We start from the raw sequence: 115343 nt of genomic DNA on the forward strand, positions 1-115343 counted from the left end.
CCACGTCCACCAGCACCAGTTCGACACCCGGTTCCGCTGGCCGATGAACGCCGTGGGCCGGGTCCTGGAGAAGCAGGTCAGCCGCCGGGTCTACCGGGGACGGCCGGTGGTGGTCGTCTCACCCTCGACCCGCGAGGGCGCCCGGCGCGAACTCGGCTTCGGCAACCCGCTCCACATCGTTCCCAACGGCCGCCCGGGCGCGGCGGCCCGCGCCCCCGCCGGACAGCGGTCCGACCGCCCCGCGGTCACCGTCGTCAGCCGGCTCGTCCCGCAGAAGCGGGTCGACCTGATCCTGCGGGCCGTGCCCGCGCTGCTGCGACGCCGGCCCGAACTGCGCGTCGACATCTGCGGGGACGGCCCGGAGGCGGAGGCGCTGCGGAAGCTCGCCGCCGACCTCGGCGTCGCCTCGGCCGTCGTCTTCCACGGACACGTGACCGAGGAGCGCAAGCAGGAGCTGTTCCACCACGCGTGGCTGACGGTCGTGCCGTCCGTCGCCGAGGGCTGGGGGCTCGCCGTGATCGAGGCGAACACCGTCGGCACCCCCGCCCTCGCCTTCGACGTGCCGGGGCTGCGCGACGCGATCAGGCCGGGCGTCAACGGCTGGCTGCTGGACCCGGACGCGGAGCTCGCGGACGGGATCGACACGGCCCTCGACGAACTGTCCACGCCGGAGACGCGCCGGCTCGCCGCCGCCCGCTGCCGTGCCTGGGCGGCCGCGTTCTCCTGGGACGCCAGCGCCGAGCGGCTCGCGCAGGTCGTCCTGGAGGACGTCCAGCGCATCCACCGCCACCTCCGCTCCCGCCGCTCCGCGAGCGACCTGTCGGTCGTGACCCGCTTCTCCTCCCCCGATCCCGCCGCCACCGAGCGAGCGGTACGGAACTCCCTGCGCCAGACGGACGCCTGGAGCCGTGACGGGAACGTCTTCCGCGTCCTGCTCCACGGCTGCGACGAGGTCCGGGCGCTCGGCGCCCTGCGCCGCCTCGCCGTCGCGGACGCCGACATCGCCCTGGCGAACGGCCACGACGTCCTGGTGGGCGCGGCCGACACCCTCGCGGCGGAGACCCGACCGATGAAGATCCGACCGGCGGAAACCCACCCGTCGAAGACCCACCCTGCGGACACCCTCGCACCGGAGCCCCTCGCGGCCGACACCCTCGCGCCGCGTCCGGACGCCGGAGAGACCCGCTCCACACCGCCCCGGAGCCGGCCGTGACCACCGTCGATCGTGCGATCACCCCGGCGTCCGTCCCGCAGGACGCGGTCACGGCCGTCCACGGCGCGCGCTGGATCGCCACCGCCGCCGTCACGGTCGGTGCGCTGAACTACATGTACGCGCTGGTCCTCACCCGGCTCCTCGACGTCTCCGAGTACGCCACCTTCGCCGCCGGCCAGGGGCTCATCGTGTGCACGGCGGCCGTCGCCGTCGTCACCGTGCCGTGGATGCTGGCGCAGGCGCTCGCGCGGGCCGGCTCGGACACCGAGCGCGCCGAGGCCGTGCGCTTCTCCATCGTCACGTCGATCGCGGGCGGCGCGCTCGCGGCGGTCGTCGTGGGCGCTGTGGCGCGGGAGTTCGCGGGCACGTTGACGACGCTGGTCGTCGCGGGCTCGACCTTCGCCATCTACGTCACCCGGGTGAGCGCCGGCTGGCTCCAGGGCACCGAGCGGCTGCGGACCCTCGCGGTCCTCAACTCCGGCGAGGCCTTCCTCAAGTTCGGTGTGGGGCTGTTCTTCGTCGCGGCGCTCGGCCTCGGCGAGGCCGGTGCACTCGCGGCCTTCGCCGTCGCCGTCCTGCCGTACGCGTTCTTCCTGCCGCACCGGTTCCGCGCCGCGCCTCAACGGCCCTGGCGGGCGGTGACCGTCGACCGGCAGCTGTGGCGGCGCGCCATCGGGGTCGCCTCGCTCCAGGGCGTCGTCGCGATGCTCGCGGCCTCGGACATCGTCCTCGTCGCGATGCTGCCCACCGACCGGTCGGCGGCTGCCAGCTACCAGGCGGCCGTGATGCTCGGCAGGATCCCGCTCTTCCTCGCCGGCGCCGTCTCCATCGCCTTCCTGCCCGCGCTCTCGCGGCGGCGGGCGGGCGACCCCCTGACCGCGGGCGCGCTCCGGATGTACCTCACGGTGGCCGTGCCCCTGACGGTGGTGGCCGCCACGGCGCCCGGAGCCGTCCTGACGGCGGTCTTCCCGGCCGGGTACACGATGGTCTCCACCCTCATGGCCTGCACGGCGACGGCGGGACTCGCGCTCGGCGCGCTCGCCCTCCTCGTGACCTTCGCGCAGGCCGCGAACGACTACGCGTGTCTGCGGACGCTCCTCGTCGGTCTGGGCGTGTACCTCACCGCCCTGGTGACCGGCTGGGCCGTCAACGGCGTGCTGGGCATGGCGATCGGCGGACTGTGCGGGACGGTCGTCGCCCTCGTGCTGCTCGCCGTCCGGCACGCCCGGCAGCACGGCTTCGGGGTCGCGGAGCGGCCGTTCGGCCGTGTCGTGCTGCCCCTCCTCGCGCTCGCCGGAGCGCTCACGCTGCTGCGCCCGTACGCGGTGCTCTGGCTCGTCGCCGCGGTGACGGTCACCGTCGTCGCGCTGTGGCGGTTCTTCGGCCGGCGGAGCAACCCGGTCCCGGCCGGGGAGACCGACGGGACGCCTCCCGCCCCGGTCGCGGGAGCCGTGCCGCCCGAGCGGGGGACCCGGGCCGCGGTCCACGACGAGCACGCCGAGCGGCTCCTCGTCGACACCGTGTGGCGGGGCCGGGTCCGGCCCGCCGGTGCCGAGGAGCTGCGCGGCGCGCTGGCCGCGGCCCGGCGCAACCAGGTCGAGGGACGCCTGGCCCGCGCCTACCCCCGCGAGCTCGCGGGGACGGTCGCCGAGGTGGAGAGCGCGACCGCGCTCTTCCGGCGGAATCTCATCGAGTCCACCGACCTGCTGCGGGCGGCGGGCATCCCCACCGTCCTGATCAAGGCCGACCTCGGCGGCGACTACGTGTACGGCAACTTCGACCTGGTGGTGCCCCCGGGACGCATGCGGGCCGCGCAGACCGCGCTCGACGGCTGGTACGTGCACCGGACGGTCTACTGGCTGGAGCGGACGAGCAAGGTGCTCCTCGAACCGCCGACCGGCCCCGCGGCCCATCTGCACAGCGCGGTCTCGTGGTTCGGCGTGCCGGTGGTCCCCACCGAGCGGCTCTTCGCCCGGGCCGAACGCCCCGGAGCGAACGGCGACCCCGCTGGCGATTCCTCCGCCGACGGCCACGCCTGGCTGGCGCCGTGCCCGTCCGACCGGCTGCGGATCTGGCTGGCCCACGCACTCTTCCAGAACCTGACGCTCGACCTCTCCGAACTGCTCGCGCTGCGCTCGCTGCTGCACCCCGAGATCCTGGCGGAGGCGCGCTGCGAAGCCGTCCGCGAGGGCTGGAGCGCGGGCGGCCGCAGGGCGCTCGACACCGCCGTCGCGGCGATGGCACGGCTCGACCGGGGCGAGTCCGTCCCGCTGCCGCTGCCTCTCCCGGTGGCGACCTCGCTGCGGGTCGGCGCCGAACACTCCGGTCATCTCCTCGTCGAGGGCCGGCTCCGCGCCGCGACCCGCGAGGCGTCGCTGCGGGTACCGCTCGTGGTGGCCAAGAAGCTGAGGGGGCGAATGCCGTGACGACCTCACGAAGCGTTCTCCTTGTCGCGGTGTCCGGTCCGGACGGCGCGGGCAAGTCCTCGCTGGTCCGCAGGCTCGCGACGCTGCTCGGCGAGCGGGGCGTCCCGGTCGCCACCACGCACTGCTACGGCTGCTTCCTGTGCCGCAGTTTCCCGGTTCCCCCGCGGGTGAGGGAAGAAGGGGAACCGGGTGAGCGGTGGGCACGGCGGGCATCGGATCCCGAGCGCCGGGGATCCCTGCCGCGCCGCGCCCACGCGTTCCTCGACGCCGCCGACCTCGCGGCCCGGATCGCGACGGCCCGGCTGACGGCGACCGCGCGGGCGCGCGGGCGGCAGGCCGTGGTCATCACCGACCGCGGGCCCCTCGACGGGCTCGTGAAGTTCAACCTTCCGACCTCGTCGGCGGCGGCGGGCGCCTTCCGCCGGATCGCCGCGCGGTACGGTCTGACGCTCCTCGTGGAGACCGAGCCCGACACGCTGCTCGAACGCGGCTGGGAGGACGTCGCGGGTTCCCCGGCCGCCTGGTGGGCCCGCTACCGGACCTGGGCCACGCGCCTGCCGGGAGTGGCGCGCCTCGACGGCGAGCGGGCCCCGTCGCTCGTGGCGGCCAGCGCTGCGGAGCGGATCCTCGACGTGGTGCGGGAACACGAGGAGAAGAAGGAGCACGGCGGGGACCCGGCGGGCGGGTCCGACACGCGTCCGCACGTGGTCGTGTCGATCTACGACGACGCCGACAACCCCGCCTACCGGGGCGGCGGCGCCCTGGTCGTCGGCAAGGTGGCCCGCAGGCTCGCGGAGGACTTCCGCGTGACGGTGGTGACCGCGGGCCGCAGCGCCGGGACCGAGTACCGCGACGGCATCCGGTACGTCCGGCTGCCGGTGTGCCGGGCGGGTCCGCGCGCCGGGCAGCTGCTGTTCCTGTCGCTGCTGCCGTTCGTGGCCCGCCGCATCCCGCACGACCTGTGGCTGGAGAGCTTCACTCCCCCGTTCTCGACCAGCTTCCTGCCCCTGGTGACCCGCGCCCCGGTCGTCGGCATCGACCAGGGTCGCAGCGCCGAGGCGCTGTGGCACCGCTACCACCTGCCGTTCTTCCTGGTCGAGCGGCTCGGGCTGCGCTTCTACCGGCACCTCGTGACGATGAACGCGGCGGACGGCTCGGCGATCCGGCGGCGCAGCCCCCGGGCCGACGTCCAGGTCATTGCCAACGGCGTGGAGCCGCGCCTCCTCGACGAGTCCCGGCTCGGCGACGGGCAGTTCATCCTCTTCCTGGGGCGGATCGACACCTGGGTGAAGGGCCTCGACCTGCTCCTCGACGCCTACGACCGGGCCGCGCCCCCGCTGGAACTGCTGCTCGCGGGCAGCGGCACACCGGCCGAGGAACGCCGGCTCGAGGCCCTCGTCGCCGCCCACACCCGGGGGCCCGAGCCCCGGATCCACTGGGTGGGCTACGCCGACGAGGCGCGCAAGCGGCAACTGCTGCGCGACAGCGCCTTCCTCGTGGTGCCCTCCCGTCACGAGACGTTCGGTCTCGTCGCGCTCGAAGGCATGTCGTACGGCAAGCCCGTCCTCCACTTCGACCTGCCCGCCCTGCGCTGGATGCGCGACGGCGGCGAGGTGACCGTCCCGCCGTTCGACGTGGCGGCCCTCGGCGAGCGGATGGGCGAACTGGCCCGCGACGCCACGCTCCGTCGCGACCTGGGCCGCCGCTCCGCGCTCGCCGCCCAGCACTACACCTGGGACGAGATGACGGGCCGCTATCTGGCCCTGGCCCACCGTCTTCTGGACACACCCGCCCACACCCGGCGGCAGAGGAAGAGGGGGACGTCATGGCAGACGACCCGCTGACCAGCTTCGTCCGGACCGTCGTCGGATCCGGCGCCCCCATACTCGTCCTCTCTCCGCACCTGGACGACGCCGTGCTCTCCTGCGGCGGGCTGCTCGGCTGGGCCGGGCGGCGGGCGCCGGTGACGGTCGCCACGCTGTTCACGGAGGCCACGCCACCGCCGCACACCCTCTCGGCCCGGCAGTACCTGAAGCAGACGGGGGCCGGGGACGCGGAGGAGCTGTTCGCCGACCGGCGGGCGGAGGACCGGGACGTCCTGGGCCTGCTCGACGTCGGCGTGCTCCACGTCGGCCTCGTCGACGGGCTGTTCCGCCGCCTCGCGCGCCCCCGCGCCGGTACGGAACGGCTCGCCCGGCTGCTGCCCGAGCTGGCCCACGTGTACCCGACGTACCGGCTCCACCTGTCCCGGGGCCGGGTCTCCGCCCGCGACGACGACACGCTGCGCGCGGTCCGCGAGACCGTCGAGGCGCTGCTGCCCGCGTGCTCCGGCGGCGTGGTGCTCGCGCCGCTGGGCGTCGGCGGGCACGCCGACCACGTCCTCGTCCGCACCGCCGCCGAGCGGAGCGGCCGCCGGGTCGTGTACTACAGCGACTTCCCGTACAACCAGCACGCCGCCGCCGACGCCGGGTTCACCGGGCGCCACCGGCTCGTGGCCCGCGCCTGGGAGCGGGGCCTCGACCGGAAGGCCGAGCTGATCCGGGGCTACCGGACGCAGGCCGACGCGCTGTTCCCCGAGGGGCGGATCCCGCGCGTGCCCGAGGTGTACCTGATGCCCGAGTCCGATGCGGCACCTTCCGCGCCCGAACCCGGCACTCCCGAATCCGCCGTTTCCGGGCCCACCGCTTCCGGGCCCACCGCTTCCGGGCCCACCGCTTTCGAACCCACCCGTGCCGTCCCGGAGGATCCCCGCCGGGCCCGTACCGCCGGAGGTGTGTCGTGACGTTCTCCCGTACGACCGCGGCCACCGCCGCCGCCGTCGAGCCGGTGTCGCCGCCGCGACCTCGACCGCGCCCCCGTTCCCGGGACCGCATGCCGGTGCCGACGGTCGTCTGGGCCGCCCTCGCCGCCGTCGTCACGACGGCCCTGCGACTGGTGCAGATCGGGCGCGCGGGCGACCTGTTCGTCGACGAGACGATCTACCGCCAGCTGGGCGTCAGCGCCGGTCAGGGCGAGTTCCCGCGCACCGACGAAGGCCTGTTCTTCCTCCACCCGCCCGGTCACTTCTACATGGAGGCGGGCTGGGCACGGCTCGTCGGGGACCACTCGGACGTGATCGCGAGCGTGCACTCGATGCGGGTGCTCAACGCGCTCCTCGCCGGCGTCACGGCGGCCCTGATCGTCTTCCTCGTCGCCCGGGTCCGCTCGCGCGGCGCGGGCCTGTTCGCGGGGCTCGTGTTCGCCCTGGACCAGTTCTGCATCCGGCAGAACGACCGGGTGCTCCTGGAGACCGGGACGATGGTGTGGGTGCTCGCCGGCTACCTGGTCCTCGTCGGGCTCACCCGGCCCGAACCGCCGCCACGGGCGCGGGGCCGGGCGCTGCTCGCCGGTTTCCTCCTCGGTCTCGCGGTCCTGACGAAGGACCACGCGGCACTCATCACGGTGCTGCCGCTGCTCGTCGCCCTGCTGCTCGGCTGGGGACCGCCCCGGCGGCTCGTGGCCCTCGCCCTCACGACGATCGTCGCCATGTACGGCGTGTACGTGGCGCTGATCGCCGGGTTCGGGCACTTCGACGAGTTCTGGTTTGCGAAGACGTCCGGCGTGCGTCGCCTGCTCGGCCTCGAGCAGGAGACCGGCTTCAACGCCCCCGGCACTCCCTCGCTCTCGGGGCGGCTCCTCGACGAGCTTCCGGGGTACACGACCACCTATCTACTGCTCGTGCTGACGCCGGTGGCGCTGGTGCTGCTCCTGCGTCGCAAGGAGCCGGTCTACCGGCTGCTCGCGCTCTTCCACGCCTCGGCGATCGTCACCCTGGGGTACGCGCTGAGCATCGGGACCCTGGAGGAGCAGGCCCTGTACCTGCTGTTCGTGCCGAACCTGGTGGCCCTCGCCGTCACCGTCCCGGTGCCGCACGTCGGGCGGCGCGTCCTGCGGACGGCCGTCATCGGCGCCCTCGCCGCCATGCTCGCGGTGCCCGCCGTCGTGTACGCGCAGAGCCGCTGGACAGCCGACGACGGCTTCTCCCGGCTCCGGTCGTACCTCCTGACCAACGTGCCGGCGGGGAGCGGAATCGTCACCGTGGACGGACAGCGGACGCGGGGCGTGACGAGCTGGGCCTTCGACGACACCTACCGGCTCGGCAACTGGACGACGCCCGAGGCGCGGGCCGCGGAGAACGCCACGTATCTGATCGTGCCCTGGAAGGTCATCGAGCAGGGGTACGGACGCTCCAGCCTCGCGGAGGTCCATGAGCTCACGGACGGACTGCGGCCCGTGTTCTCCTTCGACGGGCCCACGTACGGCACGCTGGCCCTGTACCGGCTGCCGGCGCCGCTGCCCGGACCGGACATCGCCGACCTGGCGGTGCCCTCGGCGGCCTCGACGGGACCTCTGCTCCCGGCCCCCGGCCCGCTGGGCCCGGCCGCGACGACGGGCACGGAGGTGCGTGATGGCCCGCCGTGACCGGCCTCGTGTCCTGCTCCTGACCAGCAGCCCGCTGGACGGGGCGGAGGGGTGCGACGTCCGGCTCGCCTCGAACGTCCTCGAAACGCTGCCGGACTTCGACTTCGTCTGGTTCACGCAGTGGCCGGAAGGACGGCAGGACCCGCCGCGGCGCGGGCGCCCGGTCCGCATCCTCTCCCGGGACGGCGTCCCCCACATCCCGCAGCGGATCCAGGCCGCGCTCGCCGGGGCCGTGTTCGCCCGCCGGGTCGACCTCGTCCACGCCTTCCTCACCGTCGGCCGCACCTTCCCGGTCTTCTCCCGGCTCCGCCCGCTGCTCCTCGGGGGACGACCGGTCGTCCACACCGTGCCCGGCGTGATGGACTCCCGCTTCCTCACCCACACCAGGCCCCTGGGGACGACGGTCGCCCTGTCGGAGTCGATGGCGCGGCGGCTGCGGGCCGCGGACTTCGGGGACGTACGGGTGATCCCTCCCATGATCGACCTGGACGCGTGGCCGTATCTGCCGCGCCCGCGGGGATATCCGGTGGTCCTCTTCGCCGGGCACCACGATCCGAAGGGCGGCGCGGATGCGGCGATCGACTCGGCAGCGGAGGCCTGGCGGGAGGGGGCGAGGTTCCGGCTGGTCCTCGCGATGCGCGGGCGTCCGGGGCAGAACCCCACGCTGCTCAACGAGGCGCTGCGGGAGCGGGCCGGAGCGGCCGGACTGCCCGACGTCGAGGTCATGGGGTACGTCGAGGACATGCGGGCCCTGATCGCCACGGTCCACGTGCTGCTCTTCCCGCCGACCGTGCTCGGCGGGAAGGCGGACATCCCGCTCACCGTGCTCCAGTCGCTGGCCTCCGGCCGACCGGCGGTCCTCAGTGACCTGCCCCAGTTCGCGGACTTCGGCCACGCCGTGCTGCGGGCGCCCACGGGCGACGCCCGCCGCACCGGGCAGCAGCTCGCGTGGCTCCTCGACCAGCCGCGTTCCTGGGACGTGCTCGCGGAGCGGGGCCGGTCGCTGATCGAGGACCACTTCGGTCCCGAACGGTTCGCCGCCCGGCACGCGGCGCTCTACCGGGAGCTCCTGTCATGACCGGGCCCCGGTGGGCGGGGGTGCTCACGGCCGTCACCGTCCTCGTCGTCGTCGCTCTGCTCGTCCTGCTCACGGGCGCGCCGGGCGGGGCGCGCCGGTCCGATCCCGGGCCGGACCCCGGGCGGTACTGGTACGGCACGCTGCAGACCGATCCGGAGAAGGCGCGCACGGAGTACGAGCACGGCATCCGGGTCGCCCACCTCCAGATCGACTGGAGCAGGTTCGAGCCGGAGCAGGGCGTGTACGACGAGGCGTACGCGCGGGAGATCGCGGACCGGCTGCGGGAGTTCCGCGACGCGGGACTGCGGGTCGAGGCGGGGCTCGGTCTCAACCATCCGCCGCCCTGGCTGCGGGACGCCTTCCCCGAGTCGGTCTTCGAGAACCAGTTCGGCAAGCAGACGGACACCACGCCGAACATCGTCTTCAGCGAGCCCGTACGGGAGCACGTCGCCGCCTACGCACGGGCCGTGGACCGGCTCGTCGGGCTGGAGAACTTCTGGGCGATCCGGGTCGGCATCAACGAGAGCGGTGAGTTCGCCTATCCGGCGCCGCTGTCGGAGGGCAGCGGCAAGGCCGAGTTCTGGGCGTACGACCGGCACGCCCAGGAGAGCAGCCCGTTCCCGGGGTGGCGGCCCGGGGACCGGACCTACAACGGGAAGCCGTTCACCCGCGCGCAGGTGGCGCGCTGGTACGACTGGTACGCGGGTGCGCTGGCCGGGGCCGTGAACTGGCAGCTCGACCTGTACGCCTCGCTCGGTCACACCGGCCCGCTCAAGGTCCTCGTGCCGGGGGCCGGCTTCTACCCGTCCGACCTGCGGGCGGCCCTCGACGCCCGGCTCGTGGGCTCCCCGTCGATCCGGCTGGTGGGCCGCGCCGCGGGATTCTTCCTGACCCTCGGGCGCCTCGAGCACCGGGACCAGGTGCGGATCGTGACGACCGCCCTGGTCGACGGCACGGGCGACCCCGACGACAACGGCTGCGCGCCCGGCGACGCGAAGGTGGACGTGAAGAACCCGGACGACGCGACGGTGCGGGACTGGTCGTCGTCCCGGTGGGTGGCGGCCGTGGCCCGGAGCGCGGGGTTCACGCGGCTGACCGGGGAGAGCGCGGGCCCTCAGGTGGCCGAGTACCGGCCTGGGGTGACGGAGAAGGCGTACGAGCAGATGGCCTCCTGCGGCCTCGAGGGCATGATGTGGGCCTTCGACTGGCAGCTCTACGACGGGACGCCGGGCTCCTCGCTCGCGGACTACGCGGAGACGATCCGGCGGCACCCCTGAGGCGTCACCGGCCGGCCCGCGGAGCGGGAGTGTCCCGCCGCAGCGCGGTCAGGAGCAGGATGCCGGTGTCGCCGTACTCGGGCAGGGTGCGGTCCTTCGCCAGCCGCTCGACGCGCAGGCCCGTGGTGTGTGGCGCGAAGACGGCCCGCAGGGCGGCCGCGTCGACCGGACAGGCCGGCCAGACCGGTCCCGTACCGATGCGGTAGCTCGGCATGCGTTCCATGAAGGAGGCCACGAGCCGGCCGCCGGGGCGGACCGCCCGGACGAACGCGTCGCAGAGGGCGGTGAACTCGGCGAAGTCCTCGGTGACGCTCTCGGCGACGAAGTTCATCGACGCGAGGGCGTACGTGCCGTCGGTCAGGTCCTCCGCGACGCCCCGCACGACCCGGACCCGGCGGAGGGCGTCCGCGCAGCTCGCCGGGAGCGCGGGGTCGAGGCCGCGGCACAGCGCGTAGAAGGACCGCCAGCTGTCGTCGGGGCCGTCGGCGAGCTGGTGCCGCAGGTAGCGGACGCTCGCCGCGCTCGGTTCCAGGGCGTCGATGCGGCGGCTCGCGGCGCCGGCGAGCATGAGGGGGTACAGGTTGGGGCCCGCGCCGAGTTCGAGGGTGCGGGGGAGGCTGCCGGGGGCGATGGTCCGGTAGACGGCGGCGTGGTGACGGATGACGCCGATGTCGCAGGGGTGGAGCCTGCGGTAGTTCTCGGCGAGGTAGTCGGCGACGGGCCAGGCGTTCCAGTCGGCGTCCTTGTTGCGGCGCGGCCCCGCCCGGTCCGGCGGGTACGCCCGGCCGGCGACCCCGGCCCTGTCCATCACCGCTCCGGGGGCCGGCGGCCGGCCGTGACGGCGCCGGGGCGCGGGGTGTCGGCGTGCTGGAGGGTGAACCGCTCGGCGAGCGCCGTGAGGACCTCGCAGAGCCGGCCGATCTCCTCGTCGGTGTTGGCCGCGGTGACCTGGATGCGGAAGCCGACGCGGTCACGCGGCACGAGCGGGTAGGAGGCGAGCGTCACGTAGATCCCGTGCTCCCAGAGGAAGGCGGCGACGCCGTCGAGGTCCGCGGAGTCGGCGAGCGGGATCTCGATGATCGGGAGTCCGTCCGTGTTCGGGGTGGCGAGGCCGAGGCCCCGGACGTGGGCGAGGACCCGGGCCGTCTTGCGGTAGAGCCCGGCCCTGATCTCGTCGCCGCGCTCGTCGTTGACGTCGAGCCCGGCGAGGGCGGTGGCGAGCGAGGCCGTCGGCGAGGGCCCGGAGTAGAGGTACGGGGCCGCGGCCACCTTCAGATGCTCCTTGAGCCACTTCGGGACGGCGAGGAAGGCGAGCAGCGAGGAGAAGGCCTTGGAGAAGCCGCCGACCAGGATCAGGTCGTCGTAGGTCTCGCCGAGGTGGCGGACGATGCTGTTGCCGCGCGAGCCGTACGGGCTGGTCTCGCCGGGGCCGCGCTCGCCGATGACGCCGAAGCCGTGGGCGTCGTCGACGTACAGCAGGGCGCCGTTCACCCGGCAGATCCGGGCCACGGTGGGCAGGTCCGGGAAGTTGCCGGTCATGCTGTTGACGCCGTCCATGCAGACGAGCCGGCCCGCGTCGCCGGGTGCGCCGCGGAGGAGGGTCGCCAGCTCCTCGGGGCGTTCGGAGCGGAAGCGGTGGATCTCGGCGCCCTGGCCCCGGGCGGCGACGCAGCCGTCGTACACGGTGCGGTGGGCCTGTGCCTCGACGAAGACCTGGCCGGTGCCGGCGAGGAGCGGGATGACGGACTGGTGGATGAGGGTGATCGTGGGCAGCAGGAGGGTGTCGGGGGCGCCCAGGAGCTCGGTGAGCCGCTCCTCGATGCGCGGGTAGAGCCGCGGGCTGCCGATGAGCCGGGACCAGCTGGGGTGGGTGCCCCACCGTCTGACCTCGGGCTCGATCGAGGCCATGATCGTGGGGTCGAGGTCGAAGCCCAGGTAGTTGCAGGAGGCGAAGTCGACGAGCCAGTCGTCGCCGATGCGGATGCGGCGGCCGTCGACCTCGTCGATGACGGCGTCGCACATGAGGCTGGTCCGCTGGAGGTGCTCCAGGTCGCGCCAGCGGGACGGGCGCGGCGGGCGGCCGGTCCGGGCGGCGGCGCTCGGCGGGGTGATGCCGGCGGCGGTGACGGTTCCGGCGGTGGCCGGGGGGGCCTGCGGAGTGGGGCGGACGGCGGGCTGGGGGCCCACCGGCGGGGCGCGGTGCAGGTACGACTCGGCCTGGTGGGCGGTCATCGGCCGGGCGAAGAGGTAGCCCTGACCGTAGCGGCAGCCCATCTCGGCGAGGAGCTCCCGCTGCTCCTCGTGCTCGATGCCCTCGGCGACGACCATGAGGCCGAGGACGTCGGCGATGCGCACGATGCCCTCGACGAGGGCGACCTGCTGGGGGTCGGTCGTGATGTCGTCGATGAACGACTTGTCGACCTTGAGGATGTCGATGGGGAACTCGCGGAGATAGCTGAGCGAGGAGAATCCGGTGCCGAAGTCGTCGATGGCGATGGAGACCCCGAGGTCCTTCAGGGCCGCCATGGTCGTACTGATCTGGGTGTCCTGGCGCATGAGGACGGTCTCGGTGAGCTCCAGGACGAGCGAGCCCGGGGCGAGACCGGAGGAGCGGAGGGTGCGCCGTACCCCGTCGAGGAAGCCCGGGTCGCGGAACTGGCGGGCGGAGACGTTGACGTTGGCGTACAGGGGTGGGCGGCGCGGGCGGGAGCGCTGCCAGCGGGCGATGTCGAGGGCCGCGTGTTCGAGGACCCAGGCGCCCAGCGGCATGATGTGGCCGCTCTCCTCGGCGAGGGTGATGAACTGGTCGGGCGGCACCATCCCGCGGCGGGCGTGGGGCCAGCGGATGAGCGCTTCCAGGCCTGCGGGGGCGCCGCCCTCGACCTCGACGATGGGCTGGTAGCGCAGGGCGAAGGCGTGGTCGGCGATGGCCGTGTCCATGCCCGCCTGGAGTTCGTGCCGGGCGACGAGCCGGGAGTGGAGCTCGGGGTGGAAGAGCCGCCACCGCTTCTTGCCGGCCGCCTTCGCGGCGTACAGGGCGAGGTCGGCGTGGCCGAGGAGCTCCTCGGCGTGCGCGCTGTCGAGGACGGTCGCGATGCCGACGCTGGTGGAGACCGATACGGCTCCGTCGGTGAGGTGGAAGGGCTGGCTGAGGGTGTGCACGATCTCGGCGGCGAGGGTCTCGGCGTCCCGGGGTTCCCTGGCCCCTTCGATGAGGACGGCGAACTCGTCGCCGCCGAGCCGGGCCGCCGTGTCGGTGAGCCGCAGGACGGAGGTGAGGCGGCGGGCGACGGCGACGAGGAGTTCGTCGCCGACGGAGTGCCCCATGGTGTCGTTGACGACCTTGAAGTCGTCGAGGTCGACGAAGAGCATGCAGGTCAGGGTGGACTCGCGGCGGCCGCGGAGCAGGGCCCGCTCGATCCGTTCGAGCAGCAGGACCCGGTTGGGGAGGCCGGTGAGGGAGTCGTGGAAGGCCCGGTGGGTGAGCTCCCGTTCCAGTTTCCGCTGTTCGGTGACGTCCCGGAGGGTGAGGACGAGACCGTGGACGGTGCGTTCGTCGCGGAGGTTGCTGCACCGGACCTCGACCTGGAGGTCGGCGGAGCCGCCGGAGCCGCCGGAGCCGCCGGGGCCGCCGGGGCCGCCGTGGAGCAGCTTCCAGTCGTCGCGGGCGTCGACGGACGTGCGGGACCGGGCGTCGGCGAGGACGCGCAGGGCGCTGGCCTTGTCGGCGGGGGCGAGCAGCTCGGTGAGCGGGGTGCCCGGGAGCAGGGAGTGACCGAACATGGACTCGGCGGACGGGCTGGCGTACCGGACGGTGTCGTCGTCGTCGACGATGAGGATGACGTCCGAGGTGTTGTGCACGAGCGTGCGGAAGTACGCCTCGCTCGTCCGGCGGTTGACCTCCTCGGTCAGCCCGAAGCGTTCCAGGGCGAGGGCCGCCTGGGAGGCGAGCGACTGGGCGGGGCCCGCGATCTCGGAGAGCTTCTTCTCGGGTCCCGCGAGGAGCAGCACGCCGAGCAGCGGTTCGCGTCCGGCGGGGGTCTGGAGCTCCAGGGGGCAGAGCAGGGCGTGCGACTCGGGCGCCACCTCGGCGGCGACGGCGGGGTCGAGGCGGGTCACGGGGAGGATCCGGGTGCCGTGGGCGACGAGCTCGGGCCAGGCCGTCGCGGGAGGGACGGTGAGCCGGTCGGTGCGGCAGCTCCACGGGTGGGCCACGGTCGCCACGGCGTTGAGGCCGCCCCGGCGGTCCCGGGTGAGGAGCAGGACGCGGTGGTCGGTGCCGGGGCCGAAGAGCGTGGCGGAGGCGGTCTCCACCGCTCCGCCGACCTCGCGCGGGCTCAGGGCGGCGACGAGGGAGGCGGCGGCGACGCGGAGGCTGCGTTCGCGTGCCTCGGCCTTCCCGTGGGCGTTCATCATGCTCCACAGCCGGGCGAGGACCAGCAGGAACATGAGGGCCGAGAAGATCGCGATGACGCCGATGTCCTGGTCCCCGTCGTCGCGGAGGGACTGGAGGAGGAGCAGGGCGGGGGCGATGAGCGAGGCGCCGGCGAGGAGCGCGAGTCGGCGCTCCGCGACGCGGGGTGTCGGCTCGGGGGCCCGTTCGGTCAGCCCGGTCATCGAGGGGTGGAGGGCGGCGAGGCCCCAGGCGGTGAAGAACACGACCCAGCCGAGGTCGAAGGGCGTGCCGACCTGCCAGGTGCCGTTGAGCTGGAGGGCGCCGTAGATGACGTCGGAGGTGAGGATGCCGCAGGTGCCGAGGGTGAGGAGCTGCACCGACCGGGAGCGCAGGCCGCCGGGGACGAGCAGCCGGGCGAGCATCGCGAGCATCAGGACGTCGCCGAGGGGATAGGCGATGGAGATGGCCTTCTCGATCCAGGTCATGTCCTCGCTTCTGGCGAGCGGGGTGATGAGGTTGACCCAGGAGAGCAGCGCGAGTCCCGAGGTGAGGATCAGCGCGTCGAGGACGACCGCGAGGTCGCGGCCGGCGGCCCGGTAGCGGATGAAGCCGAACAGGCCGATGGCGAACAGCGGGTACGTGGCCAGGTAGAAGGCGTCGGCGACGGAGGGGAAGGGCCTGGTCTGCCCGAAGAAGGCCTCCAGGGCGTTGTAGGCGGTGTCGCCGGCGACGAAGGCGAAGTTGGCGGCGGCCAGCACCAGCCAGGGCCAGCGCCGGGCGGGCCGGTGGAGACGGACGCCGATGAGGATGGCGGCGACGCCACCGAGACCGATGAGTGCCCAGAGGACGGTGTGGCGGGCGGGGAACTGCAGGTACGCGACAGTCAGCAGGGTCACGACCAGGAGATAGACCAGCGTCCACGTGCGGAGTGACGCGGACGCGCTGAGTGACCGGATCGGCTTCCGCAACGCCATCGTCGACCGCCCCCTTGCCGGGTCGGACGCCGAGGGGAGCGCCCTGGTCGCGGAGACGGAATCCGTACGGACCCCGTACGGAGTCCATTCTCCGGGGGCCCGGAGACGGCTGCATCTCGGCCGTCGCCTCCCGGCCGTGCGGGGCGCCTTCGCGGGACCCGTCAGGAGGAGGCTCGGACGACCAGTTCGGTGGGCAGCATCCGGCGGGGCTGTTCGTCCGGCTCGCTGGGCGCGACGATCTCCTGGAGGAGCAGGCGCGCCATGGTGCGGCCCATCTCCTCGATGGGCTGCCGGACGCTCGTCAGCGGCGGGTCCATGTGCCGGGCGACGGCCGAGTCGTCGACGCCGACGAGCGCGACGTCCTCGGGGACCCGGCGGCCCGCCTCGCGCAGCACCGCGCGCGCCCCGGCCGCCATCACGTCGGAGGCGGCGAAGACGGCGTCCAGGTCCGGCCTGCGGTCCAGGAGTTCCCGCATGGCGCGCCGGCCGCCCTCCTCGGTGAAGTCGCCGTTGACGACGAGCGCCTCGTCGTGTGCGAGCCCGGCGTCCGTCAGGCCCTCGCGGTAGCCGTCGAGTCGGCAGCGGGCCACGTACATGTCGAGGGGGCCGGTGACGGTGGCGATCGCGCGCCGGCCGCGCGCGGCGAGATGGGCGACGGCGGTCCGGCCCGCGCCGGTGTTGTCGGAGTCGACGAAGGCGACGCGCTCGTCCTCGCGGCGGCGGCCGTTGAGGACGGCGGGCAGGCCGAGGGCGCGGACCTGGTCGGGGAGCGGGTCGTCGCCGTGCACGGAGACGAGCAGGACGCCGTCGACGCGTTGGGCCGCGAGGTACTGCTCGAAGCGCTGGCGCTCCTGCTCGCTGCGGATCAGGGTGAGCAGCAACTGCTTGTCGGCGTCGGCGAGTTCGGCGCTGACGCCGCGGATGATGTCGAGGAAGTAGGGCTCGGCGAAGAGCCGTGCCTCGGTCTCGGGGATCACCAGGGCGACGGCGTCGGTGCGGCTGCCGGCGAGGGCGCGGGCGGCCCGGTTGGGGACGTAGCCGAGTTCGGCGACGGCCTGTTCGACGGCGGCCTTGGCCTGTTCGCTGACCTTCGGGGAGCCGTTGATGACCCGGGAGACCGTGCCGCGGCCGACTCCGGCCCGGGCCGCGACCTCTTCCAGGGTGGGCCTGCCGGTCTGCCGTCCGCTCACCGCCATGTGCCGCTTCTCCCCTCGGGCCGCCGCCCCGCCTGCGTTTCCCGCGAACCTATCAGGCGGGACGGCGGCGGCCCGGGGCGTCGGGCCGGGGGGTGTGCGGGACCGGTCGGGGCCGGTCCGGCCCCGACCGCAGGACACCCCCTAGGGGGTGTCGGTCGGGGTGAGTTCGGCCATGGCGCCCCAGCCCTGCTGCGGGACCTCGACGTTGATGATCTCGGGGGTGGTGGCGATGGCTCCGGCCATGGCGGCGAGGCCGGCAGTGAAGTGGGCGGAGGAGACGTGGGCGGCGCCGGCCTCGGCGTCGGCGAACGCCTCCAGGAGAACGAAGACGTTCGGGTCGTCGACGCTGCGGGACCAGTCGAAGAAGAGGTTGCCGGGCTCCTCGCGGGTGGCGCGGGTGAAGTCGGCGACCAGGTCGAGCCAGCGGTCGGCGTGGTCGGGGCGGGCGGTGAAGCGGACGGCGATGAAGATCATGCGTCCACCTTGCGGCGGTCCCGCCCGGTCGGCCAGCCGGGCCGGTCAGGATTCCGGCAGGGCCGGAAACTCGGGTACGGCGCGGGCGAGCGCCGCCCGGATCTCTCCCTGCCGCCGTCCGAAGTCGGCGGTGGGGAGCGAGACGGAGAGCGCGTGCACGATGCCGTCGCCGCGCTCGGGCAGGGCCACGGCGAGGCAGGTGTAGGCGAGGTCCACCTCCCCCACCGACACGGCGAATCCCTGGCCGCGCACCCGGGCGGCCTCCGCCTCGAACCGCTCGGCGCTGGTGATGGTCCGCTCGGTGAAGCGGGCCATGCCGTGCTCCGCGAGGTAGCGGCGGCGCAGGGGGCGCGGGAGCGCGGCGAGGAGCGCCTTGCCGTGGGCGGTGGCGTGCGCCCGGTCCTCGGGGCCCGGGGTGAAGGGGTGGGTGGCGTCGGTCACCGGGGCGGTGGTGTCGACGACGGTGATCAGGCCGTCGCGGTAGGCCGTGTGGTACGCCTCCGCTCCCGTGGCGCGTCGCAGCCGGCCGAGGAGCTCGCCGGTGCCGGCGCCGAGGCCGTGGTGGCGCTGGTGGGAGCGGTGGAGGGCGGGGACGCGGGGCCCGGGTGCGTACCCCTCGGCGGTGCGGACGAGGTAGCCGCGGGCGAGCAGGGGCCCGGTGACGTGGTAGACGGTCGAGAGGGCGCAGCCGAGCCGCCGGGCCAGCGTCTTCGCCCCGACGGGCCGGTCGGCGTCCGCGACGGCGTCGAGCACGGCGAGGGCCCGGTCGACGGACTGGGGGCCGGGACTCGGGCTGGGGCTTGGGCTGGGGCTGGGGCCCAGGCCCGGGCTCGGCGCGGGGCCCGGGCTCGGGCTCGGGGTGGCGGGCATCGTTCCAGCTTAGGCGGCCCCGTGCGGCCACCCTCTCCTTACCCCGGAACACTCCGTACCGCTTCCGCCTCGCTCCGTATCCCCGCAGGTCACCACAGCTTTATGTGCATTTGACACTCTTTCGGCGTACCGTCGTGGAGATCCCTCCATCCTCGACGCCCCGGGAGAGCGTGTGCCCCGCTCCAGGACCGACCATGCCCCGACGCCCCGCGAGGGGCGCAGTCCGCGCCTCCGGACGGCGGCGATCGCGACGGGTGTGGTCGCCGTCGCCGCGGGCGGACTGTACGTGGCGGGACTGGTCACGACCGGGGACGACATATCCGCCGGCACCAGCGTCGCGGGCGTGGACGTGGGCGGCATGAGCCGCGCCGAGGCGCAGGCGAAGCTCGCGGCCGAGGCCCCGGCCTCTTGGAGCGCGCCGATACCCGTGCAGGTGGGCGACCGCGCCGCGACCGTCTCCCCCGCCGCCGCGGGCCTGGCCGTGGACGTGGCGAAGACCGCCGACCTGGCGGCCGACCCGTCCCGCGACCCCGTGACGGTCATCGGCCGGCTCTTCTCCTCGGGCGAGCGCGAGATCCAGCCGGTGTTCTCCTACGACGAGGCCAAGGCGAAGGCCGTCGTGGACGAGCTGGCCGAGAAGAACGACCGGAAGGTCCGCGAGGGCTCCGTCGCCTTCCGCGACGGCGAGGCCGTCGCGACCCGGGCGGTGACCGGCCAGAAGCTGGACACCGGGCGGGCCGTCGAGAACATCCGAGCGGCCTATCCCGCCGCTTCGGGCGCCTCGCCCGTGACCCTCCCCGTCACCCTCACGGAACCGAAGCTGGGCGACTCCGAGGTCACCCGCTTCCTCGACTCCTACGCGAAGCCCGCCGTCTCGGGCCCGGTGACGCTGACGGCCGGCAGCGAGCGGCTGCGGATCTCCGCCGCCACGCTCGCCGACCACCTCTCCGTGAAGACCGAGCACGGCAGGCTCAGCCCCGCGCTCGACGCCGAGGCCCTCCTCCGCGACCCCGACGTCGCCCAGCCCCTCGCGGCCATGACGGGCGCGCCGGTGGAGGCGACCCTCGGCGTGCGGGACGGCAAGGTCGTCGTCGAGTCGGAGGGCAAGCCGGGGCAGGAGGTGACGGCGAAGGCCCTCGGCGACGCCGTGCGCCCGCTGCTCGCCAAGAACGGCGCCACGGCCCGTACGGCTCCGGTGGCCACCACGGTCACGCAGCCCCAGCTGACGGCCGACTCGCTGGCCCGCCTCGGCATCACCGAGCAGATGTCGACCTTCACCGTCGACTTCCCGACCGCGCCCTACCGGACGACGAACATCGGCCGGGCCGCCGAGCTGATCAACGGCTCGGTCGTGCAGCCCGGCGAGGTGTGGAGCTTCAACGAGACGGTCGGCGAGCGCACCCCCGACAACGGTTTCGTGGACGGCACGATGATCCTCGACGGCCAGTACCGGTCCGCGCCCGGCGGCGGCGTGTCGGCCATGGCGACCACCGTCTTCAACGCGATGTTCTTCGCCGGTGTGAAGCCCGTCGAGTACGGCGCCCACTCCTTCTACATCGAGCGCTACCCCGCCGGCCGCGAGGCCACCGTCGCCTGGGGCAGCCTGGACCTGAAGTTCCGCAACGACTCGGGCAAGCCGATCTACATCAAGGCCGGCGCGACGGACTCCTCGGTCACCGTGAGCTTCCTCGGGACGAAGAAGTACGACTCCGTGGAGGCGGTGGCCGGCCCGCGCACCAACCTCACGGAGCCCGCGAAGCGCGAGGGCACCGGCGAGGCCTGCATGCCGCAGGAGCCCCTCGAGGGCTTCGACATCTCGGTGGACCGGGTCTTCAAGAACGACGGCGTCGAGGTGAAGCGCGAGGCCTTCAAGACCCACTACACCCCGCGTGACGAGGTCACCTGCAAGTGAACTCCTGGGACAGGAGCTGACGGAAGGGTGTCTTCCCCACCTGCCCGGGCATGACTCCGGAGCGCGGCCCGTCGACCCCCCGGGGACGGGGGCGCACCGACCCCGCCGGAGGCACGCCTTGGCCCAGCGCAGCGACCCCTTCGAACGGCTCCTCGACGACGGTGTGCGCGCGGGCGTGTACCCCGGGGCGGTGTGGGCCGTGGGCGACGCCCGGACGACCCTCTCCGAGGGGGCCGTCGGCGTGCTCGATCCCGCGCGGCCCGGCGAGCCGACGCTCCCGGACACGCTCTTCGACGTCGCGAGCCTGACCAAGATCCTCGCGGCCTGGGCCGTGGTCGGCACCCTCGTCGACGCGGGGAAGCTGGACCCGGGCGCGCCGCTCGGCTCGTACTGGCCGGAGGCCACGGGGCGGCCCCTCGCCGGCGTCACGGCCCTGAACCTCCTCACCCACACCGCCGGGCTGCCGCTGCGCGCCAATCTGCGGCCCCTGTACGGCTCCGACCCGCAGGACGTCCGGGACGGGGTCCTCGCCGAGCCCCTGCGGCACCGGCCCGGGGAGGCCGTCGCGTACACCGACCGGGCGGCGCTGCTCCTCGGCTACCTCGCCGAGCACCTCACGCGCCTGCCGCTGACCCGGCTCGCCCAGGACCGGGTCTGGACGCCGCTCGGCATGACGGAGACCCGGTACGGACCGCTGCCCGCCGCACTCGGGGAGCGCTGCGCTCCCACCGAGTACGACGAGGAGAGCGGCGCGCCCCTGCGGGGGACCGTGCACGACTTCTCGGCCCGGCTGCTCGGCGGCGCCTGCGGGATCGCCGGGGTCTTCACCACCGCCGGCGACGTCGGCCGGTTCCTGCGGCACCTCCTCGTCCCGGTGCCCGGGACCTTCTCCGCCGAGTGGACGGCGGCCTCGCTGCGCGTCCGCACCGGCGCGCTCACCCCGCCGCGCGGCCTCTTCTGGCACCCGGCGCCCGGCACGGACCCGGCGGACGACGTCTGGGCGCACTTCGGCTTCACCGGCACGGGCCTGTGGGTCTCGCCCGCACGGGGCCGCTGGGCGGTCCTCCTCACGAACCGGCTGTACTTCACCCGGGACCCCGGCCCGCTGGCCCGCGTCCGTGACGCCTTCCGCACACGCGCACTCCCCTGAGCTGCCCCCGATCGGCCCCGATCGGCCTCCCGCTCAGCCCCTGAAACAGGGATGCCCCCACGGCCGGAGTCTGCGATTCTGCTCGCCGCTGGGTGATGTTCGACGAACTCGACACGTACACGGGGTGCGGATCCATGGGTTTCACGCTGGAAGGGCCGGTTCTGGAGGGCGCGTTCGTGCGCCTGGAGCCGCTGGGGCACCAGCACGCCGCCGGTCTGGCCGAGGCCGCCGGGGAGAGCCGGGACTCGTACGGCTTCACCTGGGTGCCCGGGCCGGAGGAGACGGCGGCGTACATCGAGACGCAGCTCGGCCGCGCCGCCGAGGGCAGCCTCGCCCCGTACGCGCAGGTGGACGTGGCGAGCGGCCGGGTGGTCGGCGCCACCTCGTTCTGGGATCCGCGTTTCTGGCCGTCCGGTGACCGCCTCTGCGCGATCGAGATCGGCTTCACCTGGCTCGCGGCCTCCGCCCAGGGGACGGGCGTGAACGCCGAGGCCAAGTACCTGCTCTTCCGGCACGCCTTCGAGAGCTGGGGCGTGGGCCGGGTCGACCTCAAGACGGACGCGCGCAACGCCCGCTCCCGGGCGGCGATCGAGCGGGTGGGCGCCGCCTTCGAGGGCGTTCTGCGGAGCTCGGCCCCGTCCCGGGTCCCGGGCGAGGAGGACCGCCTCCGCGACTCCGCCGTCTACTCGATCGTGGCCGAGGAGTGGCCCGAGCGCCGGGCGGCTCTGGAGGAGCGGCTGGCGCGGGTCCGCGAGCGGCGAACGGGGGCGGAGCGTGGGATGCGCCACCCCTCTGAAGCACCGCACAGACCTGGGGTTACCATATGAGCGCCGCCTAGCTCGAAAGATAAACTTGTGACTGTCAATGACGACTCGTTCACCAGCTGGAAGAACCGCGAGGAGATCGCGGAGTCGATGATCCCGATCATCGGGAAGCTGCACCGGGAGCAGGACGTCACCGTCCTGGTCCACAGCCGCTCCCTGGTGAACAAGTCGGTGGTCAGCATCCTCAAGACCCACCGCTTCGCCCGGCAGATCGACGGCGAGGAGCTCTCGGTCACCGAGACGCTCCCGTTCCTCCAGACGCTCACGACCCTCGACCTGGGCCCGTGCCAGATCGACATCGGCGTGCTGGCCGCGGACTACAAGACCGACGACCGCGGTATGACCGTGGCCGAGTTCACCGCACAGGCCGTCGCCGGCGCCATCGGCGAGAACAAGATCGAGCGCCGTGACGGACGCGACGTCGTCCTCTACGGCTTCGGCCGCATCGGCCGCCTCGTCGCCCGCCTCCTCATCGAGAAGGCCGGCTCCGGCAACGGTCTGCGCCTGCGGGCCATCGTCGTCCGCGGCGGCGGCGACCAGGATCTCGTGAAGCGCGCCTCGCTGCTGCGCCGCGACTCGATCCACGGCCAGTTCCAGGGCACGATCACGGTCGACGAGGCGAACAGCACGATCGTCGCCAACGGCAACACGATCAAGGTGATCTACGCCAACGACCCCTCCGAGGTCGACTACACGGCGTACGGCATCGAGAACGCCATCCTCATCGACAACACCGGCAAGTGGCGCGACCGCGAGGGCCTCTCCAAGCACCTGCGCCCCGGCATCGACAAGGTCGTCCTGACCGCGCCCGGCAAGGGCGACGTGCCCAACATCGTCCACGGTGTGAACCACGAGACGGTCAAGCCGGACGAGAAGATCCTGTCCTGCGCGTCCTGCACGACCAACGCGATCGTCCCGCCGCTGAAGGCGATGGACGACGAGTACGGCGTGCTCCGCGGCCACGTCGAGACGGTCCACTCGTTCACGAACGACCAGAACCTGCTCGACAACTACCACAAGGCCGACCGTCGCGGCCGCTCGGCGCCGCTGAACATGGTGATCACCGAGACCGGTGCCGCCTCGGCCGTCGCCAAGGCGCTGCCGGACCTCAAGGCCCCGATCACCGGCAGCTCCATCCGCGTGCCCGTGCCGGACGTCTCGATCGCCATCCTGAGCCTGCGCCTGGGCCGCGAGACCACCCGCGAAGAGGTCCTGGAGTACCTCCGCGACGTCTCGCTGCACTCGCCGCTCAAGCGTCAGATCGACTTCACCACGGCCCCCGACGCCGTCTCGATGGACTTCGTCGGCTCGCGCCACGCGTCGATCGTCGACGCCGGCGCGACCAAGGTCGACGGCGACAACGCGATCCTCTACCTGTGGTACGACAACGAGTTCGGCTACTCGTGCCAGGTCATCCGGGTCGTCCAGCACGTCTCCGGCGTGGAGTACCCGACCTTCCCGGTCCCGGCGGTCTGATCCCCCGGAGTCCGAACGCACGGCCGCGCGCCGCACGTCTCCCGTACGGGGAGTGGTGCGGCGCGCCGCGTTTCCGCCGTACGGGTAGCATCGTGCCCGCCGCGACTGGCGAAGGTGGATCACCACCGGGGAGCGGCAGTTCGGCCTGTTCTTCCCGCGTGCGCGTCGACCGCCTGGGCGCCTGCGTCAGTGATGTCCCGCTGACCCAGGAGGTCTTGAGATGGAACTGCGTTACGGCATCAATCCCCAGCAGTTGGTGGCGACCACCACGCCGGTGGAGCCCGGGAGCCGGCCGGTCCGGGTGGTGAACGGCAGCCCGTCCTACATCAACCTCCTTGACGCGCTGAACAGTTGGCAGCTCGTACGGGACGCGAGCCGCGCCCTGGGACGGCCGGCCGCCGCGTCCTTCAAGCACGTCTCCCCGGCCGGCGCGGCGCTGGCAGGTCCGGTCGACGAGGTGACGGCCGAGGTGTACGGCGTGGACCGCGACCGCGTCGGCGCGCTCACCAGCGCCTATCTGCGGGCCCGTGACGCCGATCCGAAGTCCTCGTACGGCGACTTCGCCGCCGTCTCGCACCCGGTCGACACCGAACTCGCCGAGGTGCTGACCCGGGTGGTCTGCGACGGTGTCATCGCCCCCGGCTACGCCCCCGGCACCGTCGAGACGCTCAGCCGGAAGAAGAGCGGCCGCTTCCTGGTGATGGAGGCCGACGAGGCCTTCACCCCGCCGGGCCAGGAGGCCCGGGAGGTGTTCGGCATGCGGCTGACCCAGCAGCGCGACGACGTGCCGCTCTCCCCCGCCCTCCTGGACGACGTCGTCTGCGGTGACCTCACCGCCCAAGCCGCGGAGGACCTGCTGCTCGGACTCGCGGTGCTGCGCTACACCCAGTCCAACTCGGTCTGTTACGTACGCGACGGGGTCACGCTCGGGATCGGCGCCGGGCAGCAGTCCCGGGTGGACTGCACCCGGCTGGCGGGCGCGAAGACCGACACGTGGTGGCTGCGCCGCCACCCCGCCGTCCGCGCGCTCGCCTTCCGGCCGGGCGTCCGCCGGCAGGACCGGATCAACTGGCGGATCCGGTACGTCGAGGGCGACCTCACCCCGGACGAGCGCGCGCGCCTGTCCGAGGTCCTGTCCGTGCCCGCCCCCGACCTGACCGACCGCCGGCGCGCCGAGTGGCTCGCGGAGCTGACCGGGGTGGCGTTCGCCTCGGACGGCGCGCTGCCCTTCCGCGACAACGTCGACCACGCGCACCGGCACGGTGTCGGCTTCATCGCCGAACCCGGCGGGTCGATCCGCTCCGCCGACGTGGAGGACGCCTGCCGCGAGCACGGCATCACACTCGCCCGCACCGGACTGCGGCTCTTCCACCACTGATCTGCACGGCGCGCCCTACCGGCCTACGGGCCTGCCGACCTACGGGCCTACGGGCCTACGGGACCCAGTGGTTCCCCGAGGCCGTGATCATGACCTGGAGCTGGATGCTGGCCGAGAAGTAGCTGCTCGTGTCGACCGGCGTGGTCAGCATCTTGTTCCAGAGGGCGTCCAGCCAGGCCTGGCTGCCCGGGTCGGTCATGGCCGCGACGGCGAACGGCGCGAAGAAGGCGGCCTCGCTGCCCGCCGAGATCTGGGTGCCGTTGAGCTTGTAGCCGATGGCGATCTTGTTCGGGTCGCCGCCGGTCTTCGTCTTGATCCAGCTGTTGACCTTCCGCGCGGCGGCGAGCGAGGCCGCGTCCCCGCTGGTCACCGCGTCGTCCGCGATGCGCCACGGGGTACGACACGCGTTCCACCAGTACGCGCCGTCGTTCGGGTCCTCCAGGACCTGGCCGGGGGCGGGCTTGGGCGTGGTGTTCGTGTCGACGACGAAGTCGGGCAGTAGGCCGGTGCCGGAGGCGTACGTCGACTGGAGCCGCGTGATCTGGGTCTGGTGCGCGCTGCGCACGGCGTCCCAGGTCGTGTCGCCGGAGGCCGTACGGAAGGCGCGGAAGTGGTCGACCATCCAGTCCGAGGTGCGGGAGATGTAGTAGTACTGGTCGCCCGAGCTGCTCCAGTCGCCCAGCTTCAGGAGCTTGGTCGTCGCGTTGACCTCGTCCTTCTTGATCGCGGCGATGTGCTTGAGCGCGAGGTCCTTGTAGTTGTACGTGCCGGCGCTGCCCCACTGCTTGTCGGCGAGGAGCAGTCCGTAGGCCACGTCCATGTCGCCGTCGGTGGCGCCGTCGCCGCCGTTGACGCTCTTGCAGGCGACGTCCTGTTCGGCCGCGAGGAGGTTCGGGTTGACCGAGGACGGGTGGTCGATCTTCCACTTCACGAGACCGTCGAAGATCTTCTTCGCGTCGGGGTCGGCGCCGGCCATGGTCGCGGTGACGACCATGCCGTATCCCTGGGCCTCGGCGACGTACGGGTGGTCGGCGTCGGGCGAGATGATCTGGTACCAGCCGTTGCCGCAGTTCTGCCGGACGAAGGCGGCCTTCCACTTGTTGTAGTACTCGACGACCTTCTGGTCGATCGCGGCCTGGGTGCCGGAGGGCTTCAGCGTGCCGGCGGCGTAGGGCTTGAGGTGGCTGCCGAAGGGGACGGCCGGCCCGCCGGGGACGCCGCCGCCGCTCGGGGCGCCGTAGACCTCGAACTCCCAGAGGGAGTAGCCGTACGACGTGCCGCGTGCGGTCCCCTGCATGCGCACGTACCGGCCGCTGCCGGAGACCGTGAGGTCGTCGACGGCTCCGTCGCCGGTCGTGGTCGTGTAGACGTCGGTCCAGGTCGACCCGTCGGCCGAGGTCTGGATCCGGTACGCCTTGCCGTAGGCGGCCTCCCAGTTGAGCTTCACCCGGGAGACGGTGTGCGTCGCGCCGAGGTCGATGCGGACCCACTGCGGGTCGACGCCTTCCACGCTGGCCCAGCGGGTGGTGGTGCTGCCGTCCGCGGCCAGGCCGGGCTCGAACCCGGATCCCTCGACGGACGAGGCCGTCACCGGCTTTCCGACGGAGACCAGGCTGTCGGCGGCGGCCGCCCGTTCCTGTGCGCGGGGCTGGGTCTGTGGTTGTGCCAGTGCCTGCGGCACCGATGTCAGGGGCAGCACCAGCAGTCCGGCGAGCCCGAGAAGCGAGACGCTTCGTCGACGCATGACAACTCCCTTTCCTTCATGGCTCATTCATCCAATGGTTAGGAAGTTTTCCTAACCATTGAGCCGCGAGGGTAGAGAGGGTCGGGGGCCCGCGCAAGACCCCCGACCGTTCACATGCGGGTTACGGGACGATCCGCAGGAGGCGGTTGGGCGAGCCGCTGCCCGGGCTGGTCACCTTGTTCGGGGTCGCGCCGTTCACCAGAGCCGTCGCGACCTGCGCCGGAGTGGCGGAGGGGTGCCCCGCGAGGTAGACGGCGGCGGCGCCCGCGACGTGCGGGGTGGCCATGGAGGTGCCCGAGATCGTGTTGGTGGCGGTGTCGCTCGTGTTCCAGCCCGCGGTGATCGACACGCCGGGGGCGAAGAGGTCGAGCACCGAGCCGTAGTTGGACCAGCTCGCCTTGGCGTCCGTGTTGCTCGTGGCGCCGACGGTGATGGCGGCCGCGACGCGGGCGGGCGACGAGGAGGACGCGTTGACACCGGAGTTGCCCGCGGCGACGGCGTAGGTGACGCCGTCCGCGATGGAGTTCTTCACCGCGTTGTCGAGGGCGGTGGAGGCGCCGCCGCCGAGCGAGAGGTTGGCGACGGCCGGGGCCCCCGCCGTGTGGTGGGAGGTGACCCAGTCGATGCCCGCGATGACGCCGGCGGTGGTGCCGGATCCGGCGTTGTCGAGCACGCGGACGGCGACGATCTTCGCGGCCTTGGCCACGCCGTACGTCGATCCCGCGATGGTGGTGGCGACGTGCGTGCCGTGTCCGTTGCCGTCCTGGGCGACCGTGTCGCCGTCGACCGCGTCGTACCCGTTCACGGCCCGTCCGCCGAGCTGCGCGTGCGAGATGCGGACGCCGGTGTCGATGACGTACGCGGTGACGCCGCCGCCCGCCGTGTCGGGGTACGTGAACGAGCCGTCGAGCGGCAGGTTCGCCTGGTCGATGCGGTCCAGGCCCCAGGGGGCGTTGGTCTGCGTCGCGTCGGCGCGGAAGATCTGGTTCTGCTCGACGGAGGCGACGGCGGGGTCGGCGGCGAGGCGGCGGGCCTCCGTCGCGCCGAGGGTGGCCGTGTAGCCGTTGAGGGCGGAGCCGAAGGTCTTGCGGACCGTGCCGCCGTAACCGGCTATCAGGGTCCGGCCCTTGGCGGACGCGGCCGTGAAGCCCGCGCCCTGCTTGAGGGTGACGATGTAGCTGCCGGGCACCGCGTCGGCCGAACCGGCCGCGAGGACGACGCCCTCGGCGGGGGCCGCCTGGGCGGGGACGGCGGCGAAGGTGCCGAGCAGGGCGGCCGCGGTCGCGGCGGACACGGTGAGCGCGAGCCGGGCCTTGGTGTGCTGCGGGAGTGCCATACGAGGGAGTCCTCCTCTTCGGCGTCGCGCCTCGTGTGGGGCGGCGCGACTGTGGGGGGCGCGTGTCGGTCACACGCACGGACCGGAGCCGTGTGTGCGCTCCGGGTGATCAGCAGCCTGGCCGGTCTACGGGCGTAGCTCAAGGGAGTTGGGGGCTTGTCATGCATCTGCCATACTCCTGCAATCGAAATCCCGTCGAACCCCCAGAAAACACCCGCCTCCTGACGGCGGGTCGAGCATGGCGGAATGTTCTGATTGCTCAGATTGCCCTGATACCTTCGGCTTGCCGTGACCGATGCGCGGCACGCATCCGTGCCGCCCGCCCGACGGGATCAGACATGACCGGTGGACCCGAGCCCCTCAGCGATGTCGCCCGTGCGGCGTTCGCGCGCGAACTCGCCGACCTGCGCACCGAACGCGAGACGGTCGCCGTGACCCTGCGCGACGGCGGCGGCGATCAGGTCGGCGACCGCGCCGACCAGGCCGACGAGCTGCAACGCGTCACGGAGCTCCAGCGCCTGGACGCCCGTATCGCCGAGATCGAGGGCAGGCTGCGCGAGGGCGCCGTCGCCGGCCCGCCGAGCACCGACACGGTCGGCGTCGGCAGCACCGTGACCGTGCGGTTCGCGGACGCCACGGAGACGACCGTCCAGATCGGCGAGGTCGCCGAGGTCCTGGACGCGACCATGGTCACCGCCGACAGCCCGCTCGGCCGCGCACTGCTCGGCCGCCGCGCCGGCGACACCGTCACGTACGACACGCCCGGGGGCCGGGCCGACGCGGTCGTGGTGTCGCTGGGTGGCGGGGAGGGCGGGGCGGTCAGCCCGTGACGATGCCGGTCACCAGGTTGATGGTGGTGGCGAGGATGCTGGCTCCGAAGACGTACGACAGCAGGCAGTGCCGGAGGACGATCGCGCGGAGCGACGACTTCGAGACGTTGGTGTCGGAGACCTGGTAGGTCATGCCGAGGTTGAAGCTGAAGTACAGGAAGTCGCTGTACCGCGGCGGGTCGTCGGTGTTGAAGTCGATTCCGCCGCCGGGTTCCAGGGCGTAGTAGTCGTACGCGTAGCGCGTCGCGTACATCAGGTGGAGCGCCGCCCAGGCCATGAAGACGCCGCAGAGCGCCGTCGCGGCGGCGGCGTGGCCCAGGTTCGAGTGGCCCACCAGGAGCATCACGATGATGCCGACGAGACCGCACACGGCGGTCCCGACGACGACGATCTCCTCGACGAGGGGCCGGAACTCCTCCCGGCGGACGTTGCGATGGGTGGCGGCCGCGTCCATGGGCCAGAGCACGAGCCATCCCGCGACGACGAAGACCGTCTCCGCCGCGGCGATGCCGGCGAGGATGCCCAGCGGCGTCCTCGTCGTTCCGCCGACGGCCAGGCCGGCCGCCGCCCCGACCACCGTCGATCCGACGAGTCGCGGGACGGCATCGGCCAGCCGGCGGTTCACGGGTCAGGCCTCCAGGACGACCACGGCCTCGTCGGTGTAGGTGAGGAAGGTCAGCGTCTCCTGGAAGTACAGGTCGATGGTGTCCGCGTCGTGGCCCGTGTAGCCGATCGCCACGTCCTGGCCGAGCAGCAGCTCGAAGTCGCCGCCGCGGGTGGAGAGGACGAAGCCGCCGCTGAGGGCCGGCGCCCAGATCGGGGCGCCGTCGAGCATCCGGGCCAGGTGCGCGGCGATCGGATACCCGTGGTCGGAGGTCTCGCTGACCGCCCGGTACTCCTCGGCGCCGAGGAGCAGCGCGTACGGCCCGTCCACGCCGACGAGCCGCAGCTCCGTCAGGGCCCGGCTGACCGCGTCGGGGTAGTCGCGCGGCTCGGTGGGCAGCCGCAGCACCGGGTTGGACGAGCGGGAGCGCAGCCCGTCGACGCCGGCGGCGCCGTACCCGTCGAAGATGGTCCGGTCCTCGACGTACGCCATGGTGCGCGCCGCGTCCTTGACGGGCTGCCAGTCGGAGTCCTTGGAGCCGCGCTCGACGTCGTCCACGGCGGCCCGGGAGACGGAGAACGGCACCCGCAGTTCGACGATGGGCCTCGCCTCGCGCAGCCGCGCCGAGACGCCGGGCGCGGGCGGGTGGATGTCGGTCAGGTGGCCGACACCGACGGCGGCGAGCCCGGGGCCCGCCGGGTCGGGCACGTCGACGACGCGGCGGCCCGCGATGTGGCGCCGGAAGGTGCGCCGGGCCTCCTCCTCGATCTCCGCCCAGGCCGCGGGGGTGATCGGGGCGAGTTCCCGGTGCAGGTTGTTCGTCACGTCGGTCGTCATGACGCGGGGGCTCCTTTCAGGCTGCCGATGCCCAGGGAGTCCCCGGGGCTCGCGGCGGCCGCGGACGGGGCGGCGGGGAGGTCGTCGAGCAGGTCGGCGCTCGGCACGAAGAAGAGGCAGCCGGTGACGGCGCGGGAGAAGTCGAGGATGCGGTCGGTATTGCCGGGTGGATCCCCGAGGAACATGTTGCGCAGCATCCGCTCGGTGACGGCGGGCGAGCGGGCGTAGCCGATGAAGTAGGTGCCCAGCTCGCCGCTGCCGACCCGTCCGTACGGCATGTTCTGGCGCAGGATCTGCTGTTCGGCGCCGTCGTCGTCGACGACCGTGTTGAGGGCGACGTGCGAGTCGGCCGGCTTGACGCCGTCGGGCAGTTCGACGTTGGCCTGCTTGGTGCGGCCGATGACCCGCTCCTGCTCCTCGACGGTGAGGGAGTCCCAGGCCGTCATGTCGTGCACGTACCGCTGCACGACGACATAGCTTCCGCCCCGGAACTCCGGGTCCTCGTCGCCGATCTGCACCGCGTCGGCGGCGGCCTGGCCGGCGGGGTTCTCGCTGCCGTCGACGAAGCCGAGCAGGTCGCGCTCGTCGAAGTACGTGAAGCCGTGGACCTCGTCGACGACGGTCACCGCGCCGCCCAGCCGGTCCAGGATCAGCCGGGCCAGTTCGAAGCAGAGGTCCATGCGCCGCGCGCGCAGGTGGAACAGCAGGTCGCCCGGGGTGGCCGGCGCGCGGTGCCGGGGGCCGCGCAGGGCCGGGAAGGGGTGCAGGTCGCGCGGGCGCGGACCGCCGAAGAGCCGGTCCCAGGCCTCCGAGCCCACGCCTGCGACGCAGCGGAGCCCGGATTCGGGGGACCGGAACGCCACCGAACGGGTCAGCCCCGCCAGGTCCTGGAGTGCCTCCCGTACGGCCGCCTCCCCACCGGGGGCCACGGTGGCCACGAGGAAGACGGCCGCCGGGGCGGGCGGTGTGAGGACGGGCTGCGCGACGACCATGGGACTCCCGTCAAACGAGACAAGTAACCTCAAAAAGGATCAATGGGGCGGCGTCAGCGTATCCGCGCGCGGCCGGGACCGCTCGGCCGGACGGGAGCGGTCGGGCCGGACCGGAGCGCCCGGCCGGACGGGATCGCTTGGCCGGACGGAGGCACGGGAGGGGCCTCCGGGGTCGAGTGGCAGGCGCACCCCACCGGACCTAGCCTGCCGGAGAGAGTCGTTTCGCCTCCCCGTGCCCGCAAGGCCGGAAGGGTTGAGAGTCGTGAACGCCGACAACACCGCCCGGGAACGCCCCCAGGACCCGGAGCAGCCCGAAGCCCGTGTGGGGCCCACTCCCGAGGGCAAACCGGAGTTCCACCCGTACCACCACCCCGCGGCGGGCTGGGGCGCGGCCAAGAGCGTGACGCGCTTCCTCGTCGCCGAGGGCGCGCTGGTGGACGGCCCCCGCGCGATCATGAAGATGAACCACGAGAACACCGGGTTCGACTGCCCCGGCTGCGCGTGGCCGGACGACACCAAGGGCCTGCACCTCGACATCTGCGAGAACGGCATCAAGCACGTCACCTGGGAGATGACGAGCAAGCGGGTCGGGCGCGAGTTCTTCGCCGCGCACTCGGTGACAGAGCTGGCCGGGTGGAGCGACTACGACCTGGAGAACCAGGGCCGTCTCACCGAGCCCATGGTCTACGACCCGGAGACGGACCACTACGTACCGATCAACTGGAAGGACGCCTTCGAGCTGGTCGGCCGCACGCTGCGCGAGCTGGACAGCCCGCACCGGGCGGCCTTCTACACCTCCGGCCGTCTCGGCAACGAGGCCACGTTCCTCTACCAGTTGATGGCCCGCGAACTGGGCACGAACAACCTGCCGGACTGCTCCAACATGTGCCACGAGGCCAGCGGCCGCGCCCTCCAGGCCTCCCTGGGCACCGGCAAGGGGACCGTCGACCTGAAGGACTGGGAGACCGCCGACGCGCTGTTCATCCTGGGGGTCAACGCCGCCTCCAACGCGCCCCGGATGCTCACCGCCCTCGCGGAGGCGCACCACCGGGGCGCGCAGATCGTGCACGTCAATCCGCTGGTCGAGGCGGCCGCCACCCGCACGATCGTCCCCCACGACTTCCTCGACATGGCCCTCTTCAAGACGACGAGGACGAGCACCCTGAACCTCCAGCCGCGCATCGGCGGCGACATGGCGCTGCTGCGCGGCATGGCCAAGGCGATCCTGGAGCAGTCCGAGACCGATCCCAAGGCGCTGGACCGGGAGTTCATCGACCGGCACACGGCCGGCTTCGACGAGTACCGCGCGCTGTGCGAGGCCACGTCGTGGGAGAAGCTGGAGAAGCAGTCCGGACTGAGCCGCGCCGACATCCTCGCGGCGGCGCGGGTGTACGGGGAGGCCGACCGCTCCATCGTCAGCTGGTGTCTGGGCGTCACCCAGCACGAGCACGGCGTCGACACCGTACGGGAGATCGTCAACCTCCTTCTGCTGCGCGGCAATCTGGGCCGCGAGGGCGCGGGCCCCTCCCCCGTCCGCGGCCACAGCAACGTCCAGGGCAACCGCACCTGCGGCATCGACCACCGCCCGAGCGACGCGTTCCTCGACCGCCTCGCCGAGGTCTGCGAGATCGAGCCGCCCCGCGAGCACGGCCTGGACACCGTCCGGACGATCACGGCGATGCACGACGGCGACGTCACGGTCTTCGTCGGCATGGGCGGCAACTTCGCCCTCGCGGCGCCGGACACCCCGTACACGTACGCGGCGCTCACGAACTGCGACCTCACCGTGCAGGTGAGCACCAAGCTGAACCGCAGCCACATCGTCCACGGCCGCCGGGCCCTGATCCTGCCGTGCCTCGGCCGGACCGAGAAGGACCATCAGCGCAAGGGCGTCCAGAGCACGTCCGTCGAGGACTCGATGAGCATGGTCCACCTGTCCGTCGGCATGAAGCGGCCCGCGTCGCCGCACCTGCTCTCCGAGCCGGCCGTCGTCGCGGGCATGGCGCGCGCGGCGCTGCCCGACAGCGCGACGCCGTGGGAGTGGTACGTCGAGGACTACGACCGCATCCGCGACACCATGGCCCGCGCCCTCGACGGCTTCGAGGACTTCAACCGGCGCGTCCGGCTGCCCCTCGGCTTCCGCATCAAGCAGCCCGCCCGCGAACTGGTCTTCCTCACGCCGTCCGGACGCGCCGAGTTCTCCTCGGCGGCCCTGCCCGACGTCGTCCCCGCCCCCGGCACCCTGGCGCTCGGCACGATGCGGTCCCACGACCAGTGGAACACCACGATCTACTCCGACAACGACCGCTACCGGGGCGTCAAGAACCTCCGCACGCTCGTCTTCATGAACCGGGCCGACATGCGCGAGCGCGGCATCCCCGACCTCGGGCCCGTCGACATCACGAGCACCGCGAAGGACGGCAGCCGGCGGTACCTGCGCGGCTACCTCGCGATCCCGTACGACATCCCCCGGGGCTGCGCCGCCGGCTACATGCCGGAGATGAACGTGCTGTGCGCGCTCGGCGACTACAGCACCCAGAGCGACCAGCCGATCATGAAGCACGTCAAGGTCACGATCGGCCCGGCGGCCTGACGAGCCGCTCCAGGAGCCGGTACGCGCGCTGCTCCGCGGCGGCCGGCTCCGTCGGGTCCATCTCGGCGGGCCACAGCTCGCCCGCCGCGGCGTCGTCGGCCTCGCGCAGCTCCACGACGGCCGCCGCGAGGCGCGTCTGCACGAGCGGGAACGAGCCCGCCGCCCCGGCCGCCAGGGCGCGTTCGGCGGAGTCGGCCGCCGCCGTGCACGCGTCCAGCGCACGGCGCGCCCGGACCGCCGCCCGGTCGTGGACCACGAGCAGCGCGCAGAGCAGGGCGATGCCCATGCCGAGGACGCTGGCCAGCGCCCGGTCCTGGACGAGCGCCTCGGTCGGAGAGGCGGCGGCCAGGTCCGTCAGGAGCAGGGCGAGCGGGGTCAGGAAGACGACGCCGAGACCGTAGTTGCGGGCGACGACGTATTCGAGCAGGAACTCCAGGAGCACGATCACCAGGACCAGCACGACGGGGTCGGGGTGCGCGGCGAGCACGGCGAGGGCGAGCGCCAGACCGACGACCGTGCCCAGGGTGCGCTGGACGGCGCGCTGGGTCGCCGTACGGACGTTGACGGAGTGCAGGACGGCGGCGGCGGACACGGCCGCCCAGTAGCCGTGGCCGAGGCCCAGCAGCAGGGCCGCGCCGCCCGCGAGGCCGGTGCCGAGGACCATCCGCAGGGCGGGGACGAGCAGGACCGAGGCGTGCGTCGCGGAGGTCCCGCCGCCCGTCAGCAGTTCCGCCGCCCGGAGTTCGGCGGCGCGCCGGGTGGTGGGGGCGGGCGGTGCCGGGGCGCTGTCGTCCTGCGCCAGGGCCGACAGGAGGGCGAGTTCGGGCAGGAGGCGCAGGACCCGCCGGCGGCGGCTCGCGAGCAGGCGGACCTGGGCGCGGAGGACGCGGGCCAGGCCGGTGGTGTCGTCGGGCGGACGGCGGGCGCGGTCGATGAGCAGCGACCAGGCGAGGTCGGTGAGGCGTACGCAGGTGTCGCCCCGGTCTCCGCGTACGGCGCCGGCGCCGGCTGTGGCGGCGGCCGGGGGCGCCAGGCCCAGTGTCCGGTACGCCTGGAGGACGGCGGCGGTCGCGCGGTGACGTGCGAGCCGGTCGCCGGGCCCGGCGCCCGCGTCCAGGAGGTCCGCGAGTTCGCGGAGCGCCGCGGCCACGGCGAGGCGCTGCGGCCGGTCCGGGTGGACGAAGCGGCCGGCCACGGCGAGGACCCAGGCCACGGCCGCGCCCAGGGCGGCAAGGGCGGTGTGGGGAAGGACGTCGGCCGTCGTCGAGTCGCCGTTGGCCGCCACGGCGAAGGAGAACAGCAGCAGGACCGCGCCGAGGCCGGTCAGGCGTGCCGCGTCGCAGGCGAACTTGGCGAGCCCGGCGACGAGGGCCGTCGCGGCCACCACCACGGCGGCGCCCGCTCCCCCGGCGGTCGGATCGGCCCAGGCGGCGAGCGCCGAACCGCCGCCCACGCAGGCGGTCATGGCCACCGCGACGACCGCGAGCACGCGGGCGCGCCGGGCGTAGGGGAGGTTGCGGCCGAAGGAGGTGGTGAAGGACCCGAGCATCGTGTAGACGGCCTGGTCCGCCCGCCCCGCCAGGGCCAACGGCAGAGCGGGCAGCGCCATGACGAGAGCGGCCCGCAACGCGAAGGACAGGGCGCCGTCCACGCTCTGCAGGGCGAGCGCCCCGCGCGGGGAGAGCGCGCTCCGGGCCCGGGCCGCCGTGCGCCGCAGGCCGGTCAGCACGCGCCGACCCACTCCTCCGTGCCGTCCGCGAAGACCTGGTGCTTCCAGATCGGCACCTCGTGCTTGAGGTCCTCGACGAGACGGGCGCAGGCGGCGAAGGCCTCCGCGCGGTGCGGGCAGGAGACGGCCGCGATCACGGCGATGTCGCCGACGGCCAGCGGGCCCGTGCGGTGGACGGCGGCGAGGGCGCGGACCGGGAAGGCGGCGGCGGTCCGCTCCGCCACCCGGCGCAGCACGTCCCCGGCGTCGGGGTGGGCGCTGTAGTCGAGGCGGGTGACGGCCTTTCCGCCGTCGTGGTCGCGGACGGTGCCGACGAAGAGGGCGGTGCCGCCGGCGGCGGCGTCGCCGACGGCCGCGTACACCTCGTCGAGGGAGAGCGGGGTGTCGCGCACGGCGAGGAGGCGGATCGGGTCGTCGGCGGTTCCGGGCGGGTACGTCATCGGTGTCTCCCCTGCGCTGTCACTTCTTCTGCTTCTGCGGTGTCCCTCCTGGCGCTACGGCCCCGGTACCTCCAGGACCTCGACGTCGGACCCGGCCGGTACGCCGCCGGGCGGGACGACCGCGAGGCCGTCGGCGACGGCGAGGCCGCGGAGCATCGCCGGTCCGTCGAACGGGAGCGGTACGACGCCGTGGGCCACGCGCCGCACCGGGAGCAGCCGGGTGTCGTGCGGGTGCCCGGGCAGGGCCGCGGCGGCGGTCGCCCGGTGCGGCTCGGGGTCCGCGTGTCCGCCGAGGCGGCGCAGCAGGGGTACGGCGAGGGTGACCGTCCCGGCGACGGCGGCCAGCGGGTTGCCGGGCAGGCCGACGAGGAGGCGCGGGCGGCCGTCGGGGGACGGCGGCAACTCGGCGAGCAGCATGGGGTGTCCGGGCCGGACGGCGACGGAGTCGACCAGGAGCCGCGCGCCCAACGCGCCGAGAGCGGCGTGCAGATGGTCCACGGGCCCGGCGGCCGTGCTGCCGGTGGTGACGACGACGTCGGCGGTGGAGTCGCGCAGGGCGTCGCGCAGCCGCACGGCGTCGTCCGCGACGAGCCGGCGCCCGGCCACGTCCGCACCGTGGCGGGCCAGCCACGGCGGGAGCAGCGGCCCGAGCGCGTCGCGGACGCGGCCGTCGCGGGGCGGTCCGGACTCCAGCAACTCGTCGCCCAGGACGAGGAGTTCCACGCGGGGGCGCCGGTGCACGGCGAGCCGGTCGTAACCGGCGGCAGCGGCCAGCCCGACGACCCCCGGCGTCACGACGGCCCCGGCGGGCAGCAGCACGTCACCGACCCGACACTCCTGCCCTTGAGCCCGCACGTCCCGACGAGGAGACAAGGGGGCGGGGCCGGGGGCGGGGACGGCAACCGGGCCGGGGGCGGGGTCCGGGCCAGGAACAGGGCCCGATCCGCCTCTCGAGCAGTCGTGCAGCATGCCGTCGCCCGCCCCGATCTCGCCGTGCTCCCTGCGCAGTACGGCGCTCGCTCCCGCCGGCAGGCGGGCGCCGGTGGCGATGGCGACGGCCGTGCCGTCGCGGAGCGGTGGGGGCTGCCCGCCCGCCAGGACCTGGCCGTCCCGCAGCCGCCAGGGGCCGGGTCCGGCGACGGCCCAGCCGTCCATGGCCGAGGTGTCGAACGGCGGCAGGTCGGTGAGGGCCGTCAGCGGTCCGGCGAGGGCGTGGCCGAGGGCCGCGTCGAGGTCGCGGGTGACGACGGGCAGCGGCTGCCCGGCGCTGTCCCGGGCACGGGCGCGGGCCTGTTCCCACGCCACGGCGTGACCCGCCGGTTCGTCACGGGCCCCCTTCCCCGCCTCGGGCGACGGCCCGCCGGCCGCGGGCAGGGCCGCAGGCACCGCCGTCGGCCCGGCCGTCAGGCCGAGCAGGCGTTCCAGGGCCAGTTCCCTGTTCAGTTCGGTCTCGGCCGCGGCGATCCATTGACGCATCTGGTACATCCGGCTCCCCTCTCTCCTCGGGTCCTGTTCTCGTGCGTCAGCCGCCGATGGCCGACATCGGGCGTTCCGGGCGGCGGAAGTCCGGGCTGCCGATGGCGTGGCCCGGGCCCTTGCCCGCGATCGTGTTCCGCCAGGCCACCTCCAGCGCCGCGTCGTCGGCGCCGCCGCGGAGCAGGGCCCGGAGGTCGGACTCCTCGGTGGCGAAGAGGCAGTTGCGCAGTTGCCCGTCGGCGGTGAGCCGGACCCGGTCGCAGGTCCCGCAGAACGGGCGGGTGACGCTGGCGATGACCCCGATCACCGTGTCCGTACCGGCGATCCGCCATTCCTCCGCGGGCGCGTTGCCGTGCCGTCCGACGGGTACGAGGTCGAAGCGCTCGCCGAGGCGGTCGAGGATCTCGTCGGCGGTGACCAGCCGTTCGCGGTCCCAGGCGCCCTGCGCGTCGAGCGGCATCGACTCGATGAACCGGGGAAGGTAGCCGTTCTCGACGGCGTACGCGGCCAGTTCGGCGATCTCGTCGTCGTTGACCCCGCGCACCGGAACCGCATTGATCTTGACCGGTGCCAGCCCGGCGGCCCGGGCCGCGCGCAGCCCGTCGAGGACGTCGACGAGCCGGTCGCGGCGGGTGAGCGCGGCGAACCGGTCGGCGCGCAGGGTGTCCAGGCTGACGTTGACGCGGTGGACTCCCGCCTCGGCGAGGGCCGCGGCGCTGCGCGCCAGGCCGATGCCGTTGGTGGTGAGGGACAGCTCCGGCGCCGGGTCCGACGCGGTGAGGCGGGCGACCAGGCCGGGCAGACCGCGCCGCAGCAGCGGCTCGCCTCCCGTGAGCCGTACCGACGTGATCCCCAGGCGCCGGGTGGCGACGCGGACGAGGCGTACGACCTCGTCGTCGGTGAGCACGTCGGCGCGGGGCAGCCAGTTCAGGCCCTCCGCGGGCATGCAGTACGTGCAGCGCAGGTTGCAGCGGTCGGTGAGGGACACCCTCAGGTCCGTGTGGACGCGGCCGAAGCGGTCGAGCAGGGGGGCCGGTGGGGCCACGGGGGCCGTGGTGGCCAGGGGGAGCCGGGACACGGGGCTGCCTTCTTCCTCTGCCCGGAGGCAGTCGCGCGGTGCCGGGAATTCTCACCGCCATTCCTGATGGCTGCCGGTGAAACCGGAACAATCACCCGTCGATCACCTTCGGCGCATTCCCTCGGGAAGTCAAAGAGGGTTTCTCGATGACGTCATCGGCGGCGCCTATCCGACCACAGAACCCCTGTACACAGCCGTGCGACACATCGATAGGCCGCGCCTGTCACCTCATCGGAAACACCTCTTTGACTTTCCCCGGGAAATCCCGTGAAGCTTCCTCCGCAGTGCGAGCCGGAAATTCGGAAAGAGGCGGAGCGGAACGTGAGTGACATCGAGGACCCGAGCGACGATCTGAAGGTCACCGCACCCAAGACGTGGGCGACGGGCCTGCCCGCGGTGACGCACGCCCTGGAGTACTCCCTGGGGCAGACGTCCCCGCGCCGCACCGCGCTGACCCTGCTGAACATCAACCAGCCGAAGGGCATCGACTGTCCGGGCTGCGCCTGGCCCGAGCCCGCGCCGGGCGAGCGGCACAGGAACGAGTACTGCGAGAACGGCGCGAAGCACATCAACGACGAGGCCACTTCGCGCCGCGTCACCCGGGAGTTCTTCCGCGAGCACTCGATCGCCGAGCTGGACCGGAAGTCCGACTACTGGCTCAACCAGCAGGGCCGGCTGACCGAGCCCATGGTGAAGCGCCCGGGCGCGTCGCACTACGAGCCGATCGACTGGGACGAGGCGCTCGGGCTGCTCGCCCGGGAACTCCAGGCGCTCGACTCCCCCGACGAGGCCCTCTTCTACGTCTCCGGCCGGCTGAGCAACGAGGCCGCGTTCCTCCTCCAGCTCTTCGCCCGCGCCTACGGCACGAACAATCTGCCGGACTGCTCCAACATGTGCCACGAGTCGAGCGGGTCCGCGATGTCGGAGACGCTCGGCATCGGCAAGGGCAGTGTGTCGCTCGACGACATCCACCACGCCGACCTGGTCTTCGTCGTGGGCCAGAACCCGGGCACCAACCACCCGCGCATGCTCTCCGCCCTGGAGGAGACCAAGCGCAACGGCGGCCGGGTCGTCGCCGTGAACACACTGCCCGAGGCCGGTCTCCTGCGCTTCAAGCACCCGCAGAAGGCCCGCGGGATCATCGGCCGGGGCACGCCGATCGCCGATCAGTTCCTGCACATCCGCGCGGGCGGCGACCTCGCGCTCTTCCAGGCGCTCAACCTCCTGCTCCTGGAGGCCGAGGACGCCGCGCCGGGCACCGTGCTCGACCACGACTTCATACGGGACCACACCACCGGCTTCGACGCGTTCGCCGAGCACACGCGGGACACCTCCTGGGAGAACGTCCTGCGGGCGACCGGGCTGTCCCGCGAGGAGATCGAGGAGGTGCACGAGCGGGTCCTGCGGAGCGAGCGGATCATCGTGTGCTGGGCGATGGGGCTCACCCAGCACAAGCACGGCGTGCCCACCATCCGGGAGGTCGTCAACTTCCTCCTCGCGCGCGGCAACATCGGCCGGCCCGGCGCCGGTGTGTGCCCGGTGCGCGGCCACAGCAACGTCCAGGGCGACCGGACGATGGGCGTGTGGGAACGCATGCCGCAGGAGTTCCTCGACGCCCTGGGCCGGGAGTTCGGCTTCACACCGCCCACCCGGCACGGGCTCGACGCGGTGAACGGCATCCGGGCCATGCACGAGGGCCGGGCCAGGCTCTTCCTCGGCGTCGCCGGGAACTTCGTCCGGGCCACGCCCGACAGCGCGGTCACCGAGGAGGCGATGCGGAAGTGCCGGCTCACGGCGCACGTCTCCACCAAGCTCAACCGCTCCCACACCGTCTGCGGCGACACGGCCCTCATCCTGCCCACCCTGGGCCGCAGCGACCGGGACGTCCAGGCGGGCGGCGAGCAGTTCGTGACCGTCGAGGACTCCATGAGCGACGTCCACGCCTCCCGGGGGAAGCTGCCGCCCGCCTCCCCTCACCTCCTCAGCGAGGTCGCGATCGTCAGCCGGCTCGCCCGGCTGACCCTGGGCGACGAACCGTCCGTCCCCTGGGAGGAGTTCGAAGCCGACTACGGCACGATCCGGGACCGGATCTCCCGAGTCGTGCCGGGCTTCGAGGACTTCGACGCCCGGGCGGCCGTGGCCGGCGGCTTCACGCTGCCCAACCCGGTGAACGCGCGGGTCTTCCCCACCCCGAGCGGCAAGGCGGTCTTCACCCGGAACGCGTTCACGATGCCGCACGTCCCCGAGGGCCACCTCCTGCTCCAGACGCTGCGCTCGCACGACCAGTGGAACACCGTGTGGTACGCGCCGAACGACCGCTACCGGGGCATCCACGACGCGCGCCGGGTCGTCCTCGTCAACCCGGCCGATCTGGCCGCCCTCGGCCTCGCCGACCGCGACACGGTGGATCTGGTGAGCGTCTGGCACGACGGGCGGGAGCGCCGCGCGGAGGGCTTCCGGGTCGTCGCGTATCCGGCGAGCCGTGGCTCGGCGGCGGCCTACTACCCCGAGACGAACGTCCTGGTGCCGCTGGACAGCGTCGCCGACATCAGCAACTGCCCCACGTCCAAGGGCGTGCTGATCCGTCTTGAGCCCGCGGCGGCGCGCTCCGGGGAGGTGAGCGGGCCGTGGGGCGCGTGACCGTACGCCGTCGGGTGCTGCGCGTACGGGACGGCGAGGGTGCGTACCGCCCGGACACACTGGCCGCCGAGGAGCCGATGGAGATCCGGGTCGGCGGACGGGCGCTGACCGTGACGATGCGCACGCCGGGCGACGACTTCGACCTCGCGGCCGGGTTCCTGGTGAGCGAGGGCGTGGTGCACGCCGCCGGTGACGTCGCCGGGATCCGGTACTGCGCGGGCGCCACGGCCGACGGCGGCAACACGTACAACGTGGTGGACGTGGTCCTGGCCCGGGGCGTGGCCGCGCCTGACGCCTCCCTGGAGCGGAACTTCTACACCACGTCCTCGTGCGGGCTGTGCGGGAAGGCGAGCCTGGACGCGGTGCGGACCTCGGCGGCGTGGTCCGTGGCGGACGACCCGCTGCGGATCGGCCCTGAGGTGCTCGCGGCGCTCCCGGACCGGCTGCGCGCCGCCCAGCGGGTGTTCGACAGCACCGGCGGGCTGCACGCGGCCGGGCTGTTCTCGGCCGACGGGGAGCTGTTGTGCCTGCGGGAGGACGTCGGACGGCACAACGCCGTGGACAAGGTCGTCGGGCACGCCCTGCGGTCGGGGCTGCTGCCGTTGCGGGAGACGGTGCTGATGGTGAGCGGCCGGGCCTCGTTCGAGCTCGTGCAGAAGGCGGCGATGGCCGGAATCCCGCTGCTCGCCGCCGTGTCGGCGCCCTCGTCGCTCGCCGTGGACCTGGCCGAGGAGAGCGGGCTGACCCTGGTCGGGTTCCTGCGGGGCACGTCGATGAACGTGTACAGCGGAGCCGAGCGCCTCGGTCCCGTACCCACGCCTTGAGCGGGTCGGTTGCGCCGGTCGGTGATGCCGATTGGCGTTCCGCGGGGCGGTCGGGTAGACCCGTGAGGTGCTGTTCCGTCAACTCGAATACCTGGTGGCCCTGTCCAGGGAGCGTCACTTCGCCCGTGCCGCCCAGGCCTGCCACGTCTCCCAGCCCGCGCTCTCCGAGGCCGTCCGGAAGCTGGAGGGGGAGCTGGGCGTTCCGCTGGTCCTGCGCGGCCGTACGTACGAGGGCCTCACGCCCGAGGGCGAGCGGATCGTGGTGTGGGCGCGGCGGATCCTCGCCGACCGCGACGCCCTCACGAGCGAGGTCGGCGCGTTGCGCAGCGGGCTCGGCGGCCGGATCCGGATCGGCGCGGTGCCGACCGCGTCCGGGGCGGTCGCCCAGCTGACGGCGCCGTTCTGCCTGGCGCATCCGCTGGTCACGGTGGAGGTGATAGCGGACCTGGCGTCGGAGGAGGTGCTGCGGCAGCTGCGGAGCTTCGAGATCGACGCCGGGATCACGTACCTCCACAAGGATCTCGCCGAGGGCTTCCGGTCGGTCCCGCTGTACGAGGAGCGGTACGTGCTCCTGACGGACGCCGCCGACAGCCTGGTCCACCGGACGACGGCGACCTGGGCGGAGGCCTCGCGGCTGCCGCTGTGCCTGCTGACCCGGGCCATGCAGGGGCGTCAGGTGCTCGACGAGGTGTTCACGGAGGTCGGGGTGCGGCCCTCGCCGCGGGTCGAGACCGATTCGGTGGCGGCGCTCTTCGCCCATGTCCGTACGGGCCGGTGGGCGAGCGTCGTGCCGTACACCTGGCTGCACGTGTTCGGTGTGCCGCACGGGATGCGGGCGGTGCCGCTGGTCGAGCCCACGCGCACGGTGCCGGTCGGTCTGGTGACCGTCGCCCGGGACCCGGGCTCGGTCATGGCCCGGGCGCTCACGGAGGTCGCCCGCCACACGGATGTCGCGGCGGCCCTGGAGCGGCTGCCGGGAGACCCCGCGCCGCACCCCCTCTAGAAGGGCGCGGGCGGCGGGGCATCGGTTAGCGTCGTGGGGCGGGCGGAACCGGTGTGTCCGGATGCCGGCCGCGGACGAAGATCCAGACGAAAGGACGGCCATGCCCCTCGAAGGCGAGTACGAGCCCAGCACATCCGCGTGGGTACGTGACCAGGTCGAGCTGTACGAGTCGTCCGGTGGCACGGAGGGCACCACGATGCGCGGCCTGCCCGTGGTCCTGGTGACGAACGTCGGCGCGCGGAGCGGCAAGCTCCGCAAGACGCCGCTGATGCGCGTGGAGCACGACGGCGCGTACGCGCTGGTGGCGTCGAACGGCGGGGCGGTGAAGCACCCCGTCTGGTACCACAACCTCGTCGCCACACCCCTGGTCGAGCTGCGTGACGGCCCGCGGACCTGGGACATGAGGGCCCGGATCGTCACGGGCGAGGAGCGGCAGGCGTGGTGGGAGCGGGCCGTCGCGGCCTTCGCCGACTACGCGGACTACCAGCGGAAGACGGACCGCGAGATCCCGGTCTTCGTCGTCGAGCCCGTCGTCCAGGAGCCGTAGGGGGTTCCTGCTCGCGTGTCATGAGGCGCGTACGCGCCGGACTTCCGGAGTCCGGCGCGTCCCACCGCGCCGCCCGCGAGAGGACCCGATGCACGCCAACGAACAGACCCGAGGCCCCGACGCCGTACCGGCCGACCGCGGGCTCGCCCGTCCCCCTGCTCTCCGCGACGGAACCCCCGCGGGGCTGCTCGCCCTCCAGAGCGGCGCATCCACGACGACAGCGCCGCCAGGGCCTCGGCCGCGGAGGTCGGCGCCCGCGCCTACACCAGCGGCAGCCATGTCGTGATCGGCGACGGCGGCTCGGACCGGCACACCCTCGCGCACGCGCTGACCCACGTCATCCAGCAGCGGCAGGGCCCCGTCGCGGGGACGGACAACGGCGACGGCCTGAAGGTCAGCGACCCGTCGGACCCGCGCGACGCCCAGCGTCAGCCGAGCGCCGCGCGGGCGCGGTTGAGGAAGTCGCGGAAGGCGGTGCGCTCGCGGGCCGTGAAGCCCGCGAGCATCTCGTCCTCCAGGTGCTGGACGGCCGTTGCGTGGAGGGCGAGCAGGGCGCGGCCCTCGTCGGTGAGGCTGATGACGTGGCGCCGCCGGCTCGCCGGGTCCGGGGACCGGGCGATGAGGCCGCGCCGCTCCAGGGCGCCGACCAGGTCGGACATCGACTGGGGCGTGACGAAGGAGTTGCGGGCGAGCTCCGCCGAGGACATGCCGTCCCGGCGTTCGAGCACGGTCAGCGCCGTGTACTGGAGGGCGGTGACGCCCGAGGGCCTGAGCAGCTCGTCGAGCCGGGCCCGGGTGGCCAGCTCGACCTGTTTCACCGAGTACAGCAGAGACGGCGGCGTGGTGTCCGTCACCTTCGCTCCCCCTCCCTCCATCATCAGGAATCCTGTCGAAAATCCTAGCGCAACCCCCTTGCCCGACGGCGGCACGTCCTCCGATACTCAGGATTCCTGATGATTGAGGAGTCCTTCTTGAGCACGCTGTCGATCGACCGCCATGACGGAGTGGCGGTCCTGACGCTCTGCCGGCCGGCCAAGCGCAACGCCCTCGACGACGCCACGGTGCTGGCCGTCGAGGCGTTCTTCCGGAAGCCGGGCCCCGACGTCCGGGCCGTCGTCCTGGACGCCGAGGGCGACCACTTCTCGGCCGGGCTCGACCTCGGCGAGCTGACCGAGCGGTCCACCGAGGAGGCGCTGGAGCACTCGCTCATGTGGCACCGCGTCTTCGACACGATCGAGGGCGGCCGGGTCCCCGTGGTCGCCGCGCTGAAGGGAGCGGTCATCGGCGGCGGTCTGGAACTGGCGGCCGCCGCGCACCTGCGCGTGGCCGAGCCGTCCACGTTCTACGCGCTGCCGGAGGGGCAGCGCGGACTGTTCGTCGGCGGTGGCGGCTCCGTCCGGATCCCGCGGCTGATCGGCGCGCACCGGATGGCGGACATGATGCTCACCGGCCGCGTCCTCGACGCCGCCGAGGGCCAGGCCGTCGGCCTCTCGCACTATCTGACCCCCGAGGGCGGGGCGCGCGCCAAGGCCCTGGAGCTCGCGGAGCGGATCGCGGCCAACGCGCCGCTGACCAACTTCGCCGTCCTCCAGGCACTCCCCCGCATCGCCGAGGCCTCGCCCGCCGGCGGCCTCCTGCTCGAATCCCTCATGGCGGCCGTCGCCGCCGGCAGCGACGACGCCCAGGCGAGGATGCGGGCCTTCCTCGACGGCCGCGCCGGAAAGGTCACCCGATGAGCGAGATCCTCAGCACGCCCGGCCCCCGGGTCAGGGACGAGTCGGAGATCGGCCGCTACCTCCGCTGGCTGGAGTCCGAGCGGGGCCTGTACTTCCCGGACTACGCCGGCCTGTGGCAGTGGTCCGTCACCGATCTGGAGGGCTTCTGGTCCTCGGTCTGGGAGTTCTTCGACGTCCGCCCGCACACCCCGCCCACCGCCGTCCTGGGCCGCAGGTCCATGCCGGACACCGAGTGGTTCCCCGGCGCGACCCTCAACTACGCCGAGCACGCCCTCGGCCGGGAGGAAGATCTCGACGCCGTCGCGGTCGTCGCCCACTCCCAGACCCGGGCGCCGATGGAGCTGACCTTCGGCGAGCTCCGCGACCGGGTCGCCCGGGCCCGCGCCGGGCTGCTCCGCCTCGGCGTCGGCAAGGGCGACCGGGTCGTCGCGTACCTGCCGAACATCCCGGAGACGCTGGTCGCCTTCCTCGCCACGGCGAGCATCGGGGCGGTCTGGGCTGCCTGCGCACCGGAGTTCGGGCCGCGCAGCGTCGTCGACCGCTTCGCCCAGCTCGAACCGAAGGTGCTGCTCACCGTCGCCGGCTACCGCTACGGCGAGCGGGACGTCGACCGCCGCACCGAGGTCGCGGAGATCGCCGCCGGGCTCCCCACCGTGGAGCGGATCGTCCACGTCCCGTACGGCCCGAACGCACTGCCCGACGCAATGGGCTGGGCGGAGCTGCTCGCGGAGCCGGCCCCCGGGCCCGTGTCCTTCGAGCCCGTGCCGTTCGACCATCCGCTGTTCGTGCTGTTCTCCTCCGGCACCACCGGCATCCCCAAGGCGATCGTCCACCGCCACGGCGGGATCCTCCTGGAGCACCTGAAGAACAACGCGCTGAGCTGGGACCTGAAGCCCGGCGACCGGATGCTCTGGTTCAGCACCACCGCCTGGATGCTGTGGAACACCCTGGTCTCCGCGCTGCTCGTGCGCGCCTCGATCGTCATGATCGACGGCAATCCGGTCCATCCGGAGCTGCGGGAGCAGTGGCGGATCGCCGCCGAGACGGGGGCCACGCTCATGGGCGTCAGCCCCGGCTATCTGATGGCCTGCCGCAAGGCCGGGGTGCGGCCCGCCGAGGAGTTCGACCTGTCGCGGCTGCGGCAGCTCGGCGCGGCGGGCAGCCCGCTCGCCGCCGAAGGCTTCCACTGGGTGGCCGAGCAGTTCGGCGACCGGGTCCTCCTGAACGTCGGCTGCGGCGGCACCGACGTGTGCACCGGCATCCTCCAGGGCAGCCCGCTCCAGACGGTGCGCGCCGGGGAGATCTCCGGCCCGTGCCTCGGGGTCGCCGCGTACGCCTACGACGCCGAGGGCAAGCCGGTCGTCGGGGAGCTGGGCGAGCTGGTGATCACCGAGCCGATGCCGTCGATGCCCGTCGGGTTCTGGGGCGACACCGACGGCTCCCGCTACCGGGCCGCCTACTTCGAGGAGTTCCCGGGGGTGTGGCGGCACGGCGACTGGGTGCGGTTCGCGCCCGAGGGCCACTGCGTCGTCGCCGGACGCTCCGACGCCACGCTCAACCGGGGCGGGGTCCGGCTCGGCACCGCGGAGTTCTACGCCGTCGTCGAGGACCTGCCCGAGATCGACGACAGCCTCGTCGTCCACATCGAGGACCCCGAGGGCGGCAACGGCGAACTGCTGCTCTTCGTCGCGGGCCCCGTCGAGCTCGACGACGCCCTCCGTACGAGGATCGCCCGGGCCCTGCGGTCGGCGCTCTCGCCCCGGCACGTCCCCGACGTCATCGAGCGGGTGCCCGCCGTCCCGCGCAACCGGACCGGCAAGAAGCTGGAGGTGCCGGTGAAGCGGATCCTCCTCGGCGCGGCCCCCGAGTCCGTCGCGAGCACCGACGTCCTCGCCGACCCCCGCTCGCTCGACACCTTCGTCGCGTACGCCGCCAAGCGCGCCGGCGCGCCGAACGACGGGAGCGCGTCATGAGGATCGCCGTCGTCGGAACCGGCGTCATCGGGGCCTCCTGGACCACCCTCTTCCTGGAGTACGGGCACGAGGTCGTCGCCACCGACCCGGCGCCCGGCGCGGAGGACCGGCTCCGGGCCGCCGTCACCGCCGACCAGACCCGGCTGACGTTCACCACGGACCTCGCCGGGGCCGTCGCGGACGCCGGCTTCGTCCAGGAGAACGGCCCCGAGCGGCCCGAGCTCAAGGACGAGGTCTTCGCCGTCCTCGACGCCGCCGCCCCGCCGGAGACGGTCCTGGCGAGCAGCTCCTCCGGGCTGCTGCCGTCCCGGATCCAGCGGGCCTGCGCGGCCCACCCCGAACGGGTCCTCGTCGGGCATCCGTTCAACCCGCCGCACCTCATCCCGCTGGTCGAGGTCGTGCCGGGGGAACGGACGGGCGAGGCCGCCGTGGAGGAGGCCATGGCGTTCTACCGCGGCCTCGGCCGGCGGCCGATCAGGCTGCGCCAGGAGCTGCCCGGGCATGTCGCGAACCGGCTCCAGGCGGCGCTGTGGCGCGAGGCGTACTCCCTCGTCGGCCGGGGCGCGGCAAGCGTCGCCGACATCGACACGGCCATCGCCCACGGGCCCGGTCTGCGCTGGGCCCTGCTCGGGCCGTTCCTCAACCAGCACCTCTCGGGCGGCGCGGGCGGCATCGCGCACGTACTGGAGCATCTCGGCCCGCCCATGGAGGAGTGGTGGGCGGACCTCGGCGCGCCGCGCCTCACGCCCGAGCTGACGCACGCGATCACCCGAGGCGTCGCCGAAGAGCTGGCCGGGACCTCCGAGGCCGATGTCGTCGCCGAACGCGACGCGCTCCTCGCTCTTCTCCTCGACGCCAAGAACCGGACCGACCACCTGTGAGCACCCCGATGAGCCTGCCGATGAACCCGTCGATGAACCACGACGAGCTGACCGCGATCGACTTCCACGTCCACGTGGAGCAGGACGCCCATGGCCATCTCGCGCTCGACGCCGAGCTGATGGACGCCTCGGCCGCCTACTTCAAGTCCGGCCAGGACCGCACCCCGACCGTCGAGCGCCTCGCGGCGTACTACCGCGAGCGCCGGACGGCCGCCGTGATCTTCACGGTGGACGCCACCACGGGACTCGGCCACCCGGCCCTGTCCAGCGAGGAGATCGCCGCGGCCGCGGCCGAACACCCCGACGTCCTCATCCCGTTCGGATCGGTCGACCCGCACCGGCCCGACGCCGTCGACCGGGCCCGGGCGCTCGTCCTCGACCACGGCGTCCGCGGCTTCAAGTTCCACCCGAGCCTCCAGGCGTTCGCGCCGAACGAGCGGGAGCACTACCCGCTCTACGAGGCGATCCAGGAGCTGGGCGTCCCCGCGCTGTTCCACACGGGGCAGACGGGGATCGGCGCGGGCCTGCCCGGCGGGCGCGGCATCAAGCTGCGCTACTCGAATCCGATGCTCCTGGACGACGTCGCGGCCGACTTCCCCGGTCTGACGATCGTCCTGGCGCACCCGTCGGTGCCGTGGCAGGACGAGGCGATCTCCATCGCCACGCACAAGGCCAACGTCCACATCGATCTGTCGGGCTGGTCGCCGAAGTACTTCCCGCCGCAGCTCGTCAGGGCGGCCGGCTCCTTCCTCCGGCACAAGGTGCTGTTCGGCTCGGACTTCCCGGTCGTGACGCCGGACCGCTGGCTGGCCGACTTCGACACCCTCGACATCAAGCCGGAGGTCCGGCCGCTGATCCTCAAGGAGAACGCCGTACGTCTTCTCGGCCTCTAGCCCTGTGCAATATCTTGCTGCAACACTCAGCAAGATATTGCACAGGGCAGTACGACGAGAGGAACCACGATGGCCGGCGAGTACGACGTCCTCGTCCTGGGAGGGGCGGGCGTCGACACGATCGTGTACGTCCCCGAGCTCCCCCTGCCGTACGCCGACAGCTACATGATCCGGCCGGGCATCGAGACCCGGGCCGGGCAGACCGGCGACTTCGTCGCGCTGGGGCTGAGCGCCCTGGGCCTGCGGACGCACCACCTCGACATGGTCGGCGACGACGCCCAGGGGGACCTCGTCCGCGCGTTCCACCGCGACCGGGGCATCGGCTTGACCGAAGTGCCCCTGCCCGGGGGGACGAAGCGGGCCGTCAACCTGGTCGGCCCCGACGGGCGGCGGCTCTCGCTCTACGACGACAGCCGCTCCCGGGAGTCGGACCGGCTGCCCGAGGAGCTGGTCCGCTCCCTGGCCGCGCGGAGCCGCCACGCGCACGTCTCGATCACCTACCCGTGCGCCTTCGCCCTGCCCCAGCTGCGCGAGGCGGGCCTGACGATCTCGACGGACCTGCACGACTGGGACGGCGAGAACCCGTATCACGAGCCGTTCGCCTACGGCTCCGACGTCGTCTTCGTGTCCGCCACGGCCCTGGCGGACACGGAGAAGACCATGCGCCGGATCCTGGAGCGGGGCCGGGCCGAGGTCGTGGTCGCCACCGCCGGGGCCGCGGGCGCGTACCTGCTGACCGCGGACGGGCTCGTCCACGTCCCGGCCGTCACGCCGCGCGCCCCGGTGGTCGACTCCAACGGCGCGGGCGACGCCTTCGCCGCCGGTTTCCTCTTCGGCCGGCTGACGGGCGAGGCCCCGGCCCGGTGCGCACTGTACGGCGCGGTGGCCGGCGCCTACGCCTGCACCGTACCGGCGACCGACTGCGACGCCATCGACCGCGCGAGGCTCCTCCGCGAGGCCGGCGAACCGCCCGGCGGGATCTAGGCCTTGCCCTCCCCGGCGCGGTGGCCGTCCACGTACGTCGCCACGATCTCGATGTCCCCGATCCGGGACGGATCCACGCGGCGCGGGTCGTCTCCGAGAACCACGAGGTCCGCGCGCTTGCCGGGGCTCAGACTGCCGGCCGTGTCGTCCCAGCGGCAGGCGTACGCGCCGGCGACGGTGTAGGCGTGCAGGGCCTCGTCGACGGTGACGGCCTCGTCCGGGCCGATCCGGCGGCCGGAGAGGGAGGCGCGCTCCACCATGAACTGGACGGCCCGCAGCGGCGAGCCGTCCGTGACCGGCCGGTCCGAGCTGCCGACGAGGGTGACGCCGTGGTCGAGGAATCCCCGGCCCCGGTACATCCACGGCGCCCGCGACTCCCCCATGATCTCCGCGTAGTCGTCGCCGAAGGAGCGCAGGAAGTTGGGCTGGACGACGGCGCCGGCGCCGAGGCGCCCGAGGCGCGGGAGCTGGTCGGGGCGGATCAGCCCGGCGTGCTCGATCCGGTGCCGGGCGTCGGGGCGGGGCCGCAGCTCCTGGGCGCGCTCCAGGGCGTCGAGGGCGAGGTCGGCGGCACGGTCCCCGATGGCGTGGACGGCGAGCTGCCAGCCCGCGAGGTGGCCGTCCACGATCAGCTGCGCGAGCCGCTCGGGGTCGTCCTGGAGCTGCCCGGTGTGGGACGTCCCCTCGTACGGGGCGGTGAGGGCGGCCGTACGGGCCATCATCCCGCCGTCCGTGTAGATCTTGAGCGCGCCGAGGGACAGCCAGTCGTCGCCGAAGCCCGTCCGCAGGCCCAGGTCGAGGGCGCGGGGGATGCCGTCGTCGCGGTGCGCGTCGCGCGGTCGCAGGGTGTCGCCCGCGGCCATGAGCTGGACCCGCAGGGGCAACCTCCCCTGGTCGCGAAGGAGTTGGTACGCGCCGAGCTCGACCGGGCTGTGGCCGAGGAGGCCGCCGCCGATGCCCGCCTCGGCCACGGCGGTGATCCCCTCGGCCAGGCAGGCGCGGCCCGCGAGCTCGATGGCGTCCGCCAGCTCCTCCTGGGAGTACGGCAGCCGGAGGCGGCGTACGGCGGCCATGGCGCTCTCGACGAGGAAGCCGTCCTGGTGCGGCACGTCGGCCGGGAGGAGGTCCAGGACGGCGCTGTTGACCACGCACGCGTGTCCGGAGTCGTGCAGGACGAAGAGCTTGCGCCCGTGGGCGACCCGGTCGAGTTCGGCGGCGGTGAGGTGGCGGCCGAGCGACCGCTGGTCGTATCCGGCGATGTCCACCCAGGCGCCGGGCGCCTTGCGTGCGGCGGCATCCTGGACGACGGCGAGCACGTCCTCGACGCGCTCGCACGGAGCGATGCTCGGGGTGTTCGCCTTCAGCCCGGTCCACGCGAGGTGCACGTGGCTGTCGATGAAGCCGGGCAGCACGGTGGCGCCCTGGAGGTCGACGACCTCGCGGGCGGGCAGCGAGGTCACGGCCTCGTCGAGGCCGACGATCCGGCCGCGCCAGATCCCGAGGTCATGGGCGACGGGGTGGTCCGGGTCCATCGTGAGGATGTGCGCGTTCGTCAGCCTCGTACAGAGCATGGGCGATCCGTCCGGTTCGTCGTCGTCTTCGGCGGGCGGCGGCAGCAACGTCGCCGCCGCCGCCGTCAGGAGGTCGGGGCGAGCTCAGTGGCCTGGGTGGCCTGGGTGGCCTGGGGAGTCTCCGCGGCCACGGCGGTGGGCGCGTACCGCTTGGGGGCCGCCGGCACCATCAGCGGTGTTCCCGTCTCCGGGTCGTCGATGATCCGGCAGGGCAGGCCGAACACGTCCTCGACCAGCTCGGCGGTCATGACGGTCGACGGATCGCCCTCGGCGGCGATCACGCCCCCGGGCCGCATCACGATGAGGTGCGTGGCGTAGCGGCACGCCTGGTTGAGGTCGTGGAGGACGGCGACGACCGTGTGGCCCTCGCGGGCGTGGAGTTCGGCGCACAGGTCGAGGACCTCGACCTGGTGGGCGATGTCCAGGAAGGTCGTCGGCTCGTCGAGGAGCAGGATCGAGGTCTGCTGCGCCAGGACCATGGACAGCCAGACGCGCTGGCGCTGGCCGCCGGAGAGGTCGTCGACGGGCCGGTCGGCGAGTTCGAGGACGCCGGTCTTCCGCATCGCCTCGACCACGGCCGCCTCGTCGTCGGCGGACCACTGCTTCAGCATTCCCTGGTGCGGGTACCGGCCGCGGGCGACGAGGTCGCCGACGGTGATGCCGCCGGGCGCGGTCGAGGACTGCGGGAGCAGCCCGAGGCGGCGGGCGACCTCGCGGGACCGGTAGGAGCTGATGGCGCGGCCGTCGAGGTAGACCTGTCCGGCGCGGGGCTTGAGCATCCGGGCGAGCGCGGTGAGGAGCGTGGACTTGCCGCAGGCGTTCGGGCCGATGATCACGGTGAACGAGTGGTCGGGGATGTCGACGCCGAGGCCGGTCGCGACCGTCCGCTGGCCGTAGGAGAGGGTGAGGTTCTCGGCACGCAGGCGGGAGGCGGGGCGGTGCGCCGGGCGGCCCGACGGACCGTTCACCGGGCCGTTCGTCGAGCGGTCCGTCGGGCGGTTCTCTGTTGCTGTCATGCGCGGCTCTTTCGCGACTCGGTGACCAGTAGCCAGATGAGGTAGAGCCCGCCGACGCAGCCGGTCGCCGTGCCCACGGGAAGCAGCGCGGGGGCGAAGAGGCGCTGCACGGCGAGGTCGCTCAGGGCGAGCATCAGCGCGCCCATGAGGGCGGACGGCAGCAGGGCGGGCCCGGAGGAGCGGGTCAGCTTGCGGGCCACCTGGGGCGCGGCCAGGGCGATGAACCAGATGGGGCCGGTGACGGCGGTGGCGAACGCGGCGAGGGCGACGCTGATGACGAGGAGGAGGGTGCGGGTGCGGGCCACGTCGACGCCGAGGGCCATGGCGGTGGTGTCGCCCATCTCGACCATGGAGAGCCGGCGGGAGAGGAAGAAGGCGAGCGGCAGCAGGACGGCGACGGCGATGCCGATGGCGTTCGCGTGGGTCCAGAGGCGGTTGCCCAGACTGCCGATCAGCCAGGCCTGGGCCTCCAGGGCCTCCTGGAAGGTCGCCCGGGTGATCAGGTACGAGTTGACGGCGAGGAGCAGGGCGCTGACGCCGATGCCGACGACGACCAGGCGGAATCCCTGGATCCCCCGGCCGAGCATGAGGAGGTGGACGGCGAGGGCGGTGGCGAGGCCGCCGGCCAGCGCACCGAGCGCGATCTGCGTCATGCTGCCGTGGAGCACGACGATGACGACGAGGGCGCCCACGGCGGAGCCGTTGGTGAAGCCGATGATGTCGGGGCTGCCGAGGGGGTTGCCCGTGACGCTCTGCAGGATGGCCCCGCTGACGGCGAGGGCGGCGCCGACGCACAGCGCGGTCACGAGCCGCGGCATGCGCAGGGTGTTGACGACGAAGTCGGCGATGCCGGAGCCGTTGCCGGTGAGGGCCTGGAGGACCTCACCGACGGAGAGGTCGAAGTCGCCCGTGGTCAGGGTGGTGCCGACGACGGCGAGGAGCGCGGCGAGGATCCCGGCGGTGACGGCGACGGTCCGGCCCCGGACGAGCAGGGAGACGGTCCCCGAGGGCGTACGGACGACCCGGCCGGTGACGACGCGGGGCGGCGACGGGGGTCCGGAGGCCTTCGCCTCCCGTACGGCAGTCACAGCATGACCAGCTTTCGGCGGCGGCAGAGGGCGATGAAGAGGGGCGCTCCGATGAACGCGGTGACGATGCCGACCTGCACCTCGCCGGGGGCGCCGATGACCCGGCCGATGACGTCCGAGCCGATGAGGAGGACGGGGGCGATGAGCATCGAGTACGCGAACACCCACCGCTGGTCGGGGCCGACGACGAACCGGGCGACGTGCGGGACGGCGAGCCCCACGAAGCCGATCGGTCCGGCGGCGGCAGTGGCGGCGCCGCACAGCAGCATCACGGCGACGGCGCCGAGGGCGCGGGTCCGGCCGACGTTCACGCCGAGGGCCCGCCCCATCTGGTCGCCCATGGCCAGGGCGTTGAGCGAGGGTGCGAGCACGAGGGCGATGACCAGGCCCACGGCGATGAACGGCAGGGCCATCAGGACGACGTCGCCGTAGCGGCCCGCGAGCGAGCCGACGGTCCAGAAGCGGAACTGGTCGAAGGCCCTGGGGTTGAGGAGCAGGATCGCCCAGTTGAAGGCGTACAGCACCGCGGTGACGGCGGCGCCGGCGACGACGAGCCGCTCGGGCGAGGCGAGCTTCCGGCCGGAGGAGCCGAGGAGGTAGACCCCGACGGACGCGGCGGCGGCGCCGGCGAGGGCGAACCACACGTAGCCGAGGGGCGCCGCGATCCCGAAGAAGGCGATGGCCACCACCACGCCGGCGGAGGCGCCGAGGTTGACGCCGAGCATGCCGGGGTCGGCGAGCGGATTGCGGGTCAGGGCCTGCATCAGGGCGCCGGCGAGGCCGAGCGCCATGCCGACGAGCATGCCGAGGAGGGTCCGGGGGATGCGGTAGTCATGGATGATCACCGACGTCTCCGACCCGTCGGGGTTCCACAGGGCGTTCCAGGTGGCGGTGAAGGGGATGCCCCGGGTGCCGACCCAGACGCTGAGGAGGGAGACGAGGACGAGTAACGCGACGCCGAGGACCAGGCCGAGGCTCCGGAGCGTCGCCCCGGTGCGGCCCGAGTGGGGTGCCGCGTCGACGGCCTTCCCGACCTGATCGCGGGACTGGAGGGACAACAACAGCTCCCCTGACGGCAGTTGACACGCGGGGCGAGCCCCGCGACACACGGACTGACGGGTCGATACGGAGGCGATACCGAGACGATGACGAGGCGATACTTAGGTGAGGCTAACCGAACGCAAACGGCCGGTCAACGCGCAAGACAGTCAGAGTAGGCTTACCTAACCATCACCTACCTCTCCGTGGAGGAGTCCCATGCCAACGGGCGTACCGACAGGGGCAGTTGTCCTCCGTCGAGCGATCAGAGGGCAGCGTCCGCGCATCGTCGCGGCGTCCCTGCTCGGCATGACCCACCAAGGCTGCGAGGCCCTGGTCCCCGTGGTCATCGGCGTCATCATCGACACGGCGGTGGCGACCGGCTCCTCCGACGCCCTGCTGCGCTGGCTCCTCGTCCTCGCGGCCCTCTTCCTCGTGCTCTCCACGTCCTACCGCACGAGCGCGCGAATCACCGAGGGCGCGGGCGAGCACGCCGCGCACCGGCTCCGCGTGGAACTGGCCGCGCGCGTCCTCGACCCCCGGGGCGGCGCCGAGACCAACCGGCTCCCCGGCGCCCTGACCAGCATCGCCACCAACGACGCCCGCCGGGTGGGTTCGGTGGCGACGATCATCGCGTACGGGGTGTCGGCGGTCGCCGCCCTCGTGATCAGCGCCGTCGCGCTCCTCAGGATCTCCGTCCCGCTCGGCCTCCTCGTCCTGCTCGGCATCCCGCCGCTGCTCTGGCTCGGGCACCGCATCAGCCGGCCCCTGGAACGGCGCAGCGAGACCGAGCAGGAGCGCGCCGCCCACGCCTCGGGCGTCGCCGCCGACCTCGTCTCCGGTCTGCGCGTCCTCAAGGGCATGGGCGCCGAGTCGGCGGCCGTCGCCCGCTACCGCACCACGAGCCAGGACTCGCTGGCCGCCGCCCTGCGCGCGGCCCGCAGCCGGGCCGGGCACGAGGGCGCGGTGCTCGCCCTGACCGGCGTCTTCATCGCCGTGATCGGCCTGGTCGGCGCCTACCTCGCCATGGACGGCACCATCAGCGTCGGCGACCTGGTGGCGGCCGTGGGTCTGGCGCAGTTCCTCCTCGGACCGTTCCAGCTGCTCACCTACGTCAACGCCGAACTCGCCCAGGGACGGGCGTCCGCCCGGCGGATCGCCGAGGTCCTGGCCGAGCCCGCCGCCGTCCGGGGCGGGGAGACCGTCCCGGCCGAACCGGCCGCCGGGCACCTCGCCCTGCGCGGTGTGTCGCTCGGCGCCCTGCGGGGCGTGGACCTCGACCTGCCCGCGGGCGGCCTGACCGGCATCGTCGCCAAGGACCCGGCGGCCGCCGCCGACCTGCTGCTCTGCCTGGCCCGGGAGCAGGACCCCGCCGAGGGCACGATCGAGCTCGACGGCGTCCCGCTGACCGGGCTCGACCCCGACGCGCTGCGCCGGGCCGTCCTGGTCGCCCACCACGACGCGGACCTGTTCGAGTCCAGCCTCCTCGACAACGTACGGGCCGGGGCCGACGGCGACACGGCGGCGGTCGACCGGGCCCTCGGGGCCTCGGCCGCCGACGACGTGGCCCAACTCCTCCCGGACGGCGTGGACACCCTCCTCGCCGAGCGCGGCCGGTCCCTGTCCGGCGGCCAGCGTCAGCGCGTCGCGCTCGCCCGGGCGCTCGCCGCCGACCGGCCCGTGCTCGTCCTGCACGATCCGACGACCGCCGTCGACACCGTCACCGAGTCGCGGATCGCGAGCCGGCTGCGGGAGGTCCGCCGGGGCCGGACGACCGTCCTCGTCACCACGAGTCCCGCGCTCCTCGCGGTGACCGACCGGGTGGTGGTCCTGGAGGACGGGGCCGTACGGGCCGCCGGCCACCACAACGACCTCCTCGTCGCCGACGAGACGTACCGCGCGACGGTGCTGGCATGACGGCGGCCGGCACGACGACCGACGAGGGACCGCGTACGACCCCGCCCAAGGAGACGGAACAGACCATGACCGGAAGCAGCCCGGACCGCACGCTCCTGCCGACCGCCACGGGCGCCGCGTGCCTGGCGGCGCTCCGCACGATGCTCCACGGCCACCGGCTCCTGGCCGTGGCCGCGACGGCCGTCCTGGTCGCCGGAACCGCGATCGGCCTGCTGACCGCCCCGATCCTCGGGCACATCGTCGACCTGGTCGTGGACCAGCGGGGCGCCCAGGCCCTGACGCTTCCGCTGGTCCTGCTCATCGCCGTCGCCGTGGCCCGGGGCGCGGCCACGGCCGTCGGCAGCACGCTCGTCGCCCGGCTCGGCGAGACCGTGCTCGCCGCGCTGCGCGAGCAGTTCATCGAGCGGGCGCTGCGGCTGCCGCTGGAGCGCGTCGAGGCGGCCGGCTCCGGCGACCTCGTCTCGCGGGTCACGAGCGACGTGACCATGATCGCGAAGTCGGTGCGCCAGGCGCTGCCCGAGTTCAGCCGGTCCGCGCTCACCATCGTGCTCACCTTCGTCGGACTCGCCGTCCTCGACTGGCGGTTCCTGCTCGCGGCGCTCCTCGCCGCGCCGGTCCAGGTGTTCTCCGTCCGCTGGTACATGCGCCGCTCCTCCCCCGTGTACGGGGCTCACCGCATCGCCACCGGCGCGCTGCAGCACCAGCTGCTCGACAGCGTCGGTGGCGCGCGGACCGTCCGCGCGTTCCGTCTCGGCGGGACGCACGCCGGCCTCCTGGACGAGCGGTCGGCGGCGGCGCGCGACCTCGGCCTGCGGGGCATCCACCTCGTCACCGGCTTCTTCTCCCGGCTGAACCTCGCGGAGTTCATCGGCCTGGCCGCGATGCTCGCCACCGGATTCGTCCTGGTCGACGGCGGTTCGGTCAGCATCGGTACGGCCACGGCCGCCGCGCTGTACTTCCACAGCCTCTTCAACCCGATCAACGCGACGCTGTACCTCCTGGACGACGCGCAGTCCGCCGGCGCGAGCTTCGCCCGCCTGGTGGGCGTCTCGGCCCTCCCGGCCGAGCCCGCGCCGCAGGACGCGGACGCTCCCGTGGACGGCTCGGTCACCGTCTCGGCGCTCAGCCACGCGTACGCCACCGGGGCGACGGTGCTGCACGAGGTCGACCTCGTCGTCCGCAGCGGGGAGCGGATCGCGCTGGTCGGCGCCAGCGGGGCCGGCAAGACGACCCTCGCCAAGGTCATCGCCGGGGTCCACACGCCGACGTCGGGCTCGATCACCCTCGGCGGGGTCCCCGTCGGGAAGCTGGGCCCGGCAGGGGTACGGCGCGCGGTGGCCCTCATCAGCCAGGAGGTGCACGTCTTCGCCGGGCCGCTCGCCGAGGACCTGCGCCTCGCCCGGCCCGACGCCGGTGACGAGGAGCTGCGCGCGGCCCTGGACCGGGTGGGCGCCCTGGAGTGGGCGGAGGCCCTGCCCGAGGGGCTCGCCACGGTCGTCGGGGAGGGCGGGCACCGGCTGACGGTGACGCAGGCACAGCATCTCGCGCTGGCCCGGCTGGTCCTCGCCGATCCGCCCATCGCCATCCTCGACGAGGCGACGGCCGACGCGGGCAGCGCGGGCGCGCGCGTCCTGGAGGACGCGGCGGCGCGGGCCCTTGAGGGCCGTACGGGCCTGATGGTGGCCCACCGTCTCCCGCAGGCCGCGACCGCCGACCGCGTCGTCGTCCTGGATCAGGGCCGGGTCGTGGAGATCGGCACCCACGAGGAGCTGATCGCCGTGGGCGGCCGGTACGCCGACCTGTGGGCGGCGTGGTCCGACAGCCGACGGCAGCCCGCGGAGAAGGTGCCGGGACCGGCCTCCGGTTCCGACTCCGAGGTGCCGGTCGCGCCGGCTCTCTAGGAGCTCTCCAGCAGCTCGCCAGGAGCTGCTGGGAGCCGCGGGGAGCGACACGAAGGAGGGGCGTCACGACGGATCGTCGTGACGCCCCTCCTTTTGTCGCTCAGCCCTGCCGGGCGAATCGTTGCTCAGCCCTGCCGAGCGACAAGGCTCACCGGGCGCAGGTCGGTCCAGTGGGACTCGACGTAGGCCAGGCAGGCCTCGCGGGTGTCCTCGCCGAAGACGGTCCGCCAGCCGGCGGGCACGGCGGCGAAGGAGGGCCACAGCGAGTGCTGGTTCTCTCCGTTGGCCAGGACCAGAAAGCGGCCCTGCGGGTCCTCGAAGGGGTTGGTCGTCATGCGTTCTCACTCCTCGTGGATGTGACGTGGTACAGCTCGGACAGCGGCTGTTCGGAGTCCGCTGTCACCGTGCGCAGAAGGGTCTGGAGTTCTTCGGCGAGCCGGCGGGCCTTCGCGGCGCCGATCCGCTCGTGGGCGTGGACGAGCCCGCAGTGCACGGGCCCGTCGCCGCGCGGTTCGTAGAAGGAGAGCGTGAGCTCCGCCCGTGCCGTGCCGGTCGGGACGGCCTGGAGGGCGCCCACGCCGCCTTGCAGCGGGTCGAGGTCGGCCTGCTCGTGGTGGATCACCATCACCTGCGGGCCGGCCGGACGCAGGCCGGCCGCGCGGACGACCGCGTCGAAGGGGACGTCCTGCCGGTCGAGCGCGCCGAGCGTGGTCTCCCGTACGCGGGCGAGCAGTTCGGCGAAGGTCGGGTCTCCGGCGGTGTCGGTACGCAGCAGGACCGTGTTGAAGAAGCAGCCGACCAGATCCGCGAGCCGGTCGTCGGTGCGGCCGGCGACCATGGTGCCGATGGGCAGGTCGGTGCCCGCGCCGTGGGCGGTGAGCAGCGCGGCGAGCGCCGAGTGCAGGACCATGAACATGCTGGTGCCGGTGGCCTGCGCGAGCCGGTCGACGTCGGCGTGCAGCCGCTCGTCGAGGACGAACTCGACGACCCCGGCCGCCCCGCGTCCGGTGCGGCCGTCGGCCCCGGGGGCGGGGACGTCGGCCGGCAGGGCCAGTTCGCGCGGTGCCTGCCTGAGCGTCCGCCGCCAGTAGGCCAGTTGACGGCCGCCCCGGCTGTCCGGGTCGTCGAGGTCCCCGAGGACCTCGCGCGCCCAGCGGGTGTAGTCGGCGTACGTCACGGGGAGCGGCTCCCAGCCGGGTGCCCGGCCGGCGGTCCGCTCTCCGTAGGCCGTGGTGAGGTCGCGGAGGAGCGGGACCACGGACCATTCGTCCACGGCCAGGTAGTGCATGGTCAGCAGGACCGCCTGGGTCCCGTCCGTGCCGGTGAGCAGCCTGACCCGCAGGGCGGGTTCCCGCTCCAGGTCCGGTGTCTGCCCGGCCAGTTCGGCCAGTCGGGCGTCCAGGTCCGCGCAGTGCTCGGAGGCGAGCGCCGGTGCCTCGGCGGCCCGCCGCAGCACCGTGCCGTCGCGCTGCTCGGTGAACGCGGTGCGCAGCGGCTCGTGCCGGGCCGTCACGTCGGCGAGCGCCGCGGCGAGGGCGTCGGCGTCGAGGCCGCCGGGCGAGCGGAGCACGAGCGCGTGGTCGAAGCCGGGGCCGCGGCGGTACGCGTCCCACTGCCACTGCTGGACGGGCGCCACCGGCAGGTCGGTGCCGTCGGCCGCCGCGTCGTGTGCCGGGTCTGCCGGGCGCAGGGCGGGCCGGGCGGCGGTCGCGCCGTCCAGCTTGCCGGCGATGCCGGCGACGGTGAGGGCGTCGAAGACGTCCCGGATGCTCAGCTCGACGCCGAACTCGGTGCGGATCCTGCCGAGCAGCCGCATCGACGCCATGGAATGGCCGCCGAGCGCGAAGAAGCTGTCGTGGACGCCGACGCTCTCCAGCTTGAGGATCTCGCAGAACAGTTCGGCGAGCCGGGTCTGGGTCGGGGTCGCCGGGCGGGCGTCGCCCGTCATCGCGGACCACTCCGGCGCGGGCAGCGCCTTGTGGTCGAGCTTGCCGTTGGGCGTGAGCGGCAGCGGGCCGTCGAGGGCGACGACGAGGGCGGGGACCATGTACTCGGGGAGCTGCCCGGCGACATGGGCGCGCAGCTCCTGCGGGTCGAGCTCCTTCGGCGCGCCTCCCCCGGTCTCGGGTACGGCGTAGCCGACGAGCCGGACGATGTCGCCGTCGCGGTCGGGCAGGACGGCGGCCTGGGCGACGGACGGGTGGCCGGCGAGCGCGGCCTCGATCTCGCCGAGCTCGATGCGGAAGCCGCGGATCTTCACCTGGGTGTCGACCCGGCCGAGGAAGTCGAGGTTGCCGTCGGCGCGCCAGCGGGCGCGGTCGCCCGTGCGGTACATGCGGCTGCCGGGTGCGCCGAACGGGTCGGCGACGAACCGCTCCGAGGTGAGCCCCGGCTGCCCGAGGTAGCCCCGGGCGAGGCCGCGCCCCGCGACGTACAGCTCGCCGACGACACCGGGCGGCACCGGCCGCAGGTGCTCGTCGAGGACGTAGCAGCGGGTGTTGGGGTCGGGGCGGCCGATCGGCACCCGGCCGGTGGCGCGGCCGCCGTGCTCGCGGGCGGGCCAGAGCGTCGAGTTGACCGTCGCCTCGGTGAGTCCGTACGCGCAGATCAGGTGCGCGGTGGCGCCGAACCGTTCGAAGAGGTCCGGCGGGACGGTCTCCGTCCCGACGAGGACGGTCGAGCCTTCGGGCAGGGCGCAGCCCGGGGGCAGCGCCGACACCAGCGACGGCGGCAGGATCATGTGGGTGATCCGCTGGTCCGCGAGGAAGTCGGTGAGGGCGGGGCCGGCGACCCTGGCCTCGTCGGTGATGAGCACGAGCCGTCCGCCGTGGCAGAGCGCCATGGCGAGCTCGAAGGCGAAGACGTCGAAGCCGATGGAGGCGAACTGGAGGACGCTGCTGTCGTGGGCGAGACCCATCCGGTCGACGGCGGTGGCGACGAGGCTGGCGATGCCCTCGTGCGGGACGACGACGCCCTTGGGGCGGCCGGTGGAGCCGGAGGTGTAGATCACGTACGCGGCCTGGTCCAGCCCCACCGGTCCGCCGGGCGGCGGTGTGGCCGGCAGCGCGGCGAGTTCGGCCGCGGTGTCCGGGGCGTCGAGCAGGAGCACCGGGACGCCGGGCACGTCGGGGATCTTCCCGGCGACGGGCTCGGTGCCGACGACGACGGCCGCGCCCGAGTTCTCGATCATGTAGGTGAGCCGGTCGCCCGGGTGCACGAGGTCGAGCGGGAGGAACGCGGCGCCCAGCTTCAGCGCGGCGACGACCGTCGCGATCATGTCCACCGAGCGCGGCACGGCCACTCCGACGACGCTCTCGGCGCCGACGCCGCGGGCGGCGAGCAGCCGGGCGAGGCGGTCGGCACGGGCGTCGAGCTGGGCGTACGTCACCGACCGGGAGCGGTCGACGACGGCGACGGCGTCCGGGCGTTCGGCGACCCGGCGGGCGAACAGCCCGGGCAGGGTCTCCTCGTCGACCTCGCGGGGCGGGCCGTTGAAGCCTTCGAGGACCAGTCGGCGTTCCTCTGCGGAGAGGATCCCGGCCCGCGACACCGGCTGGTCGGGGGCGGCGACGAGGGCCGTGACCAGCCTGCGGAGGCGGTCGGCGACGCGCTCGGCGGTCTCCCGGTCGAAGAGTTCGGTGGCGAACTCCAGGCGGCAGCCGAGGGAGTCGGCGGCGCCGTCGGCGCCGGTGCGCTCGGTGAAGCTGAACACCAGGTCGAACTTGGCGGTGCCGATCCCGCAGGGGACGTAGGAGGCCTGGAGGCCGGGCAGCCGCAGCTCGTCGTCGGTGCGGGCGTGGTAGCCGACCATCACCTGGAAGAGCGGGTTGCGGGAGAGGGAGCGGGTCGGGTTGAGCTTCTCCACGACCGACTCGAAGGGGACGTCCGCGTGGGAGAACGCGGCCAGGTCGGTCTCCCGCACCCGGGCGAGCAGCTCGGTGAAGCTGGGGTCGCCGGTGAGGTCGGTCCGCAGGACCAGCGTGTTGACGAAGAAGCCGACGAGCTCGTCCAGGGCCTCGTCGCCCCGCCCGGCGATCGGTGCGCCGAGGGGGATGTCGGTGCCGGCGCCGAGCCGGTGGAGCAGGGCGGCGACGGCCGCGTGCACCACCATGAACATGCTGGCGCCGGTCTCGCGGGCGAGCCGCTTGAGGCCCTCGTGGACCGTGGGGTCGAAGGCGATGTCCAGCTCGGCGCCGGTGAACGCCGGGCGGGCGGGCCGCGGCCGGTCGGTGGGCAGCTCCAGCTCCTCGGGGGCGCCGGCCAGGGCCGTGCTCCAGTGCTCCAGCTGCCGGGCGGCGAGGCTGTCCGGGTCGGCCGGGTCGCCGAGGAGGCGCTGCTGCCAGAGGGCGTAGTCGGCGTACTGGACGGGCAGCGGTTCCCAGTCGGGGGCGGCGCCGTCGAGGCGGGCCCGGTAGGCGGTGGTGAGGTCCCGCAGGAAGGGGCGGTCGGACCACTCGTCGGTGGTGATGTGGTGCAGGAGCAGCGCGACGACGTGGTCGTCGGGCGCCACCTCCACGATCGTGGCGCGGAGGGGGAGTTCGCCGGCGAGGTCGAAGGGCCGGCGGACGGCGGCGTCGACGATGGCGGGCACCTCGTCCTCGGCGGCGCGCAGGTGCTCCACGACCGGGCGGACGTCGGCGGGCAGGACCCGCTGGAACGCCTGGCCCTCGCGCTCGGCGAAGACCGTGCGGAGCGCCTCGTGGCGGGCGGTCACGTCGGCGAGGGCGGCGCTCCAGGCCGTGCGGTCGAAGGCGCCGCGCAGCCGCATGACGAGCGGGAAGTTGTACGCGGCCGAGGTGCATTCGATCTGTTGGATGACCCACAGGCGCTGCTGGGCGTGCGACAGCGGCAGTTCGTCGGGCCGTTCGGCGGCCGTGAGGGCCGTCAGGGCCGGGCGGGCGGTGCCGCGCGAGGTGGCCGTGCGGGCGACGAGCTCGGCGACGGTGGGTGCCTCGAAGAGGTCGCGGATCGCGAGTTCGGCGTCGAGCGCGGTGCGGGCGCGGCTGACGAGCCGGGTGGCGAGGAGCGAGTGGCCGCCCAGCTCGAAGAAGTCGCTGTCGATGCCGACGCTGCCCTCGGCGAGGCCGAGCACCTCCGCGAAGAGCGCGCACAGCGTCTCCTCCTGCGGGGTGCGCGGGGCGCGGGTCTCGCCGGTGCCGGCGAAGTCCGGGGCGGGCAGGGCCTTGACGTCGAGCTTGCCGTTGACGGTCAGCGGCAGCGTCGCCACGGGGACGAGCGCGGACGGGACCATGTAGTCGGGCAGGCCGGCCTTGAGGTGCTCGCGCAGCCGCTGCACGAGCGTCTCGTCGACGGGATCGGCGCCCTCCTCCCGTACGAGGTAGCCGACGAGGCGCTTGGTGCCGGCGGTCTCGTGGACGACGACGGCGGCGTGGGCGACCTCCGGGTGCGCGGACAGGGCCGTGGAGATCTCGCCGAGTTCGATGCGGTAGCCGCGGAGCTTCACCTGGTCGTCGGTGCGGCCGAGGAAGTCGAGCAGGCCGTCGGGGCGCTGCCGTACGAGGTCGCCCGTGCGGTACATGCGCTCGCCGGGCTCGCCGAACGGGTCGGCGACGAACCGCTCGGCCGTGAGCCCCGCCCGGTCGTGGTAGCCGCGGGCGAGGCCCGTACCGGCGATGTACAGCTCGCCGGGGCAGCCCGGGGGGACGGGCCGCAGCATCGTGTCGAGGACATGGGCCCGGGTGTTGCGGATGGGCAGGCCGACGGTGGGCGTCGCGCTGTCGGTGGTGGAACCGCCGAGGGTGTTGATCGTGTACTCGGTCGGGCCGTACAGGTTGTAGCCGTACGTGCCGTCGGTGTCGCGCAGGCGCGTCCAGACCGTGTCGGAGACGGCCTCGCCGCCGAGGAGGACGAGCGCGGGCCGGTGCCGGCCCGCGCCACTGCCCGCGCCACTGCCCGTGGCCTCGTCGCGGTCGAGCAGCCCCTCCTCGATGAGGAGCTGGGCGTAGGTGGGCGTGACGTTGACGACGTCGACGCGGTGCTCGTCGCAGTACGCGACCAGGGCCTCGGCGTCGCGGCGGAGCTCCTCGTCGCAGACGTGGACCTCATGGCCCTCGACGAGCCAGAGCAGCTCCTCCCAGGACATGTCGAAGGCGAAGGAGACGGTGTGCGCGATGCGCAGGCGCCGTCCGCCGGCCGAGGCGATGGCCGGGTCGAAGATCTCCTTCTGGTGGTTGAGCTGCATGTTCGTCAGACCCCGGTAGGGGGTGACGACGCCCTTGGGGCGCCCGGTGGAGCCGGAGGTGTAGATGACGTACGCGGGGTGCTCCAGCCGGTCCGGCACACCGCGGGCGAACGCGGGCCGCTCGGCGTCGCTGATGCCGTCGCCGGGCAGCGCGGCCAGTTCGGCCGCCACGGCCGGGTCGTCGAGGAGGAGCTCGGGGGCGACGGGCCCGTCCTCGCCGCGCAGGGTCGGGGCGACGGCGGTCGTGGACAGCAGGCACAGCGGTCCCGTGTCCTCGGCCATCAGGCGGAGCCGGTCGGCGGGGTGGTCGAGGTCGAGCGGCAGGTAGGCGGCGCCCGTCCGCAGGACGGCGAAGAGCGCGGCCACCATCTCGATGGAACGGGGCAGCGCGAGCGCCACGACCGTCTCGGGTCCGGCGCCGCGGGCGAGGAGCAGCCGGGCGAGCCGGTTGATCTGCGCGTCCAGTTCGGCGTACGTGAGGGCCCGGTCGCCGAAGACGAGCGCCACGGCGTCGGGGGTACGGGCGACCTGGGCCGTCAGCATGTCGGCGACGGTCTCGTCCGGTACGTCCTCGCGGGTGGCCGCGCGGCCGGAGTCGAGGGCGGCGCGCTCCTCCGGGAGCAGCAGGTCCACTCCGGCGGTGCGGGCGGACGCCGTGCCGTCGAGGGCCTCGCCCAGGCGGTCGAGGGCCGTCGTGAAGCGGGCCAGGATCGTGGCGGCGGCCGCGGCGTCGAAGAGGTCGGGCCTGGCCGCCAGGGTCACCCGCAGCCGCGCGCCGGGCGTGACGATCAGGGTGAGCGGGAAGTGGGTGCCGTCGACGTTGGAGACGCCGGTGATGCCGTGCCGTGCCCGGAGTTCCGCCGCGCGGTCCTCGCCGTCGGCCGAGCGGAGCACGAAGAGCGTGTCGAAGAGGCGGCGGTGGCCGGTCTCCTGCTGGAGCGTGCCCAGGCCCACGTACTCGTACGGCATGACGGAGGCGCGCTCGTTCTGCATCCGCCGCAGCAGGTCGAGCAGCGGCTCGTCCGGGGCGAAGGCGACGCGGGCGGGGACGGTGTTCAGGAACATGCCGATGATGCCGGCCACGTCCGGTACGTCCGCCGGGCGCCCGGCGACCGCCGTGCCGAAGGCGACGTCGCCGCGGCCCGTCATCGCCGAGAGGACCAGGCCCCAGGCGGCGTTCAGGACGGTGTTCAGGGTGAGTCCGTGGCGCCGGGCGAGGGCGCGGAGCCGGTCGCTGCTCTCCTGGGTCAGGTGGGCGTCGAAGTCGGCCGGGATGACGGGGCCGGCGTCGCGTCCGGACGGGGCGACGAGCGTCGGTTCGTCGAATCCGGCGAGCGTCCCGCGCCAGGCGTCCAGGGCGGCCGCGGTGTCCTGGGCGTCGAGCCAGGCCAGGTAGTCGCGGTACGAGCCGGGCCGCGCGAGGCCGGTGGCGTCGCCGGCCCGCTCGTACAGCGTGAACAGCTCCTCCAGGAACAGCCAGGCGGACCAGCCGTCCCACAGGATGAGGTGGTGGGTGACGACGAGCCGGTCGCGGCCGTCGCCGAGGCGGATGAGCAGCAGGCGGCAGAGCGGGGCGGCGGACAGGTCGAAGCGCCGGCGGCGGTCGGCGGCGAGCAGCTCCTCCACCCGGGTCCGCTGTTCCTCCTCGGGCAGGTGGCTCAGGTCCTCCTCGGTCAGCGGGATCTCGGCGCCGTCCGCGATGAACTGCACGGGCCGGGGCAGGCCGTCGCTGGTGAATCCGGCGCGCAGGCTGGTGTTGCGCGCGAGGAGGGCGCGGCAGGCGGCCCGCAGGCGGTCGGCGTCGACCCTGCGGTCGAAGTCGAGGGCCTCCTGGGACTGGTAGACGTCGAGGGCGTCGCCGGCGTCGTAGGTGGCGTGGAAGTACATGCCCTCCTGGAGCGGGGAGAGCGGCCAGATGTCCGCGACGGGGAGCCCGGCGGCGGCGTGGACGCGCTCGGTCTCCTCGGCGGTGAGCACGAGCCCGCCCAGCGGCGCCGGGGCCGGTTCCGGGGCCGGTGCGGAGGGCTCCGGGGGCGCGGCGGCGGTCAGTTGGCCGAGCAGGGCCTTCAGAGCGGGGTCGACGGCGGCGCCGGACTGCTGCTGGAGGGCCAGGACGGCCTGGAGCGCGGCGGCGGCCTGCCCGGCGTCGGTGGCGGAGACGGTCACGCCGTCTGAGTGCACGGGTACCTCGGTTGTCTGGGATGCGGTGGGGTCGGCCGGCGTCGCGGCCGGAGTCGCACTCGGGGCCGTAAGCGCGGCCGTCTCGGCGAGCGCGGCGGGGGTGCGGCACGCGAACACGTCGCGCGGGCTGAGCGTCAGCCCCCGCTCGCGGGCGCGGGTGGCGACGGTGATCGAGGTGAGGCTGTCGCCGCCGAGGACGAAGAAGTCGTCGTCGACGCCGATCCCCGGCACGCCGAGGACGTCGGCGAAGATCGCGCACAGGGCGCGCTCGCGCTCGTCGCGGGGCGCGCGGCCGTCCGCCCGGGGTGCGGCCTCGGGGGCCGGCAGGGCGTTCTGGTCGAGCTTGCCGCTGGGCGTCAGGGGCAGTTCGGCGAGGACGACGACGGCGCCGGGCACCATGGGGGCGGGCAGCGCGTCGGCGAGCGCCGCGAGGAGCGCCCCCTGCTCCGGGGCGGCGCCGGGGGCCGGGACGGCGTAGCCGACGAGGGCGCCGTCGCGGACGGTCACGGCGGCGCGGGCGACGCCGGGGAGTGCGGCGAGGGCGGTCTCGATCTCGCCCAGCTCGATGCGGTTGCCGCGGATCTTGACCTGGCGGTCGGTGCGCCCGAGGTACTCGACCGCGCCGTCGGCACGCCGCCGCACCAGGTCTCCGGTGCGGTACATCCGGCTGCCGGGCTCGCCGAAGGGGTCGGCCACGAACCGCTCGGCGGTAAGACCGGGCCGGTGGTGGTAGGCCCGCGCCAGCTGGACGCCCGCGAGGTACAGCTCGCCGGGCACTCCGTCGGGCACCTGCCGCAGGAACGGGTCCAGGACGTGGAGCCGGGTGTTCCACACGGGTCGGCCGATCGGGACGGCGGGCTCGTCGCCGCCCTCGTACGGGAAGTACGTGACGTCGACGGCGGCTTCGGTGGGGCCGTAGAGGTTGTGGAGGGGGACGGGTCCCCGGCCTTCGCGGGAGGTCCGGGACGTGAGGTCCCGCCAGCGGCGGGCGTCGGCGCCGGTGAGCGCCTCGCCGCTGCAGAACACCCGGCGCAGGCTCGCAGCCCAGTCGGGGAGGTCCGTGGCGGACTCCGCGACCTGGACGAACGCGGCGAGCATCGACGGCACGAAGTGGGTCGTGGTGACGGCCCGTTCGTGGATGAGGCCGGCCAGGTAGGCGGGGTCGCGGTGGCCGTCGGGGCGGGCGAGGACGACGGTCGCGCCCTCGGTCAGCGCCCAGAAGAACTCCCAGACCGACACGTCGAAGCTGGACGGGGTCTTCTGGAGGACCCGGTCGTCGGCGGTCAGCCGGTACGCGTGCTGCATCCAGGCGAGCCGGTTGACGATCGCCCGGTGGGTGACGGCGACGCCCTTGGGCCGGCCGGTGGAGCCCGAGGTGTAGATCAGGTACGCGGGGTGGTCGGGTCCGGCGGCTCGCACGGGCGCGTCGGGGGCGGCCCCGTCCCGCTCCTCACCGTCGACGAGCAGGTGGTGGAGGTCCGGGACGGCGGGCAGCCGGCCGGCGGCCTCCGCCGTCGTCACGACGGTACGGGCGCCCGAGTCGGTGAGCATGAACGCGACCCGGTCGGCCGGGTAGTCGAGGTCGACCGGCAGGTAGGCGGCGCCCGACTTGAGGACGCCGAGGAGCGCGACCATCAGCTCGGCCGAGCGGGGCACGGCGACGGCGACGTACTGCTCGGGGCCGGCGCCGCGGGCCCGGAGCCGCCGGGCGAGCGCCTCGGCGCGCCGGTCCAGATCCGCGTAGGTGAGGGTGGTGTCGTCGAAGACGACGGCCGGGGAGTGCGGGGCGTCCGCGACCCGTGCGGCGAAGAGGGAGGCGAGGGTCGCCTCGGGGACCGGGTGCCCGGTGGCGTTGAGCTCCGCGAGGTGGTCCCGCTCGCGGAGGGAGAGTATGCCGGTGCGGCCGACGGGGCGGGCGGGTTCGGCGACGACGGTCCGCAGCAGGGCGGTGAAACGGCAGGCGAGGACCGCGACGGCGACCTGGTCGAGGCGTGCCGCGTCGTGCTTGAACCGCAGCAGCAGCCCGTCGTCGGCCGGCTCGACGACGAGCGCGAGCGGGTAGTGCACGGCGTCGAGGATCTCGGCGCCGGTGACGAGCGGCTTCTCGGGACCCTGCCCCGCGGTCCGGTCGCCGGTCGGGTAGTTCTCCACCACCACGAGCGTGTCGAAGAGTTCACCGCCGCCGCCCGTGACCCGCTGGATGTCGGCGAGGCCGAGGTGCTGGTGGTCGAGCAGGGCCGCGTGCTCGTCCTGGACGCGCCGCAGGAGGTCGGTGAGCGACTCGTCGGGGCGCAGGGTCACCCGCGCCGGAACGGTGTTGATGAACAGGCCCACGGCGGCGTCGAGGTCCGCGACCTCCGTGGTGCGCCCGGAGACGGTGGTGCCGAAGACGACGTCCCGGCTGCCGGTGAGCGCGCCGAGGAGGAGGCCCCAGGCGCCGTGGAGGACGGTGCTCAGGGTCAGGCCGTGGCTCCGGGCGTAGGCGGTCAGTCCGTCGGCGAGGTCCTGGGGGAGCCGGGTGTCGACGTGCTCGGGGCGGGCCGGCGCGTCGGCGGTGCCCGGGCTGGAGAGCTCGGGCAGCCGGGTGGGCTCGTCGAGCCCGGCGAGGGCCTGCCGCCACGCCTCGCGGGCGGCGTCGCGGTCCCGGCCCGCGAGCCAGGCCAGGTACGGCTCCGGGGCGACCGGCTCCGGGAGCGTGAACCCCTCGTACGCGGCGGCCAGTTCGCGGAGCAGGACGGAGACGGACCAGCCGTCGGCGACGATGTGGTGGAGGGTGAGGAGGAGCCGGTGGCGCTGCCCGTCCCTGATGAGGGTGGCGCGCAGCAGCGGCGGCCGGTCGAGGGCGAACCGCTCGGCGCGGTCGGCGTGCAGGAGCGCGTCGAGTCCGGTGGTGGCGGTGTCGGCCTCCCGCCACGGCAGGGTCACGTGCTCGGCGAGCCGCTGGACGATCTCGCCGCCGGGCAGCTGGCGGAACGACGCGCGCAGCAACGGGTGCCGGTCGAGGAGAAGTTGGAGGGTGGCGCGGAGCCGGTCGGGGTCGACGGGGCCCGCGAGGTCGAGGAGTTCCTGGACGACGTAGAGGTCCTTGGCCCGGTCGTCGAACTCCGCGTGGAAGAAGAAGCCTTCCTGGAGCGGGGAGACGGGCAGGGCGTCCGCGTCGAGCTCCACCGCGCGGGCCGGGGCGGTGGGGGTCTCGCCGGTGGTCCGGGCGGCGCGGGCGAGAGCGGCCACGGTCCTGTTCCGGAACACCTCGCGCGGGGTGATCGCGAGCCCGGCCTCGCGGGCGCGGTGGACGAGCTGGATGGCGACGATGCTGTCGCCGCCCAGTTCGAAGAAGCTGTCGTGGACGCCCACCGACGGCAGGCCGAGGACCTCGGCGAACAGCGCGGCGAGCGCGGTCTCGGCCGGGGTGCCCGGGGTGTCGGCGCCGGTCAGGGCCGTCCACCGGGGCTCGGGCAGGGCCTTGCTGTCGAGCTTGCCGTTGGGAGTCAGCGGGAGCGGTCCTTCGAGGACGACGACGGCCGACGGGACCATGTGGTCGGGGAGCGCGTCGGCCACGTGGGCGCGCGCGGCCGTCACGGCGGCCTCGGCCTCCGCGCCGGCCGCCTCCGCGACCAGGTAGGCGACGAGGCGCTTCACGCTCCGGTGGTCCTCGCGGGCGAGGACGGCGGCCTGGGCGATGCCCGGGCAGGCCATCAGGGCGCTCTCGATCTCGCCGGGCTCGATCCGGTGGCCGCGGATCTTGATCTGGCCGTCCGCGCGGCCGAGGAACTCCAGGTTGCCGTCGGCGCCCCAGCGGACCCGGTCGCCGGTGCGGTACATGCGGGTGCCGGGCTCGCCGTACGGGTCGGCGACGAACCGCTCCGACGTCAGCCCGTGGCGGCCCAGATAGCCGCGGGCGAGGCCGCGGCCGGCGACGTACAGCTCGCCCTCCGCGCCGACGGGCACCGGGCGGAGGGCCGTGTCGAGCACGTAGGCGCGGGTGTTGGGGTCGGGCCGGCCGATGGGGGCGGGGCCGGGCCGGTCGGGCTCGGCGAGCCAGAGCGTCGAGTTGACGCTCGCCTCGGTGAGGCCGTACGCGACGACGACCCGGAGCCTGCCGTCCCAGCGGGCGATCAGTTCGCTCGGGACCGCCTCGGTGCCGACGACGAGCACGGCCCCGGCGGGGAGTTCGCACTCCTGCGGCAGGGCGGAGACGAGCGACGGCGGGAGGATCATGTGGGTGGCGCGGTGGCGGGCGATGTAGTCGGTGAGCGCGGGGCCCGCGACGCGGCGCTCGGCGGGGACGACGATGATCCGGCCGCCGACGCACAGCGACATGATCAGGTCCCACACCGTCACGTCGAAGCCGACGGAGGCGAACTGCACGACCCGGCTGTCGGCGGTGATGCCGATGCGGTCGGTCGCCGTGGCGACGAGGCTGCCGACGCCGTCGTGCGGGACGACGACGCCCTTGGGGCGGCCGGTCGACCCGGAGGTGTAGATGACGTACGCGGCCTGGTCGAGGGCGACGGTGACACCGGGGTCGGTGTCGGCGAGGGCGGCGAGCGCGTCGGCGGTCTCCGGGTCGTCGAGCAGGAGGTGTGTGACGCCCGTGGGCCGCGGGAGTTCACCGGCGAGGTCGCGCACGGTGAGGACGGTCCGGGCCCGGGCGTCGTCCAGCATGTAGGCGATGCGGTCGCGCGGGTGGTCCGCGTCCAGCGGCAGGTAGGCGGCGCCGGCCTTCATCACGGCGAGGAGGGCGACGACGAGTTCGGGCGAGCGCGGCAGGGCCACGCCCACGACGTCCTCGGCGCCCACGCCTCGGGCGGCGAGGAGCCGGGCGAGCCGGTTGGCGGCGGAGTTGAGTCCGGCGTACGTCAGCTCCCGGTCCTCGCAGACGAGGGCGACGGTGTCGGGCCTGCGACGGACCTGCCGCTCGAAGGCGGCGGGCCAGGAGAGGTCCGCGACCTCGCGCGGGGCGACGCCGAACTCGTCGAGCACCAGGGCGCGTTCGGTGTCGGAGGTGACGTCGAGGTGGCCGAGGGGGCGGTCGAGGTCGGCGGTGAAGTCGCGCAGCACGGCGAGGAAGCGGCGTTCGTGGTCCGCGAGCTCCCGCTCGTCGCACGCGTCGGCGTCGGCGTCGAGGTGGACGGTGACGCCCCGGCCGTGCCGGGTCTCGGCGAAGGTGAAGGCGAGGTCGCTGACGGGCCCGAGCCATTCCGGGCGCAGCTCGGCGTCGAGTTCGGCGCCGCCGGCCGCGAAGCGGAGGCCCTCGGAGCGCGGCAGGACGTTGACGGTGGGGCCGACGAGCTCCGGCACGCCGTCGACGAGGCCGAGGTCCCTGGCCAGGTCCTCGGCGCGGTAGCGGCCGTGGGCGACCGCGTCGGCGACCCGGTCGTGGACGTGGGCCACGAGGGCGGCGCCGGTGGCGGCGGGCCCGGCGGCGAGGCGCAGCGGGAGGATGTTGGACACCATGCCGGGGACGGTCGCGGAGACCTCGTCCCGGCGGGCGGTGATCGGCAGGCCGAGGACGAGGTCCTGCTCGCCGCTGACGCGGTGGAGGTAGGCGGCGACGGCGGCGACGAGGACGCGGGACGGGCGGACGCCCGCGCTCCGGGCGGCGGCGTGCAGCCGGTCGACGTCCTGGGCGGCGAGTTCCGTCGTACGCCGCAGGCGTCGCGTCATCGGGGACGCGGCGCGCTCGACGAGGCGTACGGGCTCGGTCCTGCCGGCCATGCGGTCGGCCCACCAGGCGCGGTCCTGATCGTGCCCGTCCGACGTGCGGTAGGCGCGGTCGGCGGCGACCAGGCCGGCGAGGGTGCGGTCGCCGGGGGCCGGCGCCTGCTCCCCCGCCGTGTAGAACTCGCCGGCGCGCCGGGAGACGAGGGCGGCGCCCATGCCGTCGTTGACGATGTGGTGGTAGCGCTGGACCCAGAGGACGTGGTCCTCGGCGAGCCGCAGCAGCGCGTGCCCGGAGAGCGGTCCGTGGGCGAGGTCGACGGGCCGGTCCCGGTCGGCGGCGGTCCACGCGGCGGCGGCCTCCTCCGGGTCGGCGGCGGCGCGCAGGTCCACGACCGTGAGGTCGAGGGGGTGGGTGCGGGGCGTCTGGCGCGGTCCGTCGCTCCCGGAAACGACGTTCACCCGCAGGCACTCGGCCTCGTCGACGGCCCGGCGGACGGCCGCGGCGAGCCGGTCGAGGTCGAGGTCGCCGCGGAGGTCAAGCGTGAACACGATGTTGTAGGCAGAGCTGTCCGGCTCCAGTTGCTGGGCCAGCCAGATACCGGATTGCCCGCCGGTGAGGGGGAGCCCGTGGGCGGACGTCCGGTCCGACTCGACGTCAAACATCGTACGAAGTGGCCTTTCCCTGGAGGTGCGTCGGTGTGAGTGGTCCCGGTCGCGACTCGACGGCGTGGCGGGACCGCCACGCCGTCGGTAGGACCCACGCTCCCTGACGCTGCGTCAGCGACGAGCGGGTCAGCGGTGCGTCGTCACTTGATGGCCGCGAGCAGCGGCTCGATCTCGTCGATGGCGTACGGGATCGACAGGACGGTGTTGAAGGAGAACGCGGCGCCGATGTCCGGGTCCTGGTAGGGCACGAACAGGTCGCGCTTCTCCTGGTTGACCTTCAGCTTCTTGTAGAGCGGCTCCGCCTTGATCCGGTCGTTGGCCTCGGTGCTGGAGGTGACCCAGACGAGCCGGTCCACGTCGAGGACGTTCAGCTTCTCGGCGCTGAGCTCGGCGACGTTCCAGCCCGGCTTGGCCAGGCCGTCGATCTCCGGCTTCAGCTTGAAGCCGAGCCCGGAGAAGAAGATCGCCTTGGGGTCGGTCCTGGTGAACGCCGAGTACTTGCCGGCCTCGAAGGAGTCGGCGACGGTCAGCGTCTTCTGCGCGAACTCGGGGTGCTTGTCGCGGACGGCCTTGAAGCGGGTGTCGATGTCCGCGATCAGCTTCTCGGTCTCGGCGTCCTTGCCGAGCGCCTTGCCGATCTGCCGGGTCATGACCTGCCACGGCGCACCGTAGTCGGGGTGCTCCTTGGGCTGGGCGACGACCTTGGTGAACTTGGAGAGCGTGTCGTACTGCTCCTTCTTCATCCCCGAGTACTGGGCGATGACCAGGTCCGGCTTGAGCGCGGCGATCTTCTCGATGTTGTACTCGTCGCGCTCGCCGACGATCACCGGCTTCGTGTCGCCCCACTTGTCCTTCGTCCAGGGCCACTTGCCGTACGGCTGCTCCTTGAACCAGTCGACCGAGCCGGCCGGCTCGACACCGAGCGCGAGCACCGCATCCTGGTCGGAGAGGCCGAGGGTGACGATCGTCTTCGGCTCCTTGTCGATCGTCGTGCTGCCGTACTTGTGCGCGACCGTCACCGGGAACGCGGCGGGCTTGCCCGCTCCGTCGGCCGACGCCGGCGCGGAGGGCGTGGAGGACGAGCCGGACTTCTCCGTCCCGCCCCCACAGGCGGCGAGTGCGAGCGCCGCCACCGCGAGGACGGCCACGCGGGGAGCGGATCTGGCGAACCGCGCGAGCGCGGGACGTGCACCAGTGGACACAGACTTTCCTTTCACGGGGATTCACAGTGCGTGCCGCCCCCGCCGGGCGAGAGCGCTGCCCGGCGGGGAAGCGGCGGGTGTTGCGTGGGGGGGGCGCGGAGAGGTGCGAGGGGTGCGGCACGGGGGTTCCTCGCGGGGGCCGGTCCCGGCGGACCGGTTCCAGCGGACCGGGTGTGGCGCAGACCGGGCCTCGCGGACCGGTTCCTGCGGACCGGGCCTGAGACGGACCGGCTCCAGCGGGCCCGGGGCCCGGCGCGAGTCGGGTCTAGCGGGCCGTGCCGACGCCGTCGGCGACCGGCCGGTTCTCGCGGGCGGCCGGCACGGCGGCGGGGCGGTGGCCGACGATCGAGTCGAGGATCTCCCCGACCCTGATCGCGGTGTTGGAGAGCAGCGACGACGTGATGCCGTGGGTGTGCTCCGTACCGCCCTGGAGGTAGATGCCGCAGCGCAGTTCGGGGTCGGTGGCGACGCGGTAGTCGCGCTCGACGCGTATGCGGCCCTGCTCGTCGCGGTGGCAGCGCTCGGCGACGTCCCCGAGGAGGCCGAGCGGGTCGGCGGGGCTGTAGCCGGTGGCGAGCACGACCACGTCGGCGTCGAGCGTGGTCTCCTCGCCGCTGACCAGGGACCTGACGGTGGCGCGGGCTCCGTCGGGGCCGTCCTCGACGCCGATGAGCCGGGAGATGTTGAGGAAGCGCAGCCGCTCGGTGCCGAGGACCTTCTCCTGGTACGACTGCCGGTACAGGTCGTCGATGAGGTCGATGTCCACCACGGAGTAGTTGGTGTTGCCGTGGTACTCCATCAGCTTGCGCTTGACGTCGTCGGGAGCGGTGAAGTACTCGTCGACCGCTTCGGGGTCGAAGATGCGGTTGGCGAAGGCGCTGTCGTCGGCGGGGCTGTAGCCGTAGCGGGAGAAGACGGCGCAGATCTCGGCGTCCGGGAAGCGGCGGTGCAGGTAGGCCACGTTCTCGGCGGCGCTCTGCCCGGCGCCCACGACGACGAACCTCTCGGGGGCGGTGCCCTCCAGGCCGTCCACCTTGGCCAGCAGGTCGGAGTTGTGCCAGACGCGGTCGCTGCGCTCGATGCCCTCCGGCATCCGGGGGCGCAGTCCGGTGCCGAGGACGAGGTTGCGGGCGCGGTGGACGACGAGCTCCGATCCGGCGCGGGCGGTGACCTCCAGGTACTCCACCACGCCGTCCTGGACGACCGGTTCGACGGCGATGATCTCGTGGCCGTACGAGACCATGTCGTCGACCTTCGCCGCCGCCCACTCGAAGTAGTCGTGGAACTCCACGCGCAGCGGGAAGAGGTTCTTGTGGTTGACGAAGTCGATCAACCGCCCCTTGCTCTGCAGGTAGCAGAGGAAGCTGTACTCGCTGGACGGGTTCCGGAGCGTCACGAGGTCCTTGAGGAAGGACACCTGCATGGTCGCGTCGTCGATCAGCATGCCGCGGTGCCAGCCGAAACACGGCTGCCGCTCGAAGAAGTGCGCGGTCACCGCCTCCTCCCTGCCGACGCGTGCGTTGTGCTCGCTGAGCGCCAACGCCATGGCCACGTTGGACGGCCCGAAGCCGATTCCAATGAGGTCGTGGACCAGAGGTGTGTCGCCAGGAAGAACCTGAGACATGTCACTCCCATCGTGCGTGCCGCCTGTGGGGGGCGTGGCAGGGAACAGGGCATCGGGGCACACCGGAGAGGGCGACCCGAGCGGAACTTAGGTAAAGCTAACCTGATTTGATGGCGCCTGTCGACGGGGTGTCGCGAACAGCACCGAAACCATGGCTTCGAACAGCCTTGAAACATCACCCAGTTGTGATGTTAGGTAAGCCTTGCTTTACTTACGCCGATCAATCGCTCTTCCGAGGAGGAAGCCCATGCGGGTCGTCATGTTCGGTTATCAGACCTGGGGCCATCGCACCCTCCAAGCGCTCCTGGACTCCGAGCACGACGTGGTGTTGGTCGTGACGCACCCCAAGAGCGAGCACGCGTACGAGAAGATCTGGAGCGACTCGGTCGCCGACCTGGCGGCGGAGCACGGCGTGCCCGTCGTCATCCGCAACCGGCCGGACGACGAGGAGCTGTTCGAGCGGCTCAAGGAGGCCGATCCGGACATCATCGTGGCCAACAACTGGCGTACGTGGATCCCGCCGCGGATCTACAATCTCCCGCGCCACGGCACGCTGAACGTCCACGACTCCCTGCTGCCGAAGTACGCCGGCTTCTCGCCGCTGATCTGGGCGCTGATCAACGGCGAGCCGGAAGTGGGCGTCACGGCCCACATGATGGACGAGGTGCTCGACGCCGGCGACATCGTCCGGCAGGAGTCGGTGGCCGTGGAGCCGACCGACACGGCGACGGACCTGTTCCACAAGACGGTCGACCTCATCGCCCCGGTCACGATCGGCGCCCTCGGCCTGATCGCCTCCGGGCAGACCGAGTTCACCCGGCAGGACAGGTCGCAGGCCAGCTTCTTCCACAAGCGGGCCGAGGAGGACATCCGGATCGACTGGAGCTGGCCCGCCGAGGTGCTGGAGCGCCTGGTCCGTGCCCAGTCCGACCCGTATCCGGCCGCCTTCACCTTCCACCGCGGAAGGCGTCTCGAAGTCCTCTCCGCCGCGGTCTCCACGGGCCGTTACGGCGGGACGCCCGGCCGGATCTTCTACCGCGAGGGCGACGGCGTCGTCATCGTCGCCGGAGCCGACGCGCGCACGGGCCGCAACCACGGCCTGGCCGTCACCCGCGTCCGCACGGACGACGGCCGCGAGCTGTCCGCGGCCGAGTACTTCACTTCCATGGGCGGCTACCTCACCGGCCGCCCCTGACATCGAGGACCCTCACCATGCGTACCGCACGGCCTCGGCACTACCTCATGTGCCGGCCCACCCACTTCGACGTGGTCTACTCCATCAACCCCTGGATGGACCCGGCGAAGCCCGTCGACACCCAACTGGCCATCACCCAGTGGGAGAAGCTGCGCGAGGTCTACCTGAGCCTCGGGCACACCGTCGACACGATCGACCCCCTCCCCGGCCTCCCCGACATGGTCTTCGCCGCCAACGGCGCCACGGTGATCGACGGCCGGGCGCTCGTGGCGAGGTTCCGCGACGCCGAGCGCATCGCGGAGGGCCCCGCCTACCACGACTGGCTGCGCGACAACGGGTTCCCCGACCTCCGCACCGCCGACGTCGTCAACGAGGGCGAGGGGGACTACCTGTTGACCGGCGACTGGCTGCTCGCCGGTACGGGCTTCCGCAGCGACCCGCGCTCGCACGACGAGGCACAGGAGTTCTTCGGACGCCCCGTCATCGGACTGACGCTCGTGGACCCGGACTACTACCACCTCGACACCGCGCTGACGGTGCTCGACGAGCGGACGATCGCGTACTACCCGGCGGCCTTCTCGCCGGGCAGCCTCGCGGTCCTGCGGCGCCTGTTCCCCGACGCCGTCATCGCCACGGCCGAGGACGCGGCGGTCTTCGGACTCAACGCGACCTCGGACGGCTACAACGTGGTGCTGCCGCACAACGCCACAGGAATGACCGAGCAGTTGCGCGCCCGGGGCTTCCACCCCATCGGCGTGGACCTCTCGGAACTCCTCAAGGCCGGTGGCAGCGTGAAGTGCTGCACGCTGGAGCTGCGGACGGCCGCCGCATAGCCACTGACGTGCCCCGGAAGGTCCCGGGGTGCGTCGCTGAATGAATATTAGGTTAGCCTCACCTAAGGATGAGTCATGGAGCAGTCGGTCGTCTCCGGGACGGCACACGACCCGGAAGGCAAGCAGTTCGCCTTCGTCGGCCTCTCGAACGTACCGACCGACTGGGCGCGGGTCCTCGCGGCGCTCGCCGGTACCGACCTGACGCTCCCCGCGCTCCCGGGCGAGACACCGGTCGCGCCACCCGCCACCGGTGCCCCGGCGCGCACGACGCCGCCGAGCGTCCTCGACCTCCACGCGTACCTCCTGACCGCCATCGGCAAGGCCGCGCGTCGGCGCCTTACCGACCGGCTGGCCGCCCGGGGGCTCCGGCTGTGGCACCTCACCGTGCTGGCGCTGCTCGGCGACCTCGGCCCGCAGATGAAGACGGCCCTGGCCGCCCGGCTCGACATCAACGCCAGCGACCTCGTGAAGATCGTCAACGACCTGGAGCGGGCCGGGCACGTGGACTGCGTCCGGGACCGCTCCGACCGGCGCCGCGTCGTCGTCGCACTGACCGACGAGGGCAGGGCCGCACTCGCCGACCTCAGCGCGGACATCGCATCGGCGGACGACGAGATCCTCGCCCCGCTGAGCCCGGGGGAACGCGACCAACTGGGCTCCCTGTTACGGCGGGTGCACCGCCACCTCGAACCGGCACCGGCCGGCGTCGTGCACGAACCCGCGGGGAGCGACCGTCCCCGAGGGCGGGGCGCCGACATCCCCGCACGGACCCACTCCGTCGAGGACGGCCGGATCGACTGGTCCCTTCCGGCGGAGTCCCTCGCGCGGTTCGTCGACGCCCGACGGAACGCGTACCCGGCCGCGTACACCCACCACCACGGCCGGCGGCTCGACATCCTCGCCGCCACGGTCACGCGCCACACCTACGCCGGAACGCCCGGACTGGTCCTCCACACCGAGGACGAGGGCGTCGTCATCGTCACGGGAGCCGCCGCCCACACGGGCCACAACCACGCCCTCGCCCTCACCCGGGTCCGCACGGAGGAGGGCCGGGAGGTCGCCCCGGAGGAGTGCTTCGGGGCGACGGACCCGGAACCCGTCGGCGAGCGCCGAACTCTCAGCGACGGGTGAGGACTTCGGCGATCCGGATGAAGCCCTCGGCGCCGTGGCCCAGGCCCACCGTGCGGCGCGCGAGCCCCTCGGCCGCCCGCATCACGCCCGCGTCGATGCCGTGGGCCTCGGACGCCTGGACGATGTGCGCCATGGACGACACCGCGGACGTCAGCGGATTGCCCTCGCCCGAGTAGGCCCCGCTCTCCAGGTCCTCGGCCAGTTCCTGGAACAGCGGCGGCAGGATCGCGCCGATGCCCTGGGCGAACGGGGCCAGTTCGCTCGGCGAGACGCCCTCCGCCCTCGCCAGGGCGACCGCGTGGACGTACCCCGCCATCGACGTCCAGAAGATGTCGAGCAGCGCGATGTCGTACGCCGCCGCCCGGGCGATGTCCTCACCGAGGTGCGTGTGGCTGCCGCCCAGGACGTCGAGCACCGGCCGGTGTTCGGCGTAGAGCTCGGCCGGGCCGCTGTGCAGGAACACAGCCTGCGGCGTGCCGATGGTCGGGGTGGGCGTCATGATGGCGCCGTCGAGATACCGGATGCCGTGATCGCCGGCCCAACGGCCGGTGTCCCGGGCCCGGTCCGGGGTGTCGGCCGTGAGGTTCACCAGGGTGCGGCCCTTCAGCGCCGCCGTGACGGCGACCTGACGGAGTACGGCGTCCGTCGCGTCGTAATTGACCAGGCAGACGACGCTGAGCGGGCTCGCGCCGACCGCTTCCTCGACCGTCGCCGCCCCGATCGCGCCCCGCGCGACCAGCTCACGGTCCCGGCCCGGGGTGCGGTTCCACACGGTGGTACGGACCCCGGCGGCCACGAACGCACCGGCCAGCGCACGGCCCATGGGGCCGAGTCCGACGACCGTCACGGACGGCACCTCGGACGAGGTCGGGGAGGAAGAAGGGGAAGAAGACATCGCGGAACTCCCTTGTACATGAGGTAAGAAGAAAAGACATGACCGAGGTACGAGGACGGGGACGAGCACGATGACGCGTGGCCGGGCCGCAGACACGGAGGTCTGCGGCGTGACCGCGGCCGTCGCAGTGATCGACGGCAAGTGGAAGACCCTGCTGCTCTGGATGCTCGAATCCGGCCCGCACCGGCCCGGTGAGCTGCGCCGGCGGATCCCGGCGATCAGCGAGAAGGTACTGACCCAGGCCCTGCGGGAGATGGAGTCGGACGGCCTCGTGCACCGCGAGGTGCACGACGTGGTGCCGCCGAAGACCGTCTACTCCCTGACCGACTTCGGCCGCGAGCTCTCCGACGCGCTGGCGCCCCTCTCCGACTGGGGCCACCGCAGGCTGGACCGGCTCGCCGAGGAGCGCGCCGCGTCCTGACCGTTCGACCGTCTCCTTTCCCTCTCCGTTCCCTCGGCCACCACCAGGTTCTCCCCGCGCCCCTCCCCCGGCAAGTACCCACAAAAAGGTGGGTGTGCCGACGGCACTCCGGCGGCCGTCGGCCGGCGCCACGTCAACCGGCGGCCTCGGGGTCCTTCGGGAGAGTGCTCCTGTTTGCCACCACGATCTGCCGCCCCCTAGGGTTCTGACCTGCTGGAACACCATTTGTCCCTGCGGCGAAGGGCGCCATCATGGCTGCCGACCGGCCTGACGACCAGGAGCCGGCCCGCGCGCTGGGCAGGGCGCTGCGCGACCTCCAGCGGCGCTCCGGATGCACGCTCCGGACCCTCGAAACGAGCGTCCGCATCAGCGACTCGTCGCTGTCCCGGTACTTCCTCGGCAGCACCGTTCCCCCGTGGTCCACGGTGCGTGCCCTGTGCGAGGTCCTCGACGGCGACCCCTCCGCGTACCGGCACTTGTGGGAGGCCGCCGACCGCAGCCAGCGCAAACCGGTCCGGCGTCAGCCGGGCGAGGGCGGCGAACCGGGCGGGGACGTACCGGTTCAGGACGCCGGTACGACGGAGGTGGAGGCGAACGCGGAGGCGGACGCGGAGGCGGACGCGGAGGCGAACGCGGAGGCGAACGCGGAGGCTCCGCAGGAGGCCGCCGCGTCGCAGGACGCCGACGGGCCCGCGATCGCCGCCGAGGCGTCGGACGCCGTCCTGCCCGAGCCGGCGCGGCGCCCGCTCTCCGTGCGGAGACGGCACGTGGCCTGGGCCGTCGCGGGGGCCGCGATCGGCCTGGTGATCGGCGTCGTGAGTGCGGTCCTGGTACTCGCCCGGCCGCAGGCCCCGGCAGGCGCCGGCGATTCCTCGGCGGGCGCACAGGGCGCGTCCGCCACGTCCGCCACGTCGGAGATCACCCGCATCTTCGTGAGCCGGGCGACGGGCGCGTGCCTCGACGACAGTCTCGACCAGGGCACCCGGTCCTTCGCGTGCAACGGCATGTCGTACCAGCGCTGGACCGTCCGCACGACGGAGGACGGCAGCACCCTGCTCAGGAACCACGCGACGGGAGAGTGCCTGGACCACCATCCCGGCGGCCTGACCACCACGGTCTGCGGCTCGTCCGCGTCACAGCGGTGGACCGTCACCGCGCGGGACGACACGGCGGTCGAGGTCAGGAGCACGACGGCCCGGCACTGTCTGGCCGACAGCGCGGGCGGTCTGCGGGTGCTGCCGTGCGACGGGACGACACCTCAGAAGTGGGCCTGACGCGAAGTGGCCGGACAGGCCCTACGACACCTCCACGGCGTCGAGCTCCGTGTACCGGTCGCCCTTCGTCAGACGGACCGTGTTCCACCCCTCGCGCAGGTCCACCGGCACCTCGCGCGACGTCCACTCGTCCCACCCGGTGTACGGGTAGTCGACGGCGCCCGCGGGCGTGCCGTTGACAGTCAGCAGGTGCGACGCGGCGGCAGGCGCGCCCGCGTCGTCCAGCGAGCCGTTGCCGTAGCGCACGGCCAGGGTGTGGCGGCCGGGCGAGGCGGCGAAGACGCGGAACTCCACGAAGCTGTCGGGTTCGTCGATGTGCCCGACGGCCCGGTCGCCCCAGGCGTTCCGCGCCTCGCGGACGGTCGCCGCGTGCACCCGGGCGAGCTCGGCCTCGTACACCGCCTTGCTGCCGCGCACGACCGGACGGCCGTCGGCGAATCCCAGGTCGGCGGCGTACAGCACCCGTCGTGAGGCGTCGGCGCCCCGGCCGTGGAAGAGGAGCCGGTCCCGGCCGTCGTGGCCGGTCACGACGTCCTGGCCGCCCGGTCCGCCGATCGCTCCCGCGAAGGACGCCGTCGTCATGAACGGCCCGCTCCCCTTCACGTACGGCCCGGTGAGCGCGTCGGCGGTCGCCCAGCCCGCGGCGTAGGCCTGGGTGCGGTAGTCGCCGGCCGAGTACAGGAGGACGTAACGGCCGTCCCTCTTCACGAGGGTGGGTGCCTCGACGAGGCCCTGCTCCCAGCTGTGGGGATCGTCCTGCTTGATGAGCCGGACGGGGTCCCCGGTGACCCGGGTGCCGTCCCACGAGACGGGCTGGATATGGAGCCAGGTGTCCAACTGGCAGCAGTTCCCGTCGCTCTTCCAGAGGAGGTGGCGGGTGCCGTTCTCGGTGTAGCTCGACGCGTCGATCGCGCCGCCCTGCCCGGTCGGACAGACCAGGGGGCCGTCGCCGACCGGCCGGAACGGGCCGCCGGGCGAGGACGCGAGCGCGACGCCGATGCACTGGCGCCCGCCGGCCCGGTCGCGGGCCGTGTAGTGGAGCGTGAAGCCGTCGCCGTTGTCGAAGACTTCCGGTGCCCAGACATGGCCCGGCGGATCGAGCGTGACCCAGGCGCCGACCTCGGGCAGGACGTCCGCCCCGTCGACCGTCCAGTGGACCAGGTCGGTGGAGGTGGCGTGCTGGATGTTCCTGCCGTGGGCGTTGGTGGCGTAGGCGTGGAAGACCCCGCCGACCCGCACGACGTCCGGGTCGGCGAAGTCCTGGTCGAGGACGGGCATGGGCGGCCCGGTCGGCGAGGGCGGCGCGGGTACGTGGGCTGCGGCGGCCGGGGCAAGGGGTGTGGTGGTGGCGGCGCCGGGGAGCGCGGCGAGGCAGGCAGCCGCGCCGCCCAGCGCCACGGCCGCGAGGAACCCCCGCCGGGACGCGGCCCGTCCCCTGCCGATCGGTCCGCCTGCCCGGCGGCTTCTCGCGTCCGCGCGGCGGAGAAGTCCGCTCTCCCGCTCGTCCCGGTGGTCCACGGATCGGCTCACGGATCGGCTCCCTCGGTTCGGGCCGGCCCGCCGTCGCGGGCGACCTCGGTGTCGGCTGCTCTTCACTGGTCCCGCGCCTCGGTGCGCTGCGCGGGGCACACCACGAGAACGACGCGGCCGCCGTCGCGTTGCGCCGTTCCCGGCTCCTGTCCCGGGGACTCCTTTGTCCCGGGACAGGAGAGTCCCCGCAGGTCAGCGGCGCCGGGATCCCGACTTCGCCGAAGCGGGCGGGACACGGTTGCGGGCCGCTTCCCACCCGGCACAGACTTCGGTTGTCCGGCCACGGCACCGCTCGACAGCGGCACCCGACCGGGCGTCCCGCCCCCGGTGCGAACCCGCGCCGTGCGGCGGAGCCACGTGGCCGCCGCACTCCGGCGCACCGACGCCAACGCCCTTCCCCGCCACCTCGGGCCCCGGTCGTCCCCGACCTTCCCCGCACCTCCCCGACCCTCCCGACCCACCGCAGGAGACCCCCATGCCCCGGCACAGCTCTGCCCGCCGCTCCCCCGTCGCCGCCACCCTGGCGGTCACCGTGGCGGTCACCGGCGCCACGATCGCCCTCGCCGCGACGCTGCTCGCCGGCTTCGGCGAACCGGCCGCCGGCGAACGACCACCTCCCGTGCGCCCCGGCTCCACGGGAGCGGTGACCGCCGAGGACCGGCTGCTCCACGACGCCGAGCAGCGGCTGCTGCGGGACTGCATGCGCCGGCACGGCTTCACGTACCGGGTGTTCCCGCTCGACGAGGACCCCGAGGGCACGGCCTTCGTGTACGTCCTCGACGACGCCGACCGGGCCCGACGGCACGGATACGGCTCCGACCTGCGACGGCACCGGGAGGCCCGCGCGGCGAGCGATCCGAACCGCACCTACTTCGCCGCGCTCCCGGCGGACCGGAAGGCGAAGGCGCTGGCCGCTGCCAACGGCACGTCACCCGACGGGCTGACCGTCCGCCTACCGGGCGGCGGAACCGTACGGCGCAGCGATCGGGGGTGCGTCGCGGAGGCCCAGGACGCGCTCTACGGAGACCTCGGCGCCTGGTTCCGTGCCTCGACCCGCGTCGACGCCCTGGACTGGATCCGCCGGAGCCGCGTCACGGCCGACAGCGGCTACCTGCGGCGGCTCGGCGCGTGGCGGGGCTGCATGCGGCGCGCCGGGCACGAGTTCGCGACACCGGCCGACGCCCGGACCGCCGCGCTGTCCCCCGTACGCCCCCTCGGCAAGGACCGCGAGGTGGCCCTCGCCCTGGCGGAGGTCCGGTGCGCCCGGGAGTCGGCGCTGGCCCGTACGGCCCGGGATCTCGACGCCCACCACGGCAGGCTCCTGGCCCGCGAGTACCGCGCGGACGTCGAGACACGGGAGCGGCTGAGGACGGCAGCCCTGCCCCGCGCCCGCCGCGTCCTGGGCGACGGCCCACGGGACTGACCGTCCGGGCCCCACGACTCCGCCGCGTGCCACGAGGCACACGGCGGCCCCACCGGCCGCGCCGCACACGGCGGTACGGCCACCCACCCAGAAGGAGAACCACCATGCGCATCAAGCGTGCCCTGGCCACTGCTCTCACGGTCGGAGCCCTCACCCTGCTCACGGCCCCGGTGGCCGACGCCCGCGTCGCCGTCCCCGAGGCCCCGGCGGCCGTCGCCCCGGCGGCGGTTGCCGTCCCGGACGGCTTCCTTTACGCCTGGGAGCACCCCCACGCGGGCGGATTCCACTGCAGGTGGAACGGGCCCAACGGCAACTGGGCCGGCTGCCGGGACAGGGTCTCGGACATCTGGAACAACGGCTTCCCCGGCCGCGGTGAGGACGTCAAGCTCTTCCGCGGCACCTCCTGGGAAGGCTCGTGGGTCTGCCTCCACCAGGGCCACTCGATTCCCGACCTCGGCGCCTCCGGCCTGACGTTCTTCGGCGAGGGCGTGGGCCAGGGCGAGCCCGTCAACGACCATGTCGGCTCCCACCTCTGGGTCGACGCCTGCTGACGACGCCCCACCTCGACGCCGGCCCGACGGGACACCCCCGCCGGGCCGGCGTGTGCGGTCGCGACGGCGGCCCCGGCGCGGATATCGGGTGGCCTGCCGTTCTGCGCTGCGGCTAGTGTCCGGGGTCCCCGTCGGCCGTATCCCCGGCCGCCCCTGCCAAGAGAGCGATGCACATGACCGGCCTCCAGCCGACGACGACCCTGTGGCGGCCCACCGGACCCGTGGAGCTGGACCTCGTCCGCGAGCTGAACTGGCGTGCGTGGCCGCCGCGTCTCCCCGAGCAGCCGATCTTCTATCCGGTCCTCGACGAGGACTACGCAATCAGGATCGCGCGGGACTGGAACGTGAAGCACGACGGGGCGGGGTTCGTCACCCGCTTCGAGGTCGACTCGGAGTTCCTGCGCCGGTATCCCGTCCAGCAGGCCGGTGGGCGGACGATCCTGGAGCTCTGGGTTCCGGCCGAGGAGCTGGACGACTTCAACGCCCACATCGTGGGCGAGATCCAGGTGGTCCACGAGTTCCGGTGAGGGCTACAGGAGTCTGCCGCCACGGAGCCGTGGCCGCCATCGCGACCGCCAGGTGTCGCGGCTGTCCCGCACGGCGAGAGAGATCGGGTGGTCCGCCCCGAGGACCCGCTCGGCGAGCGGCAGGAGCACGGCACATTGCCGGGCGGCGGCGTTCGCGTCCCCGGCCACGCCCGTCCAGGTGGACAGGTCCAACCGGAGGTGGAGCGTGCGGGGGTGTTCCGGGCCGAGTACCCGCTCGAAGACCGGTATCAGTGCGGCGCACTGGTCGCGGGCGATCGTCTCGTCGCCGGCCCGGCCGATAGTGGTTGCGAGATTGTGCCGGAGCCCGATCACATCGGGGTGCTCAGGTCCCCACCCTCGTTCGAGCACCGGCAACACCTCGGCCTGCATGTCACGGGCCGTTGCCGGATCGCCCGCCCGCGCGGTCGCACTGGCGAGATTGCAGCGCAAGGTCAGCGTGAGCGGGTGTTCCGAACCGAGCACCCGATTCATCGCAGGGAGCAGCTGTACGTCCAGGTCACGCTCGCCGGCCGGGTCCCCCGCTGCCCCCGTCCATCGGGCGAGCCTCTCCCGCGCTCTCAGGGTGTCCGGATGCTCCGCTCCGAGGACGCGTTCTCGCACACCCACCAGCTCGACGCACAGCGCCCTCGCGTTGCCCGGGTCACCCGACTCTCCGATCCAGCCGGCGACGTGGTCCCAGCAGGCCAGGGTCACCTCATCGTGCAGACCGAGCACGCGCTCCAGGTCGGGGAGCAACTCCTCGCTCAGGTCGAGAGCGGCGTCCCTGTCGCCCGCGGCCGCGGTCCACTTGGCGAGCTCGCTCCGCAGGGTGAGCGTGTGGCGGTGTTCCGGGCCGAGCACCTGCTCGAAGACCGGCAGAAGTCGGGCGCACTGGTCTCGCGCGGATGTCTCGTTCCCGGCCGTCCCGATGCTCCGCGCCACGTTCAACGCGACGGCCAGCGTGTCCGGGTGTGACGCCCCCCTGACCTCGGTGAAGAGGGGAAGCAGCTCGCTGTGCCGATCGAGCATGCCGGTCGTGCCGCCCGCCGCCTCCGTCCAGTCGATGAGGCAGGTACGAAGGACCAGCGTGCTCGGGTGCGCGGGACCCAGCGCGCGCTCCATGACAGGGAGCAGTGCGGCGTACTGGTCACGGGCCGAGGCCGCGTCTCCGCCCATCCCCGTCCATCGGGCCAGCTCGGACCGGGCGTAGAAGGTGTTCGCGTGCTCGGGCCCGAGCACCGCGGCGAAGGCCGCCGGCCAGGGCTGCCACCGTTCCCGTTCGTCGACGACGGTTTCGGCGGGGCGGCCGAGCAGGCTGTGGATGACGGCCGCGGAGTCGTGGGAGGCGTACCAGCGGTGCCGGGCCTCGGACCGGAGGGCGTACCGGTGCAGCGGGCTCTGCGGCGTGTGCTGGGCGAGGGGTGCGCACTCGTCGATGGCCGCGACCATGGCGGCGTGGCAGTCGGCCGGGTCGATGCCGAACTGGGCGTCGACCCGGCCGGAGCAGGTAGTCCTCCGCGAGGCTCGCGTGGAACAGGCCGACGTGTTCGTCCAGTTGCCCCGGTCGGGTGCGGACGACGAGCCCGGAGAGGCGGACGAGGGTGTCGCGCACCTGGGTGACGGTGCCGGGGCCGTGCAGGTGGCGGCTGGCGGCGACGAGCAGCGGGAGGGGGACGGTGGGGCCCGCGGCGGCGACGGCCAGTGCGCCGATGACGGGCCGGATGGCGGTGCGCCACTCCGTCGGGTCGTCGGCACCCGCCGCGATGAGTTCGCCCTCGTACAGAGCTCGGAGGACGGCCGTCGTGTCGTCGCCCGGGGCCGCCGGGGAGTAGCCGGGGCGCAGTGCGCTGTCCGTGAGGAGGTGGGCGAGTAGCCAGTTCCCGTCGGCCCGCCGGACGATGGAGGGGACGTGGGCCTCCGCGACGCCGCGTCCGCGCGCGTACGCCTCGATGGCCTCGGGGCCGGTCCGGTCGGTGTCGACGAGGACGCTTCCGGTGACCCGGACGGAGGCCGGTCTGCCGGTGGTGACGACGTGCACGTGGGGGCCCGCCGCGCTCAGCGCTCGCACGAGAACGCTCCGGGTCGCGGTGGGCAGTTCGTCCAAGGCGTCTATCACCAGGCGTACGGGGGAAGGGGGTCGAACGAGCGCGAGGGGACCGAGGACGTGCTGCTCCAGCGCGTCGAAACCCTCCCGCTCGGCGGGGCTGAGTCGTGACAGGTAGTCCTGGGCGGCTTCGGGGAACCCGGGAACCGTGATGCGGAGTTCGGCGGCCAGTGTCTCGGCGACGCTGGCGACGGTACTCGACCGCGTACCGAAGACGATGCCATGGAGGAACTCGTCGGGCCCCAGGGCGAGGGCTGCGGCGAGGGTCGACTTCCCGCTCCCTCGCGGGCCGACCAGTGCCACACGTGTGCTGGACTCCGTCGCGGCCACCAGCTCTCCCAGGACGGCCGTGGGCTGGATGTGGCCGGTGAGCTCGGTGATCCTGTCCAGGACCGCGACAGCGGCGTCGGATCCCGCACCGACCAGGGCGCGTGCCGCGTTGTGGGCCCACCACAGGCCCTCGTCGCCGTCCGCCGCCCAGCTGCCTCCGTCGTGGGTGATGCGCTGGGGCCGCTGGTCGCCGGCGGCCTCCATCATGGGTTTCCGCAGGTACCGGGAGTCGACGGTGGACCCGGCGTTGCCGACTCCCCGGCGCACCACCTCGATCAGGCACTCCGTGACCCTTCCGCCGAAGGCGGGGGCGTCCGCGCTCGCGGTCAGGATCTCGTAGCGTCTCAGGTGGCGGCCGAGGCCGACCTCGCGCCAGGCACCGGCCTGCGCCGCACCCACGCCGGCGTGACAGGTGTCGAGGAGGACGAGCAGTCCGTCGAGCCGCGGCGAGTCCCGCAACTGCTCCTTGAGGAGCTGGGAGAGCAGCACGTCCTCGCCGGAGCGGCCCAGGCCGGTCCCGTCGACGGGGAGGAAGTAGAAGTCCTCGCCGCTGGAGACCCCATGGCCGATGAGCGCCAGGACCAGCGTCGATTCCGTCCTGTCGGCGCTCCGGAAGGCTTCGTCGAGCGCGCCGACCAGGGCGGAACGGGTCGGGTTCAGGAGGACGGGCCCCGACTCCAGCGCGCTGGTGCAGTCCCCCAGCCGGGGAGCGGTCAGGACGTCGGCCAGCTCCTGCGCGAGCCCGGGCAGGAAACCGAGCGTACCCAAGGCGTCACACTGGGATCCGATCACCAGGGCTCGCCGGGATGCTCGCTCGCCCGCCATACCTCCACAATGGAACACAGGGGCCGAGAACGCAGCTCCGCACAGAGGAGTCCGGGTATGACTTCGATCATCCTGGTCCACGGCATCGCCCAGGAACAAGAGGCGGCCGACACACTCGAAAGCGCCTGGCTGCCCGCACTCGCGGGAGGCGTGCGCAACGCCGGACACGCGACCCTGGCCGACCGGCTCTGGCCCCCGGCACCCAACGGGCCCCGTCTCATCCGCATGGCCTTCTACGGGAAGAAGTTCGGCGTCCCCGACCAGGGCGGGCCCGCCGACGGGATCCCCGTCGCACAGCAGGACGCGGCCGAGGAGGTCGCGTACGCCTGGCTGGTCAACGCCACGGACTCCAGCAGCAGGAGGGACGCCGGGAACGCGCGGCTCGAACTGCGGGCGCTGGAGCAGGACATGGAGCAGGCGCAGGGCATCGGCGCCGTCAAGGGAAGAGTGATCGCGGCGGTCGACCGGCTTCCGTGGCTCAGTCAGGCCGGCCTCGCCGGAGCGGGACGCGTCAACAAGACCCTGGGGCAGGTGGTCCGTTACCTGACGGATCCCGATGTCCGGACGTACGCCCTCGACCAGGTCCGGCAGTGCCTCGACGACGACACCCGCGTCGTCATCGGGCACAGTCTCGGGTCGGTCGTCGCCTACGAGGCGGTTCGGGAGCGGACGTCGCCCCTGCCGCTGTTCATCACCCTCGGGAGCCCTCTCGGCCTGAGCGCCGTCAACCGCCGCCTTCTCCAGCCCCCTTCGTTCCCGTCGTGCGTCGCCCGCTGGATCAACCTCGCGGACCGGGACGACTTCGTCGCCGCCCGCCCCGACCTGGCCACCGTCTTCGACACGAACCGCCCGCCGGGTGCCCGCTTCGACAGCACCTACACGGTCGACAACGGATCCAGCCCGCACAAGGCGAACTTCTACCTCTCGAAGGTCACGACCGGGCAGGCGATCGCGGAGGCCATGGCGGACCGGTGAGGTCGACCGCCGGATTTCACCCGGTCCAGAGCCGGAGGAGCGCCGTGACCCCCACCGCGCCCAGGAGGGCCACCGGCATCGGCGCCTTGTAGTGGCGCAGGGCGACCACGGCCGCGAGTCCGGCGAACAGGGTGGGGTCGACGGCGCTCCAGCCCGGCCCGACGAGGCCCGTCACGAGGAAGCCGGCGAGCAGGGCCGGCGCGAAGAGGGCGATCACGGACCGGGCGCGTGCGGGCAGTTCGCGGCTGCCCAGCACCGCCGGCCCGACGGCCTTGAAGGTGAAGCTGACCAGAGCGACGGCGCCGATGGCGATCCAGAGGGTCATGCGTCCACCTCGGCAGCGGAGTCGGCGGGGCTGTCGGCGGGAGCGGGCCTGGCGGGGGCCTCTGTGGCGGGCCTGACGAGGGCGATGAGGGCGGCGGTGGCCGCGCCCATCAGCGCTGGCCCGGTGGGGAGGAAGAGGACCAGTCCTGCCGCGATGGCCCCGCCGAGCAGCGCCGGCAGTCGGTTGGCCCGCTCCTTGTGGAGCTCGCCGATCAGGAACGTCACGAAGAGGGCGGGGGTGAGGACGTCGAGCCCGAGCGTGTGCAGGAGCTCCGGCTCGGGAGCGACGGCGACGCCCAGCGCGGTCCCGGCGACCCACGCCGGCCACTGGATCAAGGTCGCGCCGAAGAGCACGTACCGGTCGAAGCGTCCGCCGCCGAGGTGCGCCGCGGCCCACGAACCGTCGACCACCGCCTGGCCTTCGAGGGCCCGGCGCAGCGGGCCGCCGCGGAGGTCGCCGGCGACGGCCATGCCCATGGGGAGGAACCGGCTGTTGATCAGGGCCGCGGCGGTGACGGCGGAGACGATGCCTCCGCCGGTGCCGAAGGCCGCCACCAGGGCGAACTGCGCGGAGCCGGAGAAGACCACCAGGGAGCAGAGGACGGGCGCGAGGGTGCCCCAGCCCTGCGCCTGCGTCAGCGCGCCGAAGCTGGTGGCGAGGAGGAACGAGGCGGCTGCCAGTCCGGACCCGACGTGGAGCCCCGAGCGGAAGCGCTCACGGGGTGTGGCGACGTCTCGCGTCACCGGCAGGGAGCTTGTCATGCCCCGCAATCTAACAGGCATAGGCACTTATGCCTGTTAGACGGGTAGACTGATGCCGTGGCAGCAGAGAAGAACGGATCCGACGTCGGGGCACGCACGCCCGACACAAGTGCCGGTGTGACGCTCATGGGCGGACACCCGGTACTGGACTTCGCCAACACCGTCGCCTGGCGGACCGACCCCGACCGCCGGGCCGAGCGGGTGAAGAGCGGCACGGCATGGGCGCGGTGGGCCGTCGCCGCCGGACTGCTCACGTCACGGCAGTCCGCGGAGCTCCAAGAGGCGCTGGCGACGGCCGAGGCCGAGGAGACCGAGCGGCAACTGGCCGCGCTGCACCACCTCCGCGCTCTGCTCTGGCCCGTCCTGGACGCGCTCACCGAGGGCGAACTCCCGCCGCCCGACCCGTGGAACGACCTCCGGCAGGTGATCCTGCTGGCCCACGAGAGCGCGGAACTGCCGCCCGCGTTCCCGCTGCGCTGGCAACCCGGCACGGGGCGGCTCGCCGACCTGGGCCACGCACTCGCCCTGGAGGCCGAGGCCCTGCTGGCCGGCCCGGGCCTCGATCGCGTCCGGCGCTGCGGAGGGCCCGGCTGCGGCTGGTTCTTCCTCGACCGCAGCCGCAGCGGCACCCGGCGATGGTGCAGCTCCGGCGACTGCGGCAACCGCGACCGCGCCCGCCGCCACTACGCGCGCACCCGGCAGGCGCAGTGACCGCGCCGAGCAGCCGCTCCTGACCCCACGGCAGCACGCGCCCTACACCCGTCGCCCTGCGGTCTCCCCTGGTCAACGGCGTTCATTGGATCTTCCGCCGAGGGCGTTCCGCGCCCTTGGTCGGGAAGGCGTCTTGTCCGTGGAGGTGCCGGCGGATTTCATGGCCGAAGCCAGGACGGCGGGATTCCCCCTCTGTCGGAAGTGCAGAGGAAGCGGATGCCATCCATGCTCGACGGCTGTACGCCCTGGCCCGAGGAGTTCGCCGACCGCTACTGGGCGGCCGGGCACTGGCGCGGCAACACGCTGGACAACCTCCTGCGCGGCTGGGCCGCGCAGTACGGGCAGCGGACCGCCCTCGTACACGGCGACACGCGCGTCACGTATGCCGCCCTGAACCGGCGTGTGGACCGCATGGCCGCCGGGCTTCGGCTGCTCGGCCTCCGCCCCGGGCAGTGGATCGTCGTCCAGCTGCCGAACGTTCCCGAGTTCGTCTCCACCGTGTTCGCGGTGATGCGCGCCGGCCTGGTCCCCGTCTTCTGCCCCCTCTCGCACCGCACGCCCGAGGTCACCCATCTCGTACGGGCCACCGAGGCCGTCGGCTACGTCGGCCCGTCGACGTACGCGGGCTTCGACCACACGGCGATGGCCGCGGAGATCGCCTCCCAAGGCCCCTTCCTGCGCCGGGTGTTCACGTACGAGGCGCCCGGCGACTACTCCCCCTACGGGGGCCTCACGGTCGACGCGTCGAACTGCCACCTGGTGGTGATCGGCCGCGTGGAGGACGGGCCCGCACCGGGTCCGGCGCGCGTTCGCCCCACGCCATAGGCACGCGGAGGAACGCCGTACGCCCCGGTCTGGATCACGGAGATGGTGCGGCGGCAGCACGCCGAATAGCCCAGCGCATGGCGCACCACCATGCGGCGCCGCACGACGCCACATGGCACTACATGGCACCGCATGGCACCGCATGGCACCAGGTGACGCCCGGCGGCGCCATTTGGCGCCACGGGGACTTGCAATGGCGCCACAGTGGTGCCACTATCTCTTCATGGACCTGACCCCCTACGTCGACCACCTCCGCAACGAGCTCGCGGTCGCCGCCAACGCCGGCGGTGACGAAGCGCGCGCCCTGGCCGAGCGGCTGACCGCCCCCCTGGAGTCGGCCGCCCGCCTGACCCTCCTCAACGCACTGTCCGCCGCCTCGGAGGAGATCACCCGCGAGCTGGCGCCGGGCTCGGTGGACGTACGGCTGCGGGGGACGGACCCCGAGTTCGTGGTGACGTCGCCGCTCGGCTCCGAGACGCCGAACGAGGACGCCACCCCCATGGTGGCACCGATGGCACCACGGACGGCACCGGTGGCACCACCCGCCGGGGACGGCGACGACGGGAGCACCGCGCGCATCAACTTCCGGCTCCCGGCCCACCTCAAGGCCCGCGTGGAGGACGCCGCCGGCCAGGAGGGCCTGTCGGTCAACGCCTGGCTCGTACGGGCGGTGGCTGGCGCCCTGGAACCGGCCGGCACGGACCGGCCCGCCCCGCGCGCCACCCGGGTGGGCCAGAGCTACCGGGGATGGGTCCGCTAGCCGGACCACCGCTCCCCACGTCACCCGCACCACCTGCGCATTCACACACCAGAGCCAAGAGGACGGGACAGCCATGCCTTCTTTCGAGACCCCCGAGCCCATCACCGCGATCCTGGACTTCGAGGTCGGGAACGTGCGTCTCGTGGCCGGCGAGCGTACGGACACGGTCGTCGAGGTGCTGCCGAGCAACGGAGCCGAGGACGTCGACGTACGCGTCGCCCAGCAGACCAAGGTCACGTACGCCAACGGCACCCTGACCGTGAAGGGGCCGAAGAAGCGCTCACCGTTCGGCAAGCACGGCTCGATCGAGATCACCGTCGAACTGCCGGCCGGCTCGCGCCTCAACGGCACCGCCTCCATCGGGGACTTCACCAGCGAGGGGCCGCTCGGCGAGTGCCGGGTCAAGGCCGCGCTCGGCGACATCCGGCTCGACGAGGCCGGCGCCACCCACCTGCGGACCAGCCACGGCGACATCCAGGTCAACCGGGCGACCGGCCGTGCCGAGATCCACGGTCAGGGCCGGATCGAGTTCGGCGAGATCGCGGGCACGGCCGTCATCAAGAACGGCAACGGCGAGATCGAGATCGGCGAGATCACCGGTGACCTGAAGGCCAACTCCTCCAACGGCCGCATCACGGTCGGCCTCGCCCACGCCTCCGTGGACGCCAGGTCCGCCAACGGCGCCATCCGCGTCGACGAGGTGGTCCGGGGCGTGATCCAGCTCCAGGCCGCCGCCCACGACGTGGAGGTCGGCGTACGGGAGTCCACCGCGGCCTGGCTGGACGTCAACACCCGGGTCGGCACCGTGCGCAACGCGCTCGGCGCCGCCGAGGGTCCCGACACCGCCGAGGAGACCGTCGAGATCCACGCCCACACCGGGGTCGGCGACATCGTGATCCGCCGCGCCTGAACTCCCCGCCACCGCACGTCATCCACCACGGAGGACACCATGCAGCAGGAGCGCTTACCCCACCCCGAGCCCGTCACCCTCCCCACCCGGCGCACCGCCGGCTGCCCCTTCGACCCGCCCGCCGGGCTGGCGGAGCTGCGCGAGGAACGGCCGCTCGCCCGCATGACGTACCCCGACGGGCACGTCGGCTGGCTGGCCACCGGCTACTCCACGGTCCGCGCGATCATGGGGGACAGCCGTTTCAGCTCGCGGTACGAGCTGATGCACTACCCCTTCGCCGGGGGGCCCGAAGGCCCGCTGCCGCCCGCCCCGGTCGGCGACATGACCGGGATGGACGCGCCCGAGCACACCCGCTTCCGGCGCATCCTGACCGGCAGGTTCACCGTCCGCCGGATGCGGCAGCTCTCCGACCGGGTCGCGGAGATCACCTCCGAGCACCTGGACGCGATGGAGCGCGGCGGCCCCGGCGCCGACCTCGTCGAGGCCTTCGCCCGCCCGCTGCCCGCGCTGATGATCTGCGAGCTGCTCGGCGTCCCGTACGCCGACCGCGGGCGCTTCCAGGGGCACGCCGACACCCTCATGTCCAGGGACGTGTCACCCGAGGACCAGTACGCCGCCTACGTCGGGCTCCAGGAGTACATGGCCGAGCTGGTCGCCGCCAAGCGCGCCGCACCCGCCGACGACCTGCTCGGGGATCTGGCCCAGGACTCGGACCTCACCGACGAGGAACTGGTGGGCGTCGGGGGCTTCCTGCTCGCCGCCGGGCTCGACACCACCGCCAACATGATCGCCCACGGGACGTTCGCGCTCCTCACCGATCCCGCCCAGGCCGACGCGCTGCGGGCGGACCCGGAGCTCGCCCCCCAGGCCGTCGAAGAGCTCATGCGCTACCTGACCATCGCCCACACCAGCGTGAAGTCCGCGCTGGAGGACGTCGAGCTGGACGGTCTGATCGTCAAGGCGGGCGAGAGCGTCACCCTCTCCCTGGAAGCCGCCAACCGGGACCCGGAGCGGTTCCCCGACCCCGACGCCCTCGACGTCCACCGCAAGGCCACGGGACACCTGGGCTTCGGACACGGCATCCACCAGTGCCTGGGCCAGCAACTGGCCCGCGTCGAGATGACGGTGGCGCTGCCGGCGCTGCTGAGGCGGTTCCCGACGCTGCGGCTCGACGTGCCGGCCGACGAGGTGCCCCTGCGGACGGACATGAACATCTACGGCGTACACCGGCTGCCGGTCACCTGGGACGAGAGCTGATCCCGTGGATTCCATGGAATCCACGGATCCCCTGGTCATCCGCGTCGACCGCGCACGCTGCCTCGGCGCCGGCATGTGCGCCCTCACCGCCCCTCAGGTCTTCGACCAGGACGAGGAGCAGGGCCTTGTCCTCCTCCTGAACGCCCGACCGCCGCAGGAACAGCACGCGGCCGTCCGCGTCGCCGCCGGCGTCTGCCCGGCCTCGGTCATCACCCTCGCGTAGCGCGGCTCCTCCCCCGGCTCCTCCCCCGCCTCGTAGCCGCATCCCTCCCCACCACACCGGTCCGCCGCCGTCGGCGTCTTCGGCATGCCCTCGGCGGCGTCCCGGCCCGCCCACGAGCCACCCCACGCACGGACCACCCCACCCACCGACCACCTCACCCACCGATCACCTCACCGACAGGATTCCTCCACCGTGGCCACTTTCCTCGCCCAACTGGGCCGCTTCGCCTTCCGACGGCGGGGCCTGGTCGTCCTCCTGTGGCTCCTGGCCCTCGTCGGCGCGGGCGTCGCGGCCTCCACCGCCGCCGCGCCGCCCGCGGACACCTTCTCGATGCCCGGCACGGAGTCGCAGAAGGCCTTCGACCTCCTCCAGGAGAAGTTCCCCGACGCCCGCGCGGACGGTGCCGCCGCCCGCGTCGTCATCCGCGCCCCCGGCGCCGAGAAGATCACCTCCCCCGCCCGCAGGGCGCAGGTCGAGCAGCTCGTCAAGGATCTGTCCGAGGCGCCTCAAGTAGCGCGTGTGGCGGGTCCGTTCGAGGCGAACGCCGTGAGCGGGGACGGGACGACCGCGTACGCGTACGTCACGTACGAGACGCGCGCCACCGAGCTGACCGACGCGGCGCACGACGGTCTCACCGACGCCCTGGAGCAGGCCCGGGACACGGGCCTCGCCGTCGAGGCGGGCGGCGACGCCGTCGCGATCGAGCAGGCGATGAGCGGGACGGGCGAGAAGATCGGCATCCTCGTCTCCGCCGTCGTCCTGCTCCTCACCTTCGGTTCCCTGGTCGCCGCCGGCATGCCCCTGCTGACGGCCGTGATCAGTGTCGGCATCGGCGTCAGCGGCATCGCCGCGCTGGGCAGCACCCTCGGTCTGTCGTCCACGACCTCGATGCTCGCGATGATGATCGGCCTCGCCGTCGGCATCGACTACGCCCTGTTCATCGTTTCCCGCTACCGCTCCGAGATCACCGAGGGGCGGGAGCGCGCGGATGCCGCTTCCCGTGCCGTGGGCACCGCCGGCTCCGCCGTCGTCTTCGCGGGCCTCACCGTGATCATCGCCCTTTCGGGGCTCGCCGTCGTGAACGTCCCGATGCTCACGAAGATGGGCCTCACCGCCGCCGGCACGGTCGCCGTCGCCGTACTCGTCGCGATCACCCTCGTGCCCGCGCTCCTCGGCTTCGCGCCCGTCAGGGTCCTGGCCCGCAGGGACCGCAAGCAGTACACCGGCAAGCCGCTGTCGAAGCGTCAGCAGCGCAAGGCCGACAAGCGCGCGGCCCGCAACAGGCCCAACCTCGGCGCCCGCTGGGCCGGACTCGTGCTCCGGCACCCCGTCGCCGTCCTGCTCCTCGGCGTCGTGAGCCTGGGCGCCGTCGCCGTACCCGCCGCGAGCCTCGAACTGGGCCTGCCGGGCGAGGGATCGATGGCCCCGCACACCACCCAGCGCAAGGCGTACGACCTGCTGTCCGACGCCTTCGGTCCCGGGTTCAACGGGCCGCTGACCGTCACCGTCGAGGCCGGGGACGCGAAGGCCGCGGCGGAGCGGGTCCGCACGGCCCTGGAGGGCGTCCGCGGGGTCGACGCCGTCTCCCCCGCCACCGTCAACGCCTCGGGCGACACCGCCCTCGTCACCCTCGTCCCCGCCACCGGTCCCACCGACGCGAGGACCGAGGACCTGGTCCGCTCCCTCCGGGGCATGACGGAGGGTCTGGAGTCCCGGTCGGGCGCCTCCGAGATCCTGGTCGCCGGGCAGACCGCGATGTTCATCGACTTCTCCCGGACGCTGGACGACGCCCTGCTCCCGTATCTCGCCCTGGTCGTCGGCCTCGCCTTCCTCCTGCTCATGCTCGTCTTCCGCTCCGTGCTCGTCCCCCTCAAGGCGGCGCTCGGCTTCCTCCTGTCGGTGTCCGCGGCGCTCGGGGCCGTCGTGGCCGTCTTCCAGTGGGGCTGGCTCGCCGACCTCTTCGGCGTCGACCAGCCGGGCCCGGTCATGAGCACCCTGCCGATCTTCATGATCGGCGTGGTCTTCGGTCTCGCCATGGACTACGAGGTCTTCCTGGTGTCCCGGATGCGCGAGGCGTACGTCCACGGCGCCCGCCCCGCCGAGGCGGTCGTCACCGGGTTCCGGTACGGCGGCCGGGTCGTCAGCGCGGCGGCGATCATCATGACCAGCGTCTTCTCGGGCTTCATCGTCGAGGACAACGACTTCGTCAAGATGATCGGCTTCGGTCTCGCGGCCGCCGTCCTCTTCGACGCGTTCGTCGTCCGCATGGCCATCGTGCCCGCGCTCTTCGCCCTGCTCGGCAAGGCCGCCTGGTGGCTCCCGAAGTGGCTCGACCGGCTCCTCCCGAACATCGACGTCGAGGGCGAGAAGCTCGCGCAGCGGCCCGCGGTGCCCTCGGAGGGCCCCGCACGCGAGAACCACCTGGTGGGCTGACCGCCCGCACAGCAGGTCGCTGAAGCCCCGCCCGGCCGACCGGGCGGGGCTTCTCGATCACGCGGACCGTCGGACCCGCCGGGCCGTGTCGCGGAGCCACAGGGCGCTGCGCTTCGGCGTGCGGATCTGGGTGGGGTAGTCGACGCGGACGAGACCGAAGCGCTTGTCGTAGCCGTAGGCCCATTCGAAGTTGTCCAGGAGCGACCAGGCGAAGTAGCCGCGGACGTCCGCTCCGCCGGTACGGGCCCGGGCCACCGCCGCGAGGTGGGCGGCGAGGTAGGCGGTGCGGTCGGTGTCGTCGACGAAGCCGTGGGCGTCGGGGCGGTCCTCGTACGCGGCGCCGTTCTCGGTGACGACCATCGGGGTGCCGGGATAGTCGCGGGAGACGCGCAGGAGCAGCTCGGTGAGGTCGTGGGGCATCACCTCCCAGCCGAGGCCGGTGACCGGGAGGCCGCCGTGCGGGAGGTTGCGGGTGACGGGCAGGCCCCGGGCGTCGGTGGTGGCGCCGTGCTCGTCGGCTCCGGACGTGCGCATGGAGCGGTAGTAGTTGACGCCGAGCGTGTCGATGGGACCGGCGATGATCGGCAGGTCCCCGTCCCGGACGGGGATCTCGATGCCGTGTGCGGCGAGGTCGTCGATCAGGTCCTGCGGGTAGCGGCCGCGCAGGATCGGGTCGAGGTAGAAGCGGAAGCCGATCGCGTCGGCCCGGCGGGCGGCCTCGCGGTCGGCGGGGCTGTCGGTGGCGGGCCGGCTGGTGCCGAGGAGGTGGGTGACGGCCAGGTCGAGGGGACGGCGGGCGGCGGACCGCAGGCGCTGGACCGCGAGGCCGTGGGCGAGGTGCAGGTGGTGCACGGCCCGGACGCCGTCGGCGAGGGAGCGGCCGCCGGGTGCGTGGATCCCTTCGACGTGACCGAGGACGGCCGAGCAGAAGGGTTCGTTGAGGGTGGTCCAGTGGGTGACGCGGTCGCCGAGGCGCTCGTGGACGAGTTCCGCGTAGTCGGCGAAGCGGTACGCGGTGTCGCGGGCCGGCCAGCCGCCGGCGTCCTGGAGCTCCTGGGGCAGGTCCCAGTGATACAGGGTCAGCCAGGGGGTGATCCCGTACCCGAGGAGTTCGTCGACCAGGCGGTCGTAGAAGCCGATGCCGGCCGGGTTGGCCGGGCCTCGGCCGCCGGGCTGGACGCGGGGCCAGGAGACGGAGAAGCGGTACGTGTCGAGGCCGAGCGAGGCGAGGAGGGCGACGTCCTCGGGCATGCGGTGGTAGTGGTCGCAGGCCACGTCGCCGGTGTCGCCGTTGTCGACGGCCCCGGGCACGCGGCAGAAGGTGTCCCAGATGGACGGGGTACGGCCGTCCTCGGCGGCGGCTCCCTCGATCTGGAAGGCGGAGGTGGCGGCGCCGAACCGGAAGTGCGGGGGGAGGAGGTCGATGAGCGCGTCGTGGTGGGCGGTGGCGGACGGGGCGGGGGCGGTCACGGGATCCTCCTGGTGCCGAGAGGCGGACGGGAAAGCGGCCCGGGCGCCCTCGCGGGCGTCCGGGCCGTGTACGGGAGACGGATCAGGGCAGGCGGTGGTCCGCGTTCAGCACGGCACCGCGTTCGGGGCGGTACAGGTCGAAGCCCCGTGTGTCGCACTGGAGGCCGCCGACGATGCAGTGGTCGACGAGGGCCTTGAGGGTGGGCTCCTCCCACGCGTTGAAGAAGTCGTAGTGGAAGGAGTAGCCGCGGCCACTTGCCAGGCGGACCTGGCTCATGTCGCCGTTGACCGGCCACGCCATCTTGAACTCGATCATCGGCAGGGCGACGGGGTGGGAGGCCGGACACATGTTGTCGTTGGTGCCGGGCTTGACCACCGTGTACGCCATGTGGCTCTTGTGGTCGGGGGTGTCGAGGTAAAGGCCGTCCCAGCAGCTGGGGGCCTGCATGCGCAGGTTGAGCTGTACGTCGGGCCGGCTCGGACAGCTCGCCGGGATGTCGGTGTTGAAGAAGCTGTCACCGCATTCCCAGCCCTCGACGAAGCCCTTGTGGCTGCGGAACTCCTCGGCGGTCTGCATCGGGTTGCCGACGACGAACCGCAGACCCTTGGGGAAGGGCCGCACGCTCCGGTAGTCGGTGACGCCCGCCTTGTAGTAGATGACCTGCGGGCCGACGGGCAGGATCTTCTGGTCGCCCTTGTACAGCGAGGGCATCCAGTACGCGGAGGCGTCCGCGGGCGCCTTGCACGTGGTGCTGCCTCCGTAGAGCGAGCCGGTGGTGCTGGCGGCGTCGGTGGAGGTGTTGCCCATGAACGTGTGGTCGTGGGACTTGCCGAACTGGCCCGGGTAGACGATCGGGTCGTCCGGCGCGGTGTGGGTGACGGAGCAGCCGGCCTGGAACTCGTGGTGGTAGGCCGGGGGCGGGGTGGCCGTGGACGGGGTCACCCCGGTGACCTGGGGTACGGCCGGGATGTAGCCGTCGCCGTCGGGGTCGTCCCCCGAGGGGAGCGCGGAGGCCACCATGACATGGCCCTTGGCGGCGCCCGCCGCGTGCGCCCCGTGGGCGCCGGCGACCGGGGCGGTGGTCTCCCCGCGGGCGGTGGCCGCGGTGTAGGTGTTCACCGTCAGGGCGGAGACGCCCAGGGCTGCGCTGAGCAGTAAGGCGGACAGGGTCCGGCCGCGGATTCTCATCGTGATCTCCTCGTTCTCCTCAGGGGGTCAGCTGTAGATGCCGAACTCGTGGAGCGAGTAGCCCCAGCCGGTGCCGCGCGCGGTGAGCTGGAGCCGGACGTACCGTGCGGTGGCACCGGTCTCGATGGCGTCGATGTCGCCGTTGCCGGTGGTGGTGGCGTGGATGGTCCGCCATGTGTCGCCGTCGTCGGAGACCTGGACCTCGTAGGCGCGGGCGTAGGCCGGGTCCCAGACCAACTGGAGCCGGTTGAAGGAGCGGACCGAGCCGAGGTCGACCCGGATCCACTGCGGGTTGCTCCAGTCGCTGGCCCAGCGGGTAGTGGCGTTGCCGTCGGTCGCGTTGGTCGCCGGGCAGGGGCAGTCGCCGTAGGAGGCCTGCGCGGAGGAGGCGATGGTGGGCCGGTTCAGGGCGATGTTGGTGCCGGCGACCGGCGGGGCGACGACCTTGACGGACTTCGTCTCGATGCCCGCGTTGCCGCGGCCGTCCTCGGCCTGCACGTACACCTTCCACACGCCGAGCTTCTCCGGCGCGGTGACGGCGAAGGCGCCGTTGCCCAGGGACCGGTACGTCGCCTCGACGAGCCGCTTGTCGCCGCTCGCGTAGTTGCCGCTCAGGAAGATCCTGGTGGTGACGGCGTCGCCGTCGGGGTCACGGACATCGGCGCGGACGGTGAACTCGCCGCCGGCCGGGGCGGATCCGGCGCGGTCCACCGTCATGCCGCTGATGACCGGCGGGGTGTTGTCGCCGGCGGTGCTGCCCGCGTACGCCTTCTTGACGGCGTAGTAGGAAAGGCGCTTGAGGCCGTCGGGGAGGAGGTTGAACCAGACGCCGCCGAAGTCGTGCTCGGTGCCGTAGTGGAAGACGGTCGCGCCGAGGCCGACGCCCTGGTGTCCGATGACGCAGTTCCAGGCCTTGGTGTAGCCCTCGGCCTTCTGGACGTCGGTGGGCTCGTCGGCCACGCCGTTGGCGTCCTTGGGCATCTCCCACTCGCCGGCCGGTCCGGTCTCGGTGATGATGTACGGCTTGGTGTAGCCGCCCTCCTGCCAGTCCTGGCGCACTCCGCAGATGTCTCCGTAGGAGTTCATCGAGTAGAGGTCGAGGTCGGGTGCGTTGCGCTTGTAGTAGGGCCAGGCTCCGGTCCAGGCGTCCGTGGAGGTCACGGGGTGGTCGGGGTCGATGGTGTGGATCTTCTTGGCGACGTCGTTGACGAAGGTCGTGTACGCGTTGCGCTGGGCTTCGAGTTCGGTGCCGCCGTAGCAGTTCTGCAGGCCGAGGACGGACTCGTTGCCGACGTTCCACATGAGCGTGGCCGGGTGGGACTTGTAGGTGTCGACCCACTTCGCGAACTCGGTGAGCATGGTGTTCTTGTACGCGGTGTCCGTCACGTAGTTGACGCAGCCGCCGGAGCCGGGGCCGCCGCCGGGCTGGAGCCAGAAGCCGTTGATGACGCGGATGCCCTGGGCGGCGGCGGTGTCGAGCAGCGGTTTGGTGCCGCCGTCGGTGCCCCAGGTGCGGATGGTGTTCACGCCCATGGACTTCACGTCGGGCATGTACCGGCCGGCGTCGGCGATGGCGGGGCCCCAGGTGACGCCCTTGACGGTGTAGGGCTGTCCGCCGACGGTCAGCTGCCAGTTGCCCTGGGTGCCGGTGACGCGGACGGCGCCGCCGGGGCCGGGGGGCGCCGCGGTGTCGCCGTAGACCTGGAACTCCCACAGGGAGTAGCCGTAGCCGGTGCCGCGGGTCACGCCCTGGAGGCGGACGTAGCGGCCGGTGCCGGAGACGGTGAGGTCGTCGGTGCCTCCGTCGCCTGCGGTCACGGACTTGACGGTGCGCCAGTCGCTGCCGTTGTCGGAGAGCTGGATGTCGTAGGCCTTGCCGTAGGCGCCCTCCCAGTTCAGGACGACGCGGCTGATGTTCGCGCTCGCGCCCAGGTCGACCTGGAGCCACTGGCCGTCGCTCCACTGGCTGGCCCAGCGGGTTCCGGTCAGGTCGCCGTCGACGGCCGCGGCAGCGGAGTAGGCGGCGCCCTCGGCGGAGGAGGCGGTGGCGGTCTTCCCCTGGGAGAGCAGGGTGGGGGCGGCGGTGGCCGGTGCGGCCGTCAGCACGGTGGCGGAGGTGGCGAGCAGCGCGCCGAGGGAGACGAGGGAGGCGGTGGTACGGGCGCGGGCGCGCCTTCGTCGCTTCGGGGCGGTGATGCTGGTCATGGCGGCTCCTGGACGGACGACAGTGGGGGTGGGGTGGGGACGTGGGGTTGGGGGGCGTGGGGTTCGCCTTCCGGGCGGCGCGGCGGGGACGGTGGCGCCGCCCGGAAGGGGTGTGGGGGGCCGGGGCGCGCCGCATGGGGTGCCCCGGCCGGGCCGTCAGGGGAAGCTGACGACGGTGGACGGCACGGTCGAGGTGCCGGCGGGCACCGTGGACGCTCCGGTCTCGTTGATGACGTGCTCGTAGTGGCCGTTGCCGCCGAGTGAGACGGTCAGGAGGCTGTGGAACTTCACGCCGGGCTTGACGGGGGCCTTGAAGCCGTGGTCCTGGCGGATGTTCGGGTCGACGTTGTAGTTGCAGTAGCTGCCAAGGCCCCAGGCCTCGTGGGTGTTCACGGAGTCGTCGACGCGGTAGGCGGCGTACCCCTTCGTCGAGCCGTTCTGGATGGCGGCCTGGTTGGGGGCGTCGTACGCCTTCTCGTTCTGGTAGAAGATCGTGCGGCCGCGCTCGCCGTACCACTCGACGTCGTACTTGTTGAAGTGCTCGACGAACAGGCCGGTGGCGAGCACGTCGTCGCCGTTGACGCGGACGCCGTAGTCGGCCCGGTTGGTCTCCCAGCCGACGCCCTCGCCGTGGTCGGCGCGCCAGACCCAGGTGTGGTCGACGATCGTGTCGTCGTTGTTGACGACCATGCTGGTGGTCGCCTTGCCGGCGCCGGCGCCGCCGATGCGGATGTACACGTCCTGGACGGTGGTGGGGTTGGCGGCGTGGTCGGCGGAGGCGTTGCCCGGTCCGATCTCCAGCAGGACCGGGGAGTTGACCGGGCCGGCGTCGATCAGGAAGCCGGCGAGGCGGACGCCGTCGACGTCGGCGACCTTCATCGCGGCGACGCCGTTGTCCGGGATGATCGTGGCGAGGCCGAGGCCGAGGACGATGGTGTTCGCCCGGTTCACGTTGATCGTCTGGTCGACGTGGTAGATGCCCGGGGTGAAGAGCAGGTGCAGGCCCTGGGCGAGCGCCTGGTTGATGGTGGCGGCGGTGGCGCCGGGCTTGACGACGTAGAACTGGCTCAGGGGGACGGACTCGCCCTGCGGGGCGCCGTTGGCCCAGGTGGTGCCGCGCGCGTTGGTCCGCTTGGCGGGCGCGAAGACCTTGTACTCGTTGCCGTCGAGGTAGAGATAGGGCTTCTCGCGGGAGACGGGCGTGGTGTCGAGCGTGGTGTAGCGGGGCTCGGGGAACGAGGTGGCGGGTGCGCCCTCGACGCCGGAGAAGGTCTGGTTCCAGACGCTGTTGGACCAGCCGCCGATCGAGCTGTCGCGGGTGTACCACTGCTGCTGCGAGTAGTTGCCGATCTGGCCGTCGACCTTGGAGTCGGCGATGTAGCCGCCGCTGGCCCAGCCGTAGCCGTTCGGCGCGAGGTTGAGCCCGCCCTTGACGTGCATGCGGCGGAAGGCGGAGGCCTGGGAGACCGCCCAGCGGTCGGTGCCGTTGACCGGGTTGAGGGTCAGGCCCTCCGCGCCGCGCCAGAAGTTCTGGGTGGCGTTGCCGTTGAACCAGCCGGCGTCGACGGTCACGTCGCCGTTGATGGTGGTGTCGCCGGGGCGCAGGCCGAGGCCGGCGATCTGGGTGTAGAAGCCGATCTGGGCGTTGAGGCCGTTGTACGTGCCGGGCTTGAGGAGGAAGGCGTGGCGGCCGGTGCCGAACTGGGCCGACTCCTGTTCCCGGAAGACCTGGTCGAGCGTGGCCTGGATGTTCGGGGTGGAGGGGTCGAGGACGTGCACGTTGGGGCCGAGGTCGCCGCCGCCCGGGAGGGTCGGGCCGCCGCCGTCGGTGGAGCCGTACACCTGGAACTCCCAGAGGGAGTAGCCGTATCCGGTGCCGCGGGTGAGGCCCTTCATCCGGACGTAGCGGCCGGTGCCGGAGAGGGTGACGTCGTCGGTGCCGCCGTCGCCGCCGGTGACGGTCGTGACGGTCCGCCAGTCGGTGCCGTTGTCGGAGGCCTGGATCTCGTAGCTCTTGCCGTAGGCCCCCTCCCAGGTCAGAAGGGCGCGGCTGAGGGTGGCGCTCTGGCCGAGGTCGACCTGGAACCACTGGGCGTCGGTCCACTGGCTGGCCCAGCGGGTTCCGGTCAGATTGCCGTCGACGGCGGCGGACGCGGCGTAGGCGGCCCCTTCCGTGGACGAGGCGGTGGCGGTCCTGCCCTGCGAGAGCAGGGTGGGGGCGGCGTGGGCCGTCGCGGCGGGGAGGACGGCGAGCAGGCCGCCGGCGAGGGAGGCGACGAGTGCGCCGACGGTGGCCCGTCGGACGGCTGAAGCGGGGCGCCGGAAGGCCGGCGGGGACCCGACGGAAGACATGGGGCTCCTCGGTGTACAGAACGGAAACATGGGAGAGCGCTCTCCGAAACCTTGCCCGGCGGTCACAACGACGGTCAAGCCATGCGACACGGCTTTTCTTTTGGCTTTCATTAAGTGGCAGCGCCATATGGTTCGGGATGGCCCGAGCCCGTACCACCACCGGACACGGAGCCCCGATATGGTGCACGCGTGGGGAATCGACAGAGCGCGCGGACGGGGAACCGAGGACCGACTCTGGAGGACGTCGCACGTGAGGCGGGGGTGTCGCGGGCGACGGTGTCCCGTGTCGTCAACGGCGTGCGCAACGTGGACGCCGGCATCCAGCAGGCCGTACGCGACGCGGTCGCCCGCACCGGCTACACGCCCAATCAGGCCGCCCGGTCCCTGGTGACGCGCCGCACCGGAACCGTCGCCCTGGTGCTCTCCGCGACGGGAAAGGCCTTCGCCGCCCGGGTGTTCTCCGACCCGTTCTTCGGGCGGGTGGTCGACGGAGTGCTCCCGGTCCTGCGCGAGCGCGCGATCCAGCCGGTCATGCTGGTCGCGGAGTCGGAGCAGGCCAGGACCCAACTGGTGGAGTACCTGCGGCGGGGCGGCGCCGACGGAGCCCTCGTGGTCCCGCTCGACGGGGACGACCCGCTGCCGGCGATGCTGGTGGCCGCCGATGTCCCCACGGTGCTGTTCGGCCGCCCCCACGACGCCACGCGGTGCGGCTTCGTCGACCTCGACAACACCGCGGGCGCCCGGCTGGCCGCCGAGCACCTGTGGGCCACCGGCCGGCGGCGCCCCGCCACCATCGCCGCACCGGTCACCGCCCCCACGGCGAACGAGCGCCTCGACGGCTTCCGGGACGCGTTCGCGGCCCGCGGCGTGGCGTCGGTTCCCGTCGTCCGGGGACGGTTCTCGGTGGACAGCGGCAGGCACGCCATGGCCCGGCTGCTGAGGGAACACCCGGGGATCGACGCGGTGTTCGCCGCGAACGACCTGATGGCGCAGGGCGCCTGCCAGTATCTGCGCGAGGAGGGGATCGCCGTCCCCGGGTCGGTGGCCGTGGTGGGCTTCGACGACTCGGTGGCCGCGCGGCGGGCACGGCCGCAGCTGACCACCGTGCGTCAGCCGGTGGAGCGCATGGCGGCCGCGATGGCCGGCCTCCTGGTCGAGGAGCTCGCCGGCGGCCGCTCCGAGCCCGCCTCGAAGGTGTTCGAGCCGGTGCTCGTCGTCCGCGACTCCACCTGACCCCGCCGCGCCGGCACGTCACGCCTCCAGGGCGTCCAGGGCGGCGAGCTGTTGTGTGACGCGCTCGGCGGACCAGGTGTCGAGCCAGGCCGCGAGCTCCCCGCCGTAGACGCGGGGGACGGCTTCCACGCGCATGACCAGGGCGAGGTAGACCCGGTAGAGGGCGAGTCGTACACGGGCGCCGGTGTCGATGGTCAGGCTCGGCACGAGGGAGCGGTAGCCGGCCATGAGGTCGGGATCGTCCTCGGCGGAACCGAGCGGGTCGAGTCCGACGAGTTCGGCCAGGGGGTCGCCGAAGAAGGCGCGTTCGCCGTCGATGAGGCCGCTGAGCCGCCACGGGCCGTTCCCGGTCCCGACGAGGACGATGTTTCCCTCCCAGGCGTCGAAGTGGACGAGCGCGGGGCGGCGGACCTCGGCGAGCCGGTGGCCGAAGCGTACGGGCAGGGCGGCGAGGAGTTCGGGCGGGGCGGGCAGGGCGACCTCGAAGCGGATCGCGTCGGCGAGGACGGCGTGCAGCATGGCGGTGAACGCGAAGGGCCAGTCGGGGCCGGAGAGGCCGACGGCCGGTCGCGGGTAGCCGTAGCCGGCCCCGGTGACGGTGGCGATCCGGGCCAGGCACTCCCCCAGCCGCCGGCGCAGCGCGGCACGCTCGGCGGGTGCGATCCGCTCGCGGGCGGCGTCCCAGGTGATGCCGTCGACGTGGGTGAGGAGCAGCCACTCGGCGGGGGTGCCGGGGCCGGGCGGCTCGTGGTGGAGGACGGTGGGGACGGGGGCGCCCGCCCGGGCGGCGAGGCGGTGGAAGAGCGCCTCGGTGCCGAGGAGGCCCTGTTCGTGGGTGAGGGCGGGGGTGCCGGTCCGGGGAGCCGTCTTGAGCACGAGCCGCCGTCCGTCGGCGAGTTCGAGCAGGCGGGCGGAGTTGTAGAGGCCCCCGCTGAGGGCGGTGCCCCGGACGACCGCCACCGGGCCGAGGGCGTGGCGCAGCCGCTCGACGGCGAGCGCGTGGGCGCGTTCCTCGGCGAGCTTCTCGGCGTCGTCGGGGCCCGGCGGAGGGGACGGAACGGCGGTGGCGGCCATGGGACGCTCCTGTACGGGAAGCCTCGGAGGGGATCGGAGGGGAAGGGTAGGGCGGTGGCGACGTACCGGGGAAGGCCGCCCCGTCCGTACCAGGGAAGGCCGCCCCGTTCGTGCCGGGGCGGCCTTCCCTGCGTGTGCGAGGACCGTCCGGTCAGCCGGTGGTCGCCGCCCGGTGGGCGCGGATGATGTCCGCGTATCGCCGTCCGCTGGTCTTCACGGTCCGCTTCTGCGTCGCGTAGTCGACGTGGACGAGGCCGAAGCGCTTGTCGAAGCCGTAGGCCCACTCGAAGTTGTCGAGCAGGGACCAGGCGTAGTACCCGGCGAGCGGGGCGCCCTTGCGCAGGGCGCGGGCGCAGGCGGCCAGGTGCTGCTCCAGGTAGCGGGTGCGGTCCGGGTCGTGGACCTCGCCGTCGGGGCCGACGGTGTCGGGGAAGGCCGAGCCGTTCTCGGTGACGTACAGCTCGCGTACGCCGTAGTCCTCGGTGAGGCGCAGCAGGAAGGCTTCCAGGCCGCCGGCGTCGATCTGCCAGTCCATGCCCGTGCGGGGCACGTCGGGGAGGCGGACCTCGCGGGCGTACGGGACGGGGCCGGCCGGGTCGTCCGTGACGGTGACCGGGAAGTAGTAGTTGAGGCCGTGCCAGTCGAGCGGCGTCGCGATGGTCTCCATGTCGCCGGCCCGTTCGGGCAGTTCGACGCCGTACAGCTCGCGCATGTCGGCGGGGAAGCCGCGGCCGTACACCGGGTCGAGCCACCAGCGGTTGGTGTGGCCGTCCATGCGGGCGGCGGCCGCGACGTCCTCGGGCCGGGTGGAGGCGGGGGCGACGGTGGAGTGGTTGGTGACCAGACCGACCCGCGCGCCGGGGGCGGCGGCACGGATGGCCTGGGTGGCGAGTCCGTGGCCGAGGAGCAGGTGGTACGAGGCGCGGACCGCGGCCGTCAGGTCGGTGTGTCCGGGGGCCATGCGGCCCTCCAGGTGGCCGATCCAGCCCGAGCAGAGGGGTTCGTTGAGGGTGGTCCACTGGGTGACGCGGTCGCCCAGGCGCTCGGCGGCGACGGAGGCGTACGCGGCGAGGTGTTCGGCGGTGGCCCGCTCGGTCCAGCCGCCGCGGCTGTCCTGGACCCGGTCCTGGAGGACCTGCGGCAGGTCCCAGTGGTAGAGGGTGACGGACGGGGCGATGCCCGCGTCGAGCAGGGCGTCGACGAGCCGGTCGTAGAAGTCGAGCCCGGCGGCGTTGACCGGTCCGTCGCCGCCGGGGACGACGCGCGGCCAGGCGAGGGAGAGGCGGTACGCGTCGGTGCCGAGGCCCTTCATCAGGGCGACGTCCTCGGGCCAGCGGTGGTAGTGGTCGCAGGCGGTGTCGCCGTCGTCGCCGTTGTCGATGGCGCCGGGTGTCCGGGAGAAGGTGTCCCAGATGGAGGGGGCGCGGCCGTCCTCGGCGACGGCGCCCTCGATCTGGTAGGCGGATGTCGCCGTACCCCAGGCGAAGGACGGAGGGAAGGCCTCCAGGTCGAGCGGGGTGCGGGAGTCGGGGGATGCGGACACGGAGGACCTCTTCGTGATGGGAGGAGACAAGACCGAGAGGGCGGAGGAGGACGTCACTTGACCGCACCCGCGGTGAGGCCGGCGACGAGGTAGCGCTGGAGGAAGAGGAAGCCGACGACGACGGGGACGCTCACGACGAGCGAGGCGGCCATCACCTGGTTCCAGTACACGTCGTTCTGGGTGGCGTAGCCCTGGAGTCCGACGGCGAGGGTGCGGGTGGTGTCGTTGGTCATGACGGAGGCGAAGAGGACCTCTCCCCAGGCGGTCATGAAGGCGTAGACGGCGACGGCGATGATGCCGGGGGACGCGGCCGGGACGATCACCCGGAACAGGGCCTTGATCGGCCCGCAGCCGTCGACCTTGGCCGCTTCGTCGAGTTCGCGCGGGATCGAGTCGAAGTAGCCGGTCAGCATCCAGATCGAGAACGGCAGCGAGAACGTCAGATAGGTGAGGACCAGGCCCTCGCGGGAGCCGAAGAGCGCGATGCCGGTGGCGTTGCCGATGTTGACGTAGATGAGGAAGAGCGGCAGCAGGAAGAGGATGCCGGGGAACATCTGCGTCGACAGCACGGTCACGGTGAAGACCCGCTTGCCGCGGAAGTCGTAGCGGCTCACCCCGTAGGCGGCGAAGATCGCGACGACGACCGAGAAGACGGTGGCCGAGCCGGCCACGACGATCGAGTTCACGAAGTAGTCGGCGAGCGGGACGGTCTCCCAGATGTCGATGTACGGGCGGATCGTGAGCCCCGAGGGGATCCACTGGAACTTCCCCGAGACGTCCTCCAGCGGCTTCAGCGAGCTGGAGATCATCACGAAGACCGGCAGCACCACGAAGGTGGTGAGCAGGGTGAGGAAGATCCGCCGGGTCCACAGGAACGAGCGGGGCGCGGCCATCGGGGAGCGCGGGGCCTTGCGCCGGCGGGCGGGCGCCGTGCGCCGGAGTGCGTTGGCGTTCTCAGACATCGGAGGTCTTCCTTCCGCGGGTGGTGAGCAGGAGGTAGACGCCGGTGACGACGAGGAGGAAGAGCAGCAGCAGGACGGACATGGCCGAGCCGGTGCCGAAGTTCCACGTCTGGAAGGACGACTGGTAGATGTGCAGCGAGATCAGGTCCGCGGCCTCGGGGGCCGCCTTGCCGAAGAGGACGAACGGCGTGTTGAAGTCGTTGAACGTCCACAGGAACAGCACCAGGACGAGGACCTGGTTGACCGGCCGGAGCGACGGCAGGGTGATGTGCCGGAGCTGCTTGAGGACGCCGGCGCCGTCGAGGGCGGCCGCCTCGTACATGTCCCGGGGGATGTTCTGGAGGCCGGCCATGACGGTGAGGAAGGCGAACGGCCAGCCCTTCCAGACGGAGACGACGAGCAGGGTCCAGAAGCTGTTGTCGCCGATGAGCCAGAAGGCGGGGCTGTCGCCGATGCCCAGCTGGTCGTGGAGGACGTGGTTGATGAGGCCGTTGTCCCGCTGGAACATGAACGCCCAGGTGATGACGGCGGCGTAGACGGGCAGGGCGTACGGGACGAGGAAGAGGGTGCGGAGGATGCCGCGGCCCCGGAACTCCTCCTGGAGGAAGACGGCGGCGGCCGTCCCGAGGAACCAGCACATCCCCACGGAAAGGACGGTGAACAGACACGTCGTCAGGAAGGACGAGAGGAGCGCCTGGCCGACGGGGGCGTCGAAGTCGATCGAGACGGTGTAGTTGTCGAGGCCGGCCCACGGCGCCTCGGACCAGTTGCGGATGAAGAACTGGGTGAGCTCCTTGAAGCTCATGCCGATGCCCATGAGCATCGGGACGAGGTGGACGAGGAGTTCGAGGAGCAGGGCGGGCAGGAGCAGCAGGTACGGCAGTGCGATGCGGCGACGCCCGGAGCGGCGTGGTGCGGGTGCCCCTCCGGGTGCGGCCTTGCGCACCACCGGCTCACTCCTGGGAGTGACGGCGGTTCTGGTCATGGAGGTGCGGCCTACTTCTTGGGCATCTGCTGCTGGGCCTTTTCGAGCTTGGCCCGTACGGACTCGGTGGTGACGGGCCGGCCCGCGGCGGCGTCCGCGAACAGTTCCTTGACGGCCGTGCCGACCACGGTCTCGAACTGGGACTCCTCGGGGACCTGCGGGAGCGCGGCGGCGCTGCCGGCGAGGGTCTCGCGGATGACGGTGAGCGACGGGTCGGCGAACGCGGGGTCCTTCTGGGCGCTCTTGACCGGCGGCACCGATCCGTAGGCCTTGTTGAGGAGGATCTGCTCCTCGTCGCTGGTCATGAACTTCACGAACTTGAGGGAGCCGTCGAGGTTCTTGGTGTTCTTGAAGACGGCCATGTTGATGCCGGCGACCATCGAGTTGGTCTGCTGGTCCTGGCCGGGCGTGCCCGACGGGACCGGGGCGGGGACGACGCCCCACTCCTCGGGGGCCATGCCCTGCGAGGCGAAGGTCTGCTGCGGCGTCTGCCACAGGACCATGCCGGTGCGGTCCTTGGCGAAGTCGCTCAGCGACTGGTTCTGGGCGTACTCGGCGTTGCCGGGGGCGACGATCTTCTGCGTGGCCATCAGGTCGACGTACTGCTTGACCGCGGCGACGGCGCCGTCGGAGGTGAAGTCCGGCTTGCCGTCGGCGGTGAAGAAGTCGGCTCCGTGCTGCTTGGCGAGGACGAAGACCTGGTGGATGTTGTTGGACAGGTTGGAGCCCTCGACGCCGATGCCCCACTTGCCGCCCTTGCTGATCTTCTTGCCGGCGGCGATCACCTCGTCCCAGGTGGTCGGCGGCTTGGCTATGCCGGCGTCCTTGAACATCTGCTTGTTGTAGTAGAGGGCGTAGGCCATGGAGTAGAGCGGGACGGCGGCCGGGTCCTTGCCGGGGGTGCCGGTGGAGCCGAGCGCGGAGTCGACGAAGCGGTCCTTGCCGCCGACGGCCTTGAAGTTCTTGGCGTCGAAGGGCAGCAGCGCGCCGGTGGACTGGAGGGAGGCGCTCCAGGTGTTGCCGATGTTGAGGACGTCGGGGCCCTGGCCCGAGGTGGTCGCGGTGAGGATCCGGTTGAGCAGGTCGGACCACGGGATCACCTCCAGCTTGACCTTGATCCCGGTCTCCCGCTCGAACTGGTCGAGCTCGGGCTGGAGGACCTTCTTGTCGACCTCCAGGCTGGAGCCCTGGTTGGTGGCCCAGTAGGTGAGGGTCTTCGGTGTCGCCTCGCCGCTCTCCCCGCCGCCGCAGGCGGTGGCGGTGAAGGCGAGGGAGAGGGAGACGGCACCGGTGACTGCGGCTCTGATTCTGCGCATGGCTCCTGGGCCCTTTCGGGGGGACGGCGGGGTTGCCGATCATGGAGAGCGCCTGGACCGCTCTCCGTGACATCGGCTTAATTTAGGATGTGAGTTAAACCCCACGGGAAGGTCGCGTCAAGGCCTGTACTGCGGGTATGTTGCAACGAACGACTTCAGAGACGGGGACCAAAGTGCACGCGAGAAGTGGCCGCACGGTGCGTGACCTGCGGCGTGAGAACCGCACCGCCGTTCTGCGCAGGCTGTACTTCGACGGGCCGGAGAGCCGCCTCACGCTCGGCCCCGCGACCGGCCTGAGCTCCGGCTCCGTCAGCAACGTCGTCGCCGAACTCCTCGCGGAGGGACTGGTCGAGGAGGCCGGCAGCGTCGACTCCGCCGGCGGACGCCCCCGCACCCTCCTGCGCATCACCCCGGACAGCGGGTTCATGATCGGCGTCGACATCGGCGAGACCCGCATCAGGATCGAGCTCTTCGACCTCGCCCTCACCGAACTCGCCCGCACGGAACGGGCGCTGGCCTGCTCCGGGCCCCGCACCGAGCGCTACGACGTGGACCTCGTCGTCGCCCACCTGCGCGAGGGCATCGCCGAGGTGCTCCGCGCCGCGGACGTCCCCGTCGAGTGCCTCCTCGGCATCGGCGTCGGGGTCCCCGGCATCGTCGATCACGGCGAGGACGGCGCCGTCGTCCACGGCCAGACCATCGGCTGGGACACCGTCCCCCTGGAACGGCTCCTGCGCCGGGCCGTCGACCTGCCCGAGACCGTGCCGTACTGGATCGACAACGGCGCCAAGACCCTCGGCCAGGCCGAGATGTGGTTCGGCGCCGGACGCGGCGCCCGCAGCGCCGTCGTCGTCCTCTTCGGCTCCGGCGTCGGCGCCTGCTCCGTCAGCGACCCGATGGAACCCGGCCGCGCCCTCGAATGGGGACACCTGACCGTCCGGGTCCGGGGGCGGCGCTGCCGCTGCGGCTCCCACGGCTGTCTGGAGGCGTACGCCGGCGCCGAGGCCCTCCTGGAGCGCTGGCGCGAGGCCGGGGGGCAGCCGCCGGCCGGGGCGGACGAGGAGACCGCCCTCACCGCGATGCTCGCCGCCGCCCATCCCGCCAACCCGGGAACGGCACCCGACACCACGGCACTCGCCGTCCTGGAGGAGACCGCCGAGTACCTCGGCGCGGGCTTCGCCGACCTCATCAACCTCTTCCAGCCCGAACGCATCCTCGTCGGCGGCTGGGCCGGCCTCCAGCTCGGCACCCGCTTCCTCGACACCGTGTCCCGCCACGCCGGCGCGTACGCGCTCCGCTACCCGGCGAGCCGCACGCGCATCGACCTCGGCACCCTCGGCCCCGAGGCCGTCACCGTCGGCGCGGCCCTCCTGCCCCTCGCCGACTTCTTCGCCCGGGGCGGCCGCAGCCCCGAGACGGAACCCAGCACCCCCGCCCCGGCCTGGCAGGCCGCCCTCCGGGACCGCGTCTGACACAACCGTTCGGCCACTCCGGCGCACCGTCACGCTCCGTGTCCGCCGTTCGCTCGCGCGGGTGGTTCCTGACCGGTGAGGGCGGTGACGGGGTCGAAGATCGTCGTACGCTCCGCCCGTAACCGTTCGCAGGAACAGAGGAGTTGTGGTGTCCACAGCAGTGGTGGTCGGCGCCGGGCCGGGGATCGGGAAGGCCGTGGCCGCGCGGTTCGCCCGGGAGGGGTACTCCGTCGCCGTGATCGCGCGGACGAAGGAGACCGTGACACAGGTCGCCGAGGAGATCCGGCGGGACGGCGGCAGGGTGCTGGCCCTGACCGCCGACAGCACGGACGAGGAGGGCCTGCGGGCCGCCCTCGACAGGGTCGGCGGCGAGCTCGGCCCGGTCGACGCGGCCGTCTACAACGCCGCGCTCATCCGCAGTGACGCCCCGGGCGAGCTCGGCGCGCAGGGGCAGTTGGACGCCTGGGCCGTGAACGTGGTGGGCGCGCTCACCACGGCGAGCCACGTGGCACCGGGCATGGCCGAGCGGGGGCACGGAACGATCCTGGTCACGGGCGGAATGCCCCGGATCAACGCGGGCTGGGTCAGCCTGGGTCTCGGAAAATTCGGTGTCCGGACCCTGGTCGACCTGCTCGACGCGCAGTACGGTCCGGCCGGGGTGCACGTGGCCTCGGTGACCGTCCCCGGCGCCGTGGCACCCGGTACCGCGTTCGACCCGGACGACATCGCCGAGCACTACTGGCGCCTGCACACCCAGCCGCAGGACGCTTGGGAGCGCGAGGTCGTGCACGGGGGCGTACCGGCAGCGCGCTAGCCTCCGCACGCGCCACCCGGCGCCGCCGTCAAGGCAGCCTTTCCGGCCTCCGCGCCCCAGGCCCGCCCAGGAACACACCCTGAACGCGCCCGGAAGGTCCCGGCACAGGAAAGCAAGAGCCCCTTCGGTCACGCACCGACGGGGCTTCAGCCATGTCCGGGACGAGCGGAGATTCGTGAAGGTTCCATGAACTA

82 protein-coding genes, 1 pseudogene and 1 riboswitch (1 of these 84 running past the window's edge) are annotated in these 115343 nt (G+C 73.1%); of the genes and pseudogenes, 45 read left to right on the plus strand and 38 right to left on the minus strand.

Translation table 11 applies throughout. From position 1 onward, the window contains the following. The 7 genes in view from ACFC0G_RS16260 to ACFC0G_RS16290 are tightly spaced (each overlapping or abutting the next) and all read left to right on the plus strand, a layout consistent with a single transcriptional unit that may run on beyond the window. On the plus strand, window positions 1–1213 hold the 3' portion of the coding sequence (locus ACFC0G_RS16260) for a glycosyltransferase family 4 protein (protein ID WP_376403496.1). 395 nt of this gene lie to the left of the window's left edge; 1213 of the gene's 1608 nt are visible here — the last part of the coding sequence; its start codon lies off the left edge, out of view; its stop codon occupies window positions 1211–1213. Beyond that, entirely contained in the window at window positions 1210–3639 is a 2430-nt protein-coding gene (locus ACFC0G_RS16265) for a lipopolysaccharide biosynthesis protein (RefSeq protein WP_376403499.1), read from the plus strand. Before ACFC0G_RS16260 ends, ACFC0G_RS16265 begins: the two co-directional genes overlap by 4 nt. Further along, a complete protein-coding gene (locus tag ACFC0G_RS16270) occupies window positions 3636–5483 on the plus strand; it encodes a glycosyltransferase (RefSeq protein WP_376403502.1) in 1848 nt (615 codons plus the stop codon). The genes ACFC0G_RS16265 and ACFC0G_RS16270 overlap by 4 nt, the downstream gene beginning before the upstream one ends. Further along, window positions 5465–6421, plus strand: coding sequence for a PIG-L family deacetylase (locus tag ACFC0G_RS16275; RefSeq protein ID WP_376403505.1), 957 nt, complete (start codon window positions 5465–5467; stop codon window positions 6419–6421). Before ACFC0G_RS16270 ends, ACFC0G_RS16275 begins: the two co-directional genes overlap by 19 nt. Continuing rightward, window positions 6418–8100 (plus strand): phospholipid carrier-dependent glycosyltransferase, encoded by a 1683-nt coding sequence (locus ACFC0G_RS16280; RefSeq protein WP_376403508.1) that lies wholly within the window; start codon window positions 6418–6420, stop codon window positions 8098–8100. The genes ACFC0G_RS16275 and ACFC0G_RS16280 overlap by 4 nt, the downstream gene beginning before the upstream one ends. Continuing rightward, entirely contained in the window at window positions 8087–9178 is a 1092-nt protein-coding gene (locus ACFC0G_RS16285) for a glycosyltransferase family 4 protein (protein WP_376403511.1), read from the plus strand. The genes ACFC0G_RS16280 and ACFC0G_RS16285 overlap by 14 nt, the downstream gene beginning before the upstream one ends. Further along, window positions 9175–10455 carry a beta-galactosidase gene (locus tag ACFC0G_RS16290; protein WP_376403514.1) on the plus strand — a complete coding sequence of 427 codons (1281 nt, stop codon included), beginning with the start codon at window positions 9175–9177 and terminating at the stop codon, window positions 10453–10455. Before ACFC0G_RS16285 ends, ACFC0G_RS16290 begins: the two co-directional genes overlap by 4 nt. Before the next feature lie 4 nt (window positions 10456–10459). On the opposite strand, the gene ACFC0G_RS16295 is transcribed toward ACFC0G_RS16290, so the two are convergent. The 5 genes from ACFC0G_RS16295 to ACFC0G_RS16315 all read right to left on the minus strand — a co-directional run bounded on the left by ACFC0G_RS16295 (window position 10460) and on the right by ACFC0G_RS16315 (window position 18365). Continuing rightward, on the minus strand, window positions 10460–11263 hold the full coding sequence (locus ACFC0G_RS16295) for a class I SAM-dependent methyltransferase (protein ID WP_376403517.1): 804 nt from the start codon (window positions 11261–11263) through the stop codon (window positions 10460–10462). Then, window positions 11263–14679 carry an aminotransferase class I/II-fold pyridoxal phosphate-dependent enzyme gene (locus ACFC0G_RS16300; protein ID WP_376403928.1) on the minus strand — a complete coding sequence of 1139 codons (3417 nt, stop codon included), beginning with the start codon at window positions 14677–14679 and terminating at the stop codon, window positions 11263–11265. Before ACFC0G_RS16300 ends, ACFC0G_RS16295 begins: the two co-directional genes overlap by 1 nt. A 1307-nt stretch (window positions 14680–15986) precedes the next feature. Then, complete coding sequence (locus ACFC0G_RS16305) at window positions 15987–17021, minus strand: LacI family DNA-binding transcriptional regulator (protein ID WP_376403520.1); 1035 nt, start codon at window positions 17019–17021, stop codon at window positions 15987–15989. Between the two features lie 141 nt (window positions 17022–17162). Beyond that, window positions 17163–17495, minus strand: a complete 333-nt coding sequence (locus ACFC0G_RS16310; protein WP_376403523.1) for a putative quinol monooxygenase — start codon at window positions 17493–17495, stop codon at window positions 17163–17165. A gap of 45 nt (window positions 17496–17540) precedes the next feature. Then, window positions 17541–18365 carry an IclR family transcriptional regulator gene (locus ACFC0G_RS16315; protein ID WP_376403525.1) on the minus strand — a complete coding sequence of 275 codons (825 nt, stop codon included), beginning with the start codon at window positions 18363–18365 and terminating at the stop codon, window positions 17541–17543. Between the two features lie 172 nt (window positions 18366–18537). Here ACFC0G_RS16315 and ACFC0G_RS16320 point away from each other — a divergent pair, with 172 nt between their 5' ends. From ACFC0G_RS16320 to ACFC0G_RS16340, 5 genes are all read left to right on the plus strand, one after another. Beyond that, window positions 18538–20277, plus strand: coding sequence for a VanW family protein (locus tag ACFC0G_RS16320; protein ID WP_376403527.1), 1740 nt, complete (start codon window positions 18538–18540; stop codon window positions 20275–20277). Between the two features lie 118 nt (window positions 20278–20395). Then, window positions 20396–21427, plus strand: a complete 1032-nt coding sequence (locus ACFC0G_RS16325; RefSeq protein WP_376403529.1) for a serine hydrolase domain-containing protein — start codon at window positions 20396–20398, stop codon at window positions 21425–21427. A 134-nt stretch (window positions 21428–21561) separates the two neighbouring features. Next, window positions 21562–22254, plus strand: coding sequence for a GNAT family N-acetyltransferase (locus ACFC0G_RS16330; RefSeq protein ID WP_376403532.1), 693 nt, complete (start codon window positions 21562–21564; stop codon window positions 22252–22254). A 27-nt stretch (window positions 22255–22281) separates the two neighbouring features. Then, window positions 22282–23727, plus strand: coding sequence for a glyceraldehyde-3-phosphate dehydrogenase (locus tag ACFC0G_RS16335; RefSeq protein ID WP_376403534.1), 1446 nt, complete (start codon window positions 22282–22284; stop codon window positions 23725–23727). Window positions 23728–23818: 91 nt separating this feature from the next. Then, window positions 23819–23913, plus strand: a riboswitch (ZMP/ZTP riboswitch). Between the two features lie 34 nt (window positions 23914–23947). Beyond that, window positions 23948–25105 (plus strand): phosphoribosylaminoimidazolecarboxamide formyltransferase, encoded by a 1158-nt coding sequence (locus ACFC0G_RS16340; protein WP_376403536.1) that lies wholly within the window; start codon window positions 23948–23950, stop codon window positions 25103–25105. 55 nt (window positions 25106–25160) lie between these two features. Here the strand turns inward: ACFC0G_RS16340 and ACFC0G_RS16345 are convergent, their stop codons facing one another. Both ACFC0G_RS16345 and ACFC0G_RS16350 read right to left on the minus strand, forming a co-directional pair. Further along, on the minus strand, window positions 25161–26849 hold the full coding sequence (locus tag ACFC0G_RS16345; RefSeq protein WP_376403538.1) for a glycosyl hydrolase family 8: 1689 nt from the start codon (window positions 26847–26849) through the stop codon (window positions 25161–25163). 121 nt (window positions 26850–26970) lie between these two features. After that, the gene (locus ACFC0G_RS16350; protein ID WP_376403540.1) at window positions 26971–28185 is read right to left on the minus strand and encodes a S8 family peptidase; all 1215 of its coding nucleotides are present in this window, start codon (window positions 28183–28185) and stop codon (window positions 26971–26973) included. A 338-nt stretch (window positions 28186–28523) separates the two neighbouring features. On the opposite strand from ACFC0G_RS16350, the gene ACFC0G_RS16355 reads away from it, so the two are divergent. Continuing rightward, complete coding sequence (locus tag ACFC0G_RS16355; RefSeq protein WP_376403542.1) at window positions 28524–29015, plus strand: GreA/GreB family elongation factor; 492 nt, start codon at window positions 28524–28526, stop codon at window positions 29013–29015. Here the strand turns inward: ACFC0G_RS16355 and ACFC0G_RS16360 are convergent. The 3 genes from ACFC0G_RS16360 to ACFC0G_RS16370 are packed head-to-tail and all read right to left on the minus strand — an operon-like array spanning window position 29005 to window position 31448. After that, entirely contained in the window at window positions 29005–29640 is a 636-nt protein-coding gene (locus ACFC0G_RS16360; RefSeq protein WP_376403544.1) for a DUF1345 domain-containing protein, read from the minus strand. The genes ACFC0G_RS16355 and ACFC0G_RS16360 overlap by 11 nt on opposite strands. Window positions 29641–29643: 3 nt before the next feature. Continuing rightward, the gene (locus ACFC0G_RS16365) at window positions 29644–30456 is read right to left on the minus strand and encodes a family 1 encapsulin nanocompartment shell protein (RefSeq protein ID WP_376403546.1); all 813 of its coding nucleotides are present in this window, start codon (window positions 30454–30456) and stop codon (window positions 29644–29646) included. After that, window positions 30453–31448: a Dyp-type peroxidase gene (locus ACFC0G_RS16370; RefSeq protein ID WP_376403549.1), complete on the minus strand. Its 996-nt coding sequence runs from the start codon at window positions 31446–31448 to the stop codon at window positions 30453–30455. The genes ACFC0G_RS16365 and ACFC0G_RS16370 overlap by 4 nt, the downstream gene beginning before the upstream one ends. A 262-nt stretch (window positions 31449–31710) precedes the next feature. On the opposite strand from ACFC0G_RS16370, the gene ACFC0G_RS16375 reads away from it, so the two are divergent. Then, window positions 31711–34041: an FdhF/YdeP family oxidoreductase gene (locus ACFC0G_RS16375; protein WP_376403551.1), complete on the plus strand. Its 2331-nt coding sequence runs from the start codon at window positions 31711–31713 to the stop codon at window positions 34039–34041. On the opposite strand, the gene ACFC0G_RS16380 is transcribed toward ACFC0G_RS16375, so the two are convergent. The 4 genes from ACFC0G_RS16380 to moaA all read right to left on the minus strand — a co-directional run bounded on the left by ACFC0G_RS16380 (window position 34019) and on the right by moaA (window position 38764). Further along, complete coding sequence (locus tag ACFC0G_RS16380) at window positions 34019–35770, minus strand: FUSC family protein (protein ID WP_376403553.1); 1752 nt, start codon at window positions 35768–35770, stop codon at window positions 34019–34021. The genes ACFC0G_RS16375 and ACFC0G_RS16380 overlap by 23 nt on opposite strands. Next, on the minus strand, window positions 35764–36210 hold the full coding sequence (locus ACFC0G_RS16385) for a molybdenum cofactor biosynthesis protein MoaE (RefSeq protein WP_376403555.1): 447 nt from the start codon (window positions 36208–36210) through the stop codon (window positions 35764–35766). Before ACFC0G_RS16385 ends, ACFC0G_RS16380 begins: the two co-directional genes overlap by 7 nt. A gap of 54 nt (window positions 36211–36264) precedes the next feature. Beyond that, a complete protein-coding gene (locus ACFC0G_RS16390) occupies window positions 36265–37617 on the minus strand; it encodes a molybdopterin molybdotransferase MoeA (RefSeq protein WP_376403930.1) in 1353 nt (450 codons plus the stop codon). A 115-nt stretch (window positions 37618–37732) separates the two neighbouring features. Continuing rightward, the gene (moaA, locus tag ACFC0G_RS16395) at window positions 37733–38764 is read right to left on the minus strand and encodes a GTP 3',8-cyclase MoaA (RefSeq protein WP_376403557.1); all 1032 of its coding nucleotides are present in this window, start codon (window positions 38762–38764) and stop codon (window positions 37733–37735) included. Between the two features lie 321 nt (window positions 38765–39085). Between moaA and ACFC0G_RS16400 the strand changes: the two genes are divergently transcribed. The 5 genes and pseudogenes from ACFC0G_RS16400 to ACFC0G_RS16420 all read left to right on the plus strand — a co-directional run. Beyond that, a complete protein-coding gene (locus tag ACFC0G_RS16400; protein ID WP_376403559.1) occupies window positions 39086–41404 on the plus strand; it encodes an FdhF/YdeP family oxidoreductase in 2319 nt (772 codons plus the stop codon). Further along, a complete protein-coding gene (gene fdhD / locus ACFC0G_RS16405; protein ID WP_376403561.1) occupies window positions 41392–42228 on the plus strand; it encodes a formate dehydrogenase accessory sulfurtransferase FdhD in 837 nt (278 codons plus the stop codon). The genes ACFC0G_RS16400 and fdhD overlap by 13 nt, the downstream gene beginning before the upstream one ends. Window positions 42229–42295: 67 nt before the next feature. Then, entirely contained in the window at window positions 42296–43231 is a 936-nt protein-coding gene (locus tag ACFC0G_RS16410; RefSeq protein ID WP_376403563.1) for a LysR family transcriptional regulator, read from the plus strand. Window positions 43232–43331: 100 nt separating this feature from the next. Beyond that, window positions 43332–43778 carry a nitroreductase family deazaflavin-dependent oxidoreductase gene (locus tag ACFC0G_RS16415; RefSeq protein ID WP_376403565.1) on the plus strand — a complete coding sequence of 149 codons (447 nt, stop codon included), beginning with the start codon at window positions 43332–43334 and terminating at the stop codon, window positions 43776–43778. Between the two features lie 204 nt (window positions 43779–43982). After that, window positions 43983–44193, plus strand: a pseudogene (locus ACFC0G_RS16420) (DUF4157 domain-containing protein); the annotation flags it as partial. A 13-nt stretch (window positions 44194–44206) separates the two neighbouring features. Here ACFC0G_RS16420 and ACFC0G_RS16425 read toward each other — a convergent pair. Next, window positions 44207–44656 (minus strand): MarR family winged helix-turn-helix transcriptional regulator, encoded by a 450-nt coding sequence (locus tag ACFC0G_RS16425; protein ID WP_376403567.1) that lies wholly within the window; start codon window positions 44654–44656, stop codon window positions 44207–44209. Between the two features lie 93 nt (window positions 44657–44749). Here ACFC0G_RS16425 and ACFC0G_RS16430 point away from each other — a divergent pair, with 93 nt between their 5' ends. The 5 genes from ACFC0G_RS16430 (at window position 44750) to ACFC0G_RS16450 (ending at window position 50245) form a co-directional block, all read left to right on the plus strand. Next, a complete protein-coding gene (locus ACFC0G_RS16430; RefSeq protein WP_376403569.1) occupies window positions 44750–45514 on the plus strand; it encodes a crotonase/enoyl-CoA hydratase family protein in 765 nt (254 codons plus the stop codon). Further along, window positions 45511–47487, plus strand: a complete 1977-nt coding sequence (locus tag ACFC0G_RS16435; RefSeq protein WP_376403571.1) for an acetoacetate--CoA ligase — start codon at window positions 45511–45513, stop codon at window positions 47485–47487. The genes ACFC0G_RS16430 and ACFC0G_RS16435 overlap by 4 nt, the downstream gene beginning before the upstream one ends. Next, a complete protein-coding gene (locus tag ACFC0G_RS16440) occupies window positions 47484–48368 on the plus strand; it encodes a 3-hydroxyacyl-CoA dehydrogenase NAD-binding domain-containing protein (protein WP_376403573.1) in 885 nt (294 codons plus the stop codon). Before ACFC0G_RS16435 ends, ACFC0G_RS16440 begins: the two co-directional genes overlap by 4 nt. A gap of 32 nt (window positions 48369–48400) precedes the next feature. After that, entirely contained in the window at window positions 48401–49261 is an 861-nt protein-coding gene (locus tag ACFC0G_RS16445) for an amidohydrolase family protein (protein ID WP_376403932.1), read from the plus strand. A gap of 69 nt (window positions 49262–49330) precedes the next feature. Then, window positions 49331–50245 (plus strand): adenosine kinase, encoded by a 915-nt coding sequence (locus ACFC0G_RS16450; protein WP_376403575.1) that lies wholly within the window; start codon window positions 49331–49333, stop codon window positions 50243–50245. On the opposite strand, the gene ACFC0G_RS16455 is transcribed toward ACFC0G_RS16450, so the two are convergent. The 4 genes from ACFC0G_RS16455 to ACFC0G_RS16470 all read right to left on the minus strand — a co-directional run bounded on the left by ACFC0G_RS16455 (window position 50242) and on the right by ACFC0G_RS16470 (window position 54978). Continuing rightward, window positions 50242–51816 carry an amidohydrolase gene (locus tag ACFC0G_RS16455; protein ID WP_376403577.1) on the minus strand — a complete coding sequence of 525 codons (1575 nt, stop codon included), beginning with the start codon at window positions 51814–51816 and terminating at the stop codon, window positions 50242–50244. The two genes, ACFC0G_RS16450 and ACFC0G_RS16455, sit on opposite strands and share 4 nt — an antisense overlap. Window positions 51817–51881: 65 nt before the next feature. Continuing rightward, a complete protein-coding gene (locus tag ACFC0G_RS16460; protein WP_376403579.1) occupies window positions 51882–52832 on the minus strand; it encodes an ABC transporter ATP-binding protein in 951 nt (316 codons plus the stop codon). Beyond that, window positions 52829–53920 (minus strand): FecCD family ABC transporter permease, encoded by a 1092-nt coding sequence (locus ACFC0G_RS16465; RefSeq protein WP_376403581.1) that lies wholly within the window; start codon window positions 53918–53920, stop codon window positions 52829–52831. Before ACFC0G_RS16465 ends, ACFC0G_RS16460 begins: the two co-directional genes overlap by 4 nt. Beyond that, window positions 53917–54978 (minus strand): FecCD family ABC transporter permease, encoded by a 1062-nt coding sequence (locus ACFC0G_RS16470; protein WP_376403583.1) that lies wholly within the window; start codon window positions 54976–54978, stop codon window positions 53917–53919. Before ACFC0G_RS16470 ends, ACFC0G_RS16465 begins: the two co-directional genes overlap by 4 nt. Window positions 54979–55177: 199 nt before the next feature. On the opposite strand from ACFC0G_RS16470, the gene ACFC0G_RS16475 reads away from it, so the two are divergent. Beyond that, the gene (locus tag ACFC0G_RS16475) at window positions 55178–56875 is read left to right on the plus strand and encodes an ABC transporter ATP-binding protein (protein WP_376403585.1); all 1698 of its coding nucleotides are present in this window, start codon (window positions 55178–55180) and stop codon (window positions 56873–56875) included. Then, window positions 56872–58776 carry an ABC transporter ATP-binding protein gene (locus tag ACFC0G_RS16480; protein WP_376403588.1) on the plus strand — a complete coding sequence of 635 codons (1905 nt, stop codon included), beginning with the start codon at window positions 56872–56874 and terminating at the stop codon, window positions 58774–58776. The genes ACFC0G_RS16475 and ACFC0G_RS16480 overlap by 4 nt, the downstream gene beginning before the upstream one ends. A 125-nt stretch (window positions 58777–58901) precedes the next feature. Here ACFC0G_RS16480 and ACFC0G_RS16485 read toward each other — a convergent pair whose 3' ends face one another. The 4 genes from ACFC0G_RS16485 to ACFC0G_RS16500 all read right to left on the minus strand — a co-directional run bounded on the left by ACFC0G_RS16485 (window position 58902) and on the right by ACFC0G_RS16500 (window position 76315). Continuing rightward, window positions 58902–59111 carry an MbtH family protein gene (locus tag ACFC0G_RS16485; protein WP_376403590.1) on the minus strand — a complete coding sequence of 70 codons (210 nt, stop codon included), beginning with the start codon at window positions 59109–59111 and terminating at the stop codon, window positions 58902–58904. Then, window positions 59108–73486 carry an amino acid adenylation domain-containing protein gene (locus tag ACFC0G_RS16490; RefSeq protein WP_376403592.1) on the minus strand — a complete coding sequence of 4793 codons (14379 nt, stop codon included), beginning with the start codon at window positions 73484–73486 and terminating at the stop codon, window positions 59108–59110. Before ACFC0G_RS16490 ends, ACFC0G_RS16485 begins: the two co-directional genes overlap by 4 nt. A gap of 143 nt (window positions 73487–73629) precedes the next feature. Beyond that, a complete protein-coding gene (locus ACFC0G_RS16495; protein WP_376403594.1) occupies window positions 73630–74691 on the minus strand; it encodes an iron-siderophore ABC transporter substrate-binding protein in 1062 nt (353 codons plus the stop codon). A gap of 265 nt (window positions 74692–74956) precedes the next feature. Beyond that, window positions 74957–76315 carry a lysine N(6)-hydroxylase/L-ornithine N(5)-oxygenase family protein gene (locus tag ACFC0G_RS16500; RefSeq protein ID WP_376403596.1) on the minus strand — a complete coding sequence of 453 codons (1359 nt, stop codon included), beginning with the start codon at window positions 76313–76315 and terminating at the stop codon, window positions 74957–74959. A 247-nt stretch (window positions 76316–76562) separates the two neighbouring features. Here ACFC0G_RS16500 and ACFC0G_RS16505 point away from each other — a divergent pair, with 247 nt between their 5' ends. The 3 genes from ACFC0G_RS16505 (at window position 76563) to ACFC0G_RS16515 (ending at window position 79474) form a co-directional block, all read left to right on the plus strand. After that, window positions 76563–77510: a methionyl-tRNA formyltransferase gene (locus ACFC0G_RS16505; RefSeq protein WP_376403598.1), complete on the plus strand. Its 948-nt coding sequence runs from the start codon at window positions 76563–76565 to the stop codon at window positions 77508–77510. Between the two features lie 17 nt (window positions 77511–77527). Further along, the gene (gene ddaH / locus ACFC0G_RS16510; RefSeq protein ID WP_376403600.1) at window positions 77528–78343 is read left to right on the plus strand and encodes a dimethylargininase; all 816 of its coding nucleotides are present in this window, start codon (window positions 77528–77530) and stop codon (window positions 78341–78343) included. A gap of 75 nt (window positions 78344–78418) precedes the next feature. Next, window positions 78419–79474, plus strand: a complete 1056-nt coding sequence (locus ACFC0G_RS16515; protein ID WP_376403601.1) for a MarR family transcriptional regulator — start codon at window positions 78419–78421, stop codon at window positions 79472–79474. Here the strand turns inward: ACFC0G_RS16515 and ACFC0G_RS16520 are convergent. After that, window positions 79461–80369, minus strand: a complete 909-nt coding sequence (locus ACFC0G_RS16520; protein ID WP_376403603.1) for an NAD(P)-dependent oxidoreductase — start codon at window positions 80367–80369, stop codon at window positions 79461–79463. The genes ACFC0G_RS16515 and ACFC0G_RS16520 overlap by 14 nt on opposite strands. A gap of 70 nt (window positions 80370–80439) precedes the next feature. Here ACFC0G_RS16520 and ACFC0G_RS16525 point away from each other — a divergent pair, with 70 nt between their 5' ends. After that, window positions 80440–80790, plus strand: a complete 351-nt coding sequence (locus ACFC0G_RS16525; RefSeq protein ID WP_376403605.1) for a winged helix-turn-helix transcriptional regulator — start codon at window positions 80440–80442, stop codon at window positions 80788–80790. Window positions 80791–81041: 251 nt separating this feature from the next. Further along, on the plus strand, window positions 81042–82064 hold the full coding sequence (locus ACFC0G_RS16530) for an RICIN domain-containing protein (protein ID WP_376403607.1): 1023 nt from the start codon (window positions 81042–81044) through the stop codon (window positions 82062–82064). Window positions 82065–82085: 21 nt separating this feature from the next. Here the strand turns inward: ACFC0G_RS16530 and ACFC0G_RS16535 are convergent, their stop codons facing one another. Next, the gene (locus ACFC0G_RS16535) at window positions 82086–83594 is read right to left on the minus strand and encodes a family 43 glycosylhydrolase (protein WP_376403609.1); all 1509 of its coding nucleotides are present in this window, start codon (window positions 83592–83594) and stop codon (window positions 82086–82088) included. Window positions 83595–84069: 475 nt separating this feature from the next. Here ACFC0G_RS16535 and ACFC0G_RS16540 point away from each other — a divergent pair, with 475 nt between their 5' ends. The 3 genes from ACFC0G_RS16540 to ACFC0G_RS16550 all read left to right on the plus strand — a co-directional run bounded on the left by ACFC0G_RS16540 (window position 84070) and on the right by ACFC0G_RS16550 (window position 86095). Continuing rightward, window positions 84070–85017, plus strand: coding sequence for a hypothetical protein (locus ACFC0G_RS16540; RefSeq protein WP_376403611.1), 948 nt, complete (start codon window positions 84070–84072; stop codon window positions 85015–85017). A 104-nt stretch (window positions 85018–85121) separates the two neighbouring features. Further along, the gene (locus tag ACFC0G_RS16545) at window positions 85122–85568 is read left to right on the plus strand and encodes a hypothetical protein (protein WP_376403613.1); all 447 of its coding nucleotides are present in this window, start codon (window positions 85122–85124) and stop codon (window positions 85566–85568) included. A 173-nt stretch (window positions 85569–85741) separates the two neighbouring features. Continuing rightward, a complete protein-coding gene (locus ACFC0G_RS16550) occupies window positions 85742–86095 on the plus strand; it encodes a hypothetical protein (protein WP_376403615.1) in 354 nt (117 codons plus the stop codon). Window positions 86096–86098: 3 nt separating this feature from the next. Here the strand turns inward: ACFC0G_RS16550 and ACFC0G_RS16555 are convergent, their stop codons facing one another. Further along, entirely contained in the window at window positions 86099–87271 is a 1173-nt protein-coding gene (locus ACFC0G_RS16555; RefSeq protein WP_376403617.1) for a tetratricopeptide repeat protein, read from the minus strand. Further along, a complete protein-coding gene (locus tag ACFC0G_RS16560) occupies window positions 87243–89297 on the minus strand; it encodes a hypothetical protein (RefSeq protein ID WP_376403619.1) in 2055 nt (684 codons plus the stop codon). The genes ACFC0G_RS16555 and ACFC0G_RS16560 overlap by 29 nt, the downstream gene beginning before the upstream one ends. A gap of 114 nt (window positions 89298–89411) precedes the next feature. On the opposite strand from ACFC0G_RS16560, the gene ACFC0G_RS16565 reads away from it, so the two are divergent. Then, window positions 89412–90329, plus strand: coding sequence for a hypothetical protein (locus tag ACFC0G_RS16565; RefSeq protein ID WP_376403621.1), 918 nt, complete (start codon window positions 89412–89414; stop codon window positions 90327–90329). 16 nt (window positions 90330–90345) lie between these two features. Here ACFC0G_RS16565 and ACFC0G_RS16570 read toward each other — a convergent pair whose 3' ends face one another. After that, on the minus strand, window positions 90346–90654 hold the full coding sequence (locus ACFC0G_RS16570) for an AzlD domain-containing protein (RefSeq protein ID WP_376403623.1): 309 nt from the start codon (window positions 90652–90654) through the stop codon (window positions 90346–90348). Next, window positions 90651–91415, minus strand: a complete 765-nt coding sequence (locus ACFC0G_RS16575) for an AzlC family ABC transporter permease (RefSeq protein WP_376403625.1) — start codon at window positions 91413–91415, stop codon at window positions 90651–90653. The genes ACFC0G_RS16570 and ACFC0G_RS16575 overlap by 4 nt, the downstream gene beginning before the upstream one ends. 57 nt (window positions 91416–91472) lie before the next feature. Between ACFC0G_RS16575 and ACFC0G_RS16580 the strand changes: the two genes are divergently transcribed. From ACFC0G_RS16580 to ACFC0G_RS16610, 7 genes are all read left to right on the plus strand, one after another. Continuing rightward, window positions 91473–92126: a CGNR zinc finger domain-containing protein gene (locus ACFC0G_RS16580; protein WP_376403627.1), complete on the plus strand. Its 654-nt coding sequence runs from the start codon at window positions 91473–91475 to the stop codon at window positions 92124–92126. Between the two features lie 216 nt (window positions 92127–92342). After that, window positions 92343–92951 carry an AMP-binding protein gene (locus ACFC0G_RS16585; RefSeq protein ID WP_376403629.1) on the plus strand — a complete coding sequence of 203 codons (609 nt, stop codon included), beginning with the start codon at window positions 92343–92345 and terminating at the stop codon, window positions 92949–92951. A gap of 223 nt (window positions 92952–93174) precedes the next feature. Then, complete coding sequence (locus ACFC0G_RS16590; protein WP_376403631.1) at window positions 93175–93711, plus strand: hypothetical protein; 537 nt, start codon at window positions 93175–93177, stop codon at window positions 93709–93711. A gap of 73 nt (window positions 93712–93784) precedes the next feature. Beyond that, window positions 93785–94621 (plus strand): DUF4097 domain-containing protein, encoded by an 837-nt coding sequence (locus ACFC0G_RS16595; RefSeq protein WP_376403633.1) that lies wholly within the window; start codon window positions 93785–93787, stop codon window positions 94619–94621. Window positions 94622–94660: 39 nt separating this feature from the next. Further along, window positions 94661–95878, plus strand: a complete 1218-nt coding sequence (locus ACFC0G_RS16600) for a cytochrome P450 (protein ID WP_376403635.1) — start codon at window positions 94661–94663, stop codon at window positions 95876–95878. A 13-nt stretch (window positions 95879–95891) separates the two neighbouring features. Further along, on the plus strand, window positions 95892–96101 hold the full coding sequence (locus ACFC0G_RS16605) for a ferredoxin (RefSeq protein WP_376403637.1): 210 nt from the start codon (window positions 95892–95894) through the stop codon (window positions 96099–96101). A gap of 192 nt (window positions 96102–96293) precedes the next feature. Further along, on the plus strand, window positions 96294–98534 hold the full coding sequence (locus tag ACFC0G_RS16610) for an MMPL family transporter (protein WP_376403639.1): 2241 nt from the start codon (window positions 96294–96296) through the stop codon (window positions 98532–98534). A 57-nt stretch (window positions 98535–98591) separates the two neighbouring features. On the opposite strand, the gene ACFC0G_RS16615 is transcribed toward ACFC0G_RS16610, so the two are convergent. The 4 genes from ACFC0G_RS16615 to ACFC0G_RS16630 all read right to left on the minus strand — a co-directional run bounded on the left by ACFC0G_RS16615 (window position 98592) and on the right by ACFC0G_RS16630 (window position 105750). Continuing rightward, on the minus strand, window positions 98592–100004 hold the full coding sequence (locus ACFC0G_RS16615) for a GH1 family beta-glucosidase (protein ID WP_376403641.1): 1413 nt from the start codon (window positions 100002–100004) through the stop codon (window positions 98592–98594). A gap of 82 nt (window positions 100005–100086) precedes the next feature. Continuing rightward, window positions 100087–101193, minus strand: a complete 1107-nt coding sequence (locus ACFC0G_RS16620) for a DUF1996 domain-containing protein (RefSeq protein ID WP_376403643.1) — start codon at window positions 101191–101193, stop codon at window positions 100087–100089. Between the two features lie 27 nt (window positions 101194–101220). Continuing rightward, window positions 101221–103398 (minus strand): discoidin domain-containing protein, encoded by a 2178-nt coding sequence (locus ACFC0G_RS16625; RefSeq protein ID WP_376403645.1) that lies wholly within the window; start codon window positions 103396–103398, stop codon window positions 101221–101223. 156 nt (window positions 103399–103554) lie between these two features. Further along, the gene (locus ACFC0G_RS16630; protein ID WP_376403647.1) at window positions 103555–105750 is read right to left on the minus strand and encodes a discoidin domain-containing protein; all 2196 of its coding nucleotides are present in this window, start codon (window positions 105748–105750) and stop codon (window positions 103555–103557) included. 189 nt (window positions 105751–105939) lie between these two features. Here ACFC0G_RS16630 and ACFC0G_RS16635 point away from each other — a divergent pair, with 189 nt between their 5' ends. Further along, the gene (locus ACFC0G_RS16635) at window positions 105940–106983 is read left to right on the plus strand and encodes a LacI family DNA-binding transcriptional regulator (RefSeq protein WP_376403649.1); all 1044 of its coding nucleotides are present in this window, start codon (window positions 105940–105942) and stop codon (window positions 106981–106983) included. 18 nt (window positions 106984–107001) lie between these two features. Here the strand turns inward: ACFC0G_RS16635 and ACFC0G_RS16640 are convergent, their stop codons facing one another. The 5 genes from ACFC0G_RS16640 to ACFC0G_RS16660 all read right to left on the minus strand — a co-directional run bounded on the left by ACFC0G_RS16640 (window position 107002) and on the right by ACFC0G_RS16660 (window position 112863). Then, window positions 107002–108057: a phosphotransferase family protein gene (locus tag ACFC0G_RS16640; RefSeq protein ID WP_376403651.1), complete on the minus strand. Its 1056-nt coding sequence runs from the start codon at window positions 108055–108057 to the stop codon at window positions 107002–107004. Window positions 108058–108208: 151 nt separating this feature from the next. Next, a complete protein-coding gene (locus tag ACFC0G_RS16645) occupies window positions 108209–109600 on the minus strand; it encodes a GH1 family beta-glucosidase (protein WP_376403653.1) in 1392 nt (463 codons plus the stop codon). Window positions 109601–109653: 53 nt separating this feature from the next. Continuing rightward, window positions 109654–110493 carry a carbohydrate ABC transporter permease gene (locus ACFC0G_RS16650; protein WP_376403934.1) on the minus strand — a complete coding sequence of 280 codons (840 nt, stop codon included), beginning with the start codon at window positions 110491–110493 and terminating at the stop codon, window positions 109654–109656. 61 nt (window positions 110494–110554) lie between these two features. Continuing rightward, the gene (locus ACFC0G_RS16655; protein ID WP_376403655.1) at window positions 110555–111547 is read right to left on the minus strand and encodes a carbohydrate ABC transporter permease; all 993 of its coding nucleotides are present in this window, start codon (window positions 111545–111547) and stop codon (window positions 110555–110557) included. Between the two features lie 11 nt (window positions 111548–111558). Beyond that, window positions 111559–112863, minus strand: coding sequence for an ABC transporter substrate-binding protein (locus ACFC0G_RS16660; RefSeq protein ID WP_376403658.1), 1305 nt, complete (start codon window positions 112861–112863; stop codon window positions 111559–111561). Window positions 112864–113036: 173 nt separating this feature from the next. Between ACFC0G_RS16660 and ACFC0G_RS16665 the strand changes: the two genes are divergently transcribed. After that, entirely contained in the window at window positions 113037–114335 is a 1299-nt protein-coding gene (locus ACFC0G_RS16665; RefSeq protein ID WP_376403660.1) for an ROK family protein, read from the plus strand. 148 nt (window positions 114336–114483) lie between these two features. Further along, window positions 114484–115149 carry an SDR family NAD(P)-dependent oxidoreductase gene (locus ACFC0G_RS16670; protein ID WP_376403662.1) on the plus strand — a complete coding sequence of 222 codons (666 nt, stop codon included), beginning with the start codon at window positions 114484–114486 and terminating at the stop codon, window positions 115147–115149. The last annotated feature ends 194 nt before the right edge of the window (window positions 115150–115343 follow it).

Origin of the sequence: Streptomyces sp. NPDC056169 (genome assembly GCF_042268445.1) — a bacterium.
In the GTDB taxonomy this organism is placed as follows: domain Bacteria; phylum Actinomycetota; class Actinomycetes; order Streptomycetales; family Streptomycetaceae; genus Streptomyces.

What these genes read in the sequence shown, in the direction of transcription:
- ACFC0G_RS16275 (WP_376403505.1), top strand. Translation starts at nt 5,465, where the DNA reads ATGGCAGACGACCCGCTGACCAGCTTCGTCCGGACCGTCGTCGGATCC.
- ACFC0G_RS16285 (WP_376403511.1), top strand. Translation starts at nt 8,087, where the DNA reads ATGGCCCGCCGTGACCGGCCTCGTGTCCTGCTCCTGACCAGCAGCCCG.
- ACFC0G_RS16290 (WP_376403514.1), top strand. Translation starts at nt 9,175, where the DNA reads ATGACCGGGCCCCGGTGGGCGGGGGTGCTCACGGCCGTCACCGTCCTC.
- ACFC0G_RS16295 (WP_376403517.1), bottom strand. Translation starts at nt 11,263, where the DNA reads ATGGACAGGGCCGGGGTCGCCGGCCGGGCGTACCCGCCGGACCGGGCG.
- ACFC0G_RS16305 (WP_376403520.1), bottom strand. Translation starts at nt 17,021, where the DNA reads ATGGCGGTGAGCGGACGGCAGACCGGCAGGCCCACCCTGGAAGAGGTC.
- ACFC0G_RS16310 (WP_376403523.1), bottom strand. Translation starts at nt 17,495, where the DNA reads ATGATCTTCATCGCCGTCCGCTTCACCGCCCGCCCCGACCACGCCGAC.
- ACFC0G_RS16315 (WP_376403525.1), bottom strand. Translation starts at nt 18,365, where the DNA reads ATGCCCGCCACCCCGAGCCCGAGCCCGGGCCCCGCGCCGAGCCCGGGC.
- ACFC0G_RS16330 (WP_376403532.1), top strand. Translation starts at nt 21,562, where the DNA reads ATGGGTTTCACGCTGGAAGGGCCGGTTCTGGAGGGCGCGTTCGTGCGC.
- ACFC0G_RS16340 (WP_376403536.1), top strand. Translation starts at nt 23,948, where the DNA reads ATGGAACTGCGTTACGGCATCAATCCCCAGCAGTTGGTGGCGACCACC.
- ACFC0G_RS16345 (WP_376403538.1), bottom strand. Translation starts at nt 26,849, where the DNA reads ATGCGTCGACGAAGCGTCTCGCTTCTCGGGCTCGCCGGACTGCTGGTG.
- ACFC0G_RS16350 (WP_376403540.1), bottom strand. Translation starts at nt 28,185, where the DNA reads ATGGCACTCCCGCAGCACACCAAGGCCCGGCTCGCGCTCACCGTGTCC.
- ACFC0G_RS16355 (WP_376403542.1), top strand. Translation starts at nt 28,524, where the DNA reads ATGACCGGTGGACCCGAGCCCCTCAGCGATGTCGCCCGTGCGGCGTTC.
- ACFC0G_RS16365 (WP_376403546.1), bottom strand. Translation starts at nt 30,456, where the DNA reads ATGACGACCGACGTGACGAACAACCTGCACCGGGAACTCGCCCCGATC.
- ACFC0G_RS16370 (WP_376403549.1), bottom strand. Translation starts at nt 31,448, where the DNA reads ATGGTCGTCGCGCAGCCCGTCCTCACACCGCCCGCCCCGGCGGCCGTC.
- ACFC0G_RS16385 (WP_376403555.1), bottom strand. Translation starts at nt 36,210, where the DNA reads ATGACGTACCCGCCCGGAACCGCCGACGACCCGATCCGCCTCCTCGCC.
- ACFC0G_RS16415 (WP_376403565.1), top strand. Translation starts at nt 43,332, where the DNA reads ATGCCCCTCGAAGGCGAGTACGAGCCCAGCACATCCGCGTGGGTACGT.
- ACFC0G_RS16425 (WP_376403567.1), bottom strand. Translation starts at nt 44,656, where the DNA reads ATGATGGAGGGAGGGGGAGCGAAGGTGACGGACACCACGCCGCCGTCT.
- ACFC0G_RS16435 (WP_376403571.1), top strand. Translation starts at nt 45,511, where the DNA reads ATGAGCGAGATCCTCAGCACGCCCGGCCCCCGGGTCAGGGACGAGTCG.
- ACFC0G_RS16440 (WP_376403573.1), top strand. Translation starts at nt 47,484, where the DNA reads ATGAGGATCGCCGTCGTCGGAACCGGCGTCATCGGGGCCTCCTGGACC.
- ACFC0G_RS16445 (WP_376403932.1), top strand. Translation starts at nt 48,401, where the DNA reads ATGAACCACGACGAGCTGACCGCGATCGACTTCCACGTCCACGTGGAG.
- ACFC0G_RS16450 (WP_376403575.1), top strand. Translation starts at nt 49,331, where the DNA reads ATGGCCGGCGAGTACGACGTCCTCGTCCTGGGAGGGGCGGGCGTCGAC.
- ACFC0G_RS16455 (WP_376403577.1), bottom strand. Translation starts at nt 51,816, where the DNA reads ATGCTCTGTACGAGGCTGACGAACGCGCACATCCTCACGATGGACCCG.
- ACFC0G_RS16460 (WP_376403579.1), bottom strand. Translation starts at nt 52,832, where the DNA reads ATGACAGCAACAGAGAACCGCCCGACGGACCGCTCGACGAACGGCCCG.
- ACFC0G_RS16475 (WP_376403585.1), top strand. Translation starts at nt 55,178, where the DNA reads ATGCCAACGGGCGTACCGACAGGGGCAGTTGTCCTCCGTCGAGCGATC.
- ACFC0G_RS16480 (WP_376403588.1), top strand. Translation starts at nt 56,872, where the DNA reads ATGACGGCGGCCGGCACGACGACCGACGAGGGACCGCGTACGACCCCG.
- ACFC0G_RS16485 (WP_376403590.1), bottom strand. Translation starts at nt 59,111, where the DNA reads ATGACGACCAACCCCTTCGAGGACCCGCAGGGCCGCTTTCTGGTCCTG.
- ACFC0G_RS16490 (WP_376403592.1), bottom strand. Translation starts at nt 73,486, where the DNA reads ATGTTTGACGTCGAGTCGGACCGGACGTCCGCCCACGGGCTCCCCCTC.
- ACFC0G_RS16500 (WP_376403596.1), bottom strand. Translation starts at nt 76,315, where the DNA reads ATGTCTCAGGTTCTTCCTGGCGACACACCTCTGGTCCACGACCTCATT.
- ACFC0G_RS16505 (WP_376403598.1), top strand. Translation starts at nt 76,563, where the DNA reads ATGCGGGTCGTCATGTTCGGTTATCAGACCTGGGGCCATCGCACCCTC.
- ddaH (WP_376403600.1), top strand. Translation starts at nt 77,528, where the DNA reads ATGCGTACCGCACGGCCTCGGCACTACCTCATGTGCCGGCCCACCCAC.
- ACFC0G_RS16515 (WP_376403601.1), top strand. Translation starts at nt 78,419, where the DNA reads ATGGAGCAGTCGGTCGTCTCCGGGACGGCACACGACCCGGAAGGCAAG.
- ACFC0G_RS16520 (WP_376403603.1), bottom strand. Translation starts at nt 80,369, where the DNA reads ATGTCTTCTTCCCCTTCTTCCTCCCCGACCTCGTCCGAGGTGCCGTCC.
- ACFC0G_RS16525 (WP_376403605.1), top strand. Translation starts at nt 80,440, where the DNA reads ATGACGCGTGGCCGGGCCGCAGACACGGAGGTCTGCGGCGTGACCGCG.
- ACFC0G_RS16530 (WP_376403607.1), top strand. Translation starts at nt 81,042, where the DNA reads ATGGCTGCCGACCGGCCTGACGACCAGGAGCCGGCCCGCGCGCTGGGC.
- ACFC0G_RS16540 (WP_376403611.1), top strand. Translation starts at nt 84,070, where the DNA reads ATGCCCCGGCACAGCTCTGCCCGCCGCTCCCCCGTCGCCGCCACCCTG.
- ACFC0G_RS16545 (WP_376403613.1), top strand. Translation starts at nt 85,122, where the DNA reads ATGCGCATCAAGCGTGCCCTGGCCACTGCTCTCACGGTCGGAGCCCTC.
- ACFC0G_RS16550 (WP_376403615.1), top strand. Translation starts at nt 85,742, where the DNA reads ATGACCGGCCTCCAGCCGACGACGACCCTGTGGCGGCCCACCGGACCC.
- ACFC0G_RS16555 (WP_376403617.1), bottom strand. Translation starts at nt 87,271, where the DNA reads ATGGGCGGAGACGCGGCCTCGGCCCGTGACCAGTACGCCGCACTGCTC.
- ACFC0G_RS16565 (WP_376403621.1), top strand. Translation starts at nt 89,412, where the DNA reads ATGACTTCGATCATCCTGGTCCACGGCATCGCCCAGGAACAAGAGGCG.
- ACFC0G_RS16570 (WP_376403623.1), bottom strand. Translation starts at nt 90,654, where the DNA reads ATGACCCTCTGGATCGCCATCGGCGCCGTCGCTCTGGTCAGCTTCACC.
- ACFC0G_RS16575 (WP_376403625.1), bottom strand. Translation starts at nt 91,415, where the DNA reads ATGACAAGCTCCCTGCCGGTGACGCGAGACGTCGCCACACCCCGTGAG.
- ACFC0G_RS16585 (WP_376403629.1), top strand. Translation starts at nt 92,343, where the DNA reads ATGCCATCCATGCTCGACGGCTGTACGCCCTGGCCCGAGGAGTTCGCC.
- ACFC0G_RS16590 (WP_376403631.1), top strand. Translation starts at nt 93,175, where the DNA reads ATGGACCTGACCCCCTACGTCGACCACCTCCGCAACGAGCTCGCGGTC.
- ACFC0G_RS16595 (WP_376403633.1), top strand. Translation starts at nt 93,785, where the DNA reads ATGCCTTCTTTCGAGACCCCCGAGCCCATCACCGCGATCCTGGACTTC.
- ACFC0G_RS16600 (WP_376403635.1), top strand. Translation starts at nt 94,661, where the DNA reads ATGCAGCAGGAGCGCTTACCCCACCCCGAGCCCGTCACCCTCCCCACC.
- ACFC0G_RS16605 (WP_376403637.1), top strand. Translation starts at nt 95,892, where the DNA reads ATGGAATCCACGGATCCCCTGGTCATCCGCGTCGACCGCGCACGCTGC.
- ACFC0G_RS16620 (WP_376403643.1), bottom strand. Translation starts at nt 101,193, where the DNA reads ATGAGAATCCGCGGCCGGACCCTGTCCGCCTTACTGCTCAGCGCAGCC.
- ACFC0G_RS16625 (WP_376403645.1), bottom strand. Translation starts at nt 103,398, where the DNA reads ATGACCAGCATCACCGCCCCGAAGCGACGAAGGCGCGCCCGCGCCCGT.
- ACFC0G_RS16630 (WP_376403647.1), bottom strand. Translation starts at nt 105,750, where the DNA reads ATGTCTTCCGTCGGGTCCCCGCCGGCCTTCCGGCGCCCCGCTTCAGCC.
- ACFC0G_RS16640 (WP_376403651.1), bottom strand. Translation starts at nt 108,057, where the DNA reads ATGGCCGCCACCGCCGTTCCGTCCCCTCCGCCGGGCCCCGACGACGCC.
- ACFC0G_RS16650 (WP_376403934.1), bottom strand. Translation starts at nt 110,493, where the DNA reads ATGGCCGCGCCCCGCTCGTTCCTGTGGACCCGGCGGATCTTCCTCACC.
- ACFC0G_RS16655 (WP_376403655.1), bottom strand. Translation starts at nt 111,547, where the DNA reads ATGACCAGAACCGCCGTCACTCCCAGGAGTGAGCCGGTGGTGCGCAAG.
- ACFC0G_RS16660 (WP_376403658.1), bottom strand. Translation starts at nt 112,863, where the DNA reads ATGCGCAGAATCAGAGCCGCAGTCACCGGTGCCGTCTCCCTCTCCCTC.